This is a genomic window from Polynucleobacter sp. UB-Siik-W21, from assembly GCF_018687415.1.
Lineage (GTDB): Bacteria > Pseudomonadota > Gammaproteobacteria > Burkholderiales > Burkholderiaceae > Polynucleobacter.
Genome location: NZ_CP061289.1, coordinates 1206905 through 1322247 on the forward strand (window position 1 = coordinate 1206905; position 115343 = coordinate 1322247).

110 protein-coding genes and 1 tRNA gene (2 of these 111 running past the window's edge) are annotated in these 115343 nt (G+C 45.7%); 27 read left to right on the forward strand and 84 right to left on the reverse strand.

What is annotated here, in order from left to right:
- The 9 genes from C2756_RS06320 to C2756_RS06360 all read right to left on the reverse strand — a co-directional run.
- Positions 1-41, reverse strand: partial view of a hypothetical protein gene (locus C2756_RS06320; protein WP_215318096.1) — the 5' portion only. The gene continues 169 nt to the left of window position 1, outside the view; the window shows 41 of its 210 coding nt (coding positions 1-41); its start codon is at positions 39-41; the stop codon falls past the left edge of the window.
- 11 nt (positions 42-52) lie between these two features.
- Positions 53-1462 carry a 3-isopropylmalate dehydratase large subunit gene (gene leuC / locus C2756_RS06325; RefSeq protein ID WP_215318098.1) on the reverse strand — a complete coding sequence of 470 codons (1410 nt, stop codon included), beginning with the start codon at positions 1460-1462 and terminating at the stop codon, positions 53-55.
- A 17-nt stretch (positions 1463-1479) separates the two neighbouring features.
- On the reverse strand, positions 1480-2793 hold the full coding sequence (gene gltA / locus C2756_RS06330) for a citrate synthase (protein WP_215294825.1): 1314 nt from the start codon (positions 2791-2793) through the stop codon (positions 1480-1482).
- An 83-nt stretch (positions 2794-2876) separates the two neighbouring features.
- A complete protein-coding gene (locus C2756_RS06335) occupies positions 2877-3146 on the reverse strand; it encodes a succinate dehydrogenase assembly factor 2 (RefSeq protein ID WP_215318100.1) in 270 nt (89 codons plus the stop codon).
- A complete protein-coding gene (locus tag C2756_RS06340) occupies positions 3143-3847 on the reverse strand; it encodes a succinate dehydrogenase iron-sulfur subunit (RefSeq protein WP_215318102.1) in 705 nt (234 codons plus the stop codon). The genes C2756_RS06335 and C2756_RS06340 overlap by 4 nt, the downstream gene beginning before the upstream one ends.
- Before the next feature lie 16 nt (positions 3848-3863).
- Positions 3864-5642, reverse strand: coding sequence for a succinate dehydrogenase flavoprotein subunit (gene sdhA, locus C2756_RS06345; protein ID WP_215318103.1), 1779 nt, complete (start codon positions 5640-5642; stop codon positions 3864-3866).
- Between the two features lie 4 nt (positions 5643-5646).
- Positions 5647-6012 (reverse strand): succinate dehydrogenase, hydrophobic membrane anchor protein, encoded by a 366-nt coding sequence (sdhD, locus tag C2756_RS06350; protein ID WP_215318105.1) that lies wholly within the window; start codon positions 6010-6012, stop codon positions 5647-5649.
- A 24-nt stretch (positions 6013-6036) separates the two neighbouring features.
- Positions 6037-6456, reverse strand: a complete 420-nt coding sequence (sdhC, locus tag C2756_RS06355) for a succinate dehydrogenase, cytochrome b556 subunit (protein ID WP_215294833.1) — start codon at positions 6454-6456, stop codon at positions 6037-6039.
- Between the two features lie 131 nt (positions 6457-6587).
- The gene (locus tag C2756_RS06360; RefSeq protein WP_215318106.1) at positions 6588-7325 is read right to left on the reverse strand and encodes a GntR family transcriptional regulator; all 738 of its coding nucleotides are present in this window, start codon (positions 7323-7325) and stop codon (positions 6588-6590) included.
- A gap of 156 nt (positions 7326-7481) precedes the next feature.
- Between C2756_RS06360 and C2756_RS06365 the strand changes: the two genes are divergently transcribed.
- Positions 7482-8471 (forward strand): malate dehydrogenase, encoded by a 990-nt coding sequence (locus C2756_RS06365; protein ID WP_215294837.1) that lies wholly within the window; start codon positions 7482-7484, stop codon positions 8469-8471.
- Positions 8472-8488: 17 nt separating this feature from the next.
- Positions 8489-8863, forward strand: a complete 375-nt coding sequence (locus C2756_RS06370) for a hypothetical protein (protein WP_215294839.1) — start codon at positions 8489-8491, stop codon at positions 8861-8863.
- A 91-nt stretch (positions 8864-8954) separates the two neighbouring features.
- Here the strand turns inward: C2756_RS06370 and C2756_RS06375 are convergent, their stop codons facing one another.
- Positions 8955-10166 carry a DUF2863 family protein gene (locus tag C2756_RS06375; RefSeq protein WP_215294840.1) on the reverse strand — a complete coding sequence of 404 codons (1212 nt, stop codon included), beginning with the start codon at positions 10164-10166 and terminating at the stop codon, positions 8955-8957.
- On the reverse strand, positions 10166-10942 hold the full coding sequence (gene yaaA / locus C2756_RS06380; RefSeq protein WP_215318108.1) for a peroxide stress protein YaaA: 777 nt from the start codon (positions 10940-10942) through the stop codon (positions 10166-10168). The genes C2756_RS06375 and yaaA overlap by 1 nt, the downstream gene beginning before the upstream one ends.
- 98 nt (positions 10943-11040) lie before the next feature.
- Between yaaA and C2756_RS06385 the strand changes: the two genes are divergently transcribed.
- The 13 genes from C2756_RS06385 (at position 11041) to C2756_RS06445 (ending at position 22897) form a co-directional block, all read left to right on the forward strand.
- Complete coding sequence (locus C2756_RS06385) at positions 11041-12249, forward strand: pyridoxal phosphate-dependent aminotransferase (RefSeq protein ID WP_215318109.1); 1209 nt, start codon at positions 11041-11043, stop codon at positions 12247-12249.
- A gap of 17 nt (positions 12250-12266) precedes the next feature.
- On the forward strand, positions 12267-13007 hold the full coding sequence (locus C2756_RS06390; protein WP_215318110.1) for a glutathione binding-like protein: 741 nt from the start codon (positions 12267-12269) through the stop codon (positions 13005-13007).
- A 1-nt stretch (position 13008) separates the two neighbouring features.
- A complete protein-coding gene (locus C2756_RS06395) occupies positions 13009-13863 on the forward strand; it encodes a 3-hydroxybutyryl-CoA dehydrogenase (protein ID WP_215318112.1) in 855 nt (284 codons plus the stop codon).
- A gap of 54 nt (positions 13864-13917) precedes the next feature.
- On the forward strand, positions 13918-14409 hold the full coding sequence (locus tag C2756_RS06400) for a DUF3429 domain-containing protein (protein WP_251369936.1): 492 nt from the start codon (positions 13918-13920) through the stop codon (positions 14407-14409).
- Between the two features lie 4 nt (positions 14410-14413).
- On the forward strand, positions 14414-15727 hold the full coding sequence (locus tag C2756_RS06405; RefSeq protein WP_215294845.1) for a replication-associated recombination protein A: 1314 nt from the start codon (positions 14414-14416) through the stop codon (positions 15725-15727).
- A 21-nt stretch (positions 15728-15748) separates the two neighbouring features.
- Positions 15749-16378, forward strand: a complete 630-nt coding sequence (locus tag C2756_RS06410) for a 2-hydroxychromene-2-carboxylate isomerase (protein ID WP_215318113.1) — start codon at positions 15749-15751, stop codon at positions 16376-16378.
- Between the two features lie 72 nt (positions 16379-16450).
- Positions 16451-17026 (forward strand): peptidylprolyl isomerase, encoded by a 576-nt coding sequence (locus C2756_RS06415; protein ID WP_215318115.1) that lies wholly within the window; start codon positions 16451-16453, stop codon positions 17024-17026.
- A gap of 14 nt (positions 17027-17040) precedes the next feature.
- Positions 17041-18864, forward strand: a complete 1824-nt coding sequence (locus C2756_RS06420; protein WP_215318116.1) for a bifunctional chorismate-binding protein/class IV aminotransferase — start codon at positions 17041-17043, stop codon at positions 18862-18864.
- Between the two features lie 9 nt (positions 18865-18873).
- Entirely contained in the window at positions 18874-19428 is a 555-nt protein-coding gene (locus C2756_RS06425; protein WP_215318117.1) for an NUDIX hydrolase, read from the forward strand.
- 9 nt (positions 19429-19437) lie between these two features.
- Positions 19438-20175 carry a leucyl/phenylalanyl-tRNA--protein transferase gene (gene aat / locus C2756_RS06430; RefSeq protein WP_215318119.1) on the forward strand — a complete coding sequence of 246 codons (738 nt, stop codon included), beginning with the start codon at positions 19438-19440 and terminating at the stop codon, positions 20173-20175.
- Positions 20172-20918 carry an arginyltransferase gene (locus C2756_RS06435; protein ID WP_215318121.1) on the forward strand — a complete coding sequence of 249 codons (747 nt, stop codon included), beginning with the start codon at positions 20172-20174 and terminating at the stop codon, positions 20916-20918. Before aat ends, C2756_RS06435 begins: the two co-directional genes overlap by 4 nt.
- A 9-nt stretch (positions 20919-20927) precedes the next feature.
- Positions 20928-21962 (forward strand): quinone-dependent dihydroorotate dehydrogenase, encoded by a 1035-nt coding sequence (locus tag C2756_RS06440; RefSeq protein WP_215318122.1) that lies wholly within the window; start codon positions 20928-20930, stop codon positions 21960-21962.
- 110 nt (positions 21963-22072) lie between these two features.
- Positions 22073-22897 (forward strand): IclR family transcriptional regulator, encoded by an 825-nt coding sequence (locus C2756_RS06445; protein WP_215294857.1) that lies wholly within the window; start codon positions 22073-22075, stop codon positions 22895-22897.
- Between the two features lie 10 nt (positions 22898-22907).
- On the opposite strand, the gene C2756_RS06450 is transcribed toward C2756_RS06445, so the two are convergent.
- Positions 22908-23954, reverse strand: a complete 1047-nt coding sequence (locus tag C2756_RS06450) for a serine hydrolase (protein ID WP_251372002.1) — start codon at positions 23952-23954, stop codon at positions 22908-22910.
- An 84-nt stretch (positions 23955-24038) separates the two neighbouring features.
- Positions 24039-24926, reverse strand: a complete 888-nt coding sequence (locus C2756_RS06455; RefSeq protein WP_215318123.1) for a DMT family transporter — start codon at positions 24924-24926, stop codon at positions 24039-24041.
- Positions 24927-25134: 208 nt separating this feature from the next.
- Here C2756_RS06455 and C2756_RS06460 point away from each other — a divergent pair, with 208 nt between their 5' ends.
- Positions 25135-25689, forward strand: a complete 555-nt coding sequence (locus tag C2756_RS06460; RefSeq protein WP_215318125.1) for a phasin family protein — start codon at positions 25135-25137, stop codon at positions 25687-25689.
- A gap of 38 nt (positions 25690-25727) precedes the next feature.
- On the opposite strand, the gene C2756_RS06465 is transcribed toward C2756_RS06460, so the two are convergent.
- From C2756_RS06465 to C2756_RS06555, 19 genes are all read right to left on the reverse strand, one after another.
- The gene (locus C2756_RS06465) at positions 25728-26438 is read right to left on the reverse strand and encodes an ABC transporter ATP-binding protein (RefSeq protein WP_215318127.1); all 711 of its coding nucleotides are present in this window, start codon (positions 26436-26438) and stop codon (positions 25728-25730) included.
- Entirely contained in the window at positions 26435-27190 is a 756-nt protein-coding gene (locus C2756_RS06470) for an ABC transporter ATP-binding protein (RefSeq protein ID WP_215318128.1), read from the reverse strand. The genes C2756_RS06465 and C2756_RS06470 overlap by 4 nt, the downstream gene beginning before the upstream one ends.
- Positions 27183-28157 (reverse strand): branched-chain amino acid ABC transporter permease, encoded by a 975-nt coding sequence (locus tag C2756_RS06475; protein ID WP_215318135.1) that lies wholly within the window; start codon positions 28155-28157, stop codon positions 27183-27185. Before C2756_RS06475 ends, C2756_RS06470 begins: the two co-directional genes overlap by 8 nt.
- Positions 28150-29070 carry a branched-chain amino acid ABC transporter permease gene (locus C2756_RS06480; RefSeq protein WP_251372003.1) on the reverse strand — a complete coding sequence of 307 codons (921 nt, stop codon included), beginning with the start codon at positions 29068-29070 and terminating at the stop codon, positions 28150-28152. Before C2756_RS06480 ends, C2756_RS06475 begins: the two co-directional genes overlap by 8 nt.
- A 47-nt stretch (positions 29071-29117) precedes the next feature.
- A complete protein-coding gene (locus C2756_RS06485; RefSeq protein WP_251372004.1) occupies positions 29118-30302 on the reverse strand; it encodes an ABC transporter substrate-binding protein in 1185 nt (394 codons plus the stop codon).
- A gap of 18 nt (positions 30303-30320) precedes the next feature.
- Positions 30321-31130, reverse strand: coding sequence for an enoyl-CoA hydratase/isomerase family protein (locus C2756_RS06490; RefSeq protein ID WP_215318136.1), 810 nt, complete (start codon positions 31128-31130; stop codon positions 30321-30323).
- Positions 31131-31151: 21 nt separating this feature from the next.
- Entirely contained in the window at positions 31152-32687 is a 1536-nt protein-coding gene (locus C2756_RS06495; RefSeq protein WP_215318137.1) for an AMP-binding protein, read from the reverse strand.
- Complete coding sequence (locus C2756_RS06500; RefSeq protein ID WP_215318139.1) at positions 32680-33174, reverse strand: (2Fe-2S)-binding protein; 495 nt, start codon at positions 33172-33174, stop codon at positions 32680-32682. Before C2756_RS06500 ends, C2756_RS06495 begins: the two co-directional genes overlap by 8 nt.
- Positions 33171-34010, reverse strand: a complete 840-nt coding sequence (locus C2756_RS06505) for a xanthine dehydrogenase family protein subunit M (RefSeq protein WP_215318145.1) — start codon at positions 34008-34010, stop codon at positions 33171-33173. Before C2756_RS06505 ends, C2756_RS06500 begins: the two co-directional genes overlap by 4 nt.
- Positions 34007-36991 (reverse strand): molybdopterin cofactor-binding domain-containing protein, encoded by a 2985-nt coding sequence (locus tag C2756_RS06510; RefSeq protein WP_251372005.1) that lies wholly within the window; start codon positions 36989-36991, stop codon positions 34007-34009. Before C2756_RS06510 ends, C2756_RS06505 begins: the two co-directional genes overlap by 4 nt.
- 126 nt (positions 36992-37117) lie before the next feature.
- The gene (locus C2756_RS06515) at positions 37118-37978 is read right to left on the reverse strand and encodes an AraC family transcriptional regulator (RefSeq protein ID WP_215318147.1); all 861 of its coding nucleotides are present in this window, start codon (positions 37976-37978) and stop codon (positions 37118-37120) included.
- Positions 37979-38060: 82 nt separating this feature from the next.
- Positions 38061-39044, reverse strand: coding sequence for a tripartite tricarboxylate transporter substrate binding protein (locus tag C2756_RS06520; RefSeq protein ID WP_215318149.1), 984 nt, complete (start codon positions 39042-39044; stop codon positions 38061-38063).
- Position 39045: 1 nt separating this feature from the next.
- Positions 39046-39726: an RraA family protein gene (locus C2756_RS06525; protein ID WP_215318151.1), complete on the reverse strand. Its 681-nt coding sequence runs from the start codon at positions 39724-39726 to the stop codon at positions 39046-39048.
- Between the two features lie 8 nt (positions 39727-39734).
- On the reverse strand, positions 39735-40754 hold the full coding sequence (locus C2756_RS06530) for an amidohydrolase family protein (RefSeq protein ID WP_215318153.1): 1020 nt from the start codon (positions 40752-40754) through the stop codon (positions 39735-39737).
- A gap of 31 nt (positions 40755-40785) precedes the next feature.
- A complete protein-coding gene (locus C2756_RS06535) occupies positions 40786-41454 on the reverse strand; it encodes a transporter substrate-binding domain-containing protein (protein WP_215318155.1) in 669 nt (222 codons plus the stop codon).
- Positions 41455-41579: 125 nt separating this feature from the next.
- Positions 41580-42545 carry a tripartite tricarboxylate transporter substrate binding protein gene (locus C2756_RS06540; RefSeq protein WP_251372006.1) on the reverse strand — a complete coding sequence of 322 codons (966 nt, stop codon included), beginning with the start codon at positions 42543-42545 and terminating at the stop codon, positions 41580-41582.
- A gap of 5 nt (positions 42546-42550) precedes the next feature.
- Positions 42551-43501, reverse strand: coding sequence for a tripartite tricarboxylate transporter substrate binding protein (locus C2756_RS06545; RefSeq protein ID WP_215318158.1), 951 nt, complete (start codon positions 43499-43501; stop codon positions 42551-42553).
- Positions 43498-44163: an RraA family protein gene (locus C2756_RS06550; protein WP_215294872.1), complete on the reverse strand. Its 666-nt coding sequence runs from the start codon at positions 44161-44163 to the stop codon at positions 43498-43500. Before C2756_RS06550 ends, C2756_RS06545 begins: the two co-directional genes overlap by 4 nt.
- Before the next feature lie 21 nt (positions 44164-44184).
- Positions 44185-45009: a tripartite tricarboxylate transporter substrate binding protein gene (locus C2756_RS06555; RefSeq protein WP_251370106.1), complete on the reverse strand. Its 825-nt coding sequence runs from the start codon at positions 45007-45009 to the stop codon at positions 44185-44187.
- A 264-nt stretch (positions 45010-45273) separates the two neighbouring features.
- Here C2756_RS06555 and C2756_RS06560 point away from each other — a divergent pair, with 264 nt between their 5' ends.
- On the forward strand, positions 45274-45648 hold the full coding sequence (locus tag C2756_RS06560; protein WP_216860830.1) for a hypothetical protein: 375 nt from the start codon (positions 45274-45276) through the stop codon (positions 45646-45648).
- A gap of 84 nt (positions 45649-45732) precedes the next feature.
- Here C2756_RS06560 and lpdA read toward each other — a convergent pair whose 3' ends face one another.
- Genes lpdA through aceE form a run of 3 tightly spaced genes read right to left on the reverse strand, consistent with a single transcriptional unit; the run spans position 45733 to position 51863 of the window.
- Positions 45733-47517 carry a dihydrolipoyl dehydrogenase gene (gene lpdA, locus C2756_RS06565; protein ID WP_215318159.1) on the reverse strand — a complete coding sequence of 595 codons (1785 nt, stop codon included), beginning with the start codon at positions 47515-47517 and terminating at the stop codon, positions 45733-45735.
- 9 nt (positions 47518-47526) lie between these two features.
- Positions 47527-49152 carry a dihydrolipoyllysine-residue acetyltransferase gene (gene aceF / locus C2756_RS06570; protein WP_215318161.1) on the reverse strand — a complete coding sequence of 542 codons (1626 nt, stop codon included), beginning with the start codon at positions 49150-49152 and terminating at the stop codon, positions 47527-47529.
- Positions 49153-49166: 14 nt separating this feature from the next.
- Positions 49167-51863 (reverse strand): pyruvate dehydrogenase (acetyl-transferring), homodimeric type, encoded by a 2697-nt coding sequence (aceE, locus tag C2756_RS06575; protein WP_215318163.1) that lies wholly within the window; start codon positions 51861-51863, stop codon positions 49167-49169.
- Positions 51864-52086: 223 nt separating this feature from the next.
- On the opposite strand from aceE, the gene C2756_RS06580 reads away from it, so the two are divergent.
- Genes C2756_RS06580 through C2756_RS06595 form a run of 4 tightly spaced genes read left to right on the forward strand, consistent with a single transcriptional unit; the run spans position 52087 to position 58319 of the window.
- Positions 52087-54603: a PAS domain-containing sensor histidine kinase gene (locus C2756_RS06580; RefSeq protein WP_215318164.1), complete on the forward strand. Its 2517-nt coding sequence runs from the start codon at positions 52087-52089 to the stop codon at positions 54601-54603.
- Positions 54604-54639: 36 nt separating this feature from the next.
- Entirely contained in the window at positions 54640-55287 is a 648-nt protein-coding gene (locus tag C2756_RS06585) for a response regulator transcription factor (protein ID WP_215294883.1), read from the forward strand.
- Between the two features lie 32 nt (positions 55288-55319).
- Complete coding sequence (gene folD / locus C2756_RS06590) at positions 55320-56174, forward strand: bifunctional methylenetetrahydrofolate dehydrogenase/methenyltetrahydrofolate cyclohydrolase FolD (protein ID WP_215294884.1); 855 nt, start codon at positions 55320-55322, stop codon at positions 56172-56174.
- An 18-nt stretch (positions 56175-56192) separates the two neighbouring features.
- Entirely contained in the window at positions 56193-58319 is a 2127-nt protein-coding gene (locus C2756_RS06595) for a M3 family metallopeptidase (protein WP_215318166.1), read from the forward strand.
- Between the two features lie 76 nt (positions 58320-58395).
- Here C2756_RS06595 and C2756_RS06600 read toward each other — a convergent pair whose 3' ends face one another.
- From C2756_RS06600 to hrpA, 12 genes are all read right to left on the reverse strand, one after another.
- Complete coding sequence (locus C2756_RS06600) at positions 58396-59703, reverse strand: alpha/beta fold hydrolase (protein WP_215318167.1); 1308 nt, start codon at positions 59701-59703, stop codon at positions 58396-58398.
- Between the two features lie 75 nt (positions 59704-59778).
- Entirely contained in the window at positions 59779-60405 is a 627-nt protein-coding gene (locus C2756_RS06605; RefSeq protein WP_215318169.1) for a glutathione S-transferase, read from the reverse strand.
- A gap of 46 nt (positions 60406-60451) precedes the next feature.
- Positions 60452-61300 (reverse strand): exodeoxyribonuclease III, encoded by an 849-nt coding sequence (gene xth / locus C2756_RS06610; RefSeq protein WP_215318171.1) that lies wholly within the window; start codon positions 61298-61300, stop codon positions 60452-60454.
- Entirely contained in the window at positions 61293-62744 is a 1452-nt protein-coding gene (ntrC, locus tag C2756_RS06615; protein WP_215318173.1) for a nitrogen regulation protein NR(I), read from the reverse strand. Before ntrC ends, xth begins: the two co-directional genes overlap by 8 nt.
- Positions 62741-63862 (reverse strand): nitrogen regulation protein NR(II), encoded by a 1122-nt coding sequence (gene glnL / locus C2756_RS06620; protein WP_371817099.1) that lies wholly within the window; start codon positions 63860-63862, stop codon positions 62741-62743. Before glnL ends, ntrC begins: the two co-directional genes overlap by 4 nt.
- A gap of 26 nt (positions 63863-63888) precedes the next feature.
- Positions 63889-65304: a type I glutamate--ammonia ligase gene (gene glnA / locus C2756_RS06625; protein WP_215294896.1), complete on the reverse strand. Its 1416-nt coding sequence runs from the start codon at positions 65302-65304 to the stop codon at positions 63889-63891.
- 205 nt (positions 65305-65509) lie between these two features.
- Entirely contained in the window at positions 65510-66367 is an 858-nt protein-coding gene (locus C2756_RS06630) for a molybdopterin-binding protein (RefSeq protein ID WP_215318176.1), read from the reverse strand.
- Positions 66360-67229 carry an EI24 domain-containing protein gene (locus tag C2756_RS06635; protein WP_215318178.1) on the reverse strand — a complete coding sequence of 290 codons (870 nt, stop codon included), beginning with the start codon at positions 67227-67229 and terminating at the stop codon, positions 66360-66362. Before C2756_RS06635 ends, C2756_RS06630 begins: the two co-directional genes overlap by 8 nt.
- A 29-nt stretch (positions 67230-67258) precedes the next feature.
- A complete protein-coding gene (locus C2756_RS06640; protein ID WP_215318180.1) occupies positions 67259-68230 on the reverse strand; it encodes a sterol desaturase family protein in 972 nt (323 codons plus the stop codon).
- A 3-nt stretch (positions 68231-68233) separates the two neighbouring features.
- Positions 68234-69034 (reverse strand): polysaccharide deacetylase family protein, encoded by an 801-nt coding sequence (locus tag C2756_RS06645; protein ID WP_215318182.1) that lies wholly within the window; start codon positions 69032-69034, stop codon positions 68234-68236.
- A 13-nt stretch (positions 69035-69047) separates the two neighbouring features.
- Positions 69048-69992, reverse strand: a complete 945-nt coding sequence (locus C2756_RS06650) for a cytochrome D1 domain-containing protein (RefSeq protein WP_251372165.1) — start codon at positions 69990-69992, stop codon at positions 69048-69050.
- Between the two features lie 146 nt (positions 69993-70138).
- Positions 70139-74140 carry an ATP-dependent RNA helicase HrpA gene (gene hrpA / locus C2756_RS06655; protein ID WP_215320878.1) on the reverse strand — a complete coding sequence of 1334 codons (4002 nt, stop codon included), beginning with the start codon at positions 74138-74140 and terminating at the stop codon, positions 70139-70141.
- 65 nt (positions 74141-74205) lie between these two features.
- Here hrpA and argA point away from each other — a divergent pair, with 65 nt between their 5' ends.
- Both argA and C2756_RS06665 read left to right on the forward strand, forming a co-directional pair.
- Positions 74206-75570, forward strand: a complete 1365-nt coding sequence (gene argA / locus C2756_RS06660; protein ID WP_215294908.1) for an amino-acid N-acetyltransferase — start codon at positions 74206-74208, stop codon at positions 75568-75570.
- A 32-nt stretch (positions 75571-75602) separates the two neighbouring features.
- The gene (locus tag C2756_RS06665; protein ID WP_215318190.1) at positions 75603-75875 is read left to right on the forward strand and encodes an oxidative damage protection protein; all 273 of its coding nucleotides are present in this window, start codon (positions 75603-75605) and stop codon (positions 75873-75875) included.
- 257 nt (positions 75876-76132) lie between these two features.
- On the opposite strand, the gene rpiA is transcribed toward C2756_RS06665, so the two are convergent.
- Positions 76133-76843: a ribose-5-phosphate isomerase RpiA gene (gene rpiA / locus C2756_RS06670; protein WP_215318192.1), complete on the reverse strand. Its 711-nt coding sequence runs from the start codon at positions 76841-76843 to the stop codon at positions 76133-76135.
- Positions 76844-76948: 105 nt separating this feature from the next.
- Between rpiA and tal the strand changes: the two genes are divergently transcribed.
- Entirely contained in the window at positions 76949-77926 is a 978-nt protein-coding gene (gene tal, locus C2756_RS06675) for a transaldolase (protein WP_215318194.1), read from the forward strand.
- Positions 77927-77957: 31 nt separating this feature from the next.
- On the opposite strand, the gene C2756_RS06680 is transcribed toward tal, so the two are convergent.
- The 3 genes from C2756_RS06680 to rnr are packed head-to-tail and all read right to left on the reverse strand — an operon-like array spanning position 77958 to position 81349.
- Entirely contained in the window at positions 77958-78143 is a 186-nt protein-coding gene (locus C2756_RS06680) for a DUF2892 domain-containing protein (RefSeq protein WP_215318195.1), read from the reverse strand.
- Positions 78144-78170: 27 nt separating this feature from the next.
- Positions 78171-78938, reverse strand: coding sequence for a 23S rRNA (guanosine(2251)-2'-O)-methyltransferase RlmB (gene rlmB / locus C2756_RS06685; RefSeq protein WP_215318197.1), 768 nt, complete (start codon positions 78936-78938; stop codon positions 78171-78173).
- 26 nt (positions 78939-78964) lie between these two features.
- The gene (gene rnr / locus C2756_RS06690) at positions 78965-81349 is read right to left on the reverse strand and encodes a ribonuclease R (RefSeq protein WP_215318203.1); all 2385 of its coding nucleotides are present in this window, start codon (positions 81347-81349) and stop codon (positions 78965-78967) included.
- Between the two features lie 157 nt (positions 81350-81506).
- On the opposite strand from rnr, the gene C2756_RS06695 reads away from it, so the two are divergent.
- Positions 81507-81593, forward strand: a tRNA-Leu gene (locus C2756_RS06695).
- A 312-nt stretch (positions 81594-81905) separates the two neighbouring features.
- Here C2756_RS06695 and C2756_RS06700 read toward each other — a convergent pair.
- From C2756_RS06700 to C2756_RS06775, 16 genes are all read right to left on the reverse strand, one after another.
- Positions 81906-82190: a hypothetical protein gene (locus C2756_RS06700; RefSeq protein ID WP_215318205.1), complete on the reverse strand. Its 285-nt coding sequence runs from the start codon at positions 82188-82190 to the stop codon at positions 81906-81908.
- Between the two features lie 310 nt (positions 82191-82500).
- Positions 82501-83097 (reverse strand): hypothetical protein, encoded by a 597-nt coding sequence (locus C2756_RS06705; protein WP_215318206.1) that lies wholly within the window; start codon positions 83095-83097, stop codon positions 82501-82503.
- A 96-nt stretch (positions 83098-83193) separates the two neighbouring features.
- Positions 83194-83685 (reverse strand): hypothetical protein, encoded by a 492-nt coding sequence (locus C2756_RS06710; RefSeq protein ID WP_215318207.1) that lies wholly within the window; start codon positions 83683-83685, stop codon positions 83194-83196.
- 7 nt (positions 83686-83692) lie between these two features.
- A complete protein-coding gene (locus C2756_RS06715; RefSeq protein ID WP_215318208.1) occupies positions 83693-84052 on the reverse strand; it encodes a hypothetical protein in 360 nt (119 codons plus the stop codon).
- Positions 84053-84147: 95 nt separating this feature from the next.
- On the reverse strand, positions 84148-84546 hold the full coding sequence (locus tag C2756_RS06720; protein WP_215318209.1) for a surface-adhesin E family protein: 399 nt from the start codon (positions 84544-84546) through the stop codon (positions 84148-84150).
- 194 nt (positions 84547-84740) lie between these two features.
- Positions 84741-85121 carry a hypothetical protein gene (locus C2756_RS06725; protein WP_215318210.1) on the reverse strand — a complete coding sequence of 127 codons (381 nt, stop codon included), beginning with the start codon at positions 85119-85121 and terminating at the stop codon, positions 84741-84743.
- Positions 85122-85186: 65 nt separating this feature from the next.
- Positions 85187-85570 carry a hypothetical protein gene (locus C2756_RS06730; protein ID WP_215318211.1) on the reverse strand — a complete coding sequence of 128 codons (384 nt, stop codon included), beginning with the start codon at positions 85568-85570 and terminating at the stop codon, positions 85187-85189.
- Between the two features lie 362 nt (positions 85571-85932).
- Complete coding sequence (locus C2756_RS06735; RefSeq protein ID WP_215318212.1) at positions 85933-86739, reverse strand: hypothetical protein; 807 nt, start codon at positions 86737-86739, stop codon at positions 85933-85935.
- Positions 86740-86815: 76 nt separating this feature from the next.
- Positions 86816-87103 (reverse strand): hypothetical protein, encoded by a 288-nt coding sequence (locus C2756_RS06740; protein ID WP_215318213.1) that lies wholly within the window; start codon positions 87101-87103, stop codon positions 86816-86818.
- 199 nt (positions 87104-87302) lie between these two features.
- Positions 87303-87704 carry a hypothetical protein gene (locus C2756_RS06745; RefSeq protein WP_215318214.1) on the reverse strand — a complete coding sequence of 134 codons (402 nt, stop codon included), beginning with the start codon at positions 87702-87704 and terminating at the stop codon, positions 87303-87305.
- A gap of 17 nt (positions 87705-87721) precedes the next feature.
- Entirely contained in the window at positions 87722-87952 is a 231-nt protein-coding gene (locus C2756_RS06750) for a hypothetical protein (protein ID WP_215318215.1), read from the reverse strand.
- 168 nt (positions 87953-88120) lie between these two features.
- Complete coding sequence (locus tag C2756_RS06755) at positions 88121-90211, reverse strand: AAA family ATPase (protein WP_215318216.1); 2091 nt, start codon at positions 90209-90211, stop codon at positions 88121-88123.
- Between the two features lie 419 nt (positions 90212-90630).
- Positions 90631-91995, reverse strand: coding sequence for a site-specific integrase (locus tag C2756_RS06760; RefSeq protein ID WP_215318217.1), 1365 nt, complete (start codon positions 91993-91995; stop codon positions 90631-90633).
- A gap of 161 nt (positions 91996-92156) precedes the next feature.
- Complete coding sequence (locus C2756_RS06765) at positions 92157-92654, reverse strand: hypothetical protein (protein WP_215318218.1); 498 nt, start codon at positions 92652-92654, stop codon at positions 92157-92159.
- A 38-nt stretch (positions 92655-92692) separates the two neighbouring features.
- Positions 92693-93376: a dienelactone hydrolase family protein gene (locus C2756_RS06770; protein ID WP_215318219.1), complete on the reverse strand. Its 684-nt coding sequence runs from the start codon at positions 93374-93376 to the stop codon at positions 92693-92695.
- A gap of 36 nt (positions 93377-93412) precedes the next feature.
- Positions 93413-94651 carry an MFS transporter gene (locus tag C2756_RS06775; RefSeq protein ID WP_215318220.1) on the reverse strand — a complete coding sequence of 413 codons (1239 nt, stop codon included), beginning with the start codon at positions 94649-94651 and terminating at the stop codon, positions 93413-93415.
- Between the two features lie 80 nt (positions 94652-94731).
- On the opposite strand from C2756_RS06775, the gene C2756_RS06780 reads away from it, so the two are divergent.
- Positions 94732-95247, forward strand: coding sequence for a hypothetical protein (locus tag C2756_RS06780; protein ID WP_215318221.1), 516 nt, complete (start codon positions 94732-94734; stop codon positions 95245-95247).
- Here the strand turns inward: C2756_RS06780 and C2756_RS06785 are convergent.
- The 15 genes from C2756_RS06785 to ndk all read right to left on the reverse strand — a co-directional run bounded on the left by C2756_RS06785 (position 95234) and on the right by ndk (position 112348).
- Positions 95234-95737, reverse strand: coding sequence for a hypothetical protein (locus tag C2756_RS06785; protein ID WP_215318222.1), 504 nt, complete (start codon positions 95735-95737; stop codon positions 95234-95236). The two genes, C2756_RS06780 and C2756_RS06785, sit on opposite strands and share 14 nt — an antisense overlap.
- A 77-nt stretch (positions 95738-95814) precedes the next feature.
- Complete coding sequence (locus C2756_RS06790; RefSeq protein WP_215320880.1) at positions 95815-98031, reverse strand: malate synthase G; 2217 nt, start codon at positions 98029-98031, stop codon at positions 95815-95817.
- A gap of 114 nt (positions 98032-98145) precedes the next feature.
- A complete protein-coding gene (locus C2756_RS06795) occupies positions 98146-99486 on the reverse strand; it encodes an adenylosuccinate synthase (RefSeq protein ID WP_215318223.1) in 1341 nt (446 codons plus the stop codon).
- Between the two features lie 72 nt (positions 99487-99558).
- On the reverse strand, positions 99559-100719 hold the full coding sequence (locus tag C2756_RS06800; RefSeq protein WP_215318224.1) for an ATP phosphoribosyltransferase regulatory subunit: 1161 nt from the start codon (positions 100717-100719) through the stop codon (positions 99559-99561).
- Between the two features lie 20 nt (positions 100720-100739).
- Complete coding sequence (gene hflC, locus C2756_RS06805) at positions 100740-101609, reverse strand: protease modulator HflC (RefSeq protein ID WP_215318225.1); 870 nt, start codon at positions 101607-101609, stop codon at positions 100740-100742.
- Complete coding sequence (gene hflK, locus C2756_RS06810; protein WP_215318226.1) at positions 101609-103108, reverse strand: FtsH protease activity modulator HflK; 1500 nt, start codon at positions 103106-103108, stop codon at positions 101609-101611. The genes hflC and hflK overlap by 1 nt, the downstream gene beginning before the upstream one ends.
- Positions 103098-104339: a GTPase HflX gene (gene hflX / locus C2756_RS06815; protein ID WP_255534188.1), complete on the reverse strand. Its 1242-nt coding sequence runs from the start codon at positions 104337-104339 to the stop codon at positions 103098-103100. Before hflX ends, hflK begins: the two co-directional genes overlap by 11 nt.
- Positions 104332-104583: an RNA chaperone Hfq gene (gene hfq / locus C2756_RS06820; RefSeq protein ID WP_215294932.1), complete on the reverse strand. Its 252-nt coding sequence runs from the start codon at positions 104581-104583 to the stop codon at positions 104332-104334. Before hfq ends, hflX begins: the two co-directional genes overlap by 8 nt.
- A gap of 167 nt (positions 104584-104750) precedes the next feature.
- Entirely contained in the window at positions 104751-106115 is a 1365-nt protein-coding gene (gene der / locus C2756_RS06825; protein WP_215318227.1) for a ribosome biogenesis GTPase Der, read from the reverse strand.
- On the reverse strand, positions 106112-107278 hold the full coding sequence (gene bamB, locus C2756_RS06830) for an outer membrane protein assembly factor BamB (RefSeq protein WP_251372167.1): 1167 nt from the start codon (positions 107276-107278) through the stop codon (positions 106112-106114). The genes der and bamB overlap by 4 nt, the downstream gene beginning before the upstream one ends.
- Positions 107278-107937, reverse strand: a complete 660-nt coding sequence (locus C2756_RS06835; RefSeq protein WP_215318228.1) for a tetratricopeptide repeat protein — start codon at positions 107935-107937, stop codon at positions 107278-107280. The genes bamB and C2756_RS06835 overlap by 1 nt, the downstream gene beginning before the upstream one ends.
- A 72-nt stretch (positions 107938-108009) precedes the next feature.
- On the reverse strand, positions 108010-109350 hold the full coding sequence (gene hisS, locus C2756_RS06840) for a histidine--tRNA ligase (protein ID WP_215318229.1): 1341 nt from the start codon (positions 109348-109350) through the stop codon (positions 108010-108012).
- 30 nt (positions 109351-109380) lie between these two features.
- Complete coding sequence (gene ispG / locus C2756_RS06845; RefSeq protein ID WP_215294939.1) at positions 109381-110658, reverse strand: flavodoxin-dependent (E)-4-hydroxy-3-methylbut-2-enyl-diphosphate synthase; 1278 nt, start codon at positions 110656-110658, stop codon at positions 109381-109383.
- 13 nt (positions 110659-110671) lie between these two features.
- Positions 110672-111847, reverse strand: coding sequence for a 23S rRNA (adenine(2503)-C(2))-methyltransferase RlmN (rlmN, locus tag C2756_RS06850; protein ID WP_251372169.1), 1176 nt, complete (start codon positions 111845-111847; stop codon positions 110672-110674).
- Positions 111848-111922: 75 nt separating this feature from the next.
- Complete coding sequence (ndk, locus tag C2756_RS06855) at positions 111923-112348, reverse strand: nucleoside-diphosphate kinase (RefSeq protein ID WP_215294943.1); 426 nt, start codon at positions 112346-112348, stop codon at positions 111923-111925.
- Between the two features lie 283 nt (positions 112349-112631).
- Here ndk and C2756_RS06860 point away from each other — a divergent pair, with 283 nt between their 5' ends.
- Positions 112632-113333, forward strand: coding sequence for a Bax inhibitor-1 family protein (locus C2756_RS06860; RefSeq protein WP_215294945.1), 702 nt, complete (start codon positions 112632-112634; stop codon positions 113331-113333).
- A 321-nt stretch (positions 113334-113654) separates the two neighbouring features.
- On the opposite strand, the gene rlmD is transcribed toward C2756_RS06860, so the two are convergent.
- Positions 113655-115091 carry a 23S rRNA (uracil(1939)-C(5))-methyltransferase RlmD gene (gene rlmD / locus C2756_RS06865; RefSeq protein WP_215318231.1) on the reverse strand — a complete coding sequence of 479 codons (1437 nt, stop codon included), beginning with the start codon at positions 115089-115091 and terminating at the stop codon, positions 113655-113657.
- Positions 115084-115343: the final stretch of a 3'-5' exonuclease gene (locus tag C2756_RS06870; protein WP_215318232.1), read on the reverse strand. It continues 562 nt past the right edge of the window; the window shows 260 of its 822 coding nt (coding positions 563-822); the start codon falls outside the window, past its right edge; the stop codon is at positions 115084-115086. The genes rlmD and C2756_RS06870 overlap by 8 nt, the downstream gene beginning before the upstream one ends.

Consider the following 115343-nt stretch of genomic DNA (forward strand, 5'->3'; position numbering starts at 1 on the left):
ATGGCTAATCGAGAAATCAATGAGACTGAAGAAAATTTCATCTGGATTACCTTTATGAAATCTTACGAACATCAACAAAATGGCCCTCAATCGCCGCAGCAGCCGCCATTGCCGGACTGACCAAATGGGTGCGACCGCCATTACCTTGACGACCTTCGAAGTTACGATTCGATGTAGAGGCACAACGCTCACCAGGCTCTAAGCGATCAGCATTCATGGCTAAACACATAGAGCAACCGGGCTCGCGCCATTCAAAGCCAGCAGCTTTAAAAATGCGATCTAAGCCTTCCCGCTCTGCTTGGGCTTTCACCAAACCAGAACCAGGAACTACCAATGCCAGCTTCACATTAGCAGCTACTTTCTTGCCAATGCGATCCACCACTTTTGCAGCAGCCCGAATATCTTCAATGCGGCTATTAGTGCAGGAACCAATAAATACTTTATCCACAGAAATACTGCTCAGTGGCGTATTCGGAATGAGATTCATATATTCCAAAGCACGCTCCATCGCAGAGCGCTTGTTTGGATCACGCTCTTTTTCCGGATCAGGAACACGGTCGCTGATAGCAAGCACCATCTCAGGAGAGGTACCCCAAGTGACTTGTGGAGCGATTTCTTCTGCACGCAATTCCACTACCGCATCAAACTGGGCATCTGCATCCGAATGCAATGTTCTCCAATACTGCATTGCTTGCAATAGGGCTTGACCTTGAGGAGCATAAGGGCGACCTTGAATGTATTCAATCGTAGTTTCATCCACAGCCACCAAACCAGATCTTGCGCCACCTTCAATCGCCATATTGCAGAGGGTCATACGACCTTCCATAGACAAATTCCGAATCGCTTCACCAGCAAACTCGATACAGTAACCAGTGCCACCTGCAGTGCCAATCTTACCGATCACCGCCAAGACGATATCCTTAGCTGTAGAACCGGGTTGCAAACGGCCATCTACCCGCACCAACATGTTCTTACTCTTTTTCATGAGCAAGGTTTGAGTGGCCAAGACGTGCTCCACTTCCGATGTGCCAATACCAAATGCCAAGGCACCAAATGCGCCATGCGTGCTGGTATGTGAATCACCGCAGACAACAGTCATGCCAGGTAAGGTTGCACCCTGTTCTGGTCCAATCACGTGAACAATCCCTTGGCGAGCATCATTCATCTTGTATTGGGTAATACCAAATGCATCACAGTTTTGATCTAAGGTGTCGACTTGCAGCTTAGATATAGGATCTGCAATTCCTGCCGAGCGGTCTGTGGTTGGAACGTTGTGATCCGAAACAGCCAAGTTGGCGGAGATGCGCCATACCGGACGACCAGCCAGATTCAAGCCTTCAAATGCCTGAGGGCTGGTTACCTCATGGAGCAACTGACGGTCAATATAGATCGTGGCTGTGCCATCCCCTTCCGAGTAAACAACGTGGTCATCCCACAATTTGTCATAAAGCGTACGAGACATGAGTGCCCTTAAAACCTTTATTTACGAACGGAAATGTTAGGAACCTTACGTGAAGTTTCACCAACATATAACTGACGTGGACGTCCAATCTTGTACTCGGAATCCGTAATCATTTCTTCCCACTGAGCAATCCAGCCAACTGTTCTTGCTAACGCAAAAATACAAGTGAACATATCCGTTGGGATACCCAGTGCGCGCTGCACAATACCTGAGTAGAAGTCCACGTTTGGATAGAGCTTGCGGCTCACAAAATACTCGTCTTCCAAGGCAATCTTCTCTAGGGTCATCGCTAGCTTGAACAATGGATCATCTTGCAGGCCGAGTTCATTTAAAACCTCATAGCAAGTCTCACGCATTAATTTAGCGCGTGGATCGAAGTTTTTGTAAACGCGGTGACCAAAGCCCATCAAACGTACGCTCGAGTTCTTGTCTTTCACCTGGGCGATGAACTCATGAATCTTATCCACGCCGCCTTGTGCTTGAATATCATTCAACATTTGCAAGCAAGCTTCGTTAGCACCACCGTGGGCAGGACCCCAGAGGCAAGCAATGCCAGCAGAAATAGCGGCAAACGGGTTGGTACCTGAAGAACCGCACAAACGAACGGTTGAGGTAGAGGCATTTTGCTCATGATCTGCATGCAAGATAAAGATGCGATCCAAAGCGCGAACTAAAACTGGGTTTACTTTGTACTCTTCACACGGCGTAGCAAACATCATGCGCATGAAGTTTGCGGTGTATGACAAAGAGTTATCTGGATAGATAAAAGGTTGTCCTACGGAGTACTTGTACGACATTGCCACTAAGGTTGGCATCTTCGCAATCAAACGAATCTGCGCCACTTCACGTGCATAGGAATCGCTGTAATCAATCTCATCATGGTAGAACGCAGCCATGGCACCAACCAAACCAGTTAACACAGACATGGGATGGGCATCGCGACGGAAACCGCGCAAGAAGAATTGCATTTGCTCGTGGACCATGGTGTGGTGAATCACCATTTGATCGAAATCTTTTTTCTCGGTCGCGTTGGGCAATTGGCCATTAATCAAAAGGTAGCAAACCTCTAAGAAGTCGCAGTTCGCAGCCAAATCATCAATCGGGTAACCACGATAGAGCAACTCGCCTTTGTCACCATCGATGTAGGTAATTTTGCTATTGCAGGATGCGGTAGATAGAAAGCCTGAGTCGTAAGTGAACTTACCAGTTTGACCATAGAGCTTGCGAATATCGATGACATCAGGACCAACCGTGCCTTTATAAATTGGCAGATCAATATCTGGTGTTCCATCCGAAAACGAGAGTTTTGCCTTGATGTCCGATTCAATCATTTCTAATCCTTAGTCATTCAAAATTATGATTAATACACTATTCGATCACACGCTTGCACTACTACTTGCACCAAAAGACTGAATTACCTCTCTCTCAGCTTTTGTAAAACTGTTTTAAAGGAGTCAGACTGCATCTCCTGCTCCAGTCCAGCCACCGAATCTTTACGACCGATTAATAAATCCATCAGGTCATTGTCATCTAAGGCCAATAACTGGCTCAATACTTTGCCATCTTCCACGCTTAACTGAGCGCCGTAACGCTCAAAGAAACGCTGCAGAATTAAATCGTTCTCTAGCAAGCCCCTGCGAGCATCACTTTTTAAGCGATATAACTCTGCATTACCGAGGGTCATACTGCCCTACGAACCATCAACTCCTTGATCTTACCAATCGCCTTAGTTGGATTCAAATGCTTAGGACATACATCCACGCAATTCATAATAGTGTGGCAACGGAATAAGCGGTATGGATCTTCCAAGTTATCCAAGCGCTGACTGGTCTCTTCATCCCGACTATCAGCAATAAAGCGATAGGCCTGCAACAAACCTGCAGGGCCCACAAACTTATCAGGATTCCACCAGAAAGAGGGGCATGAGGTTGAGCAAGATGCGCACAGAATGCACTCATACAAGCCGTTCAACTCTTCACGCTCTTCAGGGCTCTGCAAACGCTCTTTCTCTGGCGGTGGATTGTCGTTTACCAAATAAGGCTTGATAGACAAATACTGTTTGAAGAACAAAGTCATGTCGACGATCAAATCACGTACGACTGGCAAGCCAGGTAATGGACGCAATGTGATGACCTTAGGCAAAGTCAACATATTGGTCAAGCAAGCCAAACCATTTTTACCGTTGATGTTCATTGCATCTGAACCACATACACCCTCACGGCATGAGCGGCGATACGAGATGGTTTCATCTTGTTTCTTCAAAGAGATCAAGGCGTCCAACAACATACGCTCACCAGTAAGCTCTAACTCATAGCACTGCATTCGTGGTGCTGCATCGACATCTGGATCGTAGCGGTAAATTTCAAATATACGGATATCACTCATCTTCTATCTCTCTTACTTAGAAAGTACGTTCTTTTGGAGGAACTGAATCAACAGTCAATGGTTTCAATTGGACTGGCTTGTAGTCCAAACGATTGCCTTCGCTATACCAAAGAGTGTGTTTCATCCAGTTGTCATCATCGCGATGCTGGTGATCGTCATGCGAGTGTGCGCCACGACTTTCTTTGCGAGCTGCCGCAGAAATCATGGTTGCGTTTGCTGTCTCAACCAAGTTAGCCACTTCCAAAGCTTCAATACGGGCGGTATTAAAAATCTCAGACTTATCTTTAACCCACAAGTTCTTTGCACGCTCGGTGAGTTTCGCCATTTGACGAACTCCTTCATCCATTAACTCTTGGTTACGGAATACACCGGCGTATTTCTGCATCGTTTTACGAATATCGTTAGCGACATCTTGTGCATACTCGCCAGAATGAGAGTTATCCAACTTCGCAATACGCTCCAAGGTTTGCTGACCCGCATTCGCAGGTAATTTCTTGAACTCACGATTCTTAAGATTCAAACCAACGATGTGGTTACCTGCTGCACGACCGAATACCAAGAGGTCGAGTAATGAATTAGTACCTAAGCGGTTTGCGCCGTGCACAGAAACGCATGAGCACTCACCAATGGCATACAAACCATGAACGACTTCATTGTGTTTGCCATTTGCTGGAACAACCACTTGACCATTGATATTGGTTGGAATGCCACCCATCTGGTAATGAATCGTTGGCACAACAGGGATTGGCTCTTTAGTGACGTCAACGTTTGCGAAGTTCATACCGATTTCATAAACCGAAGGTAAACGCTTCATGATGGTCTCGGCACCAATGTGCGTCAAATCCAGCACAACATAGTCACCGTTAGGACCGCAACCGCGCCCCTCTTTGATTTCTTGATCCATACACCGCGATACGAAATCGCGTGGAGCCAAATCCTTATAGGTTGGCGCATAACGTTCCATGAAACGCTCGCCATCTTTATTACGCAAGATGCCACCTTCACCGCGGCAACCTTCAGTTAACAACACACCTGCCCCAGCTACACCAGTTGGGTGGAATTGCCAGAACTCCATATCTTCCAATGGAATACCTGCGCGAGCTGCAAGTCCCATACCGTCACCGGTATTAATAAAGGCATTAGTCGATGCATCCCAAATACGACCTGCACCACCAGTAGCCAACATCACAATCTTGGCTTCCAAGATGTATACCTGACCTGTTTCCATTTCAAGGGCAGTAACACCAACCACATCACCCTCGTCATCACGGATCAAGTCGAGCGCTAACCACTCTACGAAGAAGTTCGTTTTAGCGCGGACGTTACGTTGATACAAGGTATGCAACATGGCGTGACCAGTGCGGTCAGCGGCAGCACAAGCACGTTGTACTGGTTTCTCGCCGTAGTTTGCGGTGTGACCGCCAAATGGACGCTGATAAATCGTGCCATCTGGATTGCGATCGAAAGGCATACCGAAATGCTCTAACTCATAAACCACTTTTGGCGCTTCACGACACATGAACTCGATCACGTCCTGGTCACCTAACCAGTCAGATCCTTTGATGGTGTCATAAAAGTGATAGTGCCAATTGTCTTCACTCATGTTACCCAATGAAGCACCAATACCACCTTGCGCAGCTACTGTATGTGAACGGGTTGGGAAGACTTTAGTTAATACCGCCACATTGAGGCCGGCTTCCGCTAACTGTAATGAAGCACGCATACCCGAGCCACCCGCCCCAATAATGACCGCATCAAAACGGCGGCGTGGCAATGATTTTTGAATCGCAGTCATCGAATTACACTTTCCACAAAATTTGAACGGCATAAGCCGCACAGGCTACGAGATATAGAACGGTTAACACTTGCAGTGTCAAACGAATACTGACGGGCTTGATGTAATCCATCCAGATGTCACGCACGCCAATCCAAGCGTGATAGAACAAGCCAAAGAAAGCCAAAAAAGTCAGCAACTTCATGAACTGATTACTAAACAGACCAGCCCAACCCTCGTAGCTAGCACTACCAGTTACGCAGTAGTCGACTAGCAAGACAACCGTAAATACCACCATCACAATCGCAGTAACGCGTTGGATGATCCATTCTTTAAGTCCGTAATGAGCACCAACTACTAAGCGCTTTGGTCCAATTTGATAAATAGGCATGAAATTTCCTTAAATAATGAGCGCTTAGTACAAGTCAAACAATTTGAGACCCACTACAGCAGTGAGAGCGATACCAAGCACCAACACGATGATGGCGGAACGATTGGACTCAGACTTCTCTACGCCGATTTCTAAATCGAGCAAGAGGTAGCGAATACCAGCACAGAAATGATGTAAGAAAGACCAGATCAAACCGAGGCAAATGATTTTTACCAAGATGTTGCTGGTGAAGGCTTGAAATTTCTGATAGCTCACCTCAGAAGCCAGACTTTGGTCGAAGAGGTACAAAATGAATGGCAACAAGAGGAATAAGGCTGCCCCACTAATACGGTGAAGGATGGAGACTTTTCCGGCCCAAGGCAGGCGATATTTAATCAACTGGGCCAGACCAATATTGCGATAAACCTGTCGATCTTTTTTTACATTTTGCTGTGCTTCAACCATGGGTAATCTCTATCTTTAGGTGGAGGTTCAGTTTGATTTTGTTGTGTCGCAACATATTCTATTGGAAACCTTGAGGCTATTGGGAGTTTTTAAGGGTTTATAGGGGTTTAAAGGGGGTTTTACGGATAAGTTCAGTTCAATTTGTTTTCGTAATGTTGCTCAGCGGTGTCGTATCTTGCGTGTCGAATTTCTACTGGTTTACTGCCATATGTGAACGCCACCCGCTCTACCGAAAGCAATGGGGCGCCTACTGCCAATTGGAGGTGCTTAGCCAGAGTCTCATCGGCCGCAATTGCTTTGATTTTTTCCTCAGCGCGCACCATGTGAGTAGCGTACTGGCTCTCATATAGAGCGTAAACTGGCCCATGCCATTCATTCAGAGTATCCAGATTTAAATCTTTAAAGCGCGCTCCAGGCAGCCAAATCTCTTCATAAACAATGGCTTGCCCAGCAAAACTCTGAACACGATCAATGTAAATGACGGTGTCACCTGCCTTTAATTTCAGCAAACTGGCGACGTAGGCGCTTGCCTTAGTCTGCTGGCAAACCAAGAATCGGCTAGTGAGATGAAATTTCTCACCAGAATCAGGTGCCAAGCGTAAGAATCGGTATTGCCAATCGTCTTCTTGGTGGGTGGCTACATAGGTGCCCTTACCCTGGCGTCGCACCAATAAATTTTGTGCAGCCAGCTCATCTATCGCCTTGCGAACCGTGCCCTGACTAACGGCATAGCGAGCCGCTAACTCCATTTCACTGGGAATAGCCTCCCCTGGCAGCCACTCAGAGGCTTGCAAGCTAGCCAAAATCATTGCCTTAATCTGTTCGTACAGAGGGCTAAAAGAGGCAATCGGCAAATTTACTTCTGACAAATCGGCTCCAGCGGAAAGCAATTGGATAAAATTAAGTGTAATTCTAGTCTTGTATAAGACATCTTTGACAGTGTAAAGCGAAAGTTCCTACACTTGAATGGATAATAGAAAAGTTTCCTTAATTAACCTCTTAACCATCCTCTGGAGTTATTAGTAATGGCAAAAGCCCCAATGCGTGTCGCCGTAACCGGTGCAGCCGGTCAAATCGGATATTCCCTTTTATTCCGCATCGCCAATGGCGACCTTTTGGGCAAGGATCAGCCCGTCATTCTGCAATTACTCGAAATTCCAGACGAAAAAGCGCAAAAAGCATTGGGTGGCGTGATCATGGAGCTCGAAGATTGTGCATTCCCACTCTTGGCTGGCGTTACCGCTCACTCTGACCCCTTGACCGCATTTAAAGAGATTGATGTCGCCCTATTGGTTGGCGCACGTCCCCGTGGTCCCGGCATGGAGCGCAAAGATCTGCTCTCCGCTAACGCACAGATCTTCACTGCCCAAGGTAAAGCACTCAATGCAGTTGCCAAAAAGACTGTCAAGGTATTGGTGGTTGGCAACCCAGCAAACACGAACGCTTACATCGCCATGAAATCTGCACCAGATATTCCTGCGAAAAACTTTACCGCGATGTTGCGCCTTGATCACAACCGCGCGCTCTCGCAATTGGCTACTAAATTAAATAAACCCGTTGCTGGCATTGAGAAGTTAGTCGTTTGGGGTAATCACAGCCCAACCATGTACCCTGACTATCGCTTTGCAACGGTTGACGGCAAGTCAGTGAAAGATTCAATCAACGATGCAGCATGGAATAAAGATGTCTTTATTCCTACTGTGGGTAAGCGTGGTGCGGCGATTATTGATGCACGCGGTCTCTCTTCTGCAGCTTCCGCAGCCAATGCGGCAATTGACCACGTTCATGATTGGGTGCTCGGAACCAATGGCAAATGGGTCACCATGGGAATTGCTTCTAAAGGCGAATACGGTATCCCAGCTGAAGTGATTTATGGTTTCCCAGTGACATGTGAAAACGGCGAGTACAAAATGGTCGAAGGTTTAGAGATCGATGAGTTCTCACGCGAGCGCATGAATCACACCTTAAATGAATTGCTTGAAGAGCAAGCAGGCGTTAAGCACTTGCTTTCTTAATCCTCTTAGGAAAATACATGAACAAATCTCTTCTGTCCTTAAGCTTTGTATTTGCCGCCCTCATTGGCGTTACAAATGTGAGCGCTAGTGAAGAAGTATTTACGTGGACTTGCAGCGAGAGTAAGCAGTTCAAAACAACTGGCACTCTCGAGAAAGTTCGTCTGACTTGGGAAGCCAAGACTTACGACTTGAATCGTCAAACCTCATTGCCAGGTAGCTTGCGTTACAAGAACACTGACACTGGGCATGACCTGGTAGTGCTTGGCAATAAAGCCATGTTATTTAATATCAAGACGGGTAATCGCTTAGCTGATTTCTGCCAAACAGCTGAAATGAAATCTGGCAAATTGCCCCATTTGTTTGCTGGTGCAGAGCCTTTTGTTCAGAACTAAGTTTTAATAGCATCAAAGAAAAAAGCCGAGAGATCCTCGGCTTTTTTCTTTTTTATTACTCGGTTGATATCTTCGAGTTTGTTGTAACCACTTAATGAAAGAGTGGTTGCTGTGTTGGCGTATCTTCCGGCATTTCTGCATGCACGGCCTCACCAGATCGATCTGGAAAAAGAGGCGCGCCGCAATCGTCGCAGAGCTCTGGGTCAAATAGCATCGCATGACGAAATACATCTTCTACTCCTGCGTCATGCAAGGCATCACAGATTTTTTTAATCGGGCTCTCGTCATCCGATAAATCATTTAAGGCATCACTCGCCACGCTCTCACGATCATATAAAGGCCAAATCACACCATACATAATTTCGGAGGAACCCTTGACGCTAAAGGAGATGCGGTATTCATCGGCCTGCTCTTCACCAAAGGCACCAACCACGCAAGATAAGCCAGCAGGCAAGATGCCTAGCGTGCTTTCGAGGAAGTTAACACCAGCACGAATGCTTAATGGCCGCACATGTTTATCTGCCAAACGGCAGTTAGTAAAGTAGGCCTCCGGTAACAAGAGCTCAAACTCACATCCAGGCAGCATTGCTGCGAGTGGCTCTTGCATAGCGTTTTGCCACCCAATGAGACTGACACCACGCTCCTGTCTTGCCGGCGATTCTTCTTGCCATTTAAAAATGGGTGATCCGCTAGGTGCACTCAGTGCAGCAATAATGAAACGCGGATCAGCCAGAACTGCAATCGTCTCCGACATATCGCGCAACTCGAGTTTGACATCCTTGCCAGAGATGGCCGCAGTTGCCAATGCTTCAGTTAACACACGTGTTTGGCAATGAGAATGCGGCATTTGATCAATGCTGTAGAGCCAAGGAACAATCGCTAAACGCGTATCGGTAGCAGCGATTGAGGCATTTAATGCGCCAGCAGTCGCTTCAATAATGCTCGATGGCAAAGGACCCGAAGGAATTTGATAGCGGGTATGCGCTACGATGGGCATAGCCAATAACAACACATCCCACTCCTGGCCTTCGTGCTCCATCTTGAGGGACTCAGCAAGCGTTTCAGCGATATCCGCTAGGACTTCAAACGCTACGGTATTGATACGAAAGGTTTGATCCAAGGCGGCATCAATCACATTTTGGTTTTGACTTTTAAGCAAACGCATCAAGCGCACATTCAAGCGCTCCTCCCAAAAACGATCTTCAATCTGACTACCTGAAGCGGCTAGAGAGATAGCATCGGCCACCAGCTTTTCTACTTCTGGGGAACTGCGTTGAGAAGGTTTAGTGCGATGTACGGCCATTATTTTTTCTCTGCCCGTCTAAAAATGGGTTTATCTAGCTTAGATTCTGCAGCATAGTATTTATAACCATCCAAATTGAAACCTTTTAAATCTGCCGGATCGGTAATACGATTCTCCACCACATACCTAGCCATTAAGCCGCGAGCACGCTTCGCATAAAAAGAAATAATCTTGTACTTACCGTCTTTGCCATCCTGAAAGACGGGGGCTATCACCTGGCAACCCAACTCTTTGGGCTGCAAGACCTTGAAGTACTCTTCAGAAGCCAAGTTCAGTAAAACGGGCTTCTTTTGCTGATCCAAAATCTGCTTTAGGGAATCTGTCACCCTGCTGCCCCAAAAGGCATATAGATCTTTTCCCCTGGCGTTCTTAAAAGCGGTGCCCATTTCCAGGCGGTAGGCTTGCATCAAGTCAAGCGGCCTTAAGGCGCCATACAAGCCAGACAAAATACGAATGTGGTCTTGGGCAAAATCGACCGCCTTGGCGCTCAGCGTTTTGACATCAAAACCATCATAAACATCGCCATCGAATGCATAGATCGCTGGCTTGCTATTTTCAGCCGTGAATTTTTTAGACCAATCTCGATAGCGCCCCACATTTAAGGTAGCCAGTTGGTCAGACAAACCCATCAGTTTGGCGACGTCCTGAGGGGCTAACTTCTGGAGTTCGGCAATCAACTTAGCAGATTCTGAGACAAACTCAGGCAAGGTGGGCGCCTTGACCTTGACAGGGGTCTTGTAATCTAAGGATTTAGCGGGAGAAAGTACGATCAACATGGCACAATTTGTATATGTATTTCTTCCATTCTAGCGATTACCGGATTTATGCGCACAAAAGCGCTTTCGCGATCATCTAACCACTCTCTATTGACTTTATGAGCTCGCAAGACATTACCCCTTCCACCCCATCGTTTCCAAGCCGACTTCCGAATGTCGGTACAACGATTTTTACGGTGATGTCTGCGCTTGCCACCAAACATCAGGCTATTAATTTAGGTCAAGGCTTTCCGGACTTTCCCTGCGATCGCAATTTAATTGCCAAAGTGAATGGAGCGATGCTGGCTGATCACAATCAATATCCACCCATGATTGGGATTCCCGATTTACGCAATGGTATTCAACAGAAGATTCAAAACTTATATGGCCATCAATATGATGTTGAATCTGAAATCACTATCACTGCTGGTGGCACACAAGGAATTCTGACAAGCATTCTGGCTTGCGTGAGCCCTGGTGATGAAGTTGTCATCATCGAGCCTGCTTACGATAGCTATAGGCCTTCGATTGAATTAGCCGGTGGCAAAACGATTGCGGTTTCTCTAGAGGCAGTACGTGATGCTAATGGACAGGTTGCTTCATACAACATCCCATGGGATGCACTGCAAAAAGCAATCAATCCTCAGACTCGACTGCTGATGATCAATTCGCCGCATAACCCCACTGGCATGGTGTGGCAGAAGGCTGATTTAGATCGTCTAGCAAGCTTGTTACAGAACACCTCAACTCTTGTCTTGAGTGATGAAGTCTATGAACACATGGTCTACGATGGCGCTCACCATCATAGTGTTGCCTCCCATCCTGAATTAACTGCACGAAGTTTTTTAATCTCCAGTTTTGGTAAAACCTATCACGTCACTGGTTGGAAGGTAGGCTATGTCGCAGCACCCGCCCCACTGACAGCAGAGTTTCGCAAGGTTCATCAGTTCAATGTCTTCACTGTGAACACACCCATGCAATACGGTTTAGCTTCATACCTCTCCGAGGCATCGCACTACTTGAACCTCCCTACTTTTTATCAAGCCAAGCGAGATTTTTTCAAAGCAGGACTAGAGAAAACAAAATTCAAGTTACTACCAACACCGGGGACTTACTTTCAATGCGTTGATTACACGGCGCTGAATATTCCTGAAGCTAAATTACCAGAAGCTGAATTTTGCAAATGGTTAACTACTGAAGTTGGTGTTGCTGCCATTCCAGTTTCAGCATTTTATGAACAGCCTACGGAGTCAGGCGTGATTCGTTTTTGCTTTGCTAAGCAAGAGCAAACCTTATCTACTGCCTTAGAACGTTTACAAGCCTTATAAAAATCAAGGGAAGATCCATGACAATCAAGAAATCAAACGCCGCAAAAAAGGTAATTGATGTATACAGTTGGCCAACTCCCAATGGCCATAAAGTGCACATCATGCTAGAGGAATGTGGCTATCGCTTAGGTCGTGATTGGATTGCGCACCCAATTGATATTGGCGCTGGCGATCAATTTACCCCTGATTTTTTAAAAATCAGCCCTAACAATAAGATCCCTGCATTAGTTGATCCCTACGGTCCAGATGGCAAGCCCATCAGCATCTTTGAGTCCGGCGCCATCTTGCTTTACCTAGCCAGTAAGACTGGCAAGTTCTTACCTAAGACCATTCGTGGCAAATACGATGTCTTGCAATGGCTCATGTTCCAGATGGGTGGTCTAGGCCCTATGCTTGGCCAAAACCACCACTTTCGCTTGTATGCCCCTGAGAAAATTGAATATGCCATCAATCGCTATACCAATGAGGCAAAGCGTCTTTATGGGGTGCTAGATACTCAACTGAAAGATAATCCCTATATTGCCGGTAAAACGTATTCAATCGCTGATATGGCAATTTACCCCTGGACACGCAATTGGAAAAATCAGGGGATCGAGATCAACGATTACCCCAATTTCAAACGCTGGTTTGAGATGATTGGTAAACGGCCTGCTGTACAGCGCGGGTGTGAAGTACTCACCGCATTACGCAAACCTTTGCATGATGACAAGGCGAGAGAGCAGCTCTTTGGATCAACCCAGTATCAAAGAAGGAAATAAGATGAAGATTCAGTCGGTTGGTGTAATTGGTGCAGGGACCATGGGCAATGGCATTGCGCAAGTTTGCGCTGTTGCTGGTCTAAAGGTCGTCATGGTAGACATCAATGATGCTGCTGTTCAACGTGGCCTAGATCACATCAGCAAAAGTTTAGATCGGCTCATTAAAAAAGAAATGCTGACTGCAGATGCCAAAGTGGCTGCAGTCAAACGGATTCAAGGTAGCACCTCTTACGCTGACCTCAAAGGTCTTAGTCTTGTGATTGAAGCTGCTACTGAGAATCAAGCGATTAAAGAAAAAATTCTCAAGCAAGTCGACGAGATAGTGAGCAAGGACACCATCATTGCCACCAATACTTCATCGCTCTCTATCACTAAGCTGGCAGCCTTAGATTCCAACCCAACACGCTTTATCGGCATGCACTTCTTTAACCCGCCACCTTTGATGGCGTTAGTTGAGGTAATTCGTGGTCTGCAAACTAGCGACCAAACTCATGCCGCCGTTATTGAAATGGCAAAACGCATTGGCAAAGAGCCAATAACCGTCAAGAACTCACCCGGCTTTGTCGTCAATCGCATCTTATTGCCAATGATTAACGAGGCGTTCTTCGTGCTGTCAGAGGGTTTAGCGAGTCCTGAAGACATAGATGCCGGTATGAAACTGGGCTGCAATCAACCGATAGGCCCACTGGCTTTAGCAGACTTAATTGGTTTGGATACTTGCCTCGCAGTCATGGAGGTGTATTTTGAAAACTTTAGTGATTCTAAATATCGCCCTTGCCCACTACTACGTGAGATGGTTGCCGCTGGTTATCTTGGTCGCAAAACCGGTCGCGGCGTTTACACCTACGATCAATAATTTTGATTGATTTATTTTTCATATCTTCATTTCTCTTAGCCTAAGCAAACTCCCGTGAACCCTTCTGCCAATCCTATTCCACCGCTCGTACTCAAACTTGGCTACGCGGGCTTGATTCCTTTTGTGGGTCTAGCACTATTAGTACAGCTGGCTCCAACTCCTTTGAATTATTTGAGTGCAGAGTCGCTGGCAGGCTATGGCGCAGTCATTACTTCCTTTATGGGTGCATTACATTGGGGCGCTAGTTTGCATACCTTAGGCAAGGCGCCTTCTGGTGACCGCTGGATAGACCGCAACGCTTGGGTTTGGGGTGTGATCCCTGCATTAGTAGCTTGGGTAGCCTTGCATATTTATATTCCGGTTGGCTTATTGATCATGGCATCAACCTTGGTCATTCAACGTAATATCGATCAGAATACTTACAACTACTATTTTTCAGATGAAGCAGCTCGTATGGCGTTCATGGCGATGCGCAATCGCTTAACGTATGTTGCTGCTGCTTGCCTAACTTGGGCAGCTATTGTGATTCTTTTCATCCAAGCCTAATGGAATGAGCGGTCTTTTTGATAGCACGCCACCTCCTCCTTTAGCGGAAGCACTCCGTCCAAAATCGATTGATGAGGTCATTGGACAGACTCATTTATTAACTGCGGGCAAACCACTTAACTTAGCCTTTGCCTCTGGTAAACCTCACTCCATGATTCTATGGGGGCCGCCTGGTGTTGGTAAAACAACGCTGGCCCGTTTATCTGCAAAAGCATTTGACCGTGAGTTCATTGCTATCTCCGCTGTATTGGCTGGCGTGAAGGAGATTCGTGAAGCAATTGAGCAAGCTCAACACAGTATGGCGCAATACGGCAAGCAAACGATTCTGTTCGTCGATGAGATTCATCGCTTTAATAAGAGCCAACAAGATGCGCTTTTGCCTCATGTTGAATCTGGTTTATTCACCTTCATTGGCGCCACTACCGAGAACCCCTCCTTTGAAGTGAACTCAGCACTGCTCTCTAGAGCGCAGGTTTATGTTCTGCAATCCTTAAGTGCTGATGAGCTTAAGAAACTATTTGAGCGCGCACATCAACATGCAATGCCTGATATTGAGTTTGATGCCACAGCAATTGATGCACTCATTCATAACGCCGATGGCGATGCCCGTCGCCTCCTCAACTTAGTCGAGCAAGTCCGCAATGCCGTGCTGACACCAGATTCCGATGTGAAGCTTGTTGATCAAGTCTTTATTGAAAACGCCTTGACTATGCAAGCGCGTCGCTTTGATAAGGGTGGTGATCAGTTTTACGACCAGATCTCTGCTCTGCATAAATCTGTCAGAGGCTCCGACCCTGATGCTGCGCTATATTGGTTCTGCCGTATGCTCGATGGTGGTGCTGATCCACGGTATTTAGCGCGGCGCATTATTCGTATGGCTTGGGAAGATATTGGCTTGGCTGATCCTCGTGCGATGCAACTAGCCAATGATGCCGCTCTCACCTTTGAAAGACTAGGATCGCCAGAGGGTGAACTCGCCCTAGGCCAAGCTGTGGTGTATTTGGCGGTAGCCTCTAAAAGTAATGCAAGCTATAAAGCATTTAATGCTGCGCGCGCCTACGTTGCTAATGACCAATCCAAATCTGTGCCCAATCATTTACGCAACGCACCCACCAAGCTGATGAAAGAACTCGGCCATGGTAAAGAGTACCGCTATGCGCATGATGAGCCACATGGCTATGCTGCCGGTGAATCCTACTTGCCCGAAGGCATGACACAACCCCATTGGTATGAACCGGTTGAGCGTGGCTTGGAAAGTCAAATTAAAGAAAAGATGGCTTTTTTACGTCAACTCGATGCTGAGCATCAAAAGAAGTAACTCTCGAGAGCGAAGACACAAATGAGCACTAAGATCCCCGCAACTTTTTACTATGACATTATTTCTCCATTTGCCTATTTGTATGTCAAACAACGGCATCGTCTCGAGGATCAGCTCAATATCACCCCAGTACCCGTTTTACTTGGCGGCCTACTAAGAGCAACTGAGAACATAGGTCCGGGAGAAGTTGCTGCTAAGCGACCTCACACATATCAGTTTTGTATCTGGCAAGCGGAGCGACTCGGCATTCCTTTGCGCTTTCCAGAGCACCACCCTTTTCTGACTGTGGCACCGCAGCGCCTACTTTTACAAAAGCAAGCCGATTGGCAGATGGTAGAGCGGGCATTTGATTATGTTTGGATTGAAGGCAAAGATCCCAACCTTTCTTGGTCGGAATTTTGCCTTTACCTAGGCTTACCAGCAGATACTGAAAAACCCAACAGCCCTGAAATCAAAGCGCAATTAATGAGCAATGGTCTACAAGCAAAAGCAGATGGCGCCTTTGGAGTTCCTGTCTTAGTTGTGAATCAACATTGTTTTTGGGGTGTTGATACGATTGACTGGGTACTTGACTACCTGAAAAGACCCGGCATGTTTGAGGAAGCCTCTTACGCCTATGCTGGAACCATCCCTAATGGCTTGCTTTCCTAGTGCAATCCCGCTGTAGCATTTGATTGCACAATACAATCAGCTTTATCAATCTGAACGAATTAAGGAGTCAATATGCGTCAATTATTTGCTAGTCTCATTCTCATCGCCAGTTGTTTTGCAAGTCAAGCGGCAATTGCTGGGCCAAAGGTTGAATTTAAAACTACGCTAGGAAATTTTGTGGTGGAACTGGACGATGCCAAGGCGCCTAAGACTACTGCTAACTTTTTAAATTATGTGAAGAGTGGTTTTTATAACGGTACCATTTTTCATCGAGTCATTGATAGCTTCATGATTCAAGGTGGCGGCTTTACTCCTGACCTTGTGCAAAAGCCAACCGATGCGCCAGTAGTATCAGAGGCAAATAATGGTCTGAAAAATAATACTTACACCATTGCTATGGCTCGCACTTCAGATCCGGATTCTGCTACTGCACAGTTTTTCATTAATGTGAAAGATAATGAAAGCCTCAACTTCCCGAATGCGATGGGTAACGGTTACACCGTCTTTGGCAAAGTGATTTCTGGAACACAAACTATTGATGCCATTCGTAAAGTGCCAACCATGGTTGCGCCTGCACCACGCATGGGCAGAATGGCTGATGTCCCGACCAAAACAGTCATGATTGAATCTGCCACCATTCTGAAATAAACAAACCAGTCGCCATGATTTTGCTCGATGATGCGCAAAGCACGGCGACTAATCCCACTAGTCGGTTTTATGAGGCTGCATCGCAATATTGGTGCGTATTCCCTAGTGAGAATCAAGCCGATGATCACAAGGCTATTGAAAATTGTTTAAGTGAAATATCCCATGCACTTAGCAAAGGAGAGTATGTGGTTGCTGCCTTTGCTTATGAGATGGGCAGGCTGATCCACAAATTACCCTATCGAAAGACTACGGGTGACCCTCACCCCCTGATTGAAGCTTGGTCTTTTCAAGATTTCAAAAAACTGTCTAAAGAGCATATTGATCAAGTCATTTCTCAAAAATTAAGTCAGCTGCAAGAGTCTGCAAGAATGGCTGGAGTCTTAGATATTCAGGAATCCATCACTGAAAAACAATTTTCTACGGATCTTGCCAAGATTCAGGAATACATCCGTGATGGCGATACCTATCAAATTAATCATACCTACCGCATTACCGGGAAAACTTATGGGGCACCGCTAGCGCTCTACAGTTGCTTACGTGAGCGCCAGCCTGGGAGATTTGGTGCCTATATTGAACAAGGCTCACATTACCTTTTGTCACAGTCACCTGAGCTCTTTATTGAGCGCAAAGGTGACATACTCAAAGCGATGCCCATGAAAGGGACTGCAAGCGCACTATCGCAAGCTGCTAGTGCTTTGTCAGATGATCCTAAAAATCAGGCAGAGAATGTGATGATTGTTGATCTCTTGCGCAATGATCTCAGTCGCCTCTCTCTACCAAACACAGTGACAGTTCCCAACTTATTTGCAGTAGCAAGGCACGGCGATGTATTGCAGATGACCTCTACTGTGCAAGGTCAAGTAAAGCCCGCTATCGGGCTGAGCGATATATTGCATGCCATCTTTCCGTGTGGATCAGTCACAGGCGCACCTAAAAAACGCAGCATGGAAATTATTCAAGAGCTTGAGCCCGAAGATCGTGGTTATTACTGTGGCGCCTTAGGCTGGCTAGATCCTAGTGGTGACTTTGCGTTTAGCGTGCCTATTAGAACTGTAGAGATTGAAGAGGATCATCTATCTCATGCCGCTACTTTTACTTTGGGAGTGGGCGCGGGCATCACGATTGATTCTGAAGCTCAACAAGAATGGCAAGAATGCCGTATCAAGTCTGCTTTCTTAATGAATCTTCCAAGCGCTACGGGATTATTTGAAACGATTGCTGTAGAACAGGGTAAGCCAAAACGATTAGAGCAACATTTAGATCGTATGCAAGCCTCAGCTTCTGCTTTGGGCATTCCCTTCAAGAGAGGCAATACAACAGAAACTGTTTTAAATGCCTGTGCATCCCTTGATCAACATTCTCTTTTGAGATTACGACTCGATCTCGCTGCCAATGGCGCACTCTCTATCACTTCTGCTGCGCTTGATGCGCTAGAAGTGCCAGTCAAAATTTTCTGGGCTCAAGATATTCTTTCCTCAGAATGCACCATGTTCTCTGGGGATGCCTTATTACGTCACAAGATCAGCCATCGCATTCTTTACGATGCTGCTTGGCAAACGGCAGTCAAACTCGGTGGCTTTGATGCCTTATTTATAAATGAACAGGGCTTTGTTACTGAAGGTGGCAGAACGAGCATTTTTATTAAACCCAAAGATCATTCAGAGTGGCTCACTCCTCCAGTATCTGCGGGACTATTGCCCGGTGTGATGCGTGCCGCCCTGCTAGACGATCCCCAAATTAATGCCCGTGAAGCCAACCTGACTATTAAAGATGTTTCAATGGCTGATGAGATTATGCTTAGCAATGCCTTGCGAGGCACTCTCAAGGCCCACTTTTAGAAAGTCTGCATGAAGTATTGTTCCAACTGCGCTGCGAACCTGACAGTCAAAATTCCGGCGGATGATTCTCGTGAGCGTCATGTATGCGAAGCCTGCGGGAGCATACATTATCAGAACCCCAGAAATGTCGTGGGCAGTATTCCGGTTTATGGCAAGCAAGTATTGCTATGCCGTCGTGCGATTGAACCACGCCATGGCTACTGGACCCTTCCCGCTGGCTTTATGGAATTAGGCGAAAGTACGAGCCATGGCGCCATCAGAGAGACACTTGAAGAGGCTGGCGCTGTGGTTGAAGTGGGCCCACTGTATTCTTTACTCAATGTGCCACATGCCGAACAAGTCCATTTATTTTATCTTGCCACCATGACTTCACCAGAATTTTCTGCTGGCGAAGAAAGCCTTGAAGTAGCACTCTTTCATGAACATGAAATTCCGTGGAGTGAGTTAGCCTTTCCAACAGTCAAACAAACCTTAGAGTGGTTTTTTGCTGATCGCGCTGCTGGCATATTGAATGGTGAGTTTCATGTGCGCAGTCGTGATGTGTTGCCTTCAGAGAGAATTTGATTACGCCACATGAGTCAAATTACTTGGCTAGGACCACACAACTCCTTTCCAAACCCGCTACTAACGCCAGATCCTGACCCGAGCGTTCCAGGGCTCATTGCAGTGAGTGAGCGTATTTATCCAGATCAATTACTGCAAGCTTATCAACTCGGTATTTTTCCTTGGTACTCCAATGAGCAACCCGTCTTATGGTGGTCGCCTGATCCGCGGATGGTTTTAAAGCCTGGCCATTTCAAGTGCAGCGAATCATTAAGAAAAAGTATTCGCCTATTTTGTCGGGACACGCATAGTCAATTATTGGTGGATGCCGATTTTGGTGCTGTGATTCGGGCCTGTGCCACTAGCTCTCGAAAAGACCAGGATGGCACTTGGATCACCCATGAAATCATGGATGCATACACCACCATTCATGAGCAAGGTCATGCCCATAGCATTGCCCTAGTCGAACAAGGTGAGTTGGTTGGCGGCTTGTATTGCGTAGCTTTAGGTGGCATGGTATTTGGCGAGTCGATGTTTAGTCGTAAACCCAACGCCTCTAAAATAGCATTGGCTGCCTTAAGCGCTTGGTGCATCCAAAATGAAGTAGCCATGATTGACTGCCAACAAGAAACCACCCACCTAAGCTCTTTGGGGGCTGCGCCAATATCCAGGGCTGTATTCTTGGGACAACTGCAAATATCTTTAAATCAAACTAATATTGATAAACCCTGGACCTTTGATAAAAACATCCTAACCCACTGGCTATGACCCGGCTCAAAGAACTCCCCCTCACCGCCCTCCAGTTTTATGCAACTGCACCTTATCCATGCAGCTATCTGCCTAATAAAACTGCGCGTTCCCAAGTAGCCACGCCCTCACACCTGATTCATGCAGACGTCTATAACGAACTATTAAATGCAGGCTTTCGTCGCAGCGGCTTATACACCTATCGCCCTTATTGCGATGAATGCAAAGCCTGTATTGCCACCCGTATCTTAGTGAATCCATTTACGCCAACACGCAGTCAACGACGCGCCTGGAAAAAGCATGCAGATCTACAAGCGTTTGTTTTGAACTTAGGCTATCAAGAAGAACATTACCAACTCTATCAACGCTATCAAAATGAACGTCATGCTGGTGGTGATATGGATAACGATGACCAAGATCAATACATGCAATTTTTATTGCAAAGTCGAGTCAACTCTCGTATCGTTGAATTTAGAGATGGCCCTCACGATCCACACCCCGGACGTCTGCGCATGGTGAGCATGATTGACATCTTGGAACAAGGCATCTCCTCGGTATATACCTTCTACGATACTGCCGATAGCTCTGCTAGCTTTGGTAATTACAGCATTCTGTGGCAAATCGAACAGGCTCGGATACTCAACCTACCTTATCTTTATCTTGGCTACTACATTCACGATAGTGAGAAGATGTCCTATAAGGCGAAGTACCAACCCATGGAAGGCTTAATTGACGATCATTGGCAAGCCCTGACTGGTTCATAATATCTATTCATGATCGATCGCTATTCATTCTTGCGCCCCTGGCTCTTTTGCCTTGACCCAGAACAAGCCCACAATCTCACGCTGACGAATTTAGACCGTGCTCAACGCTGGGGTCTGCTAGAAAAGTTTCTAACTCAACCGCTTGCAGATCCACGTACATTGTGCGGTATTACCTTTCCCAATCCAGTGGGACTTGCTGCAGGCTTAGATAAAGATGGCAAGCATATTGATGCACTCGCTGCCCTAGGTTTTGGTTTTCTGGAGATCGGCACAGTGACTCCCCGCCCTCAGCCAGGAAATCCAAAACCGCGCATGTTTCGCTTGACGCAAGCTCAGGCCATTATTAATCGTATGGGCTTTAACAATGATGGTGTTGAGGCTTGCGTAGCAAGAGTTCGTCGCTCACGCTTTTGGCAAAGCGGTGGCGTTTTAGGTTTGAACATTGGCAAGAATGCCATTACACCGATTGAAGATGCAGCTAGCGACTACGTATTAGCGATGGATGCCGTTTATGAAATTGCTACCTACATCACCGTGAATATCTCTTCGCCAAACACGCAAAATCTGCGTGCCCTGCAAGGCGAAGAAATGTTACGCGCCTTACTTGGCAGCCTGGATGAGGCTCGCAAGCGCTTGAGTGATCGCTTTGGTGTGCGTAAGCCACTCTTTCTGAAAATCGCACCCGATCTGGATCATGGCGATATCAATCTCATTGCTGACCTCTTAATGGAGTTTGGTATAGATGCCGTTATTGCTACCAACACCACCATTGCTCGCGATGCTGTGCAAGGGATGGAGCATGGTCAAGAAATCGGTGGCTTATCCGGTGCACCAGTTCGCATGGCATCCAACATCGTCATCAAAGCACTCAAGGCAAGACTGGGCAATCAAGTGCCCATCATTGGCGTTGGCGGCATTTTGAGTGGTGCCGATGCTAAGGAAAAGATAGCTGCTGGGGCTAGTTTGGTTCAGGTCTATAGCGGCTTGATTTATCGTGGCCCGGACCTCGTCAATGAGTGCGCTAAAGCTTTAAGAAACCACTAAGCAGTCTTAGATGAATGATGGCTACCCCATCTAGGGGTTATCGCCTTGATCCTTCATATAATCTCATTTCATAATATGCAATATGGCATGAAATCGCTACAATCATTCCTATGAGCACAAGTAAAACTGTCAAAACCTCTAAAAATACCGGGGAAGTTGCTAAAACAGCGATCCAGGTGGTGGAGCGCATGATGAATTTGCTCGATGCCCTAGCGGTTCATGAAGAATCTAGCAGCCTTAAAAACTTGGCTGCGGAAACGGGCTTACACCCCTCCACAGCCCACCGCATCTTAAATGACATGGTCGCCTGCCGATTGGTTGAGCGTGGCGATGGTGGCACCTATCGCCTTGGCTTAAAGCTCTTGGAGCTGGGCAATCTAGTGAAAGCAAGATTATCGGTTCGTGAAGCCGCTCAAGTACCGATGCGCACCCTACACAAACTCACTGGCGAAACAGTCAATCTCTCGGTTCGCCAAGGCGATGAGATTGTTTATATTGATCGTGCCTACAGCGAGCGTTCAGGCATGCAGGTGGTTCGTGCCATTGGTGGACGCGCCCCTCTCCATCTCACCTCTGTTGGCAAACTATTCCTAGCCAGTGATGACGCCAATCAAGTACGGGCCTACGTCACTCGCACGGGTCTCTCAGGTCACACTCGCAACAGCATTACGGATTTAGCTAAACTCGAGTCCGAACTCAATCACGTTCGCAGAGTGGGTAGTGCAAGGGATGATGAAGAATTAGAGCTTGGCGTGAGCTGTCTTGCTGCCGCCATTCTGGATGACACTGGTAAATTGGTTGCCGGTTTATCACTCAGCGCCCCAACCGATCGTATTCAAGCAGATTGGCTCAGATCATTACAAGACACTGCTCTACAAATCTCCAAGGGCATGGGCTTTAAGCCTAAGTCTGCCGAGCCAGGCTCATCTGCCTAGTCAACTCAACTTACATTAAGCGACGAATGGGTTGCGTGCCAGAAGGCATGCGCTCATACCAGTCACGCACACGCACTGCATCAGCAAAACGGGATTGTGTTCCTACAGAATCGAGGAACACCAATAATAGCGGGGTGTTGTTCACTCGCGCTTGCATCACTAAACATTTTCCAGCGGCATTTATGAAACCTGTTTTTTGCAAACCAATATCCATGTCCCCAGAACGTACTAATCGATTGGTATTCAAGAACTTTTGTGGGCGCTTTGCAATCACCATCGTTAAATCTGGCCAAGTGGAATATTCACGAATTAACTTATATTGATATGCTGCATTGAGCATGCGAGTTAAATCTTCAGCAGTCGCAACGTTCTCACTAAGTAAGCCTGTGGGATCGGCAAAATAAGAATGCTCCATGCCCAGTTCTCTAGACTTCCGATTCATGGCATCCACAAAGGCTGTGATACCACCTGGGTAATTTCTACCCAAGGTATAGGCAGCGCGGTTTTCAGAGGACATCAACGCTAACAACAAGGCTTCTTGACGTGTCAAAACGGTGCCTGCAGCTAGACGTGAAGTGCGATAGATATGCACATCATCTGCATTAATCACCAGGGTTTCATCAAGAGGCAACTTGGAGTCAAGTACCACCATGGCGGTCATCAACTTCGTGATGGATGCAATTGGCAAGCTCACGGTAGGATTCTTTTCGAAGTAAACCTCTTTGGTATCTTGATTGACTACCATAGCTACGCTGGACTTCAGGCTGAGATCATCATGCTGACCACGCAAACCTAGCGCGGTAGCCAGTGAAGGGGGTCCAGCAACTGCTGGTGCAGTAGAACGCGTCACAGTAACGCGAACAGTCTTCGGTCTCTTAGGAGACTTCACCACCACTTTAGTAGTTTTGGTTTGGGCTTGAGTTTGCTTTTCTTTGTCTTTACTGGCGGCAATAGCTGACGCAACACCGAGTGCCCCATAGCCGAAAACCAAGGCTAAGACAAAGAGCCAAAAACGATATAAATGCATCCCAAAAATACCTTCCAAAACTTTCAACATACGGAATGATAATTAATTTCTAAAAGGGAGTCGGATTTCTGCGCCCCATCTTGGTTAACCCCCCAATCTACCCCTATTGAGCCCCTACTCTGCAATAGTCGCTACCGTGTTCGCCTGACGCTGATTCACCAGCACTACGCCAGTCATTGTCAAACAGAGGCCCAGAGCCATCAGGAGTGTGAATGGCTCATCAAACAAGAGCCACGCCATCAATGCAGTTGTCGGGGGGGTTAGATAGAGCAAACTCGTGACTTTGGTTGCCGCCCCTTTACGGATCATCATGAATAACAAGCTAATGGAGCCAATCGATACAGGAAAAATGGCCCATAACAAAGCGCCCACTACAGAGGCATTCCAAACCATGACGCCTGTTTCAAAGAAATACATACAAAAGAAACATAGCACGGCTGAAACACCAAACTGAATAGAAGACCCAGCGCGAAGATCAAATACTGGGCAGTATTTTTTCTGATAAAGAGTTCCAAAGGTGATCGAGAGTAATGCTGTAAACGCTAGCAGATAGCTAGCCAAAGGGATATGGGCAAAGCCAATCTTTTCAGCCACGACCAAGGCAACGCCTGCAAAACCAAAGCAGAGACCAATCCATTGGCGTGGCGTCACCGTCTCCGAAATCCAAGCAGCAAACCAGGCGGTCAAAATCGGTTGCAGACCAACGATGATTGCCGCCAAACCTGCAGTCATTCCAAGGCGGACTGCAAACCAGACGCCTAATAGATAGCCGAACTGTAAAAGTATTCCTGCGATAGCGATATGCTTGATTTGCGACCAGCTAGGCCAAGAGATGCGCCACACAAGGCTCAAAGCAGCCATTGCGGCAATCACACCCACAAAGCGCCAAAATAGGAAGGTGGCAGGCTCTACATAAGGCATAGCCAAACGTGCAATCACAAACCCCGTACTCCAAATTAATACAAAAATGGGTGCAATGACGTTGTCTAAACCAAGCTTCATGGATAACTTACTGAAAATATTGAGATTTTTGTCTAATCCACGATTTTAGGCTTTTTCTAAAAGCCATCAGCGGTTCTCAAGGAAGCTAAATCCTTGGGTTATGATGCTTTTCACTATTTAAGCCATTTAATTAAGCAAAAATCAGCTATTGACCCTTCAGGTCAGCAAGATCATAGTAGTAAGAGTGCACCCAAAGAAAGAGGCAAAGATGAACTTAACGCCAGAACAAATCGCAGCGGCACAAAAAGCCAATTTAGAAACCTTGACTGGCCTCACAAATCAAGCCCTCCAAAGTATCGAGAAATTAGTTGAGCTCAATTTAGCCATTGCTAAACAAAGCTTGAGTGATAGCGTGAACAATGCCAAGAAAGCATTAGAAGTAAAAGATATTCAGCAACTGCTTGCCCATCAAGCTGAAACCGTTCAGCCGATCGCAGAAAAAATTATTTCTTATAGTCACCATTTATATAAGTTAGCTCATGAAACTCAAGATAACTTCACCAAGTCTGCGGAAAAAGAATTTTCTGCTGGCCAAAAGAGAATGGATGCTTTAGTTGAAGAGTGGGCTAAAAATACACCCGCAGGTTCTGATGCTGCCGTTCAAACAATCAAACAAGCCATTGCTTCTGCAAATCAGGTTTTTGAAACTAGTCATAAAGCGGTAAAGCATGCTGTTGATGTTGCACAAGCGAATCTCAATACTGCTGCCGATACCGTAACAAAAACTGTAAGCTCTGCTGGTAAGACATCGAAGAAAAAATAATTACTGTTTGCACTCTTGTAATACGCCCTCTTAATTTATCAGACACTAACACGCTTCATCAACTCTGCTCGATCTTCAGGTTTCTGGGAATTACCTTCCAAAACTACTTTTCCTCGCTCGACAACATAGTGTCTATTGCACAAGTGAATAGCCTTATGAATATTTTGCTCAATCAACAGAATGGCAACTCCTTGGGCTTTGAGTTCCTCCATCAATCTAAAGATTTCAGTAACAATCATGGGTGCCAGCCCCTCTGTTGGTTCATCAATCAGTAATAATTTGGGATTACCCACTAGTACCCTTCCCATTGCTAGCATTTGTTGCTCACCACCAGATAAAGTATTCCCAGGTTGAGATCGCCTCTCCCCTAATCGCGGAAATCTTTTTAAAACTAATTCAAGTCGCTCTTCAGCTTTCTGTCGTTCAGATGGTGGAACTTGCATGAGTCCAAGCTGCAGATTACCCTCCACACTTAAACCAGGAAATATCCTACGATCCTCAGGAACCAAGCCAATACCAAGTCGAGTAATTTCGTTGGGCGGAAGACTGTTGATAGATTGATTTTCGAAGTAGATCTCGCCCAATGTAGGCTTATACCACCCAGCGATGGTCTTCACTATCGTAGTCTTACCGACGCCATTTCTTCCGAATAGGCCCACAGTCTCTCCGGGTTGAATAGAAAGATTGACTCCTTGTAAGACATGCGACAACCCAAGACTGACATGAACATCATGCATTTTTAGAATCATGCTGTCTCCTCACCAAAGTATGCGGCTTGTACAAGCGGATTAGAGCGAACCTCCTGAGGGCTCCCTTCTGCTAATTTTTTCCCCTGTGCCATCACAATTACCGTCTTCGATAAATCCATCACCAAATCAACATCATGTTCAATTAAGAGGACGGTAATTTTTGATCCCAATTGCTTGATAAGCTCAGCTGTTTCTTGGGTATCCCCTTGAGACATCCCTTGAGTAGGCTCATCTAATAGCAACAGTTTCGGTCTAGTAGCGAGCGTTACCGCAATTTCTAATCGTCTTTGTTGACCATGCGAGAGAGCTCCCGCCAATTGATTACGGGAATCTAGTAAACCAAACTCTACTAACAACTCATCGGCCCTTGCCAATGCAAGCTCGCATTTACTCAAAGGTAAATATAAATAGGATCGCGGATGCAATGTTTGGCTAGCAAGGCGTAGATTATCTATAACTGTGAGATCAAAAAAGAGATTGGTGATCTGAAAAGATCTGGCCATGCCTGAAAATAATCTCTCTTCTGGATTCATGCCAGTCACGTTTTGATCATTCAGAAGTACTGAGCCAGAATCTGGCCTAAAAGTACCACTGAGCAGATTAAATAAGGTGCTCTTACCAGCACCATTTGGGCCAATGATTGAAGTAACCCCAAAAGGCACCACTTCAAAACTGATGTTATCAACAGCAACAAGACCTCCAAATCGTTTACTTAAATTGTTGGCTTTAAGAATAGCTTCAGACTTATTCATCAGACCCCCTTTTGCCAAAATATTTTGTGAATAGACCGGCTAGCCCCTTGGGTGCCGCAATCACAATGACAACAAAGATGAATCCGATCACGATGTGATGATGTGCAGTCCAAGTACCGATAACGGACTTAAATGAAGTGAGCAGAACACTGCCCATGATTGGGCCAATTAAAGTACCGACACCCCCTAGAACAACCGTCACTACAGCATTTCCGGAAACACTAAAGAACATCAATTCAGGAGAAACGAAGCCCCTCAGCATTGGATAAAGTGCACCAGAGACTGCAGCAACCACCGTAGCCAACACAAAGGCAACTTGTTTTGGACCTTTCGATTCATAACCGACGTATGCCAAACGATCCTCGTTCGAATGAATAGCGTGCCAAAGAGATCCCATTGGCGTTGTTAAGAAATACTTCAAGATCACATAGAGGGCGCCAATGGTCAGAAAGGTAATCACAAAAAATGTTCCTGGATCAGCGGCATCCAGAGATCCAAATGGAGTCCAAATACTTAAAATGGGCACTCCCATCATGCCGTCTGAGGCCCCAAGGCTTCGAGTGTTGTAGACCACTTTGGCTGCTACCTGAGCTAGTCCAAAAGTAATTAAGGCGAAGTAGACTCCCTTAGACCTTAATGCAATGAAACTAGCAATCCACCCAAGTAAAGTAGAGCACAAAATCACAACGCAAATTGCCAATGAGAAAGATGGAGAAATTTCTTTCAGAACCAATGCAGATAAATAAGCGCCAAAACCAAAATAGAGAGCTTGACCAAGCGATAACAATCCAACGATTCCAAGCAAGAGGTCCACAGACATTGCTAATCCACCAAAAATTAATGCTTCTGTTGCCAATCTGAGAAAAAAAGTATCGCCTAACAGGGTGCCAACTACAAACAAAATGAGGGATGAGGTTAGTAAAAGCCACTCAATGCAACGAATTGCCCTTGCTTGCGGATTAAGCATTTTTCATGCCTCCGTATAAACCACTTGGCTTAAACATTAAAACCAAAACCATCACCGTAAATACCAATGGGTCAGACCAAACAGGTGATATAAACAGGGAAGAAAGCGATTGCAATTGGGTCAGCAAAAGACCGGCAATCACAGCACCTTTAATACTACCAAGCCCACCAACAATCACAACACTGAATGCCAACAAGATGAAATCTCGGCCCATTGTCGGAAATACCGAGTAAATTGGGGCAAGCAATACACCTGCCAAGCCTGCTAGAGCAACTCCGAATGCAAATGTCAGTGCATAAACTCGCATAACAGGTATACCTAATGATGAGCTCATATCCTTGTCATAGGCGGCTGCCCTCACGATTGCACCTATCTGAGTTTTATAGATGAGCATCCAAACGGAGAAAATAAGCACCGCCCCAAATGCCATCAAAAATAGACGATAGTTTGGAAACATCACCCCCAATAATTCGCTTGCACCTGATATTGGCGCACTAGGCTTGATCGGGTTTGCCCCCCAAATGATCTTGTATCCATCCTCCAGAACCATAGCGACGCCAAACGTCAGCAGTAGGGTCAGAATGTGGCGATCTTTGTAATGAAATACTTTTTGAATCAGCAGTCTTTCCATGGCAAAACCAATAGGCACCAAGAGTATCGGGACGATTACTAAACATAGCCAAAATGAAACACCGATTGCCATCAGACTTACGCTGATAAATGCGCCAGCTGCATAAAACTCACCATGGGACATATTAATGACATCGAGTAAGCCGAAAATAATCGTCAAACCCAAAGCCATCAAGATCACAGCGACACCAATTGACAGTCCATTGACTATCTGAGGCGCATAAATATATTGCAAGCTTTCTAACATGAGAAAAGCATTCCTTAAATTAAAATCAGAATTCATTACAACCCTGCACCCCTTTTAAGGGTGCAGGGTTATTCGTTGATTCATTAAAAACGTGTACAAACATCAGGGCCAATAGCCTGATCAGAGGGAACACGTCCAACGATATTGAACTCACCATTTTCTACGCGTACTGCAAACATATCCTGCATAGCCTGATGATCGCCCGCACGCATCTTTTTTGTACCTTGAGGGGTCTGCCAACTGAGATCGTTCATTGCCGCCCGCACTTTATCGGTCTCAGTAGACTTGGCCTTCTCTACAGCAGTCTTATAGAAATATAAGAGGCCATAGGAATCTGCACCATAAAGATCTGGGAGCTTGTTATAGGCCTTTTGGAAATCTGCTACAAACTTTTTATTTGCTGGATTATCTAATTTAGGGGAATAACCAACGCCGGTTACAAATCCATTTGCAGACTTACCAATGGCGCCCATATTTTGTGAGGTAACAGTACCTGATGCGCCCACAATCGTCACGCCCTTGTTAACTCCATACTCATCCATCTGAGTAAATAAGCGAACAGTGTCATTGCCAGCTACTGAGGTATAAATCACATTGGGCTTTGCAGATCTTACTTGGCCAAAATAAGGTGAGTAGTCCTTATTATCCAATGGGGCAAACACTTCGCCAACATCTTTAGCACCTTTTTCAGTAGAAGCCTTTTTAAAGGCGGAAACCGTGCTACGTCCCATTTCATAGTCAGGGCCAATGAAGAAAATATTAGCTTTTGGAATCTCTTTATCGACCCATGCAGCCAAAGCAGCAGATTGCATACCTGCACGAGCATTCACACGAAATACATTTGGTGAGCACTTATCACCAGTAATAGAATCAGCAAATGAAACAGTAGTAGCTATCAGCTTATTATTTCGCTCGGCTAACTGTCCAACTGCCAAAGTTGATCCTGAATTAACCGTTCCCGTTAGAAACTCAACCTTTTCTACCTGAAAAAGCTTCTCTGCTTTTTGGGTCGCAACTGCTGGATTCGCTTCCTCGTCTTCATAAATAAGATCAATCTTACGTCCATTAATACCACCTGCAGCATTAATTTCTTTGGCGGCTAAATCCAATCCCATCTTGACCTGCTCACCAATTGGCGTATAAGTTCCCGACAAAGGCGTGACTACCCCAATCTTAATAGGGCCAGACTGAGCTAAAGCTAAAGAACTGCCCAGACTCAATGCGACTGCAATAGCGATTTGCTTTGTTTTAAATTGATTTTTCATCATTTACCTCTCCTGTAAAAATTAACGCCCAACAAAATTAGGCTGGCGCTTTCCATGAAAAGCTTCAACCCCTTCTTTAAAATCTTCTGAATTACGTAGACGGCTATAACAATGGCCCTCAACTTCGATTGCAGTAGTTAATAAACAATCTTCAGTTTCATTGAGCATCTTCTTTGCTGTTCTTTGTGCCATCGGAGAAAATGCCCGTAATTCCTCCACTAGATTGGCAACTGCATTTGGGAGTTCTGCATCTGGAACACACTCTGTAGCTACGCCCCATTCATATGCTTGTTGTCCTTTGATGCGCCTAGAACGCATAACGATATCCTTAGTTCTTGTAATGCCGACCATTTTTTGCAAGCGCGCAGAACCACCCGAACCAGGAATTTGGCCTAATTTCTGCTCTGGTAAAGCATACAAAGTAGATTCGGCAGCGATCCGGAAGTCACATGCAAGCGATAGTTCAAAGCCGACGCCAAAACAATAACCATGATTTGCAGCAATGACTGGTTTTGTACATCGAGCCGGCGCAGCAATATTCCAGGCTAATTTAGAAACATGTTCAGGTGTCGCCTCAAGAAAGCCCTTAATGTCTCCACCACTAGAAAAATGCTCGCCTTCCGCTCGCAATACGATAATGCGAACACGATTATCCGAGTCAAGCGCTTCAAATGTAGCCCGTAGCTGATCTCGTTGGGGCATTTGAATGACGTTAAACGGCGGTCTCTTGAGAACAATATCAGCCCTTTGATGAGCCTCATCAATCTCCACATAGAAACCATCTAAGTTATCTAGAATATTACTAAAAGGATGCTTCAAAATAGTTGCCATACAGTCTTTCTAGTTAAAAAATTACGCTCTTTCATATTCACCAGCGACTAACATTCGTCGCAATACTTTTCCCACTGGCGACTTGGGAATCTCTTTTACAAAAATATATTCACGTGGACGTTTGAAGTTGATTAAATCCGAGCCACGGCAATATTGATCCAATGCATCTGAATCTACCGAACCAGAGGCTCTGATAAATGCCACTACTTTTTGTCCAAGACGCTCATCTTTTAGGCCAGCTACAGCGACCTCTCCAACTGATGGATGCAGCGATAAAATAGATTCAATCTCAACGGGGGAAATATTTTCCCCGCCAGAAATAATCATGTCATCGACGCGACCGGTAACAAATAAATCGCCATCAACATCGTAGTAACCAGTATCACCAGTAAAGTACCAGCCCTCGCGGATCGTCTTTTGATCAGCATCTGGACGCTTCCAATAACCCTCGAATGCTTCATCTCCAGAAAGGTCGCAAATGATTTGACCCTCCTCCCCAGAAACGACCAACTCTGTTGGCTTAGTTTGTTGTGAGCCCTGATCTAATTTCACTACTCTGATGCGAGCGTTTAGACCTGCCTTGCCAGCACAGCCTGGTTTTTTTACTGCATCCTGGTTGATGGTGTAGGTGTAAATTTCACTAGAACCATAATGATTCACAAATAATAAGGGCCTGAAGGATTCATTCAGTTTTAATAAAAGCGCATCGTGCATCGGTGCTCCTGCGAATCCTAGCTTTCTAACTGACCTTACTCGATTTGAATGAAAGTTTTTAGACTGCAACATATCGTGATAAAGCGTTGGAACTAAGTATAGGTGCGTTACCCCTTCAGACTCAATAAAATCCAATGCCTTATCGACTTCCCAACGTGGGACAGCAACATAGGTTCCATTCACAATACATAATGAGAGTAAGGTGCGCACTCCCATCGTGTGATAAAGCGGCATTACACCAAGAGTTACTTCGCCCATCGCGTATTGGTTTTGTGCTACGTGGGCTATACCTGCAGCCCGCTCTGCACGTTGCTTTCTGGGAACGCCTTTGGGCTTACCGGTAGTGCCGGATGTATATAGCATGACCGAAATATCTTCGGTATGCCCATTTGCATGAGGATCTGTTTCTGCACGAACAATCTGATCAAAATAAATATGGCGTGAAGATGCACTATGATCAGAACATAAGATTACTGGGACTGCTTTGCTAGTCTCAGACTCTAGATAGTTTTCTAGCGATATCTCTTCTACAAATGCTAACTTAACATCAGCATTTTGAGCACAATAATCAATCTCCTCAGACTTCGATCTCCAGTTCAAGGGGACTATAGCTATTCCTGCCATTTGACATGCCCAATGAATGGTTGCTGCCTCATAGCGATTTTGCAAAATCGTCAGAATTCGATCACCTCGACTTAAGCCCCGCTCATAAAAAAACTGTTGGATTGCGCCAATGTGGTGAGACCATTCCCGATATGAATATCGCTTTTGACCATCAACTATTGCTAGCCTGGATGGCTCGCGCTCAACTGCCTGTAAAAATGTTCTACCTAGATCAAGCATGCTGACCTCCATTTGCTTGCGCCCTGAATGATGCAACCTCTAATACAGCTTCAACAATTCCCACGTATCCAGTACAACGGCATAAATTACCGGACAAGCCTTCGCGTACCTCCTGCTCCGTTGGACGCGGATTTTTCCTTAGCAAATCTTCTGCAGACATCAAAAATCCTGGAGTACAAAAGCCACACTGCAATGCATGATGCTTTCTAAAGGCAATTTGCAAATCAGACATGCCCTCGTTATTGGCAATACCTTCAACTGTTTTAATGGTTGTACCCTCTGCTTGGCATGTAAACATGAGGCAAGAGCGCACAATTTGACCATTCACCTCCACGGTACAGGCGCCACAGACTCCGTGCTCACATCCTGAATGTGTCCCTGTAGCCCCAAGGTCATGGCGAATGAAATCTAATAATGTCGTCCGTGAGTCACAGCTAGCCTCACGAGTCATTCCATTTAAGGTTAATTTGATTAAATGATCTTTCATACCATCACATCATTTCTAAATTCAAAAGCTTGTTGACATGAACTTCTACCTAAAGTCCTCATGAGATGCCGGCGCAAACCCGACGTTGCAGTTGGATCCTCCCTAACCTCAAGAGTCGAAGCAAGTTGATCGATTGCCTGGCATGCATCATCTAATGAATCAGCAGAAAAACGATGAACCTTAACCGTGTCATCTATGCCACCAAATCCGACAGTCCAATGACTTCCCTCTTTGATCGAGGCTACGGCTACAACGGCAAAGTCCCCATGACGATAGCCAAACTCAGAGAATCCATAGCCAACCCTATTGGTCTTGATTGGAAACTGAACTGATGTAATCAATTCATCAGAATGGCGATTCGTCTGAAGAGCGCCCAAGAAAAAATCATTTGCTTTTACGGTTCGCTTTCTTTGCTTACTTGCTAGATGGACCGAACCACCCAGGGTGGCTAGAGCCAATACCAATTCAGCGCTAGGATCGGCATGAGCTATCGATCCACAAATAGTCCCACGATTACGGATCGGAGTGTGTGCAATCCATGGAAACATCATTTTCAATAAGGGCTGCACCTCTGAAAGATCGCCCCAATCTTCTAGCTCTGACTGTCTCACACCAGCACCCACATGAAGAGCTCCGTTAATAACGTGATAACGCTTAAACTCTTCAATTTGATTGATGTCAATTAGATGCTTTGGATTGGCAACTCGCATTGCCAATACTGGCACTAAGGTTTGTCCACCAGCTAGAATCCGAGCGTCCTCTCCGTGCAGATCTAGAAGCTTGAGAACTTCATCCTGTGATTGCGCAAAGTGCATTTGAAAAGGAGCCGGCTTCATTTACGAACTCCAAATAAACTTCTGAAGAAATTTTGTACGTATGACAAAAATCTCTCCGGTTTAGCGCCCGCTTCTTTTGCAAGTGCTCGGAATAGCTGATCTAACACCAAGCGAATTGCCCCCTCCAGTAGGCGGCTTCCAATAGCCGCTAACTTACCTGAAACCTGCGCTTGGTAGTCATACTTCAATATTGTCATTCCAGCTTCACTGCTCAGTACAACCTGACCCATACCGAGTGCCATCCCTAGTGGACCCCGACCCTCTCCGCCAAGCGAAAAACTGGTAGGCTTTTTGATATTAGTTATATCTACAAGGGCATTAAATTTTGCTTTCGCCACCCCAATTCGAACCACGGCAATACAGTCAAAACGTATACCATCGGCAATAGCCGATTCAGTAATGGACTCGCAACCTGGTATCACCTTTTGCAAACGAGTACGGTTCAGCAAGACATTAAATATTTCATCTGGTGCAACATTCAGCTTTACCTCACCTTGAGCCTTTAGCGGGTAATCAGAGTTCGCTTCTAAGGAAGAGGTTCTGAGGACAATCCTATCTTGTGGAAGATCACCCTTTGATACCAGAAGCGCATGGATGCGACTAGGAGTTGCAGGCAATACGATATCTTCAATATCTAAAGCATCTGAGATTGCATTGGCTATGCAAACTGGGGTACTCATGCTATTTCCCTCGCCGATTCCCTTAGATCCTAGTGGTGTAAACGGACTAGGCGATTCTTGGTGGTAAATTTTTGGGGCAACAATATCACTCGCAGTAGGCAAACGATAGTCTGCAAATGTACCTGATAAGAAATTACCATCACTGCTGTAGACAAACTCTTCTAAAAGGGCTGCCCCAACAGCCTGCGCAAATGCCCCATAAACTTGGCCGTCTGCGAGCGCTGGATTGAGAATTTTTCCAGCATCATGAACTGAAATATATCCATCAATTTTAGGTGAGCAACTAATCGGATCGATCTCAATGCCACAAGCATCCAAAGCAAATCCATAGGCAGCAGATGTATTAATGCGATCATGTTCATCAGGCGCCTGCAATACATCAGCACTCCAGAACTCAGTTTCTTGAAGTGCTAGTAAAACATCTTTACCAAGTGCCTCCTGAACTAAGCCAGGAGACCAATGAAAATTCCCACAGATTCTGGTAAATGGAATTGCATCATTTTCTCGACCAATGACTGAGATATGGCCATTGGCAAATATCAATTGATCAGGCTTGACCTTGAGAACGTGTGCAGCGTAAGCCGCAATCCGTACTTTCAGTTTTTCTGCCGCCAAAAAAACGGTTCCCGCAACTGCCCCAGCAAACCGGCTCGAATAATTACCAGCTGCAATAGACCAGGCATCTTTTGCAGTATCAAAATCAACATTGACTTGGATTTGGGATGGAGAGACTCCAAATACATCAGCCAGTAATTGGGCTATGACCGTTTGATGGCCCTGCCCAGCAGGTGCAGAAGCAATATTAGCGGAGATACTTCCAGAAGGATCTACACTCACTGTTGCTGAAGTAATGGCACCATTTTTTGGTCCTGCCTTTACTCTCTGCTCAGGCGTTAACACTGTAGTGATGTACCCCATATTGGATACCGATGGCTCTACGATAGACGCAATGCCAATACCATACATACGCCCTTCTTTGCGAGCCTGTTCCCTGCGACTTAGAAGCCTTTTGAATTCTGGCGAAGCTTGAAGAGTGTCGAGAGCTTTTTGATAATCTCCGGAATCCAATAGCGCACCGGCTGCTGCTCGATATGGAAATTGATCTTTTTGCACATAATTTAATGAAGCGATTTCTTGATGAGTTTTGCCCAACTGCTTTGCAATCTTATGTACTAAACGTTCAAGCGCAAAATATACTTGCGGGCCACCAAAACCACGAACCAATCCAGTTGGCGTCTTATTAATTAGCACTACGCGATTACGAATTTTTAAATTGCTAATCTGATATGGGCCAGTTACACAGCCGTGCATACGATAAAGCGTTGCAGGCTCTGGAGCGCGTAGATAAGCACCACAATCCTCAATCTGGTCATAATCTAAGGCTAATATTTTTCCATTAGCATCTACAGCGGCTCGCAGATGAGTATGCCTTGATGTTGCTGAGGTGGCAGCCTGCAAATGTTCGAGTCGATCTTCAATAAACTTCACTGGAGCACCTACCTTGCGAGATGCTAGGCAGCAAAGAATGACGTATGGAAGGACTGATTGTTTGACGCCGAAACTTCCACCCGAATCAGGGGGGACATGATGGCGCAATTTTGTTCCCGGCACCTTCAGAGCGGCTGCCATCACTACGTGGAGTGAAAAGGGTCCCATAAAATTTGAAGTTACCTCATAACTTCCATCTGCTGGACGCCACTGAGCCACCACACCACCAGTCTCTAGTGGAGTGCAAGAGTTGCGAGGGTAACGAATATCAACCTCAATAACTTTTGATGCAGCCTGAAAAGCGCTATCCGGATCGCCATATGAAAATGAACGATCTGAGACGCAATTATTTACAATATCTTTATGCAAAATGACGGAGTCACTTTTGAGAGCCTCATCTACATTAACTACTGCTGGTAGTGGCTGGATATTGAGGACAACTCCTTCAGCGCCGTCTTCTGCAAGGGCTCTAGATTCTGCAATGACGATTGCAATTGGTTCACCCACATAGCGCACAAACTCATGAGCTAAAACCCATAGGCGCATTGGCGATTTGACAGCAACCACTAAAGGGTTAGACCATGCTTGCACATCATCAATAGTCAAAACTCCACGCACCCCCTTAATCTTCAACGCAGGAGATACATCAATAGATAAGATCTTTCCATGTGCAATTGGAGATCGCACGATAGCTGCGTACAACGTACCGACCGGCAAAGGAAGGTCATCGAGAAAGCGGCCACCTCCAGTTAGCAATGCAGAATCTTCTACACGCTGGCTGGCTTTTCCTAAATAATGTGTTGTTTGTTCCAAGGGTTTCTTTTCAGCAAAATATGAAGCAACAAAAGCTGAAGGAAGCTTAATAAGCCCTTGAATAGAATGCTTACCCGAGAGTCCTACGACTTACCTTAGAGTCTGATTTTGTACATCAGGTAAACCCTAGGAGTCCAGTTTTGGCGCCTTTTCAACCTGCTGACGATAGAGGCTTGGAGTAACCCCTTGATGCTGCTTAAAGAAACGAGTGAAATGGCCTTGAGCAGAAAATCCCAATTCATCGCCAATGTGAATCAAGCTCTCATCCTTATCTGCAAGAGCATCAAATGCGAATTCCATTCTCAGTACATTGGCAAATACTACTGGTGACAAGCCAGTACAACGCCGAAACAGCTCGAAAAAATGTGATCTTGATAGATTAACGCTCTGGGCAACGGTTGAAATATCGGTAAAGCCTTGCGGGGACGTTCGCATGAGGTGAATCGCCTTACGAATGCGAGGATCCATAAAGGCCAGGGTATTACCAGTATTACGTAAATCCCCAGAAGTAATCACATCGGCGTTCTCCATAAAGCTTAACGTTAACTCTAGCAACATAGATTCAAGCTGGTCATGGGTGATTTGATCTGACCACCACAACTCCATGGAAATCTTCTCTAAAGCTTGTTTTTGATGTGCGCCCAATGTAGAAAGGTTACTCATAAAAAAACGAGGGTGACTACTTGCCAAGAATTTTTTACTAAAGGAGGCCAACCACTTTGGCTCCAGATAAAGGGCCAACAGAACCGGATTACTTCCACCCACTGGGAGATGGAGATAGGAATGCTCTTCCCAGGCATTAATTAATACTGCGTTATTGTCAGTTAGAGGACAATTTTTTCCCCTCACCTGAAAAGCAGTATCTGGACCGCCCACTTTGCACAAAATATGGCAATGATGATGTGCATGGGTTACCAGAGGCGCATCCATTTCCAGAAGCGCCACGCGACCAAACTCACCGTGAAGAAGTCGAATTACCTTAGACATGTTTCAAATCATCTCACAGACCAGGATATTCAGAGAGAGCCCACTTTTATTGCAGCGCAAAAGAACTAGATTTAAAGGATCTTTATTCAGCAGTAGCCCCAGACTGCTTAACCAGAAGCTCCCAGTAAGGAATTTCCTTCTTAATGAATGCGGCAAATTGCTCGGGAGTTTGCTCACCGTTCAAAGAGCCCATTTTAGAAAGGCTTTCCGCCACCTCCGCTGAAGCTAATACTTTATTGATTTCTTTATTCAGGGTATTGACTAAAGGGGTTGGCGTTTTTGCTGGGACAAAGATGCCGTACCAATTCTCAACAACAAATTTAGGGTACCCAAGCTCCTTCATTGTAGGTACGTCTGGTAAGTTTTTCGCCCTGACCGCTCCAGTCGTTGCAAGAGCCCTAACCTTGCCACTATTAAGATGAGGAACCATGGCTCCCGTTGACTCAAATGCCATTGGCACCTGTCCAGCCAAGACGTCGGCAATGGCCGGTCCAGATCCTCTATAGGGAATGTGCGTCATATCCAGCTTTTGCTCAAGCTTAAGCAACTCACCTAAGAGATGGTGAGTACTCCCGCTACCAGGAGATGCAAAGCTGTATTTACCCGGTTCCTTTTTAATCAAAGCAATCAGCTCAGAAACTGAATTAGCAGACACAGAAGAATTGACATACAAAACCATAGGCACGGCAGCTACCTCGGCTACAGGTCTTAAGCTCACAATCGGGTCATTACGCAGTTTATATAAATTCCGATTAATAACAACACCAGTGCTATTTCCCAGTAATAGAGTACAGCCATCGCCAGTAGCACTACTCACAAACTCAGTGCCAATGTTGCCGCTAGCACCAGTTTTATTTTCCACAATCACACTGACGTTTAATTGTTTAGACAGTCCAGGAACTAACATTCTTGCGAGAACGTCACTGGCTCCTCCTGGCGGATAAGGAGAAATGATTTTGATCACAGGGCATGGATACTGGGCATAGGCTAAAGGGGCGCTGAATCCAAAGCAGATCAAGCCAACAATTTGTATTAAGTTTCTTTTAGCAATATATATAGTGTTCATATCAAGTCTCACTTTTTAACATCTGTTCATAATTAAATTGCTGATCAACTTCGATAATCGACTGCCCTGATCTTAATGCTTCGACCATTGCCAACTCTTTCATGGCAATAGCATCCGCCTCATCTAATACAGTATTGAGCTTAGCTGCAGGGATTGCTACGAGGCCATTAACATCCGCCACAATCACGTCACCCGGTAAAACAGATATGTTTCCAACTCTAATGGGGATATTCCAAGCCTCTTGAACAATGCGACCTCGGGCAGTAATCGGAACCGTACCTCGGGCATGAACCGGAAAGCCAAATTCTTCACACTTATCGACATCACGGACTGCGCCATCCACTACTACACCAGAGATCTTTTTTTGCAGCGCTCCCATTGAGAGAATCTCACCCCAGCAGTTGTTGTTCAGATCCCCACGGTTGTCAATCACAATGACATCCCCAGGCGATGCCGAAAAGATGGCATCAACCCCGAGATGCGCCTTACTTTGTGCAGCACCTGCAGAAATCATACGGATCGTAATTGCCCTACCGATTACTTTGGTCTTACCCCATTGAGGAACAATGCCAATTACCGCAGCTGCAATTCCCAACTTATCCATTGCATCACTTAAATTTGAGGTTGCTAATTTTTCTAGCCGTCCTCTGTATAGCCGATCAAACTCCTCGGATGTCATCATATCCTCACTTATTTTGGAATTCTGTTATTGATTCTGGAAAATACCTGACGTGCATTACCTTCAAAAATCATTTCCTTCTCTTGATTGCTCAAGCCATCAACCGCATTGAGGTAACGACAGGTATCGTCAAAATAAAATCCGGTAACTGGATCAATATCTTTCACGGCTCCAAATGTTTCGGATGCAAATAGAATATTTTTGACTGGGATGACTTCAGTAAGAAGGTTGATCCCTGGCTGGTGATACACACAAGTATCAAAATAAATATTATTTAGCAGTTTTTGATTGATGTCAGGGATATCCATATCTTTCGCCAGCCCTCGAAAGCGTCCCCAGTGATAGGGAACCGCTCCACCTCCATGGGGAATTAAGAAACGCAACTGTGGAAACTGTGCGAACAAATCTGAAGTCAGGCATTGCATAAAAGCGGTTGTATCAGCATTCAAGTAATGTGCACCAGTGGTGTGAAAGCAATCGTTACAACTGGTACTGACATGAATCATTGCTGGTATATCTAAGGCAATCATTTCTTGATAGATTGGATACCAATAGGGGTGACTTAATGGCGGATCTCGCCAATGACCCCCAGAAGGATCGGGATTGAGATTAATACCCACAAATCCATATTCATTAACGCACTTGCGCATCTCTGGCAAGCAAGTACTGATATCCACTCCTGGCGACTGCGGCAACATTGCGGCACCTACAAAGTGCTTCGGGAAAAGCTGCGTCACTCGATAACAAAGTTCATTGCAAAGGGCTGCCCATGTTGCCGAGGTATTAAAGTCACCAATATGGTGAGTCATAAAGCTCGCTTGGGGTGAGAAGATTGTGACATCAATGCCCCGCTCTCGCATTCGAGCGAGTTGATTTTCTTCGATAGACTCCCTAATTTCATCATCACTTATTTTTAAATCAGATACCTTGGGACCCAAATGCGGTGTACTTAAATTAGCGACTTGGGCATCTCGCCAAGCCTTTAATGCTTTTGGTGCCGTAGTGTAGTGGCCATGACAATCAATAATCATTTATTGCTTCCCTTTGTAGAGTAACGGGTCGTTAGTTCGGAGCCAAGCCTTGAATGCCTGACTGTTGAATAAATAAATTGAGCCTACCAGTAGAGATCATTTGATCTATAAAATGATTCAAGTATTGAGCAGTTTCTTGACGTGCCAATGGTGTGCCCAAGGCTAGGTTTTCATATCCGATAACATCGGGCAATACTCTTGACCCCGGAACAGAGGAAGCTATTTCAAATAGAATTGCTTTATTGGTAGAGAAACCATCAATCTTCCCGTTTTTTAACCATTCAATTGCCTGTGTAGTTGAGCTTGTCTGCACCAAACTGGCATTAGGAATCAGTGATGGGAGCTCCGCTTGAGAATTGCTTCCCACACTGAAGCCAATGTTGATGTTCGAGCGATTGATATCTGCTAGAGAGCGGATACTACTGTGGGGACTCACCAAATACCCTTTCTCAATCCGAACGACTGTTTTGGAAAACTGAATATATTTGGCACGATCTTGGCTAGCATTCGTGAAGACCAAATCTAGCTCATTATTTTTTACAGCCAAAAGAACATCCGCATTCTTCTCAAACACCACCGGGGTGTAATTGACACCTAATTGAGTAGCGAGACTCTGCCCCAACTCATAGCCAATACCTCGGACCTGATTCGAACTATTGGCTGGCAGAATCGAGGTTGGCGAGCCTTTATATAAGCCCATTCGCAGACTTCCCTGCGGCGCAAGGATGTCCTTGGGCGATGAAGCGCAAGCAAGCAGCACCAAGCAAAACAGTGATGAGAGAATCAGCCTGCAACTTCGCCCAAATTTCATTATTTGACCCTGAATTAATCTGGCTGAATATTAGCTTCACGTACCAATTTTTCGTATCGCTTTCGTTCTGAATTTAAATAAGCAGTCAAATGAGCAGTGGTTCCTGGGCTGACCTCTCCTCCAACAGAACCTAATCGCTCTGTCATCTCTCTAGATTGCAATGCTTTTTCCACTTGGCTATGGAGCGTCTTCACAATACTGGCTGGAGTCTTAGCGGGCGCAATTAAGCTGTACCAAACGGAAGCTTCAAAACCTGGGAAACCCGATTCTGCCACCGTAGGTATCTCCGGAAATAATGGGGAACGCTTTGCACTCATGACAGCAACAATCTTGAGTTTGCCACTTTTCACATGAGGAGCCACTTCCAACATATTGACCGCAACCAAATCCAATTGACCCCCAATCAAATCAGTAATCGCAGGAGCGCCACCTTTATAGGGCACGTGCTTTAAAGAAATTCCAGCGGCTTGCTCGAAAAATTTCATAGCCATATGAGGTGTTGCGCCATTACCTGGTGTTCCGTACGTAATGAAATCTGGATTCGCTTTTGCAGCCTTAATCAAATCAGATATTTTTTGATACTTACTATCAGCAGAAGTGGCAATGACTACGGGCACACGTCCGATCATGGCAATTGGCGTAATGTCTTTATCGATATCAAAGGGTTGTGGCTTATACAAGGACATATTAGCTGCCAAAGCATTGGCAGCAACCATCAAGGTATAGCCATCAGCTGGACTATCAATCAATTGCTTAACAGCGATATTAGTGCCAGCACCAGGTTTATTTTCGATAACGATCGATTGCCCCATGGAAGCTGACAAATTTTGTCCTAGAGTTCTAGCAACTAAATCAACGGCACCTCCAGGAGCATATCCAACTAAAACCTTGATGGGCTTATTGGGGTAGTCCTGAGCTAGCAGATTGCTAGCAAACAGCAGATTGCTTACAGCGAAAAAGCTGAGAATGATTTTTCTCATAGACATTACTCTTTAGGAGCCCCCGACATTTTCACAATTCCTTCGTAACGCTTAATCTCAGACTGTGAGAACTTTGTAAATTCTGCTACTGAGCCACCATCTACCTGGGCACCAATTCCTTGAAGACTTTTCCGCACTTCAGGATCTTTTAAGACTTTATTAAATGCTGCATTGAGTTTTTCTGTAACATCTTTAGGCGCGCCAGCAGGCAACATCACACCATACCAAGCATTGGCAACCATCGGTACCCCAGCCTCTTTCATGGTGGGTACATTCGGCAATTCAGGGATGCGTTTATCAGCAGCAACACCAAGGGCTTTTAACTTGCCAGCTTTGATATTATTCAATGAACCTGTATCAAGCATCATATCGATATGTCCAGCCATCAAATCTATCGCAGCTGGACCGCTACCCTTATAGGGGACATGGCGTATATCTAGACCAGTGACCGTTTTAAATTGTGCACCCGCTAAATGTTGAGACGCGCCAATACCGGCAGAGCCATAAGTAAACTTCCCCGGGTTTTGCTTAGCATCAGAGATGAGATCTTTCATGCCATTCCAAGGAGATGCTTCAGGTACAACCATGATATTGGGAATAGTGCATACCAATACTACTGGAGTGAAGTCTTTGGCAGCGTCAAATCCTTGGTTAGAGAATAAGTGGGGACCTGCCGCATTCGTTGAGCTTGTTGCCATCAACATTGAGTAGCCATCAGCTTTATCTTGCAGAAAAGCTTGAGTTCCTATATTGCCACCTGCCCCACCTTTATTCTCAACAAATACTGAAACACCGAGCTCCTTGGTCAGAGGTAATGCAAGAATGCGCGCAACTTGATCAGTTGCACCACCCGGCGGCCAAGGCACGAGAAATTTAATCGATTTATCGGGATATGCGGCTAATGAATTGAGCGACACTGCAGTTAATAGACTTGCAAAAATAAAGCGAAGCTTCATAAGACGCCTTTTTGTTTTAAGCTGGCATCCACCCAAGCATCATCATATTTGCCATCATGAATCGATTGGATTGTTTTACGCTCAATAGTCTCTTTTTCCTTACCCAAGCGAGCGGCCTCAAGCACCAACTCAGGAGCTAAGGCAATAATTCCATCGCCATCACCCAAAATCACATCACCAGGATGAACAACCATCCCCCCGATCGACACTGGGACGTTGATACTGCCGGGACCATCCTTGTAAGGGCCCCGCATATTGACACCACGTGCCCAACATGGAAAATGATGTTTCTCAAAGGCTTCCACATCCCGAATCGCAGCATCAAAGACTACACCAATAGCCCCTCTTGATTTGGCAACCGTCATCATGATTTCACCAAACAAAGCGCGGGAGACATCGCCACCCCCATCAACCACCAATACATCACTAGGTTGAAGTATTTGTAAGGCTTTGTGAATCATCAAGTTATCACCAGACCGCACACTTACTGTGACAGCATTGCCACATACAGAAACTGGCGACTTGTTTACAGGCAATATATTGACTGCGCCAATCGTCCTACCCAATACATCACTAACAACAGAAGTTGCCAATCCTGTTAGGGCTACGATCCCCTCTTTAAAGGCTTCTTTTCTAGGGCGAATTTCATAACCATTATTCATGTTGCATTCCTTGTAAAGTGTTTAATCGACTGTTGCGCCTGTGCGCTTCACCAAAGACTCCCAGTAAGGAATCTCTCTGTTAATAAATTGTGTAAATTGTTCTGGCGTACCCGCCACATCACTAGAACCCATCTTATTAAGACTGGCTGCTACTTCCGGCTCTTTCATTGTCGCGTTAATTGCTTTATTCAATCTTGAAATTAAAACGGATGGCGTTTTAGCTGCCACAAACACACCGTACCAATTTTCAATCACAAAGCTGCTGTAGCCAAGCTCTTTCATGGTGGGTACGTTAGGAAAGTTCTTTGGCCTAACAGCTCCCGTTGTTGCCAATACCCGGATGCGCCCGGATGATATCTGTGCAGCAATCGTGGTGGTTGTCTCAAAGGCAATCGGCACTTGTCCAGCAAGTACATCAGCCATTGCTGGCCCCTGCCCTCTGTAGGGTATGTGCGTCAAATCCAATTGTTTTTCAAGTTTGAGCATTTCTGCCATCAAATGTTGTGGACTACCGCTCCCACCAGATGCATAGCTGTATTTACCTGGATTATTTTTAATCAGCTCCACCAGTTCACCAAGAGTATTTGCAGGTACCGAAGCATTCACATAGAGAACCAAAGGTACTGATGCTACTTCTGCAACTGCTGCCAAATCCTTGGAAGGATTGATCCTTAACTTATATAAATTCTGATTAATGACTACCCCAGTATTATTTCCAAGCAATAAAGTACAACCATCTGAGGCTGAATTCGCCACATACTCTGTTCCAATATTGCTACTAGCTCCACCTTTGTTTTCGACTATGACATTTGTCCCGAGCTGTTTAGCAATTCCTGGCGCAAGCATTCTTGCCAAGATGTCAGTTGTCCCCCCGGGTGGATATGGCGAGACAAATTTAATGGTTGGGCACGGATATGAACTCTGAGCTTTTACATTGAGCACTGATAGCAATAAGCAAAGGCTAATCCCCAGAAATAACTGTCTCTTCATTTTTTTATATTCCCTCTTTCTTTGCCTAGCTAAATAAGGCATAGGCTAAGATCTATTCTTTAGTAAAAATATACCTTACATACCCCTCACTCAGCGCATTTCTATATAAAAAGCCTTGAAATGACCAAAAGCCTCAATCGAGAAGAATTATTATTCATTGCCCAGAGTTTTGATCCTGAGGATAAATGTTCTGACTGTCAGTCGCTCAACTGCCAAGGCTGGGAAAGCATCCCGGGTGGATTCATCACTAATTCTCTAGAGTGCATAGGAACCCTGAGGATCGAGAATGCGCCAGAGTGCTGGGAGGAAGATCATCCCAAAGGAACCACGATCTGGTCTAAGGATGCCCCCATCTCCATCACCTTTCATCCTTACAACAAGTCTGACGTGTACGAATGTAAGCATTGTCGATCTAAATACCTTCGATATACGGAATGTGGTGGCTACTATGTGGATGAGCGCATTCGAGAGCTTAGAGCAGAATTCATTTCATAAGATTCCTGTTCACTGGTGTCACAAATGTAAAAGCCCCGATCTCTCAGGGCTTTTTTGGATACTGCTTCAGAGTGGCTAGTATTTTTAAGCCTTCTTCTTCACTGGGGGTAGGTCCGTGCAATGGCCATGCGCCGCCTCGGCAGCCAAGCCGACTGACTCGCCCAGGGTTGGGTGTGGATGAATGGTTTTACCAATATCTACAGCATCAGCGCCCATCTCAATGGCAAGACAAACTTCACCAATCAAATCACCGGCATGAGTGCCTACAATACCGCCACCAATAATGCGATGCGTATTAGCGTCAAAGATGAGCTTCGTAAAACCTTCATCACGACCGTTAGCAATCGCACGGCCACTAGCTGCCCATGGGAATAAACCTTTCTCATAGGCGATACCCTGTGCCTTGCATTGTTCTTCAGTCAAACCAGCCCAAGCTACTTCAGGATCGGTGTAAGCAACCGATGGAATTTGTTTAGCATCAAAGTAAGACTTCTCACCTGCTGCAGCTTCTGCGGCAACGTGACCTTCATGCACTGCCTTGTGAGCCAACATCGGCTGACCCACTAAGTCACCAATCGCAAAAATATTGGCAACATTGGTGCGCATTCGTTTATCGACCGGAATAAAGCCTCGCTCATCCACTTGAACGCCTGCCTTATCTGCAGCAATCTTCTTACCGTTTGGCGTACGTCCCACGGCAACGAGCACTAAGTCATAAGTCTGTGGCTGCGCAGGTGCATTCTCACCCTCGAAGCTCACTTGAATTCCATCGGGCTTCACTTCAGCTTTAGCAGCGCGCGTCTTGAGCATGATCTTTTCAAAACGTCCGGCATTGAACTTCTCCCAGACCTTCTCCAAATCACGGTCAGCTCCAGCCATCAGGCCATCCATCATTTCTGCAATATCGATGCGTGAGCCCAGAGTACTATAAACAGTCGCCATCTCTAAACCGATAATGCCACCACCAATTACCAACATTCTTTTTGGAATACTAGTCAGTAACAGCGCACCCGTACTATCGACAATGCGCGGGTCCTCTGGCAAGAAAGGCAACTTCACTGGCTGACTACCTGCAGCGATGATCGCCTTCTGAAAACGCACAACTTCCTTTTGACCAGTGAGGTCTTGGCCAGCACCATTTGTTAACTCCACTTCAACATGGTTTGCATCCAAAAAACGGCCTAAACCACGCACTACTTTTACTTTGCGGGCCTTAGCCATACCAGCTAATCCACCAGTCAACTTTGCGATGACAGATTCTTTATAACCACGCAATTGATCAATCTCAATCTTAGGCGCACCAAATGTGATGCCATGCTTTGCCATGGTTTTTACTTCATCCATCACGGAGGTTGTATGGAGTAATGCTTTAGATGGAATACAGCCTACGTTTAAGCACACACCACCTAAAGTAGCGTAACGCTCAATCAATAGAGTGTTCATACCCAGGTCCGCACTTCGAAATGCCGCACTGTAACCACCAGGCCCGGCACCGAGCACTAGTACCTCGCATTCGTGATCAACCTTGCCGTTGTATTGACCCGCTTTTGGGGCAGGAGCAATGGCTGCTGTTGCCGCAGCAGGTGCTGGTGCCAAAGGAGTTGGTTTTGCAGCAGGCGCTGCCGTTGCAGCACTTGCTTCAATCTCAGCAATTACAGTACCTTTGCTCACTTTATCGCCCAGCTTCACTGAGATACTAGTCACTGTTCCAGCAGCGTCTGCAGGCACTTCCATAGTTGCTTTATCGGATTCAAGTACAAGCAATGGCTGCTCTTTCTCAATCACATCACCCACTTTTACTAATACTTCAATCACCGGCACATCTGAGTAATCACCAATATCCGGAACGAGGATCATTTGCTTAGCCATAGATCCTCCTTACAGCGTAGCGCGACGGAAGTCGGCTAGTAGTTGAGCAATATAGACAGTAAAGCGTGTTGCCAACGCTCCATCGATCACACGATGATCTGCAGAAAGTGACAAGGGGCAAATAAGACGTGGCACAAACTGCTTACCATCCCATACTGGTTTCATTGCTGCTTTACTCACGCCCAAAATCGCCACTTCAGGAGCATTCACAATAGGTGAGAAAGAAGTTCCGCCGATGCCGCCTAACGATGAAATCGTAAAACTCGCTCCTTGCATTTGATCTGGCTTCAACCTCCCTTCACGGGCAAGTGCTGCTAATTCAGAAGTTTCTTTGGCAAGCTCAAAGATCCCTTTCTTATCAGCGTCTTTGATGACTGGCACCACCAAACCCGTTGGAGTATCTGCAGCAAAACCAATATTGAAATACTTTTTGAGGATCAAATCATCACCATCGAGTGAGCTGTTGAACTCAGGATGTTTTTTCAACGCAGCGACCGCAGCCTTCATTAAGAAAGCCAGCATGGTGATCTTGACGCCCTTCTTCTCATTGTCTTTATTGGTCATGACACGGAAGGCTTCTAGATCAGTGATATCTGCGTCCTCGTGATAAGTCACAGCAGGAATCATGACCCAGTTACGTGCCAAATTAGCTGCAGTGAGTTTCTTAATACGATTGAGTGGTTGACGTTCAATCTCACCAAATTTTGTGAAATCCACTTTCGGCCATGGAATCAAATTCAGACCACCCAAGCTTCCACCACTTAAGGCTGCAGCTGCACTAGAACTTCCAGCACCACCACTCATCGCCGCTTTGACAAAAGCTTGAACATCTTCTTGAGTGATGCGTCCTTTGGGACCGGAACCTTTTACCTGGGTAATCGTTACGCCAAGCTCACGTGCAAACTTACGCACTGAAGGGCTAGCGTGACTCATAGCTCCATCCACAGGAGGCGGCGGATTGCTCTTTGGAGGAGGCGCTGGCGCTCTTGCAATCGGTGGTTCAACCGCTTTTATAGCTGGTGCTGCTGGTGCAGATACTGCAGCTACAGGTGCCGTAACAGCTCCTGATCCGCCTTCCAGAATAAGTACCACTGAGCCTTCAGAGAGGTTATCACCTACCTTGATCTTCACTTCTTTAACAATGCCGGCTTGTGATGATGGCACATCCATCGTCGCTTTATCAGACTCGAGCACAACTATAGATTGTTCCTTCTCAATCCGATCGCCTGCCTTCACTAACACTTCGATGACAGGCACGTCTTTATAGTCACCAATGTCAGGCACTTTGATTTCAATTGGAGCGCTACTACCACTGCTACTCGCGCTTACTGGTGCAGACGCAGTTTTACTAGCTGCTGCAGGAGCAGGATTAGAAGCAGGTACCGAGACCGCTGTGCCCTCTTCCAAGGTCATGACGATTGCGCCCTCAGAGAGGCTATCACCCACTTTGACCTTCACCTCTTTCACTACACCAGAGTGAGACGATGGCACATCCATCGTGGCTTTATCAGACTCAAGCACAACAATAGATTGTTCTTTCTCAACCTTGTCACCTGCTTTAACCAGGACCTCGATGACCGGCACATCCTTGTAATCACCAATGTCCGGTACTTTGATTTCAATAATTTGACTCATGAATTAATCTCGTATTAAACCGTCATTGGGTTTGGTTTAGCAGTGTCAATGCCGTATTTTTTGATGGCCTCAGCTAATTTTTGACGATCAAGCTGACCAGCATCAACCAAAGATCGCAAAGCAGTGATCACTACCCAGCGACGATCAACTTCAAAGAAGTCGCGGAGTTTTTCACGGGTATCGGAGCGACCAAAACCGTCTGTACCCAATACTTCATAACGGCGATCCATATGCTGAATAGCCGGACGAATTTGCTCAGCAAACATACGCACATAGTCTGTAGCAGCAATGACGGGCCCCGTGGTATCTTTTAAACACTTCTCAACGTGTGAGAGTGCTGGTGCTGCGGTCGGGTTCAAGAGATTGGCACGGTGAACCGTATTCCAATCGCGACCTAATTCCGTAAAGCTTGGGCAACCCCACAAGTCAGATGACACTCCCCAATCTTTGTGCAAGATTTCAGTTGCTTCAATCACTTCACGGAAGATGGTTCCTGAACCGAGCAGTTGCACACGTAATTTTGCCTTAGCGTCACCAACCGACTTAAGCTTATACATGCCCTTAATGATGTCTTTTTCTGCCCCTTTTGGCATTGCTGGATGAGTGTAGTTCTCATTCATCAAGGTGACGTAGTAATAGACGTCCTCCTGAACCTCGAGCATACGACGCATGCCATCTTGAATCACTACTGCTAACTCAAACGCAAAAGTTGGGTCATAGCTAATGCAATTTGGAACTGCAGCACTCCACAGATGACTATGACCATCTTCGTGTTGCAAGCCTTCGCCATTCAAGGTGGTTCTACCTGCAGTGCCGCCGAGCAAGAAGCCACGGCTGCGCATATCACCTGCAGCCCATGCTAAGTCGCCAATCCGCTGGAAACCAAACATGGAATAGAAAATATAAAACGGCAACATGGGAACGCCATGGGTAGAGTAAGAAGTTGCGGCGGCAATCCAATCGCACATACCGCCCGCCTCATTAATACCCTCTTGCAAGATCTGACCAGTCTTATCCTCTTTGTAGAACATCAATTGATCATGATCTTCTGGCGTATATAGCTGACCCAGTTGATTCCAAATACCCAATTGACGGAACATACCTTCCATACCAAAAGTCCGTGACTCATCGGGAACGATAGGCACAACGCGCTTGCCAATCGTCTTATCCCGCACCACCGTATTGAGCATCCGAACAAAAGCCATCGTGGTAGAAATCTCACGGCCTTCAGCGGTTGCTTCTAGTAAGGGTGTAAATGCATCCAATTTAGGTACCGGCAAGCTTTCGGCTTTCGCACGACGTTGCGGCAAATAACCACCCAACTCTTGGCGACGGGCTTTCATATACTCAAGCTCAGGGCTACCTTCAGCAAACTTGACCAAGGGCATCTCGTCGAGTTGCTCATCCTTCACCGGGATCTCAAAGCGATCACGGAAGCGACGCACATCGTCATCATTCATTTTCTTGGCTTGGTGTGCAATGTTCATCGCCTCACCGGAGCCGCCCATACCGTAGCCTTTAATGGTGTGAGCCAAAATGACCGTTGGCTGATCTTTATGATTTACCGCCGCATGAAATGCTGCATACACTTTATGGGGATCATGGCCGCCACGATTCAGTTGCCAGATCTCATCATCACTCCAGTCGCTGACTAGGGCTTTGAGTTCTGGGGTATTAAATACGATCTCACGGACATAAGCACCATTCTTGGCCTTCATCGTTTGATATTGGCCGTCAACGATCTCGCCGAGACGTTGCATCAAAATACCCTTCTTATCACGGGCAAATAAAGCATCCCACTGACCACCCCACACGACTTTGATGACATTCCAGCCAGAGCCGCGGAATTCACTCTCGAGTTCTTGAATAATTTTTCCGTTACCACGCACTGGTCCATCTAAGCGCTGCAAGTTACAGTTCACTACAAAAATCAAGTTATCTAACTTCTCACGACCAGCCATGCCGATGGCACCTAAAGATTCTGGTTCATCCGTTTCACCATCACCTAAGAAAGCCCAAACCTTACGACCTTGCTCTTGAATAAAGCCACGGTCTCTTAAATATTTCATGAAGCGTGCTTGATATATCGCCATGATTGGACCAAGACCCATCGACACCGTTGGGAACTGCCAAAAGTCTGGCATCAACCATGGGTGCGGGTAACTAGAGATCCCTTTACCGCCAACCTCTTGACGGAAGTTATCCAGTTGACCGTCTGATAAACGACCCAACATATAAGCGCGGGCATAAACGCCAGGGGCGGAGTGTCCCTGGACAAAGATCAGATCGCCACCATGCTCTGGTGATGGGGCATGCCAGAAATGGTTGTAACCAACGTCATACAAAGTAGCAGCTGACTGGAAGGAAGAAATATGTCCACCAACATTGGTGTCTTTATTTGCACGCAGCACCATGGCCATCGCATTCCAACGGGTATAGGAACGAATCCGGTGTTCAACATTTTGATCGCCAGGCAAGCGGGCTTGATTCTCAACGGGAATCGTATTGATGTAAGGCGTCTCTGCATGGAAGGGTTGATCTACACCATTGACTCGTGCATGAGAAATTTGTTGATCGATGAGATAAGCAGCACGCTGCGGACCTTCGTTATGGATGACACCATCTAAGGCCTGCAACCACTCTTGTGTCTCGCCAGGATCAGCATCCTGAAGATTTTGTTTGCCTAACACTTGCTCAGGAACTGCGGCCATAACTTATCTCCAATAGTTATTTCGTTTAATTCATTCAAATCAACAATAGTTATTTACTTTATAGACAACATTTTAGGAAGGTATATGGGTGTAAACAAGCAATTTTCCACATAATGATAATATTTCTCATAATATGAGATTTTATTGCATCGCAAATAGAATCACATAGGATCGGCTAAATTCCTGTTTAGGCATCCTCATAGGGCAAAATGGGTTAATTCCTATGAAATATCCTGCTTTTCTAAGATTGCTCCTCGCCCCTGTTAACTGGTTACGCAAAATCCGGGGATTTAGGCTCGTTTACACCCCCCTGCTAGCAATCGTGCTGTTTACCGCAGTAATGGGCATTATTTTGGGTACGCTCCATTTGCAGGAAAAAGGACAACAAGAATCTGCCCTATTTAGAGAGCTCTCTTTTGCCAAACAACGTATTCAATTACGCTTTGTAAACAATGCTGACTCTTTAAATACGATTAATCGTGAAATTGCTGCGAGTAGCGAAGATGCAAAGTTAAAACAACTAGTGCGCGAGCAATCCGATGATTTAGTGCTCAATAATCATGAGATTGTCAAAATCATTTGGCTTAATGCTGATAACTCTTATCAATGGACCGCCCCAGCAAACAACCCTAAAACTGACTGGATTAGCAAAACACAAAATGAGCGGGCAGTAAATGAGGGCCTCACAAATGCAATAGAGCTTAGCCGAGTGACGAGCAGGACTGCTTTTAGTCAGTTCATTTCACTTAACTTACCGAGCGAGGAATCTCTCGCCAAGGATAGAAGAACCGTCTTCTGGCAAGTGGCTCCTAATATTGTTGGTGGTCAAGCCATCGGTTTCTTAGCCGCACTGTATACCACCCAGGGCATTTTAGATGTCATCCCCAATGAGCTCAAAGCACACTATCGCTTCACCTTGCTGACAGATAACGACAGGGTCTTATCCATATCCTCCGATCGAGATACACCCAAAAGAGCTTTTAGCAATCAAACGAGTTTAGACATCGGCGTATTAAGTCCAAACCTAGTCTTACGAATTGACACCTATCCTCCACCGACCAATCTGACTTTCCGAATGTTAATTGGTGTGGTCTTAGGTCTTTCTGCTTTCGTTATTTGGAGTTTGTGGTCTGTCCTTAAGCAGATGCAAGTGCGTCAAGAAGCTGAGGCTAATTTACGGACTGAAACCAGCTTTCGTAATGCCATGGAAAATTCCACACCAGTCGGCATCCGTGCGCACGATATGGAAAAGCGCATTACCTATGTGAACCGAGCCTTTTGTGAGATGACTGGCTGGTCGTCAAAAGAACTGATTGGCCTGATGCCGCCCTTCCCCTTCTGGCCCGACTCTAGACGCGATGAGCTCGTAGAAAAAATGAATCGCGCCCTGAAAATGGAATCGGGGATGAAAACTGGTATTGAGGGAGTCGTTTTGCACCGTGATGGCTCTCTGATTGAGACTCGCACTTTTATTGCTCCCCTCATTAATGAAAAAGGAACGCAAACGGGTTGGGTTACTTCCTTAATTGATATTTCCGAACCGAAGAAGATCCGAGAAGAGTTGGCTGCATCACAGGAACGCTTTGTTACTGTGCTTGAGGGTTTGGATGCTGCCGTTTCTGTGCTTGACCTTGAAAACGATCATCTCTTATTTGCCAATCGCTTCTACCGAGAAAATTTTGGGGATGACTCAAAGGGTCACTTTCAGTTAGCAGGTAATGCGAATAACCTGGAGACCTTGCACGATGTCGCGGAAGATTTACAAGACTCCCCTCCAGGCATTCCGACCTCATTTTTATATCAAGAGTCTGAGTCGGAAGAAATTCAATTAAGTGACGGCAGTAATAAATGGTACGAAGTCAGAAGGCGCTTTATTCCCTGGGTTGATGGGCGCCTTGCGCAACTCTTGATTGCTACCGATATTACGATGCGTAAAGAGGCAGATGATTTAGCACGCCAGCAAGAAGAGCGTATGCAGTTTACGAGCCGCTTAACTACGATGGGTGAGATGGCATCCTCTCTCGCGCATGAGTTAAACCAACCACTCTCAGCGATCTCCAACTATTGCATGGGGGTCGCTAAACGTTTAGAAGGTAATCTAGATCCCGTACTCACCAAAGATATCCTGCCAGCGCTTGAGAAAGCATCTGAACAGGCTCATCGCGCAGGCACCATCATTCAGCGCATTCGAGGATTTGTAAAACGCAGCGAGCCGCAAAGTAAATTGACTGCCATTAGCGAAATTATTAACGATGCTGTTGGGCTAGTCGAAATTGAGGCGCATCGCCATCGCCTAACCATTATTTCTCAAATCAGTGAAAACCTTCCTGCGGTAGATGTTGATCCCGTCTTAATCCTGCAGGTTTTAGTCAACCTACTGAAAAATGGCCTAGATAGCACGAGGGAGGCTTATCCCCTTTCTTCTCGTTGGTCCGCTGCTCCCGTCAAAATCAGCGCTGATCTGGATACCAGTATTTTTCCAGCAATGCTGCGTATTCAGGTGAGTGATGGCGGAGCTGGAATCCCAAAATCAGTCTCCCAACGCATGTTTGAGCCCTTTTTTAGCACTAAATCCGATGGCATGGGCATGGGTCTCAATATTTGCCGCTCTATTATTGAATCCCACCATGGCCGACTTTGGGCGGTCAATATCATGGATGCGGAACATACCAAGCTGGCTGGCTGCACCTTTACAATACTTCTACCCCTGGAATCTCCTGAAACTTCGGGTAATGTTTAATCATTGCACTAATTGAATCACCTTGCGAGACCCGATATGAACCTTAGTACCAGCACCAAACCAACCCAGGCAGAAGTTGTCTACGTTGTCGACGATGACGAAGCAGTGCGTGATTCTCTGACCTGGCTTCTGGAAAGCAATGGTTATATAGTGCGTTGTCATGCCAGTGCTGAACGTTTCTTGCAATCGTTACAGAGTACTGATAAGTCCACTATCTCCTGCGCTATTTTGGATGTGCGCATGCCCGGTATGTCTGGCCTCGAATTACAAGAGCGTCTCATTAGTGAAAATTTACCGATGCCAGTTGCCTTCATCACAGGTCATGGCGATGTCTCTATGGCGGTCTCCACTATGAAACGTGGTGCAGTAGATTTTATTGAAAAACCATTTAAAGAAAATGATCTCTGCAGCTTAGTCGATCGCATGCTCGCTAAAGCACGCGTGGATTACTCACAAGCAAGCCAGCGCAAGATTACCCAAAGTTTACTTAGCAAGCTGACGGGGCGTGAGCGTCAAGTGTTAGAGCGTATTGTTGCTGGGCGCCTGAATAAGCAGATTGCAGATGACCTTGGCATCTCCATTAAAACTGTTGAAGCACACCGCGCCAACATTATGGAAAAGCTCAACGTCAATACAGTTGCCGACCTATTACGCCTTGCCTTGTCCGACCCACAACCGAATTAATGTATTCATCCTTACTTTAATATTCACCTGTAATGCCTGCTCAATTACTCGACGGAAACGCCCTCTCTAAAAAACTGCGCGCAGAAATTGCTGCCCGTGGTGCGATCGTTACTGCTAAAGGTGTTCGCCCTGGTTTAGCCGTGATCGTTGTGGGTGACAATCCAGCTAGCCAAGTCTATGTCCGCAATAAAGTGAAGGCCTGTGAAGATGTAGGTTTTCATTCTGTATTAGAGCGCTACTCCGCCGAATTAGGCGAAGAAGAATTACTGGCTCGTATTGCTACCTTAAATGCTGACCCTGCGATTCATGGCATCTTGGTGCAACTACCTCTACCGGAACACATTGCCTCTGAGCGTGTACTAGAAGCTATTGCCCCAGAAAAAGATGTGGACGGCTTCCATGTAGCCAATGCTGGCGCTTTAATGGTCGGCCAACCTGCATTCAAACCCTGCACTCCTTATGGTTGCATGAAGATTCTGGAGAGTATTGATTACCCTATTCGAGGGGCACGGGCAGTGATTGTTGGCGCCTCCAATATCGTCGGCAAACCCATGGCGATGTTGTTATTACAAGCCGGGGCAACCGTGACTATTTGTAATAGCAAAACACGGGATCTGGCTCACCACACTAAAGATGCCGACATCCTGGTAGTAGCTACCGGAAAACCCAAAATGGTTTCTGGAGATATGGTCAAAACCGGTGCCGTAGTAATTGACGTTGGCATCAATCGCCTACCCGACGGGAAGCTTTGCGGCGACGTGGATTTCGATGCGGCCAAATATATCGCCGGCTGGATTACCCCCGTTCCTGGTGGCGTCGGCCCTATGACAATCACCATGCTCTTAATGAACACTTTAGAGGCAGCTGAAAAAGCAGCCAAGCCCTAGATCCATTAAGCTAGAGGGATGAATACATCCCTCTCTGCATCCCTGCCACCTGCATTACAAAATAATCCACTCCTGACTTTTGGTCGGGGTATTGCCGCTTACTCTGAAATTAAGCCAGAACACATCACGCCAGCGATTGAGTTTCTACTCAAACACGCTCAAGATGCAGTGGATCTTGCCACTAATCCCAATACACTTGCAACCTGGGATGATCTTGCTGAACCATTAGAGGATGCAACAGAATCCTTAGGAAGATCTTGGAGCGTGATCTCTCACCTCAATAGTGTGGCGGATACTCCTGAGTTAAGAGCTGCCTACGGAGCGATGCTTCCAGACGTGACTGCATTTTTTTCTAACCTCGGACAGAACTTAGCGCTGTATCAAAAATTTAAAGAGCTCAGCAAAGGTCCTGAGTTTACTAAGCTTAATCGCGCGCAAAAGAAAGTGATTGAGAACTCATTAAGAGACTTTCGGCTTGGTGGCGCTGAACTCAATGATGCCGATAAACCCCGCTTTGCTCAAATCCAAGACGAGCAGGCTATTTTAGGAAAAGCGTTTTCAGATCACGTCTTAGATGCAACCGATGGTTTCGTTCATCTTGTCAGCAATGCATCTGATCTCATCGGTTTACCAGAAGATGTTAAAGCAGCAGCAGCCGATACCGCCCAACAAAAGGGCTTAAAGGGTTGGGCTTTTACCCTGCACTTCCCCTCCTATTACCCAATCATGCAGTACTCCGAAAATCGAGAACTACGCCGCCTAATGTATGAAGCTTATGTCACCCGCTCTTCTGAGCTTGGTCCGCAATACGCCAAGGGCAATGTTGCTTGGGACAATACTCAGAATATGCTTGATCAATTGCGCCTGCGTGATGAAGAAGCGCGCATGCTCGGCTTTGCTAATTTCGCAGCGCTGAGCTTAGCTCCCAAAATGGCTAATACGGTTGATGAAGTAGATCTCTTCTTAACAAACTTTGCCAATAAATCAAAACCGTATGCCCAACGGGATTGGGATGAGCTTTGTGCATTTGCGAAAACTGAACTGGGTCTCATTGATGGTGTTCAGCCTTGGGATACGGCATTTGCAGCTGAACGCTTGAAACAAGAGCGCTATTCATTTTCTGAAAACGAGCTTAAGCAATACTTCCCACTGCCTAAAGTATTGGATGGATTATTTGGCGTGATTCAAACGCTCTTCGGTGTCAAGATTGAGGCGGCTGACTTGCCAACCTGGCATGCAGATGTCCAGTCATTCTCCGTGAAGAATGCCAAAGGCAATATCGTGGCTTATTTTTACCTTGATCCTTATGCACGCTCTGGTAAACGTGGTGGCGCCTGGATGGATGATGCCCGCGGCCGCAGAGAACTACCCAATGGTGAAATTCAAATACCGGTTGCGTATTTAGTGTGCAACTTTGCACCGCCAGTGAAGGTCAATGGCATATTGCGTCAACCCACGATTACCCATGATGATGTGATTACCCTATTCCACGAAAGTGGTCATGGTCTACACCATCTGTTAACTCAAGTGAGCGCTCTAGGCGTCTCAGGAATCAATGGCGTTGAATGGGATGCTGTGGAATTGCCTAGTCAATTTATGGAGAACTTCTGCTGGGAATGGGAAGTCCTGGAGAAAATGACTGCGCATGTTGAAACAGGCAAACCATTGCCCCGTGAATTATTTGAAAAGATTTTAGCTGCCAAGAATTTTCAAAATGGCTTAATGACCTTACGTCAAATTGTGATGTCATTAACCGATTGGCGCTTACATTCTCACTTTGATGCAAAGAGTGTGCAGGGACAGGCTGTGCTTGAACTCTCCCGCAAGATTGCCGCTGACTTTAATGTGATTCCACAGCCTGAGATCTCTCGGTGGATCAATACTTTCAGCCATATCTTTGCTGGTGGCTATGCAGCTGGCTACTACAGCTATAAATGGGCTGAGGTTCTATCTGCTGATGCCTACTCCGCTTTTGAAGAGGCGGCCAAACTCACGGGCTCCGTACTTGATCCCAAGACAGGGTCACGTTATCGCGAAGAAATTTTAGAAGTCGGCGGTAGCCGTCCTGCAGCTGAATCCTTCAAAGCCTTTCGCGGACGGGAGCCAAGTATCGATGCCTTATTACGTCATGGTGGTTTAGCTTAATGACAAGGCAAGCACTGGATAAATGAAAAACACCTAAGGGTGGTTTTAATAGGTAAGCTTATAGGAGCTGAAATTATTACTTTTGACTTAGTTGCGGGCATGCATTTTCTAATGGCTTACCTGCAATGCGGTCCTTCACCCAAACAAGATACATTGGCGCTGAAACACCGGGAGTTGTAAAGTGAGATTGCTCGCCAGGTAACTGGTTTCTTCCTACATTTGCACCCATGGCGCACATCTGCTTTTGATAGAGCTCATGCATGATAGGTGGAACAGCGGTATCTTTTGTGCCCCAATAAATCACCACTGGTGCTACCGGCTTCACGGGCTTCACACTTCCATCAATAAATGCTTTTATCCATGCCAAGGAGTTACTAGCCGTAGGCTTCAAGAGGGACTTGTATTGATCTCCATAAGCAAAGTTGAAGGTATCAGCCATCACATGAACACATTTATTGCTGGCCAACCGATTAACTACTTTTGCACCTTCATCAGTCAAAATATCTGTTAATTTCAGATTAGGATTGGCGGCTTGGGCACCCCACAAGCCCATTACATAATGCGCAAATAAAAACACATTCGGAATATTGGCCTGAGTAAATTCATTCATCAGCTTATTAGCACTCGACTCATCAGCCGGCAATTTTGGAAGCATTGCTGCTATATCATCTGGCGCCAATGCAACAAACCCAAGGTATTGCAAATTATCTGCAGCAGTACCCTTCAGAGCCTGATAGTCCGGCAGACTTGCAGCCGCAATTGTTGCTCCACCGCCTTGTGACCAGCCATAAATAATCGTCTTCTTACCAGCGCCAACTTCTTTCATAGAGCTAGCCGCTCTTGCAGAGTTGATGGCATCTCTACCATTAGTTCCAGCAACAGCATACTGGTGTTTACTGCCGCCACCTTGACCTTGATAGTCGGTAGCAACTATGACGTAGCCTTCTTTAATAAATTCCTCTATGTTTGGAATACCATAATCAGTCCATGAGTTCCCATCCATTAAGAAATACTCGTTCAAGGGAGAGGCGGGATTGGTAATTTGTGATGGGCCACAATTTTGAGCTGACCCTGTTGTGCCGTGAGCCCACGCCAAGATCGGCCTTCCCTCTTTGGGAGCTTGACCAATAGGGGCTACGATCAAACCCGTTGCGATCGTCTTACGTTCTGCAATATCAGAGGAAATATAGGCAATCCTCCAAGCCTGCGCACCCTTCACCGAAGTTTTGATCTTTTCCTTCTTCAGGATTTGTCCCAGCTTGCCCTGAGGACTCATCTTAATCACTTCCTCATAAAACGGGGGAACAGGAAGATCAGCGTATACGCTTAAAGATAGCAATCCCAACAAGGTAGCAAGGACTAAAGAGGTGATTGATGTTTTCATAAATGCCTTATCACTACATTTTTCTATTAATAGGATGAATGCCTGTAACTATACTAAAACCTTCGCTTGATTAAGCTAAGTCTTCTTGATCTCTGAATCAATCCAAGCTGAATGCTTCTCCATCACAGCATTAAATAAGTCTGATTGAATGTGATCGTGTAACCATTTTTTGGTATTGGGAAATGGCATTTCCTCAAAGCTTTTTGGGTTGACCATAGAAAATTGTCTGATAAACGGAAAGATAGCTATATCTACCCAAGTCATTCGGTTGCCTAACAAGTATTGATCTGACCGTAGTGCATCCTCCATAGGTTTTAACATTAAGTCCATTACTTCACTAAGAACTTCTCCTTGATCAAGCTCAGGATATCGATTCGGATATTTATATTGGTCCAATCGTTTTTTAAAGGGGCCATCATTTTTCTCAATCCAAGATTGCGCAGCCTGCTCATCCACAGTCTTCCAGCCATCTGGATCCGATTGATCCAAAGCCCATCGCATGATATCCAAACTTTGATCAATCACTAAGTCGTTCACACAAAAAACGGGTACGGTAGCTTTAGGCGATAACAGCCGCATTGATTTGGGCTTATCTCTTAAAACAATCTCTCTGTGCTCAAACTGAATGCCAGAGTATTTCAAGGCCATACGTGCCCTCATGGCATAAGGACATCGTCGATAAGAATACAAAATAGGCATCATGGGTTCATCACCATTCAACTTGCTTTGGATACGATGAATTCAGCTCTTACGCTTTTTTGATCTCAGCAATCACTGGGGCATGGTCTGATGGCTGCTCCCAGGCTCTAGGCTCTTTATCAACGACGCTGGCACTACACTTTTCTTTGAGAGCATCGCTTAGCAAAATATGATCGATACGCATGCCAGCATTTCTTCTAAAGCCCATCATGCGATAGTCCCACCAACTGAATGTTTTAGGTGCTTGTTCAAACATTCTGAAGGAATCGCTCATGCCAAGCTTCAAGAGCTCCTGAAAAGCATAACGCTCTGGAGGGGACACCAGATTCTGCCCTTCCCATGCTTTAGGGTCATGCACATCTTCATCTGCTGGAGCGATGTTGAAGTCACCTAAGAGAGCCAAACGCGTATTCTGTTGCAGCTCCTGAGTAAGCCAGGTCTGTAATGAATGTAGCCAATTCAATTTGTAGGCAAACTTATCGCTATCTGGCGACTGTCCGTTTGGAAAGTAAGCTGAGATCAGTCTGATAGGCTGCATTCCAGCAAATGGAATCGTTGCCGCCAAGATACGCTGTTGCTCATCTTCATAATCAGGAATATTTCTGGTGGGCTTTAAAAACGTAGTGACTGCATCAGAAGCAATCGAGGCCAAAGCAGCCTTGCGCACAATAATGGCAACACCGTTGTAAGTCTTTTGACCGGCAGCGAGACTCAGATAGCCCGCTGCCTCTAGCTCTTGATGGGGATACTTATCATCCGTGAGTTTGAGCTCTTGCAAACACAAGCCATCTATCGGCTGTTTCTTTTTTTCCTGATCTTGTAACCAACGAAGTACGTGTGGCAGGCGAACTTTTAAGGAATTCACATTCCACGCCGCAATTCGGATTGAATCAGTCATCTATCCCCAGTTCCTGCAATTTTCTGGTAATGGTATTACGTCCAATGCCCAGACGCTGCGCGGCTTCAACCCGACGACCCCGCGTGACCTCCAAGGCAGCCATCAACACCGCTTTCTCAAAACGTGAGCATAGTGCATCGTAAACCTCTTTATCACCATCCTGTAGCATTTTGACCGCCAAGCGACCAAGAGCACTCTCCCAATCACCAGAACTAGATTTAGCTGTTGCAGGACTGCTTAGCGACGATTCACCATGCAACACCAGAGGCTGCTCGCTAGCCTGGGCAACAATATCTGCAGGAAGATCACCTACACCAATGACGCTGGCTGGGGTCATCACAGTTAACCAGTGACAGAGATTCTCAAGCTGACGCACATTGCCTGGAAAAGGCATCGCACTCATTTCTTTCAGAACTTCATCTGACAGTTTTTTAGGCTCGACTCCTAAAGACTTTGCACAAGTGAGCATGAAGTGTCTTGCCAAAATCGGAATGTCTTCACTACGCTCACGTAAGGATGGCATGCGCAAACGAATGACATTAAGACGATGCATCAAATCTTCGCGAAAGAATCCTGCGGCAACTCGCTGCTCAAGATTCTGATGGGTAGATGCAATGATGCGAACATTCGCTTTAATCGGATCTTGGCCACCGAGGCGATAGAAATGACCATCGGTCAAAACACGCAAGAGTCTGGTTTGTAAGTCGAATGGTAGATCTCCAATCTCGCCTAAGAACAATGTGCCACCGTCTGCTTGCTCGAAGCGGCCCCGACGCAAGGTCTGCGCCCCTGGGAAAGCGCCACGCTCATGACCAAATAACTCTGATTCAAGCAGGTCTTTTGGAACAGCAGAAGTACTTAAGGATATAAAAGGACCTTTTGCTCTAGGGCTGTGCTTATGCAAAGCGTGGGCTACCAGCTCTTTACCTGCACCAGACTCACCGGTGATTAAGACCGTTGCATGGGATTGCGCCAAACGACCAATCGCACGGAAGATCTCTTGCATTGCAGGTGCTTGACCAATAATCTCGGTGGATTCTTGTCTCCAAGCGCCAAGTTCCTTGTTGCCTGACTCACTGCGAATGCCCTGCTCTACTGCACGATGAATCAGCTCGACTGCTTTCTCGATATCAAACGGTTTGGTGAGATATTCAAATGCACCGCCTTGGAATGAAGATACCGCAGAATCTAAGTCCGAATAAGCCGTCATGATAATGACGGGCAAGTTGGGATGACTCGCTTTGACATGTTGCAATAAATCCAAGCCATTACCGCGCGGCATGCGAATGTCAGAAATCAACACCTGTGGGGTCTCTTTCTCTAGGGCATTGAGCACATCATTTGGGTTAGAGAAGCTCTTATGCGGAATGTTCTCTCGCGCTAAGGCTTTTTCTAAAACCCAACGAATTGATTGGTCATCGTCGACGATCCAAATTGGTTTCATGATGTTTTCTCCTGCCTACGGTATGGAATTTGAATATGAAAATCGGTACGTCCAGGGCGACTTTCGCAAGCGATAAAGCCCCGGTGTTGTTGAACAAAGGTTTGCGCTAAAGTTAAACCTAAACCACTACCCCCTTCTCGCCCAGAAACTAATGGGAAGAAGATGCGTTCAATAATTTCTTCTGGAATACCAGGGCCGTTATCAATCACGTGCAGATCCATCGCTAACTTATAGCGTTGCTTCGCAATCGTGACGGAACGAGCGACCCGGGTTTTTAATTCGATTTGTGCAACACCCTGGGTAATTTCTTCAGAAAGGGCTTGGGCTGCGTTGTGCACAATATTAAGTACTGCCTGAATCAATTGCTCACGATCCCCCATAACATCAGGCAAGCTAGTGTCATAGTTACGAATAATCCTTAAGCCCTTAGGGAACTCTGCCAACACCAAGCTCCGCACTCGCTCCAGTGCTTCGTGGACATTAAAGGCCTCCATAATATGAGCCTTACGGTGCGGTGCTAAAAGACGATCTACTAAAGTTTGTAGACGATCAGACTCTTTGATAATGACCTGCGTGTATTCATGCAAACCTTTTTCAGACAACTCAAACTCCAAGAGCTGAGCTGCCCCACGAATACCACCTAATGGGTTTTTAATCTCATGTGCCAAATTGCGCATGAGCTGTTTATTAGCTTCGACTTGCTGCGTCACACGCTCATCGCGTTCACTACGCAACTGTTGATCAATGGGGAACCATTCCATCATGATCAAAACGGGATCTTCTAAGGCCGCGATTACCACGTGAGCTGGAATAGAATCTTGGTGAATACTTCCTGGCAAGGAATGCAAGACCATCTCTTGGCGTTGAGCCGATACATGGCCGAGCTTCACTTCGGTAATCATGCTATTCAGAGCCGTGTTATCACCAAATAAGTCGAACACAGATTGACCCTCAAGTGATTTACGCGAGAGATCCAAAGCTGACTCGGCAGCCGGATTCACATAAACCAATTGTTGGTTCTCCGCCTCAAAAACCACGATGGCATTGGGCATCTGATCGAGCAATGTCGGAAAAAAAGGAGCAGCCGAAGCTGCTCCCTTGAACGAATTGCGCAACAAACCTGCGCTCAAGTTCTTTCCTTCGCTTACAGGGAGTAATACATATCAAATTCGATTGGATGGGTAGTCATACGGAAACGTGTGACATCTTCCATCTTCAAATTGATATAGGCATCAATCATAGACTCTGTAAATACACCACCGCGGGTCAAGAACTCATGATCTTTTTCGAGTGCTGCCAAAGCTTCTTCCAAGCTTGCGCAAACGGTTGGGATCTTTGCATCTTCTTCTGGTGGCAAGTCATACAAGTTTTTGTCAGCAGCTTCACCTGGGTGAATCTTATTCTGGACGCCGTCCAAACCAGCCATCAACAAGGCCGAGAATGCCAAGTATGGGTTTGCCAATGGATCTGGGAAACGGGTTTCGATACGACGACCCTTAGGACTTGGAACGTGTGGAATACGAATAGAAGCAGAACGGTTGCGTGCTGAGTATGCCAACTTTACAGGGGCTTCAAAGCCTGGAACCAAACGCTTGTATGAATTTGTACCTGGGTTGGTAATAGCGTTCAATGCTTTAGCGTGCTTAATGATGCCGCCGATGTAGTAGAGGGCAAACTCTGACAAACCTGCGTAACCATTACCAGCAAACAAGTTTTCGCCATTCTTCCAAACAGATTGGTGCACGTGCATACCAGAACCGTTATCGCCAACTACTGGCTTAGGCATGAAGGTTGCAGTCTTGCCATATGCATGCGCAACATTTTGTACTACATACTTTTGCCAGATAGTCCAGTCAGCGCGTTGAGTCAATGTGCTGAACTTGGTACCCAATTCGTTTTGACCTTGACCAGCAACTTCATGGTGGTGAACTTCAACCGGAATGCCCAATGATTCGAGAATCAAACACATTTCAGAACGCATATCTTGGAATGTATCTACTGGAGCAACTGGGAAGTAGCCGCCTTTTTTACCTGGACGGTGACCAGTGTTACCACCTTCAACTTCAAGGCCTGATGACCATGGCGCTTCTTCGGAATCAATCTTCACGAAGCAGCCCTGCATGTCAGCACCCCAACGCACGCCATCAAAAATAAAGAACTCTGGCTCTGGACCAAAGTAAGCTGCATCACCTAAACCAGAACTCTTCAAATACGCTTCAGCACGCTTTGCAATAGAACGTGGATCACGGTCATAGCCTTTGCCATCTGATGGCTCGATCACATCACATGTGATTACCAAGGTAGGCTCTTCATAGAATGGGTCGATATAGCAAGCAGTTGGATCTGGCATCAACAACATATCAGAAGCTTCAATACCCTTCCAACCAGCGATAGAGGAGCCGTCAAATGCATGACCACTCTCAAATTTATCTTCGTTAAAAGCAGAGATAGGAACACTCGTATGTTGCTCTTTACCCTTTGTATCTACAAAGCGGAAATCAACGAAAGTACATTCTTTCTCTTTAACTAACTTCATCACATCAGCGACGGTCTTCGTCATGCAAATCTCCTCTATAAACAAAACTCGGAATTCAAACCTAAGGCATACACCCTTGTTCATTCCAGGCATCAACATGCCTATTGGATGTATCTAATTTACTGAAGCAAACAACGGGGAATCCTCATTATTGCACTAATTAAGTGCTTGATTAGCTCTTTGATCGACTCTAAAAAGGATATTTGCACTACTTTAGTGCAAAATTGACCTAAGAAATTTCATGAATCTCATAGCCCAGCTCTTGGGTGCCCGCTCTTAGGGCAATCCAGGCATTTTCTAATAAATTGGCATTGCCCTTGATACCCAATTCAATATGCCGCTGGGCATACACACCACCCTTAGTAGCATCACCCACAGACGGCAGGCTAAAGACCTTCACGCCTGGGAAGTTAGCTTCTATGCGTTCCATCAGCGGGGTTAAGGTGGACTCAATACCCTTGGGCACAATGAAACTTTGTTCTGCCCAGTTTTCTTGATGAAAGAGATCTTGGTAATGGGTATCTAGACACCAAGCCATCATGGGGGCGGCCATCACCGGAAAGCCCGGAACAAAATGATGTTCCCGAATCCGAAAGCCAGGGATCTGGTTATAGGGATTTGGGATGATGTCACTACCCAGTGGAAACTCACCCATCTTGAAGCGGTGTTGATTTTCTGGAGTATTCAAATCGGCTTTGATTGGATCACCCTCTGCCATAGACTGAATGCGACCAGCAATGAGCTCTTGCGCCTTCGGATGCAATGCGGTTTTTGTACCTAGTGCTAAGGCAGCACATTGGCGCGTATGATCGTCTGGAGTCGCACCAATGCCGCCCGTACTAAACACCACATCGCCGCTGGCAAAACTTTGCTTGAGGGTTGCTGTAATTTGCTCTGGATCATCGGCAACATACTTTGCCCACGAAAGACTCAAGCCCCGTTCATTGAGGAGTTCAATGAGCTTACTCATGTGCTTATCTTGACGACGACCTGACAAGATCTCGTCGCCGATGACGATTAAGCCGAATCTTCTTGTGACCACCTCTGTCGAGGCATCCACTGCTACTGTTTTGATGACATCATCCATGGTATGGAAGTTCCGAATCTACTAAGCGGGTTTCTACTGTTAATGATTTTTCTAATTCTTCTTGTCTCAGCGTTTGCAGCGCATCTAATAGAAAATGGCTAAACCATAAAGCAGCAAACACAAAAATGAGAGAGTACACCCAAAGGGCTACAAAACTCACTACTGGAAACAATACCAAGGCTAACGCAGAAGTAGCCCAGAAGAATGTGGGTACAGCGCCGAGCATGCCCGAGATCACACCCATAGTGAGTAATGACCATCGATATTTTTCTATTAGAAGATCGCGCTCTTCGGTGCTGGCATGCTTAGCTAAGACATCATATGACATGAGGCGCATTGTCAACCAACCCCATAAGAGCGGTGGTAACACAGCTACGAGCGGAGGAACCCACCACACTGGCAAGGTCAGCATCACTAACGCTAAACAGATCAGCGCAGACCATAAGGTATACATCAAGCTACCAAAGAGTCCACCGCCACGCTTTGCTTCCAAACCATGATACGCAGATTGTCGAGCTACGATCCTAACAATTGCTGGCACGGTTGAGAAGGCGATAAACACTAAGAGGCTGATCGTGATCAGAGGAATGATCAACATAACAAAAAATAGTGGCGCGATCCAAGCTCTGGCATTTTCAAAGCCAGCCCAAATCAGACCTTCCTGGATCCAGCTCGTGAACATGGAAGTCGTGAGGAAAATACTCAATGCTTCCAGCGCTGGGGTCCAAGCAAGCCAAATGAGACTACCCCATACAACAGAAACAATCAGAAATGGTCGCAGACTGAGCCACAGCATGCGTGGATGCATCGTTCCCACCAGTGCAAGTCCAAACGATTTAAATACTTGCTGCAATCCAACCATAAAACTCCTATGACATACCTTGGGTATGTTTACTTTGGTAATAACTCTCTGAATGCGTGTACCAAACACTGCCACTGCTGAGTAATGACATTTTGCGAAACCGTTAAGTTTCGCACGCCTGTGGGATAAACCGTCTTAGGAAAAATCGCCGTCCTAAACAACATATCCCACCAGGGAAAAAGAATGCCAAAGTTACAGCCGCCCAGCACTCCAGGCTTACCAATGGCTTCATGACCATAGCCCACGGCATGATGCATGCGGTGATACATCGGTGAAATTAAGAGATAGCGCGCAGGTCCTAAGTGAATCTTGATATTGGCATGCTGCCAACTTTGAATAAATTGGCTCAGTGCCACGAGTGCAATAAATTGACCAGGAGATACTCCAAACAAGAGTGCAAAAAATGCCATAAATACTGCACGCATGATGTCGTCTAACAGATGATTACGATTATCAGACCAAGCCGTCATTACTGTTTGACTGTGATGCAAGGCATGCAACTGCCACCACCAGTTAAACGAGTGGGCTGCACGATGGTAAAGATAATCGACAAAGTCAAGCAAGATCAGATAAAGCAGAAAGCTCACCACTGGTATCGAGGTAACTCCAGGCCACCAAGACTCTACATTAAAACGATCAAACCGAAAATCGTGCAAGATCGAATCGACCTCAAAGAAAAATCCAGATAAGGCAATGAAGATCAAGCCATGAAAAATCCCCAGGCGATGAAACAAGGTGTAGAAAATATCCGCCTTGCTTGAAATAGCAAAGCGATCTTGCGCTTCTGCAGGATGAAAGCGTTCCCAAGTGCGGAGCACAACCATGATAAGAAAGATTTGAATACAGCCAAACAGAAACCAATCCATGCCATCAAATACATCCTCGGCCCACGACATCAGATCCAATTGATACAACAATGGCCCTACCAGGGTCGAAAAAATCCACTCTTGCAGACTGCCATAGGCGTTTGAGATTGCAGAGGTGATAAAGTTTAAATCCATGCTTTATTTTGACTGATCTGCAGATTTTTTGTGCGCCGCGGGCAATAGACCAAAACAAAAGCCGCGTTGCTTCAGATTAATGATCAATTGCTCTAGCACTGCGGGTGCCCAGGGATCTTTTCTGGACCAAATACCAAGGTGCGCCATCGTGATGTCGCCATCCCGAATATCATGACTCGCCTTCTGCAAGAGTCCAGCATTAGGGTACTTATCAGAAGGAAGCTCATCTCCCAAGAAACCAGCGGGGGCCCAGCCAATGTGTTGATAGCCACACATCTCCCCCATCCGGATCAAAGTTGGTGAGGTTTTACCTCCAGGAGCACGCCAGATTTTTTGCAATGGTTGATTCGTCATCTCTTGGAAGCGTTGATCTACTCTGCGAATTTCCTTGCACATCGCGGCTTCGTTATAAAGCACCGTCATGCCAGCTTTAGGTCCAAATTGTGACTTTTCAAAAACCTCACCTTTGGGGCCGTCTTTGACAAAATATAGATGGTCGTATGTGTGACTACCAAAGTGATGACCTTCTTTGGCCAGTTCTTGCCAGTAGGGTTTCCAGGCATCATCTAATGCAAAATCACCACGATAGGTTTTTTCATTCGCCAGAAAAAAAGTGGCTTTGATATTTTGATGCTTCAAAATCTCATCAACCTGATGCGCAACTGACATATTGCCAGTATCAAATGTTAAATAGACTGTCTTGTTGCAACTGGATGTCTGTGCGCTAGAGCCGAATGAAAAACAGCCGAGCAAGAGCGCGGCTGTTAGATAAACGATGCGGTAAACGATGTGATTACGTTTCATCAAAGAACTCCCCTTACTCCCATGGAGCCATAGGGTAGAAAAATACACCGTGAGGAGATCTTCCCACTGGGATGACGCTCACCAACTTCATCGTGGGTATATCAATTACCCCCGCTTTTTTTGCAAAACGGAAAGTCACCCACAAGCTTTTGCCGTCAGGAGTAATTTCCATATCATCTGGACCAGACGGAAGACCAGTAATATCACTCTCCTTCTCGAGAGTTTGCATATTGATCAAGCTGATCGTAGAAGCAATGCGGTTGCTTACAAAGACATACTTTTTATCCCCTAAAGGACGGAAGTTATGTGCACCCTTGCCGGTATAGATTCGCTTAACTTCCTTGCGAGCTTTCCAGTCAATCACTTGTACGAAATCTTCGCCGGTAATACCAACCAAAAGATATTGGTCGCCAGGTGTCATCCACAAACCTGCAGGCACTTTGCCAGTAGGCATCACCCACAATACATTTTGAGTTTCAAGATCAATCGCTGCCAGTTCATTAGAGTCTTGCAATGTGATGAAGGCAATTTTGCTATCGGCAGTGAACGCAATATGACTTGGAGTCTTTCCCAACTTTACGGTCTTGGATAATTTCAGATCAGCGCCATTCGCTGCATAAATATCAACGCGATCTAATCGATTGCCATTAGCTACAAACCATTTGTGGTTTGGAGAGTAGCCAATTTGGTATGGGTCAATAATATTGGGCATACGCCCAGTGATTTCACCGCTTATAGGATTCATCAACACGACATCGTTACCTGCTGCATTGGCAACCAATAAAGTTTTTTGATCAGGCGTCATCATCAAGTGATGCGGCTCTTTGCCAATATAGGTGGTTTTAATAACACGGCGACTTGGCATATCTATCAAACTCACCGTAGCTTCACCTGAATTGAGCACCACTGCTAGTTTAGGTTGTGCCGGTAATGCTGGCACCACTCCAGTTGCGGACATTTCAGCGAATACTGGATAGGGTATTGAAGCAAAGGCAACTGAAACGGCAATAGTGCGAAAAGCTCTAATCTTGATAAATTTGTGCATAAACCACATTGTAAGCAATGGAGAGAGTCAAAAGACCCCTAATAAGCAGTGGAATTGATCTAGCGCAAGCTCGCCAAAACTTTTTCCAAGCGCTTTAGGGACATGGGGGTCGGTGTTTTGAGCTCCTGGGCATATAAGGCCACCCTGAGCTCCTCTAATTGCCAACGAAAATCAGCCAAAGCCTGATCTTCACTCATAGCATATGCAGCTGCACCTTTACTCCCCTGAAGGAGTTTTTGCCATGGTCTTGCCACTGATTCCCAGTCTTTTTGACATTGAGCATCCCTAGAGGGATTGGCACGCATCTTATCAATGCGCATTGCAATCGCTTTTAAATATCGTGGCAAATGGACTAATTGCGCATAGGGAATGTCAGCTACAAATTTGGGAAAGATGAGAGCCTGTACTTGCGACTGAATATCAGCATAAGCACTGGATGATGCTGCTTTGGCTTGCGCCATCTTCTTTTGCAAATCTGCATAAGCTTGCAAAGCTGCCAAAGCATGACGAGAAATCTCTTGGGCAATCAGTGCTAGTCTGGGTTTACCTGCTTGCATTCGGTCGGCAAACTGTTCAGCATTATTTGGCAGAGGCTCAGTCATGAACGCGCGCTCAATCGCCAGATTGAGTATCTGATCGATCAAGCCTTCAACTGATCCAACATTGATAAACAGCAATCCGAGCTCGCGAATACCGGGCAACTGTTTTTGCAATGCTTTCAGCGTATCTTTATTGCCCAGGGCAAATAGACGACGTAATCCTTGTATATGTTGCTTTCGAGCCTCCAGCAAATCATCGAATACCTCGAGATCGCAGTATTCGCCACGATCAATCAGCGCCGGATATCCAAATAAAGTTTTATTGCCTTTTTGAATCTCTAAGGTTTCAGGCAACTCTCCAAACTCCCAGCTTCGATAGCCACTCTGCTCGACCTTCCTAGCTCCATCTGGTTGAATGCTTGCTTTGGACTTAGCGCTGGCTTGTGACAACGGCTCAATCCCCAGTTCTGCTTGAGCTACTTCCTGAGCAACTGCCTGAAAGGCATCGCGGGCAGTCTGTCCATATTCTGATCGTAAGCGCGCTAAGTTACGCTCTACTTCTAACTGACGTCCATGCTCATCAATTAAACGAAAGTTCATCGATGAATGTAGCGGCAAGGCCTCGGGTCTGAAATCAGTTCTTTTGATTTCTAGACCACGCTCTTTGCGAATATCATCGATGAGTTGATCGAGAAAATCACCCACTCCAAATTGCTGTGCCTCAAGCTTTCGCTCTAAATACGATTTTGCATAGTCTGGTAATGGCACACAATGACGCCGAATTTTTTGTGGCAAGGTTTTTAGTAAGAGCAGAATTTTATCCTCACACATACCGGGCACTAACCATTCACAACGACGACCATCCACTTGGTTGAGTTGTGCCAAGGGAACTACTAAGGTCACTCCATCTTTGGGGCTACCGGGCTCAAAGTGATAAGTTAAATTGAGCTCTGCTCCACCGACCTTCATCACTTTGGGATAGCGATCTACGGTAATCCCTGCCGCTTCATGGCGCATGAGGTCAGCTTTTTCTAAACGAAGCTGTGTATCGAGGTCAGGAATCTTTTTGAGACAGGCCCTGAGATCTTCTCGATTGCAAATGCCTTTAGGGATACGAGATTCATAAAAGGCAAAGAGCAAATCGTCATCTACCAAAACATCGGGGCGACGTGAGCGGTGCTCAAGCGCTTCGATTTCTTTAATCAGACGCCGGTTATGCCAAAAAAACCCAAACGTACCAGGATATTTTTTCTTAGCGTCTGCTTCGGTCTCGCGTTGCAGTGCTGGCGTATCCATGCGCCCAAACATTTCTTCTTGGACAAGCGCTTGGAGAATAAATAATTCACGGGCTTCTGCAAAATTATGTGGCTCATAGCGTACCCGGCGTCCGTGATAGATCGGCAAGCCATACAAGGTGCCACGCTCAAATGCTAATACCTCACCCTGGCGGTTATCCCAAAAGGGGTCGCTCAAGGATTTAATGAGTCGATGAGCCGCTACTTTTTCTACCCATTGCGGCTCTATCTTGGCAATGGTGCGAGCATACATGCGAGTGGTCTCTTGCAACTCACCAGCCAAGATCCAAGCACCAGCTTTTTTACCAATGGTCGAACCAGGCCAAATAAAGGGACGAATACCTCTAGCCCCAACGTAACCACCTGTCTTGCTATTACGGTCTTGTGATTTTTCATCCTCCTCTTTTTTAGCCACATAGCCTAATAAGCCAGTAAGTAAAGAGAGATGAACTTGTTCATAGGTTGCAGCGAGGCTATTGTCTTTCCAGCCCTTTTCGCTGAGCATGGTATGCAACTGACCATGAACATCACGCCATTCACGCAAGCGCCGAGGCGATAGAAATTTACTGCGACACAGATTTTCTAACTGTCGATTGCTATGTTTATGCTGTAAGGCGTCCTGATACCAATCCCAGAGTTTCACAAAACTCAAAAACTCAGAGCGTTCATCTGCAAACTGCAAGTGCGCCTGATCTGCTGCAGCCCCTTGGTCCATAGGACGTTCACGTGGATCTTGTGTAGCCAAGGCAGAGGCAATGATGGTGACTTCTCTCAAGGCATTCTGCTCTTTAGCAGCCAAGAGCATTCTGCCAATACGAGGATCTAGCGGCAAATCAGCTAACTGTTTACCAATCTGCGTTAGCTTAAAACTATGATTGATATCCTTACCATCGCCAACTTGAGCATCATCAAACTCTATTGCGCCAAGCTCATCTAGAAGTTGTACGCCATCAGCAATCGCTCTGCCCAATGGCTTATCAATGAATGGAAAGTGTTGAATTTTGGATAAGCGTAGTGAGCTCATCCGCAGCAATACTGCAGCTAGTGAACTGCGTAAAATTTCAGGATCAGTAAATTTGGGACGACTATGATAATCCTGCTCGCTATAGAGGCGCACACAGATACCATCCGATACACGACCACAACGCCCTGCTCTCTGATTAGCCGCCGCTTGTGAAATGGGCTCAATCTGCAACTGCTCTACTTTATTACGATAGGAATAGCGCTTCACTCTTGCTAATCCACTATCAATCACGTAACGAATATTAGGAACAGTCAGAGAAGTCTCAGCAACGTTGGTTGTCAAAATAATGCGACGACCGTTTCCAGGGCTAAAGACTCTCTCTTGCTCGGCCACAGATTGACGTGCAAACAAGCTCAGCACTTCTGGATGAAAGCGTTGCTGCAAGACATGGTCTTTGCGCAGTGTTTCAGCACAATCTCGTATCTCACGCTCGCCTGGCAAAAAAACTAAAACGTCTCCAGCGCCTGTAGCACCCTCTCGCCAGACCTTGGTAATTTCTTCGGCGACTGCATCTGGAATTTCTTTTGCGGTCTTGGATTCTTTCTTGCTATCAGGTTTTGAATCTGGTTCGAGCGGTGAATATCTTTGCTCTACCGGAAACAACCTGCCGCTCACCTCAATCACCGGTGCTACTTTGCCATTGGTGGCAAAGTGCTCAGAAAATCGCTGGGCATCAATTGTGGCTGAGGTAATGATGAGTTTGAGATCGGGCCGCTTGGGCAATAACTGCCTTAAATAGCCTAATAAGAAATCAATATTTAAGCTACGTTCATGTGCCTCATCGATGATGAGCGTGTCATAAGCTTTGAGTTGTGGGTCGCGCTGCGTCTCGGCCAACAAGATGCCATCTGTCATCAGCTTAATGGAAGCGGTGTTGCTGGTCTTATCAGCAAAGCGCACTTGGTAACCCACATCTTGACCAATGGGCGAAGCAAGCTCTTGGGCGATCCGCTTGGCAGTAGCGGTGGCAGCAATCCGTCGTGGCTGGGTATGGCCAATGAGTTTGCCACCATTGATCGTGCCACGCCCTAGGTCTAAGCAGATCTTTGGTAGCTGGGTGGTCTTGCCTGAGCCTGTCTCGCCGCACACAATGACCACCTGATGGCTTTGCAAGGCATCCTTGATGATCTGACGTTGACCAGAGACCGGCAATTCTTCCGGAAAGCGGATTTCAAGCTTGCGTCCGGTGTTGGAAGCAGGCACAGGCTTGGAGCTGGGTTTGGGTTTTTGTTGGTTTATAGGCTCTTGCACCCTATAATTTTCTCACTATGCCGACAAATGCACCAAACCAGGCCTCAACCGCCGAAGAATCTACCTCCAACTTCCCCTTCGTAGGGTGGTTGCGCGATGTTGCACCCTACATTCATAGCTTCCGCGAAAAGACCTTTGTGATAGCCTTCGCTGGCGAGCTTGTTCAAGAAATTGGTCTTGAGAATCTCATCGAAGATATTGCGATGTTGCATGCCATGGGTATGCGAATCGTTTTGGTTCACGGCATTCGTCCACAGATTGAAGAGCAGCTCATGCTGCGCAAAATTAAGAGTAAGTTTGGCAAGAGCGCCATGAATAGCTATCGAATTACCGATGCTGCTGCTCTAGAGTGCGTGAAAGAAGCTGCCGGAGAATTGCGTCTCGATATTGAAGCGGCATTTAGCCGTGGTTTACCAAACACTCCGATGGCAGGCTCTCGTATCTCTGTTATCTCTGGTAACTTTATTACAGCGATGCCAGTGGGCGTTGTCGAAGGGGTTGATTACATCCATACCGGCTTAGTGCGTAAAGTGGATTCCACTTCAATTAAGTTATCACTCGATAGCAACAAGATTGTGTTGCTCTCTCCGTTAGGCTTCTCACCTACAGGTCAAGCTTTTAACTTAGCTTACGAAGATGTAGCAGCTTCTACTGCTGCAGCGCTCAAAGCGGATAAGTTGATTTTCTTAAGTCCATATGAAGGTCTACACGATGCTGAAGGTGATCTGATTACAGAACTCTCCTTGCCTCAGTTGCAAGACTATATGGTAGAGAACAAAAATCTCGACGTTGGCATGAAGAGTTTGCTCAACATCTCTGGTAGAGCGATTCGTGCTGGGGTAAGTCGGGTTCACTTCTTGCCCTGCAACCAGGATGGCGCCTTATTGGAAGAGCTCTTTACCCACGACGGTATTGGCATGATGCTGGCCTCTTCTGATATTGAGAATTTACGCGAAGCCAATCAAGATGATGTCGGTGGTATCTTGCAACTCACTATGCCGCTAGAAGAAGAAGGGATCTTGGCTGCCCGCGGTCAAGACGTGATTGAGCGTGACATTCAGCGCTTCTCAGTGATTGAGCATGACCGCGTACTCTTCGGCTGTGCTGCCCTGTTCCCATTCCCCAATGGTGTTGGTGAATTAGCCTGTCTTGCAGTAGATCCTGATGTGCAAGGCTCCGGTGATGGCGAGCGTTTGCTAAAACGGGTTGAGATGCGTGCTAAACAAGAAGGCATTAAAAAATTATTTGTTCTGACGACGAGAACAGAGCATTGGTTTCTGAAGCGGGGCTTTAAAAGGGCCACGGTGGATGACCTGCCAGAAGAAAGAAAGCAAATTTATAACTGGGACCGTAAGTCCATGGTTTTAACTAAAGATCTATAAGAACAAAGAGATACATAAGAAAGGCACTACAGATGGTACGGATGGTTGAATGCATCAAACTCAATAAAGAGGCAGAAGGCTTGGATTTCGCTCCACTTCCTGGTGACTTAGGCAAAAAGATTTGGAATCAAGTTTCTAAAGAAGCTTGGGCTGCTTGGTTAAAGCATCAAACTATGCTCATTAATGAAAATCGCCTCAATATGGCAGATCCACGTGCACGCCAGTACCTCTTAAAGCAAGTAGAAAAATACTTCTTTGAAGGTGGTGCAGATATGGCACAAGGCTATGTACCGCCTGCCGAATAAGTATTGCAATACAGCAAAAATAAATTTCTATAAATACAGTTTCTGTTGTTGACACAGTAAAAGTACAGGCATAGGATGTAATCGTAGTGAGGCAGATATAGTGTCTTGCTACATTGGCGAAAGCCACTTCAAAATGAGCGCATCTATGCGCTCATAGGCTAAGGAACTAAATACCTTCCGAGTGCCTGCGCCATGCAAACCATGGCAAACAACCCGATGGGGATGCCCCGTCGGGTTTTTTATTTCCTCTTTACGGATTAGAGTGCGATGCGGCTAACACCAGAGGCGTTGCTGACCAGCAAGACATTGGCTTTCTCTTTAGCAAATAAGCCGACCGTAATTACGCCAGCAATTTGATTGATCTGAGACTCCATAGTGATGGGATCAGCAATGTGCAAACCAGCGACATCCAAAATCCAAGCGCTGTTATCGGTCACAAAGGGCTCACTTGGAGTTTGATTGAGGTCAGAGCGAGTATGTTTAGCTAAGCGCAAAGTCACCTTGCCGCCAAGCTTTTCCAGCTCTCTACTGACAATACCTTTGGCTAGCGGAATGATTTCGACTGGGAGAGCAAAATTACCAAGTACCGGAACCTGCTTAGAAGAGTCGCAAATGCAAATAAATTGCTTTGCCATGGAGGCAATAATTTTTTCGCGAGTCAGCGCACCGCCCCCACCTTTAATCATATGGCCAGCAGGATCAATTTCATCGGCACCATCGACATAGGCTGGCAGACTGAGTACATCATTAGGGTCGAGTACCTTAAAACCATGCTTTAGCAATCGCTCAGTCGTAGCATTGGAGCTAGAAACAGTTCCGGAAAAGTGATCCTTATGTGGAGCTAAGGCATCAATAAAGCAATTAGCGGTCGAACCTGTTCCTACACCCAAGATTTGTCCAGCGGGTAGCTTTAGTACCTCGTCTCGAGCAGCTTCGCCCACCATTTGCTTGAGTTGATCCTGATTCATATATCCACCAAACACCTTTACTGGAACTGAGTAATTAATCCATCTATCATATGATATTCACAAGAAATCTACTAAAGCAGACCCCTTAAATAGAGCCATCCAGCCATGAATAGCGCCTCTTCCGCTCCCAGCCAACTCGAGCAACTCAAAAAATTCACTACCGTCGTGGCCGATACGGGCGATTTTGAGCGTATGCAAGTGTTTCAACCTCAAGATGCCACTACTAACCCCTCCCTCATTCTGAAGGCAGCCCAGCAAAGTAATTACCAGTCTTTGGTGAGTGCGGTGAAGGCAGCTCACCCAAGCTTAAGCGTTACTGATTTGGTGGATAACATCTTGGTTGCCTTTGGCTTGGAGATTTTAAAAATCGTGCCTGGTCGTGTCTCAACCGAAGTGGATGCGCGTTTATCGTTTGATACCAAGGCCACAGTTGCTAAAGCAAAACACTTAATTGCCCTATATGAATCTCAGGGCGTTGATCGCAAGCGCATTCTGATCAAGCTCGCTGGAACTTGGGAGAGTATTGCTGCTGCTAAACAATTAGAGGCAGATGGCATTCATTGCAATATGACTCTACTCTTCTCGCTGATTCAGGCGGCGGCCTGTGGCGCAGCCAATGCAAAACTGATTTCACCGTTTGTTGGTCGGATTACGGATTGGCATAAGGCAAAACTCGGAAGCAATTGGAGTGATGCCCACAATGGTGGTGCCAATGATCCCGGTGTGACTTCAGTAAAGCGGATTTTTCATTATTACAAGCACTTTGGTATTCCAACCGAGATTATGGGTGCTAGCTTTCGCAATACCAGTCAAATCCTAGAGCTTGCCGGCTGCGATCTTTTAACGATTAGCCCTGAGTTATTGGCTGATTTGCGTGCAGGTACTGCCACAGTAAGTAAGAAATTGGATGGTGCCAATGCTCACGCTGCATTAAGTGCTGAGAATATAACGCCACTTAAACTAGATGAATCTAGCTTTAGGCTGCAATTGAATAATGATGCGATGGCAACAGAAAAACTTGCAGAAGGTATACGCAATTTCTGTATCGATACCGAAAAGCTGGAAGCACTGCTAGCAAAATAATTCGCTAGCAGTAGCTTTACATATGTTTAATTTACTTCTTAGCTGTATTGATACCGAGCAAGGTATAAGCCCCGCAATAACCAAAGATCCCTGTTAGCAAGGGGATAATTCCAATCCAAGCCCACGGGCCAGTGATACCAAAACCTGCTAAACCCATGAGGGTGACGCCAACAGTCATACGCAAAACACGGTCAGTGTGACCAATATTGCATTTCATATAAGCCCCTTTACTATTGAAAAACAACTACTTGGCAGCTTTATTATTTAATTTGGCAAGGCGCTGTCTTAATGCCTCATACAAGCATACGCCACTTGCTACTGAAACATTCAAACTGGAGACCACACCCTGCATTGGGATACGGACGAGCTCATCGCAGGTTTCTTTTGTAAGACGGCGCATGCCCTCACCTTCAGCACCCATCACGATAGCAATAGAGCCAGTAAGGTCGATGTCATAGATCGACTTTTGAGCTTCATCATCCGTACCAATCAACCAAACGCCCGCTTCCTGCATCTCTTTCATGCTGCGAACCAGGTTGGTGACAGTAATCACTGGCATGACTTCAGAGGCACCGCTTGATACCTTGCTCACGGTAGCATTTATCGAAGCCGAACGATCTTTCGGAATGACTACCGCATCTACCCCTGCACCATCAGTAACACGTAAACAGGCGCCAAAGTTATGGGGATCTGTCACGCCATCGAGCACTAAAAACAATGGTTTAGCTTGGGTGCCCTCGACATCTTCAATCACTTCGGTAATGGTACGCGCTATGGTCATTTTTTCAGCTAAAGCAACCACACCCTGATGACGGTCGTGGCCAGTCAACTTTTGAAGACGCTCAGCATCTGCTGCATGCAATCGTTCGCCCAAAATCTCTTCAGCTTGCTTCAAAAAATCTCCCATGCGTCGGTCGCGACGACTAGGATCGAAGTACACCGACTTTAGGCTATCGGGGTCAACACGCAAACGCGCTTGCACCGCATGAAATCCTACTAATATTTGTTTCATCTCTGTGCTTGTTCTTTATATGCTGATTATTTACGTCTGGCCTTGGTATTACGTACTGGCGGTTTTGTGCCTGCAGGCTTGCCGACTGATCTACCGGGTTTACTTGCCTTACCGTTTTTACGACTCGCTTTACTTTTGGACTGCGTTGCGCCCAAGGTACCAGCGGATTTTGCAGCATTAACGTTGATCCCACTGGGCTTTTGAGGCGCTTTATGAGCAGGTCTACTCTTATTAGGTGCCGCCTTTTTATTAGGCCGACCAGTATCAGCAGCCAATAATAATTGACGGCGATTAGAAGATCCACCACTTTCAGCACCGGAGCTCTTAACGAGACTGAATTCAATCTTGCGAGCATCTAAGTCAACACGGCTCACCAATACATGTAAACGATCACCTAAGCGATAACGAATGCCAGTCCGTTCACCACGTAATTCTTGACGGGCTTCATCGTATTGGAAGTAATCGCCACCCAGTTCAGTAACGTGAACCATACCTTCAACGAAAAGATTCTCTAGCTGAATAAATAATCCAAAGTTAGCAACCCCGGTTACCGTACCCGCATACTCTTGACCAAGATGATCTCGCATGTAATAACACTTGAGCCATGCCTCAACGTCACGCGAGGCTTCATCAGCGCGGCGCTCATTAGAGGAGCAGTGAACCCCTAGCTGACCCCAAATTGGTAATGCTGCGTTAGCCCCTTTTGGCGCTCTAGCGCCTCTCGCTGCAATATCTTTCGCATCGCTTTGGGATTTTTTGGCATTGACTGCATTCTCTCTTCCCTTACCCTTACGCGGTAAGGTCAAATTGAGTGGTACTTTTGGAGGCAAAACAGGCGTGTATGGCTTCTTCTGCAAAATTGACTTAATAACTCGATGGGTCAATAAGTCTGGGTAGCGACGAATCGGGCTGGTGAAGTGCGAGTAGGCTGGATATGCCAAACCAAAGTGGCCTTCGTTATCTGGTTGATACATCGCTTGCTGCATTGATCGCAATACAACTGACTGCAGCATATTGGCATCAGGTCGATCTTTAATCTCCCGCATCAACTTTGCATAATCACGAGGTTTTGGTTTTTCACCACCATCCAAAGATAGCCCTGAAGTTCTTAATACCTGACGCAAGGTCATCAACTTCTCTTCAGAAGGTTCGCCGTGAACACGGTACAAGCTGAGATGTTTATTTTTATCAATGAAGTCTGCGGCACACACGTTAGCAGTCAACATACACTCTTCGATTAATCGATGAGCATCATTACGCAGGCGCGGCTCGATTCGCAAAATCTTACCAAGTTCATTGCTAATGATTTGCGTTTCCGTAGTTTCAAATTCGATTGCGCCACGCTTCTCACGGGCCGACAACAGAATCTTAAATAAAGAGTAGAGATTGCTTAAGAGCGGACGGAACTGGGTAAAGCGTGCTGCTTCCGGACCTTTGCTATTAGACAGAATTTCCCAAACAATGTCATAGGTAAAACGTTGCGCAGAATGCATGACTGCTGGGTAAAACTGGTAGGCCAATACAATGCCATTGTTATCCACCACCGAGTCACACACCATACAGAGGCGATCAACATTGGGGTTGAGTGAGCAAAGACCATTCGAGATCTTCTCTGGCAACATCGGAATGACCCGTCTTGGAAAGTACACAGAGGTTGCCCGCAGCAAGCCTTCGTCATCCAAGGGATGTCCCGGTTTAACGTAATGCGAAACGTCAGCAATCGCGACGATGAGACGCCAAGCTTTAGTCTTGCCATACATGACTGGCTCGCAATAAACAGCATCATCAAAGTCTCTGGCATCAGCACCATCAATGGTGACCAATGGCACATCACGTAAATCGACGCGACCTTCTAAATCTTCTTGCTGAACTGCATCAGGTAATGCAGCGGCTTCTTTCATGGCAGCGGCGGAGAACTCATGGGGTACGCCGTACTTACGCACTGCAATTTCGATTTCCATACCAGGATCATCAATCTCACCCAAGACCTCAACAACCCGCCCTACTGCCTGACGATAGCTATCTGGATAATCAATAATTTCAACACTAACGACTTGGCCTAACTTGGCCTGTCCTTGACCCTTGGGTGGAATCAAAATGTCGTGACCGATACGCTTATCTTCAGGCGCAACAATCAAAACACCATTTTCATTTAAGAGGCGGCCGATTACGACCTTATTGGCATGCAGAACGACTTCAATAATCTGTCCTTCAGGGCGACCACGACGATCCGTTCCCAATACTCTGACATTGACTCTATCGCCGTGCATGACACGGGACATCTCTCTTTCGGAGAGGAAAATATCTTCACCACCATCATCGGGAATAACAAATCCAAATCCATCTCGATGCCCTTGAACTGTCCCTAAACGATCAGCCTCGCGGGGCACCAAGTCTTTTGCTTTACGCATTTAATTCCTTCGGCAATACATGCCCTATCTATATATCTACTGATATCTATTTTTGTTATGAATAAGGCTACTGTATCAAACCATCAAGTCTGAAGGGAAAAAGCCAAAATGGGGTTGAAATAGCCCAAAAACACCCATCCCTCTATAATAGAGGCATGCCCAGGTGGCGAAATTGGTAGACGCACCAGCTTCAGGTGCTGGCGATCGTAAGGTTGTGGGGGTTCGAGTCCCTTCCTGGGCACCACTGCTGCTTCTAAGTTAACACCAAAGCCATATTCTATATTGATTACTTCATCTAAGCAATATCTTTGTAACCTGATTTGTAACCCATTCTAAACAGTTGTAACCCAAATGTAACCCGGGCGGCGTGGGGCTCTTCTATGAGACCCGATACCCGACTTTTCAGGTACCCCACCCCATCGATCCAGAGGCTCCAACAAGAAGTAAGCTAGGATAATTTTTTATAAACGACTGAACATAAGACCAATAAGAGACAATGCAAGAGAACAAAAAAGCTACCTATAAAAAAGCCACTGTATAAGTGGCTTTTTTATGTTTATCTTTGCTGATATTGTTGGTATTGTTGTTGCTGCTGATAGTTATTTAATGACTGTCTTTGCTGCTCCTGTTGCATTTGCCACTGTTGTTGTCGCATTCGATTATTTTGCCGCTCCATTTCTTCAGCTTGTTTTTCTTGATTTATACATTGTTGATACATTTGCTGTGCCATTTGATTCATTTGGTTATTGTTTCCATATGTTGGAGCACTACAAAATGCCATAGCAAGAGATGGTGACAGTAATGCCACTACAACAAAAATCTTTTTTGTATTCGATAACATTCCACTCTCCTCATTTACATTGTATTTGGATATTTACAAGATTCATAAATGACTGTAAACCAAGTATTTACAAAAGTCTATTACGAATTTTTGTAATATTTCATACGGATTAAAACGGTACTGGCTAATGTTTTTAGAGTGTTTATTGGACTTCTTAAATATCGGTTACTTACCTAATGATGAACAAAATTGGGCATTCAGTCAGCGCACTAACAACCCCTTAAAGTAAATAAATTTGGTTAACGACACGAAGGCAAACTAAATTTATACCGTAGACTGCACTTCTTTGTGTCCTTGCAGCCCGAAATAATCAAAACTGCCACCAGTGTTGTTTCTTCCAAATTTGGCACTCAAACCTATGAGAGGAATCAAAGTCGTCAGTTAGTGACCTTGATTTTAACGTCAACGTTTTGGTATTAAATATGTACTCATAAGAGGGTTCGTCATTTGCTCTTGCATGCCAAGATTTATAGGTATCACCACCAACCATGAAGCTTTCATAGTCACTAAACCACCGACCACCCCAATATTCTACATTTGTAATCGCATATAAGGCCCATGTCTTGCGGTTATCTTCAGTGTCATACTTCAAGGGCAGTGGTTGGTTAAGCTCGACCCCTTTGTACGCAAAATAAAGACCGTCAACAGCCTTTGTTATGGTGATGCCTGCGGGGTCTTTGGGCATAACTAGTTCAGATATGACCAGAGTTACTACATCACCGTCAAATTGAGCCCGAAATGAGTCTCTATTTTTTGATTCTGTACTTTCATTCTCAATCCAAGCTTCGGTACTAGTTGCACCATTCTTAGCGCAACTTGGAGTATTGCCCCTCCAATTTACACAAATCTCGTTAGGCGACACTTTAATGATTTGCTGAGTATAGCTAATATCTTTACTAAACTTCATTGGATGATAGGACTCGCAAAAATATTCATTCTCAGAAATAGAGCATCCCTGCAAAATTATGAGTAAAAACGCGAGGCCATATTTATACATGTTAGATTAAAACCATTTACGTTGACAGGTACCAATAAAGTTAGCCTTTAGATCATCCATCCCAACATCGCCATCTAAAATATGATCACCTTTTCCGGTAAAGCTAACTGAAAGTTGATTGGCAATTTGATTGTAGGAAAAGTCATATCTGATGTGCTGCAAAAAATCAGTTGAATAAGAGCCCTCATATCCTACAGCAGTGGATTTGGCAAAATTGTTTTTACTATTAAGCTCTTTGTATAAAGGAAATCTATCCTCGTTAATAATTATTGCACCCCTACTGAATAAAAGTGACCAGCTAACCTCTAAATGCTCATCGTCAAGCAATTTAGTTACTTCTTTATTTGATCCATTAGTCCAAACTCTTACCTTATTAAACTGCCCTTTACAAATCATCGTCGGATAAATTAATTGATACGCTAAATAAATTACAAGCGTAACCATACTAACAACTAAGAAAACTCTCTTAAAAAATCTGTGGTGAATAATTTTCTTCATCAAATTCTTATTTACCTAATGATGAACAAAATTGGACATCAGAAAGAAAATTTCCAGAAAAATGATCTCCTGTTTTGTCCTTATTATCTTTAAGGTCTACCCAGTACAAATCTATAAGCCTCAATTGTCTCGCTAATGCATTTTTAAAAAGCTCTTGCTTAGAAAGTTTATTCTTTGATTTATTGGTGCTCTCCTTTAATTCGTCTAATTGAACAGCAGCCTGTAGAAAATCTGTTGAGTATTCTGCCAGCTGATCCGTTTTGGCTTTTGGCATATTCATCTTTTCTGCACCAATACCGCTCATAACAGAGTAAGCCGCTCCGCATCTAAGGTACACATAGCTAACAGTTACCATGTCCTCATTCATAAAATTACTTTTGGAGGTTATCTTATTTAGTGGCTTTAAAGAATCCGCTTGCGCCGATAGACTAAAAATCGAAAACACAAAAAATATAAGCACTCTCATCCCGGACTCCCCTTGCAAACAAGCTTCATCATCTCATCATTTACGGTGCCTTCTGCACCCTGAAACCAATCAGTTTTTCTATGCATTTCAACATTGACGATATTGCCTTTGCCCTTGCGACCGTCATAATCAATCAAATCCGATATTTTAAATTTATTATTTTTGCAATCTTGAACGACTTTTGTTTTTGATGAGACGATAGTTAAGTTTCCTGATTTCCATGGAGTTGAGTAGTCCACTAGCTCCCAATAAGTCACTATGTCACCTTCCCGTTTAAGGGAAGCTGGGTCATAGGAATAAATATTTTGACCATCCGATGAAGTTACAGCTTCCCATAATTGACTATATGCAGGACTAGCAATTACGAGAAATACAATGAAGAGTATTTTTATCATCTATAAAGATCGTGTTTAATTATTAGCATCTGATCTTGAAGGATCTAACGTATAGATCTTGATTCACCCTCAAGACCTTCTAGTTAGATCCTCTAACATTTCTTTAATCTTTCTAATATCACTATTCATTTCATTGAATGTACTAACAAACCAAAATAACGCTCCAACCACAAGACCTATAAGAATATATCCAGTTACTGTTTCCATATAAATTGATCTTTAGGTTTATTTGCTACCAATCCATTGGCAATTGATCTAAAAATATTTGCTAGTGCAGCAACTCCTAAGAACACCGTATAAACAGCAAAAAAGAATGCTGAAATTACTTCTTTAGATTCAAAGATAAAAGCTAGGCAATAAATTAGTAGTACGAAACTAGCGCCAGCTAAGGTAATCAGATAATTTTTAACATAGTATCCAGCTACCAACGCCGTACCAATAACAACTAAATTCAGTACATATTTGTGACTTAAAAGATCTAGATAGCTCATTTCTGAAAAATCAAATAAGTGACTACCTATGAAAGTGCCAATTAATACTGCCAAGGCAATCAACTGGGGTGTAATTTTCTTCATATAGATTCCTCTTTCTTTGAGTAATTAATAACATCTACTAATTTTATGATGCCCAATAGATTGAACTAACGCCCCTGAACAGTCCTTAAAATACATGAAGTATGCTGAGCAGTGCCTTCTTTCAAACCATTGTTTGTGCAAATAGTCTTAGCATCATTCATCGACATCACATCGCCAGCTCTTAAAATACTATTTGAACTTCTATTGCTGTCATGAAAATTTCTACATTGCTGGTAAGCCGCATCTCTTTGGGCTTGATTAAGCACAATATTCTCATAAATTGGGATTGATGAGCAGTTCACATCGCCTTGTGCTGGGTTATAGACAGTGCCTAAAGAAACGCCAAAGGGTCCTGTTAAGCTTTGCTCGCTACTCTTTGTACATTTAGTATCAGTTCTTACATACCGTTGCTGAATTTGGGCTGGAACAGTCTTGTCTACCTCTGCCATGCAATTAAAGTGTTCGCCTATAGATTGGCATCCAGCCAGTAAACCACTTATTAGAACTATGAAAGGAAAGCTAATTTTCATATACAGCCTATTTGTGTTTTGATGCACAAGAACTTGTATTTGTTTGGAGGCAACAAATATAGCTCCAGTTATTACCTAAATTCTTTTGATTCCTAAATGACCAGGCCATACTCTGGCACTGGCTTAATCCCCTAGCTTGACCTAAAGAAATTTCAGTTCTATCGCCATCGGGATAGACATAAACATTGAAAGATGCGGATTCCATATTCGGAGAGCAGGCAAAGATTGTCGACCCAAGCAAAACAAATAGAGATAATTTAAGGCTATGAATCATATGAGCACTATTGACAGCTTGTCACCCCACCATAGGTAGTGCAGCTGAAAGGTACTATTTTGGGTTGAGGTGGAAAAATCTCACGCAACTGCTGAGGTGTTAATTGAGCTGGCGCATCAGCTTGACTATCAATTTCAACATCATTTGCCCACTGCGCCGTTCCATAGTGGCCCTTGTTTGTCGAATATCGACCCGTTCCATTTTTTTTTCCATTCACAAACTGGCCTGTCCATGTGTAGTCATAGTCATTAGGTCCATTTGCATATACTGTTTCTGTTCCCCACCCGTTGATTCGGCCATCTAGAAACTTGCCAACATACCTCCACTTCTCTCCACGAGACTGATATAGATAAGAGCCGTCGCCCGATCTTCGATTATTTAAGAAGGTTCCCTCATATACTATTTTTATACCTGTAGAGATACCCTCCACCGTCTGGGTGCCCTGTGAGTAGAAGCCATCCTTAAATGTGCCCAAGAAGACTGTCTTACTTTTAGATGTCTCATCCACTACTGAACCGGGGCCATGAGGCATACCATTATCAAAATTTGCTTTTGTGGTGATGGTATGGCCAGTAGTCCTTACCTCTATTAACGTACCATACCCCTGAAGATATCCTCTGGCACATTTTCCATCCCAAGTATTTACAACCCCAGTGTCTTTACTAAAGTCATACCCAGCCTGTCCAGAATAAGTAACAAACTTACAGTTAGGGCTGCTATTAGCCGGGAGGTCGTACCGATAAATTTCGGCGGCGGTTAATTCATCAAAAAGACAAAATGACAAAGCAAGCATTGTTAAAAAACGAACGCCCATGGGCCGATCCTGTTAATTATTAAAGTTATATCCAATATCCTACACTGCCAAGCCGTCGGAATGCAAAGCAATTTAACTATTCAGATAGGCCGAGCTGCCTAGCAATCATTTTAGTGCTACTGGACGTCTCAAAGGCCTTTTGATTGGGTGTATTAAGGTCGACCCCTAATCCAATAGCTTCTTTGGCCAATCGCTGGGTAATCCGAACAATTCGATCGCGAAAGTAGGAATTTAGGTTAGTCCTAAGCATGGTCTTAGTGATGTATTCAGAACATTCCCAGAGCGTTAGAGCCATGTCGGTTACTTGGGTATTCGTGGTCAGTTTATTGCGGTTACGGCCTGTTTTAGATTGTTTTTTATCCATAGTTTGAGTCTCCTTTTTGATTTAATGAAATGGAAGGCAATCCTGCGGTTTGGAATGCCGCGGGATTGCCGTTTTACTGCTTAGATTGATGATTAGAAGCTGTGGGTTTAGGTGTTAGAAACCCAACTTAGTAACAAGAAGCCGTGGCTTATGAGGCGAGCCAAATAATGTCAAGACCCACCTCAAGCTCAGCCCTTTTTTATGTTGCTTTAAGTTGCCGAATGAGCTCGTCTATTTCACGCTGATAGTAACCTGGGTCAACTTCTTCCTGCTTGCCACCTTTTGATTTAGCTGATCCGTTGTATTGACTACTTTGATAACTTTCAGGCCAGTTGGCTCGAAGAAGTGCAATGATCAGGGAGGCGTTTCCGTCCTTTTTCTCATAGGACTCTTGGAGCCTACGTTCATGGAAAGACTTACTGGCCGTTAAAGCGACTTCTAGCGCCTCACCAAACGCTGGCTTGGCTTTTACCCATTGCCGCAGCTGAACGAGACCTATACCCAACTCAGCAGCTATATTGCTCTCTGTTGCACCGCCCTTTCCTAGCTCAACAACCGTGCCACAAAATTCACTTTTGTACTTTGGCTTTATATATGTCATTTAGATTTTCCTTCAAGTTAATTTGGGTCAAGAATGGTTAGCAACCATTCTGGTATGTCTTCATAGCCAGACTCCGCCAATGTCATCGTCATGCGATATGTTTGGTTCTTAGTCAGCTTAGCTTGAGCTCTTCCCAACTTCACCTTAATAAAGGTGAAGTCATCTGGTCTTATCTCGTTTTTCTGTGATTCCCAGATAGTCTTAAGTTCAGCAGTTTGTTCGGGAGTAAATTCAATTACTGGATTCATTTTGTTATTCCTTTAATTTCATTGCATCTCATATCATCTCGAGTAGTTATGAGATAGATCAAGCCCAGAGATGCTATGGGGGTCTTAAACCCCATAGCAGCTTGAGTTAGTTCAAAGGTAGTTGCTTCAAAATTTATTCACCTTCGTAGCAACCACTATCTTTATTTCCTAAGGAGTAGTTACTACGGAACTCTCTTGGGGAAATACCTGAAAATCAGCTGCAGCTGATTGGACGACCTTTAATACATGTGTAGTTGCATTGGGTAGTCCGTATTCAGACCTCATTGAGGGTGTTACTAATTTCACCTCAATTCTTTTCTGCGCTACCAGTAAATCTATTACCGCTTTAAGCTGATTAGCTTTTGGGCCACTCTTATACTCAAGTGACTCCTTCAAGTAGGTTCTAGTCGCCCAACTTTCTGGCGAGCTTTGAATGGCCCGAATTACTTCTTGCTCCAGTACCGTACTTTTAACTTGTAATTTCTGCCCTATCCTCTCTTCTTTAGAAGATTTATGAGCTATCCCAACTCGGTAAGGTTCATTAATAGTTTGCCCAAGGCGGTTTTGAACTTGCATCGAGTGAAGAGAGCTACTAAAAACAAGCTCCCTGAACTCTGGGCTATATCTAGTCTTACCTAGCATCATGTACCGAGCGTCAGCTACACCCTCGTTAAAAATATATCCAGTACCGTTGACATCACCTTCAAACGCACTAGCGCCTCGTGGAGTAGCTTTTTCTATATCAGCCTTATTGGTGCCCTTAGCAAGGTGAGCAATTGCCCATAGACTTGTATTCGTTTCTATACAGGCTACTTTAATGTGTGCAACAAATTTAGATACTTGAGAATTATTATTTTCATCCTCTAAGTCAAAGGTTGCAGCTACCGTATCTGGAACCACTAACGGACCAACGTCAATAAAGAGACCGTCAACGCATTGCTGTCTTACCGTATGTTTTTTAGCCAACCTGCGAATAAGCGCCGCTATCGACTCTGGACTTGACCTTCTAGTTTCGATAATCTTGAACCATTCTTTAAACTCAGCATCAGATAGGTTGACACCATAATGAAGTCTAAGACCATAAAGAATCCTCCTTACCTGCTTTGCATCCTCAGTGAGATAGATGACTTTACGACGAAGAGCGGGTTTTAATTCGTAATCTGGTGCGCATAAATGGGCTGCTGCAGCCGCTAAAGGTACGAGAAGCGTTGTTTTACCAACCCCAGCTGAGCCTGCAAACATAAACATGCCTTCAGCTATAAAACCGTCAATAACGAATTCTGTTGCTTCAGTATCTTCAGTTGAATAATCTAGCTCAGGGAATTCTTCGTCAGCTATTTCAATACTTTTTGGATACTTCTTTGCGTAATAACGTAGGGTTGCATGCGTAACTACCCTACTTGGCTCCCTGTTAAAACTTCGCCATTCAGCATCAATCACATTGCTACCAGCATATTCTCCAACAATGTCAGGGTTCTGCAGTGAATAGTCATCCCAAATGTCTTTGTACTCTTCGTGACCTTTGCCTTGGTGGTGAATTGCCATCCCAATTCGTAGCCAAAAATCACGCCCAGTATCGGGCGCCTTAATTGACATCACAATATCCCGAAGCTCTTCAATAGACAAATTAGGGTCTCTTAGGCTGTCTATTTCAAACCGATCCATCCTAATTTGGTGTTCACGCTCAGCCTTTTCTGCATAGGACCTGATAACGCTTAAATCAACGCAGGAGGTTGGGAAGATTGAGGCTGAGAATTCCTTATCTTCTTTACCGGTTAAAGCAATAAACATATCACTACGAAATATCTCAAACCCTGTTTGTTTATCTTTAAAGTTTTGGTAATTTAAATCTGTTCGGGTGATGATGTGATAGCCATTACCACTAACTGACTTCTCGACAAACCCCTGAGTATTGTTAAGAATCTGTGCGGCAAAGGGCTTTAACTTCCCAGCTTGATCGTAAACATGATCAAGATCAAGGCCAATAAGATCATTGCCGGAAAAAGCCAGGCCAATGCCATGAAACTTTCTGTCCTCTAGCAGCTTTTTAGATTCTTTTTCTAGGGCTAAAGAAGCCTGCGAGAACCCAATAAAACAATCTGGATCATTTTGACCACCAAAGCACAGAGTTTGGGGATTAACTGGTTTTTTTTTGAACTTTCCCTTGCGATCATCCCAGACCAGCTTCCAAAAGATAAAGTTACGTTCTTTTTGAAGGCCTGTTGGAATTGTTAGGTAATCATTTGGGTTTGGAAGCAATTTCAGCAATAGCTGATTGCAATAGATGGAGCTGTCCATTAGTCATTCTTTCATTTAGTCAATGTTCAAAAGACCTCGCAAATAAAGAGGTCGTGATTTATGTTTTTTGGTTTGCAGCTTTTGACAAAGCGCTATGAGCAACGGCCCGGTTCTTCGGGGCATGTCGCTGTACTTCTAAATAAACGGGGCGTCACCGCGAACCGTTCAAGCTAACTATTTGTTTAGGGTCGCCAGTTGAGCCGACCTATACGAAGGTTAAATCCAACCTTCAATACTACCTATGCAACTTTTTAGAGAAAAGCGCCCTTCACTCTTACTAATACGCGTTTCGAGAAAAATTCGCCCTCTATTAATACTAATGCAAATATCCCGTGGTTTCCGCCCCAAATTTTGGCAGTTAAGCAAAATAAATCTTGGGGCTAACCCAAGGAAAGTGGCATTGCCTTAAGTAAATCTCGCCTCTTAAATTCCAAAGCGCGTCCCTCGCCGTAATGATCGCCAGAGTCCTGCCTTGCATGTCCCAAAAATTCATCACGACGATCTTTAGGAATATCAGCGTTACGCATCCGATCTTCCAATGTATGCCTAAAACAGTGGTTGGTAATGTGCTTGTCTGTGATCATGCCCTTTAACCGCTTGTTCAACGTTGCGGATGCTGTGTCCGAGCTAGGCATTGATATTCCATCGGCATACCTTGGAAATAAGACTTTTTTCTTTTCCTTAGTGACAGTCTTGCATTGGAGCTTCAGTAAAGGCAAAACCGTAGGATGCAGCGGCAGTTCTCTCGCTGAATTGGATGTCTTTAACGTCCTTTGTCCATATTCTGTAATACGTATGGATGGAAGCTTGCCTGTTAAGCGAATATCCTGAAGACGCAAACCTATGATTTCACCCAATCTAGCTCCGGTAAAGGCGATTAAAAGAAGAATCAAAGCTAAGTCGTCTCCCTTCTTCTTGCATACGGCTATCACCTTTTTTAGCCCGGCAATATTTAGTGTTTCCCGCTTAACCGAATCCTTGCCCAGCTTATTAGCCCTGACACCATCAAAGGGATTGCGAATATTGATGTCAAGCTCACGCATTCCCTTGTTTAGGACGGCTTTAATGAATTTGATTTCCTTTTGAACAGTCTCACTTTTAAGCTTAAGACGCTCTCGTTCATCACGGTAAGCCCTAGCAGTCTTTATGCTCAAAGCTTCAACTGGAAGGTCGCCGACCATCTTAATAAAACGATCGAAGTACATCTTGTGCTTCTTGATCCACTTGTCAGTTCGTTGCTCGTCCTTTAAATAAGCGTCCCACAGTTCAGAACACATTACAGGCAAGGGTTTATGTAAGGCCTGCATTGCCAGCCTATCTATGTCAGTTAAAGTACCTCGCTCAGCCTTTTCCATGTAATCAGCATCAAAGTCAATTAAATGTGGCTGGTCAGTAAATTCAGAACCCGCATTTTGTAGGGCAGTCAGTTTTACCTGCCCATCACCAGGTTTGAGTCCATAAGTAAATAGCAAGCCCTCTGCTGCCTGTTTATTGACCGGTAATACGATATTGGGGTCAGCAATCATTGATGCAAAAAGCTGATCATGCCAAGCTGCTAAGTTGGTTGCCTGACGAGCAAATACGCCGTCCTTCTTATCTAGCTTTTGCTTAATGATCTTCTTGCCAAACCGAGCAACTAGGGACAAGGGAACTCTACGTTGATAGTAGGGTGTGTTCTTCTTAACACCTTTGTAGACTAGATAAGGCACGATGATTTCTTGACCGTAAATAAGGAATTTAGCCATTGTAACCCGATTTGTAACCTGATGTTATAACCGAATTAACCTAGAAGCCTTATTTTACATGGGTTTAAGGAAATAGTTCAGCGTACTTCCTGGGCACCAAACACTCCTACTAGTCCTGATAACTCTTATATGGGGACGAATCAGCCTAAATTCAATAGCGCTTAGATTCCCATGTTTCTATGGAGAATCTTCCCCTTCATTTCTTCCCAAAGACTTTCAAAATCGTCTGTTTTTTCCTCGGAGAGTTTTACAGGATCGTAGAGCTGGCCAAAGACAATGGATTTCCTTTTCACTAGGGTCTTCTCAAACTCTGTCAAACCAATAGGCTTATCTTCCATGTCGCGGGTGAGTTCTGCAGAGCAAACAATCGCTTCTTCATCATCCTTATCCACTACGGCAAATTCGATGAATTGCTGGGTCTTATCCACGATGACTAAGGTACCGCGAGCATAAGTCACTGCATCATGTTGCTGGACGATATATGCCAGGAATTGATCTTCCTCTGCTCTTTCCATTTGTAGGTCGTCGATGAAGAATAGATATTGATCACCATCGCTATTGACTAAGGTAAAGACTTTAGGCGTAACGCCATGACCTAAAACTAGGTTACGGTAATAAGTGGAGACTTCTACTGCCAGGTTTTCTGAAAAGAGATGCATGACAAATTCATTAAAGTTTTTAAATTAAGGTTTTTCAATTAAGCCAAGTTCTTTTTTAAGAATGCCATGGTTCTTTCCCAAGCTAAGTTTGCTGCAGCCTCGTTATATTGCAATGGTGGCATACCGCGACTATCCGCCTTTGGATTAGCAAAGGCATGCTTAGCATCGTAGCGATAGAACTCATGCTGGATATTCGCCTCAGTTAACTTTGTATCTAGTTGATCAACGCCCGAGATGGCAAAGAAATCATCATGGCTAGCCCAGTGCGCCATCATTGGCTTTGTGATCGCTTTGGCATCTACATATTCCAGCGGAGGGTAGCCATACCAGACCACCGTGCCATCAAGCTCAGGAACATGACAGGCGGATAGTACGGTTAATGCACCGCCCATACAAAATCCAGTGACTGCTACTTTTTTGCTACCAGTAGCCTTGAGATACTGAACGGCGCCACGAATATCTTGACCCGCTGCATCACCAAAGTTCAGATCTCCCATGAGGTGCTCTGCTTCTTTAGCTTCTAGAGCGAGTTTGCCGCGATATAAATCAGGCACTAGTGCACGATACCCTGACTTAGCCAAGCGATCGGCTACAGCCTTCACCTCACTATCAAGCCCCCACCACTCCTGAATAACGACCACCCCTGGAGCATGAGATTGATCTGCAGGCTCTGCCAAGTATCCATTGACTGATTGCCCATCGGGTCTTTTGTATTCGATCATGTGTGCTCCTTTATTTATTACTGACTATTGGATTCATTAGGCGTTCTTCGTTTTGGTATCCGAATGAATATATCCTACCAGCCAGAACGTGAGCAAGCCACAGGCTACCGCCCCATATCCAACCAGGTTGTAGTGCTCCATCTTACCGTCAGCCGTGATAGTTACCACTACCCCAGCCAGTACCGAGGCAATGCCTGAGGCAAGCATTTGAACTGAACCTACCAGGCTCATAAAAGTTCCCCGAATCTTGGGCTCGACTAACTGACTCACCATTGCCATGGCTGGAATCATGCGCCCAGAGATGAGAATAAAGAAAGATGTGGAATTAATTAACACCACCCATAAAGGGACGGGGACTAAATTGGTCGTCACGATCAGCGGTATCAAACTGACTATTGCTAGGATTCTGAATACGCGTACTTTGCCATACTTATCTGCCATATGACCAATCAAGCGGGAGCTCATTAAGGTTGCCACCCCACCGCATAAATAGATCAGAGAAATATAGGACTCAGCCACACCCACATTGGCAGTGAGATATAGCGCGATATATGGAATCACTGAGAATCCCGTCAACATGATTAGGCCCATGAACACAAAAGCACGCAAGTGGTGATGGGCAATCAAGATGTCATAGATTTGTCTAAAACGACTTCCCTCATGAACATGATGAAGATGCCCTGAAATCTTGGGAATATTGCGATAACCAATATACAAAACGAGAGTGGAGATCAAACCAATAAACATAAATGGCGCACGCCAACCTAAAGAGTCGATGTGATTGGCTAAAAATAAACTCAAGGGAACGCCGGCAACGGTCGAGACCGAAAATGCGGCCATCACAGTACCCAAGGCTTTGCCACGACGTTCAAACGGAATAGAGTCAGCCACGATAGTTTGAACAAGTGAACCCAAGATCCCACCGAAGGCCCCTGCACAAGCACGCGCAATAAATAGTAAATGGTAGTTCGGTGCAAAACCACAGGCTATTGTTGCAATGATGAAGCAAACATATAAACGTAGGAGTAACTGCCGTCTCTCAAAGCGGTCGACATAGTAAGTTGCAAATATTCCCGCAATTGCTGCCGCAAAAGTATAGGAAGATAACAATAAGCCAAACTGATGAGTATTGATTGAAAATGCTTTAATGAACTGAGGCCCTAAAGGCATCATGATCATAAAATCCAAGATATGGGTGAACTGAATTCCGGCTAATGCAAAGAGAAAAAAACGCTCTCGCTTAGGGGATTCAAAAAGATTAGATGGCTGGTTCAAGGTCTGCTTTACACGCGCTGGTCAATATGCCATTATCCCCCTTGAATCCCAATCCTGCCGACCCCTTACCTGCCTAGATCATGACTACATTTGCCGAACCAGTTCTACAAACAGCCGTACTAGGCATCCCCGTGATACCGCTTATCACGGATGTTTTCTTTGGAGTCTTGGGCCTGATTGCGATTCTGGTCTTTCATGGTAGCTGCATTAATCACATCATCATGCGCTTTGATAGAAGGACCGAAAAGAATCAAAGTCAGGGGCAATATAACCGAGTGTTTATACACTTTTATGCCTCATTTATTTTGATTGCCTGCGTGCACATTTGTGAAATTGTGATTTGGTCTGTTTACTTAATTGCACTCAATTTGATTCCGAATGGAATCGAGGCTTTGATATTTGCAGGTAGTTGCTATACCACCGTAGGATTTGCCGCAGATTCCTTACCTGCAGGCTGGAAAAGCTTGGCTTTCTTTATTGCATTTTCCGGTCTCTTTTCAATCGCCTGGACCACCTCGGTCATGATCGGAATGACTGAAGCCTACAAAAAAGCCTGGGGACAAAAGTACAGCCGGAGTCGCATTAAATCTTCTTGATGTAATACCCATATACACAACGATTGCCACCTCTAGATGGGTTATGAGTATCGAAAATCACGCCATTAATCACAGTCGTGAGGTGCTTGGAGACCTTAACGATCAAAGTGCCTAATGGAAGCTCTTCGGGCCTGAGGTGAACCTGGCACCCTGCTCCTACTCTCATGGTGGGAACCCACTCAAAGCCATGACTCAAAATGTAATCATGAAACACATTGCGATGATTACCGTTCCGCGGCGATGAACCCCTGCGGACAAGATGTATTGATAGCTTATTATCTCGCTCGTTAGCGTATCGCTCATTAGCCTCACCCAGATCTTGATAGACTTGTAGATAAGGAAGATTCGCTGAAATCGCAATCGATCTGACAACGCAGTCGCCAGCGCTACCTTTAAAGCCAGCTTCACCTCTGCCACCATCATGATATTGAAATGGAAAGACTTTGCTTGAGCGTTTTAAGTGAGAGAAAGGATTTAAGAAACTAAACATACTTATTTATGCAATTGGTAAATAAAAAATGGACTTGCCTTGCGACAAATCCATTTCTTTTTACGGGCAAATGCGAATTACTTCGCCTGCGCCTGCTTCACTTTCAAACGCCATGCATGCAAGAGTGGCTCAGTGTAGCCATTAGGCTGCTCTAGACCTTTGAAGATCAAATCACTAGCAGCTTTAAAGGCATAAGAGTCTTTGTAGTTTGGCATCATTGGCTTGTACAAAGGGTCGCCTGCATTTTGCATATCAACAATGCTAGCCATGCGTTGCATTGCTTCCTGTACCTCAGCCTTAGTGACATATTTGTGTAGCAACCAATTAGCAATATGCTGACTAGAAATACGCAAAGTTGCACGATCTTCCATTAAGCCTACGTTATAAATATCAGGCACCTTAGAGCAACCTACGCCTTGGTCAATCCAGCGCACTACATAACCCAAGATACCTTGGCAATTATTATTGAGGGCTTCGCGAATCTCCTCTTTAGTCCAATCAGGATAGAGCGCAATTGGCACAGTCAAGAGATCGTCAGTTAAAGCCTCATACTCGGCTGCAGTATCTTCTTTCTCCATCTCTTCTTGAATCTTGGCCACATTAACTTGGTGATAGTGCATGGCATGCAAAGTGGCAGCAGTAGGTGATGGTACCCAAGCCGTATTGGCTCCGGCTAGAGGATGCGCCCCTTTTTGTTCTACCATCTCCTTCATCAGATCTGGCGCAGGCCACATACCCTTACCAATCTGTGCACGGCCACGTAGACCACAATCTAGGCCTGCCAATACATTACGGCGCTCATACGCTCCGAACCATTTAGCAATCTTCATTCTGCCTTTGCGAACCATGGCACCACCATACATACCGGTATGCATTTCATCACCGGTGCGATCTAAGAACCCAGTATTAATAAACGCAACGCGAGCACCAGCTGCAGCAATAGCAGCTTTAATATTGACGCTCATACGGCGCTCTTCATCCATGATGCCTAATTTGACAGTGTTCTCGGGTAAACCCAGTAATTTCTCAACACGGCCGAAGAGCTCGCTAGCAAACGACACTTCTTCTGCGCTGTGCATTTTTGGCTTCACAATGTAGACAGAGCCCTTGCGTGTATTGCCAATGGCCTGAGTTGCTGGGCGATTGATATCATACAAAGCAATTAATACGGTGACTACGGCATCTAAGATACCTTCGTAGATTTCCTTACCTTCGCCAGTAATGATGGCTGGGTTAGTCATCAAGTGACCAACGTTGCGAAGGAATAAGAGTGAGCGGCCATGCAGCGTCACAATGCCATCTTTTGCGTTGGTTGCGCCTATGCCTGCTTTATATTGACGATCTGGATTCAGTTTACGGGTAAATGTTTTACCACCCTTACTGACTTCTTCAACCAAGGTGCCTTTGAGAATACCCAACCAGTTCTCATAGGCAAGTACTTTGTCATCGCCATCAACTACGGCTACTGAGTCTTCTAAGTCCAAAATGGTTGAGAGTGCTGCCTCGAGCACCACATCATTGACTCCGGCTGGATCAGCAGCACCAATAGTTTTAGTCCTGTCGATTTCAATATCAATATGAATGCCATGATTGCGCAACAAAATGGATGATGGTGCAGAAGCATCGCCCTGATAGCCCACGAACTGTTTTTCATCAACCAAGCTAGTAGTGCTACCGTCTTTTAATTTCACGGACAGTTTTTTATCTACAACGCTATAGGCCACTACATCGCGATATAAAGCCCCAGCCAAAGGAGCGGATTCATCTAAAAACTGACGGGCAAAGGCAACTACCTTTGCACCTCGAATCGGGTTGTAAGCGCCATCCTTAGTGGCACCTTCTGCTTCAGAGATCACGTCTGTGCCATATAAAGCATCATACAAAGATCCCCAACGGGCATTAGCAGCATTCAAGGCATAGCGCGCATTGAGAACTGGAACAACAAGCTGAGGGCCAGCTTGGAGAGCTAGCTCATCATCCACATTCTGAGTGGTAGCCTTAATCGTGGCAGGAACATCCTCGATATAACCAATTTCTTTTAAATATTTGCGATACGCAGGCATATCTTTAATTGGGCCTGGATTGGCTTTGTGCCATTTATCTAGATCAAGCTGTAAACGATCGCGCTTTGCCAGTAAAGCTTCATTTTTTGGAGTTAAGTCTGTAACGATTTCATCAAAACCCTTCCAAAAGTCAGCACTCTTAATGCCAGTTCCAGGAAGTACTTTGTCTTCAATAAAACGATACAAGGGGGTTGCTACTTGAAGGCCATTACAGGTAGTACGCGCAGTCATGTGATTCATTTCTTATGCAAAAGTTAAAAATTGGGTTTACTTCGTTTCTTACTTCGTTTCTTACTTCGTTTCTTACTTCGTTTCTCACTTCCTTACTGAATCAAATATTTTCCATCAATCCTGAAAGGGATGTTGGAGAAGAATGGTTTCATCACGCTCTGGTCCTGTAGAAACCATTGCGATTGGCTTACCAGCCACTTCTTCAATACGGCGCAGGAAATTTTGCGCCTCTACAGGTAGCTTATCCCACTCCCGAATCCCAAAAGTGGTGCCTTTCCAGCCTGGGAAATCTTCATAGATTGGCTCACATCGAGCTACTGACTCTGCGCCCCGCGGCAATACATCTAACTTCTTGCCATCGAGCTTGTAGCCCACGCACAAGCGAATGGTTTCGAGGCCATCGAGCACGTCCAGCTTGGTAATGCACAGGCCTGACAAACCATTGATCTGAATCGAGCGCTTCAAAGCAGCAGCATCTAACCAGCCAGTGCGACGGGGACGACCGGTAACAGAACCAAATTCCTTACCAACTTCAGCAAGACGAATACCAATAGGATCTTGTCTTGCTGGATTGTCATGATCATAGAGCTCGCTTGGGAATGGGCCCGCACCAACACGCGTGCAATAGGCTTTCGTAATACCCAAGATATATTGCAGTGAATCAGGGCCAACACCAGAACCCGCCGCGGCATTGCCCGCTACGCAGTTACTAGAAGTCACGTATGGATAAGTTCCATGATCGATATCGAGCAAGGTACCTTGCGCACCTTCAAATAAGAGGTTTTGACCGGCTTGCTCAGCAGCATATAAAGCGCTAGAGACATCGACTACCATTGGCTTGATGCGCTCTGCATAAGACATCGCTTCAGCAAGCGTCTTCTCATAGTTGACAGGCTCAGCACCGTAATAGTTGGTAAGCATAAAGTTGTGATACTCCAAGTTCTCACGCAATTGCGCTGCAAACTTTTCTGGATAGAACAAATCTTGGACGCGCAAAGCACGACGTGCCACTTTATCCTCATAAGCTGGGCCAATACCACGCCCGGTTGTACCGATCTTGGCTTCCCCACGCTTTTTCTCACGCGCATGATCAATTGCTACGTGGTACGGGAGAATCAAAGTGGTGGCTTCGGAGATTTTTAGACGGGATTGGACATCTAAACCGGCATCTTCAAGCTCGCCAATTTCTTTAAAGAGCGCCTCTGGTGACAGCACCACACCATTACCGATGTAACAGATCACCTCTTTATGCATGATTCCAGAAGGAATCAAACGCAAAATCGTTTTCTTACCACCAATGATTAAGGTATGACCAGCATTGTGACCACCCTGAAAGCGCACGACTGCTCGAGCGTGATCAGTTAACCAATCAACTACCTTACCTTTACCTTCATCACCCCACTGGGTGCCAATGACAACGACGTTACGACCTTTTGCTTGCTGCTTTGAAGACATATTGAAATCCAAAAAGATAATGACAAATTAGGTTAAGTGATTACTTGATTAATCAATCGATTGCTACTGACTTTAGTTCTTCTTTACTTCCCAAGAGTTACCCTGCTTCACCAATGCTCGATCACATTCATATTCAGCTGCCTCAACGGATTCTCCGGCGAGAACCTGAATCACTACTTCACCACGATTGCGCAATTCAGTGATGGCATTTTCTAAGGCCGCATCTTGAACCCAAGGTGCAAGGATAGCGAATTTACGAACCTGTAAAGGTGACAAGCTAGCCAATGTGAGTAGATCCAAGGAAAATCCAGTAGCAGGCCGGGAGCGACCAAAGGCCTGACCCACCTGGTCATAGCGCCCGCCTCTAGCAATCGGTTGTGGCAAGCCATCTACATAAGCTGCAAACATCACACCGCTGTGATATTGATAGCCACGCAGATCAGCTAGGTCAATGCTGAGCTCTATACCTACATTAGCATTTGCTGCAGAAACTATCCGCTCTAAGTCTGCTAATGCCTGATCAATAGCAGCATGCTTCGGTAGCACCTGCTTTGCCTGAGCTAGCACTTCAGCGCACGGACCATTTAATTCTGTCAATGCGAGCAAAGCGTCAGCAATCTTGGCAGGCAAACAGGTTGCCCATTGTTGTAAACGAGGGCGATCCTTGGTCTGCAAAAGGCCATATAAAGTTTCAATGGTTTCTTTAGCGAGCTTTTGATCAGCCAAAATACCAGTCAAGATGCCAGCGTGTGACAAATCTAAATACACCTTATTGAGACCAGCTACACCCAGAGTCTTGAGCAATAAGGTAATAGCTTCAAAGTCCGCTTCCCAATTGGCGCAGCCATAGATCTCTGCACCCAATTGCAATTGTTCGCGCGATGAGCTACCTACGGGGGTGCGTGCATGCGCAACCGAGCCTGCATAACAAAGCCGAGTAACACCTGCCCGATTTAATAAGTGCGCATCGATACGCGCGACTTGCGGAGTGATATCCGCACGCAAGCCCAAGGTGCGACCTGATAATTGATCAACCAATTTGAAAGTTTGCAAATTGAGATCAGAACCTGTGCCAGTTAAGAGTGAATCCAAAAACTCCAAAATTGGAGGAGCCACTAGTTCGTAGCCATAGGATTGATAAAGATCCAAGATGGCACGACGCAAAGACTCTACCTTGCGAGCCTCAGCTGGCAAAACGTCTGCAATATCTTCAGGAAGTAACCAACGATTCATGATCTGAATGATTCGCTTTCTTATTTTTTATGCAGAAACTTGAAGAACTCACCATTCGGCTCCACCACCATCACATCTTTCTTATCCTTGAAAGAGTTACGGTAGGCCTCCAAGCTCTGATAGAACTGCGCAAACTGTGGATCACGTCCAAATGCTTCGGCATAGAGTGAGGTGGCCTTAGCATCTCCCGCCCCTTTGATCTTTTGAGCATCACGATAGGCTTCAGCCAAAATCGTATCGCGTTGACGCTCTGCATTAGCGCGAATTTTGTCAGACTCTGCTGCACCAGTAGAGCGCAACTCATTGGCTACACGCTTACGCTCAGCCTCCATCCGGCGATAGACTGAATCACTAATCTCAGCCAAGAGGTCAACACGTTTTAAGCGGACATCCACAATTTCTACGCCAATATCAGATGCATCAACCGCGACCTTCTTGCGAATACCTTGCATCACTTCTTCACGCTGATCAGAAATCAATTCACGGACTGTGCGCTTGGTGAACTCTTCATTTAATGCGGATCGCACTAGTTGCGTTAAGCGATCTTGCGCCAGGCGCTCATCACCTTTGAAGCTAATGAAGAATTTACGAGGATCAACAATGCGCCACTTCACATAAGAATCTACGAGCAGATTTTTCTTCTCAGCAGTAATGAAGCGCTCTGCCTCTGGATTATCAATTGTTAAAATACGGCGGTCAAAGAAACGCACACTCTCAAATGGACCTGGATACTTCACCTGCAGACCCGGTTTCTCAATCACGCGCACGATCTGACCAAAAGAGAACACAACGGCGAACTTGCGTTGATCCACAACAAAGATACTGGAAGATAGTACATAGATGAGCGCAATAAATGCAACCGCAGCGACGATCAGACGATTAGCATTCATTAGCGGCTCTCCCGATCACGACTACGCAAGCCATCGCGCTTATCCGCTGACCTATCGTTACTAGAGCTTGGGCTTGCTCCGGGCGCCGCAGTAGTTGGCGCAGGATTATTAAGCCCTGTTGCTCCACCCACTGTGACAGAACCGGTTGGGGTACTGGTAGAAGTTGTGTTGCCTTGATTAACAGGAGCGCCAGTAGCTTGCGCGGTCTCTGCGCTGACCTGCGCAACAATCTTATCGAGCGGCAAATACAACAAACTATTGCTCTTGGTCGTATCAACCAAAATCTTAGTCACGTTGTTATACATTTCGCGCATCGTATCGATATACATGCGATCACGAGTCACTTGTGGCGCCTTTGAATATTCCACCAAGATTTGCTTAAAGCGAGTTGCATCACCCTCTGCAGTAGCTACTACACGAGCCTTATAGCCCTCTGCCTCTTGAATTAAGCGAGCTGCAGTACCCTTAGCGCGCGGGATGATGTCATTGGCATAAGCCTGGCCCTCACTCTTTAAGCGTTCTTGATCTTGACCAGCTTTCACCGCATCGTCAAATGCAGCTTGCACTTGTTCTGGTGGCTGTACGTTTTGTACCGTAACGCTCGTGACATAAATACCTGTCTTATAGCTATCCAATATCTTTTGAATCGAATTGGCAAGATCAATACCAATCTTCTCGCGCCCTTCGTACAAAACAGTATCCATCTTGCTACGAGCAACAATCTCGCGCACAGCTGTTTCAGCAGCTTGAATGACTGCAGCATCAGGATCACGATTGTTAAATAAATAATCAGTTGGGTCTTTTAAGCGGTATTGCACAGCGAAACGCACATCAATAATGTTTTCATCTTCAGTCAACATCGAAGAGTCTTTTTGATTAGTCGCTTTAATCAATACCGGACGGCCCACTTCAACGGAGCGCACGCCCGAGAGATTGACAGTTTCAGCAGACTGGAGTGGCCATGGGAAATGCCAATTAATACCAGGCTTAGCGGTGTAGTCGTATTTACCAAAACTCAGAACAACTCCCGCCTGACCTTCTTGGATAATGAAAAAACCACTGCACACCCAAAAGAAGAGGAAGATCGCCAGCGCTACTAGCGGACCACTCTTGGAGCTAAAGGGGTTTGTGAAATTAAAGTTTGGTCCAGCAGAACCACCACCGTTGCCACCACGCTGAGATGGCGGAGGAATATCGCCACTGTTGGGTTTTTTAGCGGAAGCGCCTGAATTCGTACCTGGCTTTTTCTTACCGCCAAAGATACCGGCAATCTTGTCATTGAAATCGCGCCACAACTCATCCAAATCTGGTGGACCATCTGGCTTGGTTGGCTGCTTATTTGGCTGACCTGTTGGTGGATTTTGATCAGGCTCTACTTTTGGAGCTTGCTCATTGCCCTGCCCTTCTTTGGCATCCTTGGAATCTTTGGATCCGTTGTTGTGGCTATTGCCCCAACCTGGATCATTGACCGAAAAAAGGTCTAAAAATTTACGCATCATTAGAAAAGTAGCTTCGGTTAGGAATCGGATTAAATTCGGATGACTCTGGTCGTTCAGGTAAAGGTGCTAAAAACTCGTCCGGGGCCAGTTGGGTCTTAGCACGGTTGTGTTCACTCCTCATTTTATCAGTCATTTGGGAGCATTCCGCCAAGGCTGACCTCATTAAATCAAGGCCTAAGCCTGTTTGGGCTGAGAGGAAAACTTCGCTCGGAAAACCTTGGTTATCGCGCTCTAAAACCGCCCCGCGGGTGAAGGTTTGAGGCATTAAATCGATCTTATTCATCACCTCAATGCGCGGGATGTCGTCAGCCCCGATTTCTTGTAAAACCGCCTCAACTTCCGCTTTTTGCTCCCTAGCAACTGGGCTGCAGGCGTCAATTACATGCAATATCAGGTCGGCATGGATCGTTTCATCCAGAGTAGCCCTAAAGGCCTCGACCAACTGGTGTGGCAAATCGCGGATAAATCCGACGGTATCTGACACCACAATTGAGCCTACCCCCTCTAAATGGACTCTTCTAGAAGTGGTATCTAAGGTGGCAAAGAGCTGATCAGCAGCATAAGTTCCCGCCTTGGTCAACGCATTGAACAGGGTTGATTTACCAGCATTGGTATACCCCACTAAGGAAACGGAGAACACATCCTGACGATTGCGCGCCCTTCTTTGGGTTCTTTGCTGACGCTGTAGTTTTTCTAATTCATTTTCAAGGCGCTTAGCTTTGGTCGCCAACATCCGGCGGTCTAACTCCATCTGGGTTTCACCCGGTCCACCACGGACACCAATACCACCCCGCTGACGCTCTAAGTGACTCCAAGCGCGCACGAGGCGAGACATGCGATAACGCACTTGCGCTAGTTCGACCTGGGTCTTACCGATGTGGCTTTGCGCGCGTTGACTAAAGATATCCAAAATCAAACCCGTGCGATCCATCACATGACGACCAATATGACGCTCTAAGTTCCGCTGCTGCGTCGGGGATAAAGGATGATTGAAGATAGCTAATTCAGCGTCATGCTCTTCCATCACGCGCTTTAACTCATTCGCCTTTCCAGAGCCAATGAATAAAGCGGGATCGGTTCTACCCTTTCGCGCAATGACGCTCGCTGCGGGAATAGAACCAGCGCTATCAGCCAAGAGGCTGAGTTCAGCCATACTGTCTGCAAAATCTTCGCGTCCGGTATCTACACCAACCAGAACGGCGCGCGCCGCATCTACACCAGTTTTATACAGAGCTAGCTTCTTCTACACGGAAATCAATCGCACGAGCAGGAACGATCGTGGAGATTGCATGTTTATAAACCATCTGCGTTACGGTATTGCGCAGAAGTACAACGTATTGATCGAATGACTCGATATTGCCTTGCAATTTAATACCATTCACAAGATAGATTGAAACAGGAATGTGCTCTTTACGTAGTGCATTTAAAAACGGATCCTGCAGTAATTGGATTTTGTTGGGGTTGTTATTACTCATACTGCTCCTTATTTATTTTTGACTTGCTTTATTTTGGGAGTCTTGCTTTTTGCTGATTATTTTTTTACTAAATACCTCTAAAACTGTTGTTACCTAGCTATCTATATTGGGCTTAATTACATAGAAATCAAGGCTTGATTACTTCCAAGATAAAAGCTTATCCCAAACTAGCGCTTTTTGCCCTTTTTACCTTTATCTGCATCGACGTAGGGGTTTTTGGCGGTATTCATCTGAATCCGTAAAGGCGTACCGCGCAGCTTAAAGACATCCCTAAAGCGACCCTCTAGATAGCGTTTATAGCTATCAGTCACGCCACTCAATGATGTTCCATGAATCACAACGATCGGAGGATTCATGCCCCCTTGGTGTGCATAACGCAATTTAGGGCGACCCATACCAACCCGTTTTGGCTGCTGGTGTTCCACTGCCTCTTGCAGAATGCGGGTCAAACGTGGGGTTGGCAATTTCGCCATGGCCGCTGCATAAGCAGCATCCACATCTTTAAAGAGCTCTTTTAAGCCAGTCCCTTTTCTCGCAGAAATCGGATGCACGTTAGCAAAGTCTAGAAAGCGCAACTTTTGCGCAATCTCTAAACGGGCACGTTCTTTGACGTATGAATCGATGCCATCCCACTTGTTGACGGCAACTACCAGTGCACGCCCTGCTTCCACAATAAATCCTGCGATATGCGCGTCTTGTTCAGAAATATCTTGCTGAGCATCGAGCATCAGAATTACCACATTGCAATCAGCAATCGCTTGCAAGGTTTTAACCACAGAGAACTTCTCAATCGCTTCAAAGACTTTTCCACGGCGACGCAAGCCTGCCGTATCCACCAAGATATACGGCTTGCCATTCCGCTCAAACGGAACTTCAATCGCATCACGGGTGGTTCCTGGCATATCGAATGCAATGACGCGCTCCTCACCGATCAATTTATTGATCAAGGTCGACTTACCCACATTAGGACGACCTACTACTGCAATCTTCATCGGACGATTTGGATCGCTCGCTAATTCTGCTTCGTCTGACTCAGCGATACCTAATGAATCAAGTGCATCGTCAATCAGGCCACGAACACCATCACCATGCGCAGAAGAGATCGGGAACGGCTCACCCAAACCAAGCTCATGAAAATCTGCAGTGACAACCCCTGCTTGCATACCTTCGGTTTTGTTCACAGCCAGAATGATGGGCCTACCAGTCTTACGTAAGAAGTCGGCAATCACGCGGTCTTGTGGCGCCATACCAAGGCGACCATCTACCAAGAAAATCACAATGTCAGATTCAGCGACCGCTTGTTTCGTTTGCTTGGCCATCTCGGCAACAATGCCGGTCTTTGCAACCGGCTCAAAACCACCGGTATCCACGCAAATAAATGCACGCTCGCCAATACGGCCTTTGCCATAGTGACGATCTCTCGTTAAACCAGAAAAGTCTGCAACTAAGGCATCACGTGAACGCGTTAAGCGATTAAAAAGTGTCGACTTCCCAACATTGGGGCGACCGACAATAGTGATGACTGGATTCATTTTGGACTGTACGCTGCAATTTTTCCACCCTGAGATTGAATCAAGATGAGGCCACCCACGGCAATAGGGGCGGCTGAGATTGGACTACTATCGTGACGAATACGTGCGACCATCTCGCCATTCGCCTGAGAAAATGCATGCACATAACCTTGCGCGTCACCCATAAGTAATACTCTACCCACTGCTAAAGGCTCACCGACATCACGGAAAGTCAGCTGGGTGTTTTCCCAAGCCTGAGTACCGTCCTTAGTGACAAAAGCAGTGACATACGATTTTTCATTGGCAGAGAAGACTAATTCAGTACCTTGAGCAGTGCCGGTATAGCTCGAGTAATCCTTAAACCACAAGAGATTGCCAGTGCGGGCTTGACCACAACCAATGCGGCCTTGGTAGGAGACAGCGCAAATAATATCGCCTTGCATGCTCGGCTTGGCAGTCACATCATTCAAACGCTCGATCTCAGAGAAGCCTTTTGGAAAGGACACTGGGGTTTCCCAAACTAAACCGCCGTTAGCCATTGCAATCATGCCAAAGCGTCCACCAGCAAAACCGGTCACGATCACTTCATTATTGATTGGCAACATGCCATAGCCAACACGCAAGGACAATGCTGATTGTTGGCGTTGATAGATCCACTTACGCACGCCAGTTTGGGTATCCAAACCAATAAAGCGGTTGTCCAGCGCACGAATGACTACCACGCCACCGGCAACTACCGGCTCACTCAATACTTCGCTACCGACATTGACATTCCATAAAGGCTTACCGCTATCATCATAGGCATACACATTACCCTTAATACTCACAGCAACGGTAACGCGGCCATCTGAACCAGGGCCAATCGCCAAACGTTCAGGAACCGATGCTTCCCAGACTTTGTTGCCGGTTGCCAAATCAATTTTGGCTAGGTTGCCACGATGTGAGGCTGCATAGACTGCATCACCCGCCACGACCGGATGAAAGTTAAAGGTTTCTGATGAGCCAACGCTCGTAGACCAAACCGGCTGCAAATCGAATTGGTTGGTAACTGACACCAGTTCTGCAGGCTTGCGCACACGAGAACTACCTGAGCACGCGACCAAAGCAGTGGCAACCACCCCAATCAGCAGGGCGCTGCTAATGAGTTTTCCTGCACGCTTCACTGAAACCTTCATTGCGACCATCACTGAGCAACTCCTCCAACAGCATCTAACTTCACCTTCAGGAGGCGACGCGCCTCTTCAGGAAATTCTTTTGCTTGATCTAATGCTTTCCAAGCATCTTGATAACAGGCTTTTGCTTCCGCATTTTTCTTCTGCGCCAAATACCAATCACCCCGTCGCTCAAGCCATAGGGCTTCAAAACCAGCTACCGGCTTATCTTTGAGTATTTGATCGGCTTCAGCAAAATCCTTTTCACTACCTTGCTCAATCAATTGCGATACCAAACGCAACTTAGCTAAAGCGAGATAGCCATCATTAGAAGCATTCTTAGCAGCCCAGCGTAAATAATCTAGTGCTTTAGCATTGTCACCAGCATCCGCTGCGATGCGCGCCGCAATTAAACTCGACATCGGTGCATAAGGGGTGCGAGCATAGTCTTTTTGCAAATCATCCGCAGCACGCAAGGTTTGATCTTTATCGCCCTTAGTAATCGCGCCCACCATGGTCTCGTATAACTTCGAAGCTTCGAGAGCCTGACTATTACGCCACCACTGATATCCGCTATAGGCGGCATAAGCAAATAAAGCCGCAGTCACCACACCCGTTATCAGGTTGCGATACTTTTGCCAAAATGCTTTGAGTTGGTCTAACTGTTCTTGTTCTTCTAGATCTAAAGGCATGTCAATCCGAGCTGATTTCGTGGTTAATTTCGTTCTTCATTTCTTAATGAATGTAATGACTACTAAGCCATTCTATTCGGAGGCGCCTACCAGAGCGTCAATTACTGCTTCCAGTACACCTTCTAGGGGAATAGACTGCTGTTCACCTGTGCCCCGTAAGTCTTTGAGTTGCGCCTCATTTTTGGCTAATTCATCAGGGCCGATAATGACGGCAAAGGCAGCACCACTGGCGTCAGCCTTCTTCATTTGAGACTTAAAGCTGGCAGACTGACCATCTGGAGGACAGAAAAGGATAGCGTCAATACCAGCGCTCCGTAAACGCTCGGCAATGATCATGGCGGTAGTTAAAGTCTCGCCACCTTGATGTAAAACAAAGACATCGCATTGGGCTTGGGCTTCAGGCAAGGAGCCAGACACCTTCATCAATTCCAGAACACGCTCCATACCCATAGCCCATCCACAAGCTGGCGCTGCTTTACCACCCATGCGCTCGATCAAAGGATCATAACGACCACCACCCGCAATCGTACCCTGCGCGCCTAACTCATCGGTAATCCACTCAAATACGGTGAGGTTGTAGTAATCCAAGCCACGTACTAGACGCGGATTAATATTGCAAGGGATATTGTTCGCCTTAATTAAGGCTTGCACTGCATTGAAATGCGCCAGCGATGCCTCACCCAAGAAATCCAATAACTTGGGGGCACCTTCAATCAAGGCTTGCATCTCTGGATTTTTAGAATCCAAAATACGCAAAGGGTTGGTGAGTAAACGACGCTGTGAATCTTCATCTAACTGAGATTGATTTTTCTCAAAGTAAGTCACCAAGGCGGCACGATGCTCAGCGCGCTCATTGGCTTGACCTAAAGAGTTAATCTCCAGGCGAACACCCTTCAGACCTAACTCATCCCACAGACGTTGCCCCATGAGAATGATTTCAGCATCGATATCGGGACCAGCAAAGCCCAGCGCCTCAATCCCAAACTGGTGGAACTGACGATAGCGACCACGCTGTGGACGCTCATGACGGAACATCGGGCCGGTATACCAAAGACGCTTAGGTCCTTCGTAGAGCAAATTATTTTCAATCACCGAGCGCACAAGTGCAGCAGTACCTTCAGGACGCAAAGTGAGTTGCTCACCATTGAGACGATCCTCAAAGGAATACATTTCTTTTTCAACGATGTCGGTCACTTCACCAATACCTCGCTGAAATACCGCAGTCGCCTCCACAATTGGCGTTCTCAAAAACTCATAACCATAGGCGCGCGTTAAATCACGCAAGACGTGCTCAAGATGAGCCCACGGCGCAGCATCAGCTGGCAGCAAATCATTCATGCCACGGACGCCATTCATCTTCTGAACTTTGGTTTGCGCTGCTTGGGCTTTTGCGTCTTTACTTTGGTCAGTCATTCTTCTTATTCTTCTACTTATTTAGCTTGATTAATTCTTGGTAGCGTAGTTTTGTTTGACATAGTCGTCGACGATGACCTGAAAATCTTGGGCAATATTTTCGCCACGCAAGGTCTTGACTTTAACGCCATCCACAAACACCGGAGCTGCTGGCGTTTCGCCTGTTCCCGGTAAGGAGATCCCAATATTGGCATGTTTGCTCTCTCCTGGGCCATTCACGATGCAACCCATCACTGCCACATTCATATTCTCCACGCCAGGGTGAGATTTCTTCCAAATTGGCATCTGTTGGCGCAAATAGGATTGAATATCGGCGGCCAACTCTTGGAAAGTCGTACTCGTGGTTCTACCGCAACCAGGACAAGCAATCACCATGGGTGTGAAATTACGCAAGCCCATGGTTTGCAAAATCTCTTGTGCAACGATCACTTCGTTTTCACGAGGAGCACCAGGATCAGGTGTTAATGAAACCCGAATCGTATCGCCAATACCCTCTTGCAACAAAATGCCCATTGCTGCGGTTGAGGACACAATGCCTTTACTGCCCATGCCCGCTTCAGTTAACCCTAAGTGCAATGGGTAATCAGAGCGACGTGCAAGATCACGATATACCGCCACCAAGTCTTGCACATTACTCACTTTGCATGACAACAAAATTTGATTAGGGTTCATGCCAAGCTCAACGGCTTTTTCTGCAGACTGCAAAGCAGATTGAATCAAGGCTTCAATCATCACCTCTTGCGCTGTCTTCGGGTTGGCTAAGGCCGCATTGCTATCCATGATGGAAGCCAATAGGTCTTGATCCAAACTCCCCCAGTTCACACCAATCCGAATGGGCTTATCGTATTTACACGCTGCTTCAATCATTTGCGCAAACTGTGGGTCACGCTTTGCGCCCTTACCCACATTACCTGGATTAATGCGGTACTTCGAGAGCGCTTTAGCGCACTCTGGGTAATCATTCAATAAAGTATGGCCGTTGTAATGAAAGTCGCCAATCAATGGCACTAAGACATCCATCTTGTCCAACTGCTCCCGAATATAAGGAACTGCTGCTGCAGCCTCCGGCGTGTTCACCGTGATACGCACCATCTCCGAACCAGCACGTGCTAACTCTTTCACCTGAATCGCTGTACCCACTGCATCAGCCGTATCCGTATTGGTCATCGATTGCACGCGCACTGGCGCATCACCACCGACAGTAATGATGTTGGTTTTCCAAGCAACGCTTGCTTGACGGGTTGCCCGTTTAGGCGCTGGACCTAAAGGTAAATTCGGTAGTGGTGACAAAGAACTATCAGAACTCATGAGGATCCAATCTTTAATTTAACTTTTTAAGCCATTCTATTGGCTGCGTATTGGAGTACGCAACGGGCTCTTCATCAGACTCTAATTCAGTAAGCTCAATCTCAGTCTTATGCACAGCCCGTTCGCGCACTCGTGTGCGGTCGACTACATCACCGGCTAGCTGACCACAGGCGGCAGCAATGTCATCACCCCGAGTCTTGCGGACTGTTGCCACCATACCCGCATCTAACAGAATGCTAGCAAAGGCATTCACGCGCTGAGCCGAGGAGCGCTTGAGACCAGACTCTGGAAATGGATTGAATGGAATCAGATTAATTTTGCACTTGATGTTTTTGAGTAAACGCACTAATTCTTTTGCCTGGATGTCAGAATCATTTACACCATCGAGCATGCAGTATTCAAAGGTCAGGAAATCCCTGGGCGCAAATGGTAAGTAACGCTCACAAGCATCAAGTAACTCGCGTAAGGGATATTTTTGGTTAAGCGGCACCAATTGATCACGTAAGGCATCGTTCGGCGCATGCAATGACACTGCTAATGCCACTGGACAATCTTGTGCCAAACGATCAATCATGGGCACAACGCCTGAGGTCGACACGGTAACGCGACGACGCGATAAGCCATATGCTCTGTCATCGAGCATTAAACGCAGTGCAGAGACTACATTGTCATAGTTCAGCAATGGCTCGCCCATACCCATCATCACTACATTAGAGATCACACGACCCGTGTGTTCCCAACCCGGGGTTGGATATTTTTCAATTCTGCGCACAGCCTCTGGATCATTGCGCAAGAGATGCTCAGCAAACCAAAGTTGGCCAATGATTTCACCGGAAGTCAGATTGCGAGAAAAGCCTTGACGTCCAGTGGAGCAAAAGCGGCAGTTGACTGCACAACCTGCCTGAGAAGAGATGCACAGCGTGCCGCGATCATCTTCAGGAATAAAAACAGACTCGACCGCATTACCCGCACCCACATCTAACAGCCACTTACGGGTGCCATCGTGCGCGTGCTCATCTTTAATCACGGGAAGCGAGAGGACTTGGGCTTTATCGAGCAATGTCGCTCTAAAGCTTTTTGCTAAATCACTCATGTCATTGATGTCGGATATACCGCGTTGGTGAATCCACTGCATGAGTTGCTTCGCCCGAAAGGGCTTTTCATTTAACCCCGCGACATACGCTGCCATTTGGTCAGCGTCAAAATCTAAGAGATTTACGCGCGGGGAGGTCAATGCGCCTACTTATGAATCAATAGGTGTTAATTAACGATTGAAAACATTCATGCCTGGGAAGAAGAATGCAACTTCCACAGCAGCTGTTTCAGGAGCGTCAGAACCATGAACAGCGTTGGCATCGATGCTGTCAGCAAAGTCAGCACGGATAGTGCCTTTGTCTGCTTTCTTTGGATCAGTGGCACCCATCAAATCACGATTCTTTGCAATCGCGCCTTCGCCTTGCAATACCTGAATCATGACTGGACCAGAAATCATGAAGCTCACCAAATCTTTGAAAAAAGGACGATCTTTGTGAACGCCGTAGAACTGCTCAGCTTCGGTTTGTGACAAATGCGCCATTCTGGAAGCAACGATCTTCAAACCAGCGGATTCGAAACGGTCATAGATTTTGCCGATGACGTTTTTAGCGACAGCATCAGGTTTGATAATAGAAAGGGTGCGTTCAATTGCCATTCAAGACTCCAGTAGTAATTTCAAAGGTATTTTGTTGGGTAGGGCTGATTTAGGCTTAAATTCCACTTAAACAGCTTCTCTACCTCAACGACCCCCGAATTATACATTGCCTGACCGTATTTACCCCTATATCTGTAGGGCTAAGCCCTTGAATTTACAAGACATAAGCCCTTAATTAGTAGGTCTTTTCCTGGGGGGCTTGAAATTGGGGCATTTTGTCTATACTTACTGTCAACAGCCCTTGATGGGCTCTTGTTACAACTATGAAAATGAAGGAGTCAATATGAGTGATCTGAACTCTTACGGCTTTGGCCAGACCGGCTCAATTAGCAACGTCCAGATACGCAACCGCGTGCTGCGCAATACCTATGCCCTGTTGGCCCTGTCCATGGTTCCAACTGTGATTGGTGCATGGCTAGGCGTAGCGATGGGTCTTAACCTATTCTCTGACAGCCCTTTCTTAGGTTTTATCGTATTCATGGCGGTGGCTTTTGGATTCTTCTGGGCCATTGAGAAGAATAAAGAAACTGGCGTGGGCGTACTCCTACTCCTAGGCTTTACCTTCTTCATGGGCATCATGATGTCCCGCCTGATTGGCTTCACCCTCAATAGCTACAGCAACGGTGCGACCCTCATCATGTTGTCCTTTGGCGGTACAGCAGCTATCTTCGCCACTATGGCAACTATTGCTACTGTGAGCAAGAGTGATTTTGCTGGCATGGGCAAATGGTTAATGGTGGGTGTATTGCTCTTGATCGTGGCTTCACTCGCTAACATCTGGTTGCAATTGCCTGCTTTGATGTTGACTGTGATGGTGCTGGCTATCGCAATCTTCTCCGCCTTCATCCTCGTTGACGTACAGCGAGTAATTAACGGCGGTGAGACTAACTACATCATGGCTACCTTGGCTATTTATTTAGATGTGTACAACGTCTTTACCAACTTGCTAGCCCTCTTGGGTATTGTTGGTGGCGATCGCGACTAAAAACTTTAGTGTGATGTCCTCTTAAGGCGCCTGCGGGCGCCTTTTTTAATCACTGCTTTTCTACTGATTTGTCAGTAGAAATTAGTTAGCTACAAACATACTCACCGCAAAAGCGAGTGCAATCAAAATCAATAGGATTGCAAAACTATCTGAGGTTTTCATGATGCGCTCCAGGGATTTTCAGTCGTTAACAGCAATATTTCACTGCACGATTACAATCTACGCTCCTGAAAGGCAGCTCTTTCACTCCACTGCACTGCATTTATGCGCAATGCACTACATTGGCGCTGGAATAGCTAAAAAAATCTCTAAATCAGGGATTTAGAGAACCTTTGAGCGCTCAAAGACAGCGATTGACTCGACATGCGAGGTGTGTGGAAACATATTGACGATACCCGCCCCCTTGAGGGTGTAGCCGGCCTGATGACACAAGATGTCTGCATCTCTGGCTAAAGTTTTAGGGTTGCAGGAGACATACACAATACGCTCTGGCAGCAAATCACTTTTCTGCAGATGCAATTGGGTGAGCGCTTTACTCATTTCCATCGCACCTTCACGCGGCGGATCCATTAACCAGCGCTCTGCTTTGCCCCAGGATGCAATGGTTTCGGTGGTGACTTCAAACAAATCACTTTGCATAAATCGGACCTTGCTTGCTAAGCCATTATGTTCGGCATTAGCCTTAGCGCGAGTCGTTAATGTTTCTAGACCTTCAATCCCCAAAACCTGTTTTGCTTTGCGCGCTAGCGGCAAGGTAAAGTTACCAATCCCGCAAAATAAGTCGAGCACACGATCGGTTTCTTTGACCTCCAACAAGCGAATCGCTCTACTCACTAAAGTGCGATTCATCATGTGATTAACCTGCGTAAAGTCCGTAGGTTTAAATGGCATCTCGATTTCAAATTCGGGTAGACGATAGCAAAGCTTGCCGGTCTCCGGGTAAAACGGAGCAACCGTCTCAATCCCTTTGGGTTGTAGCCAGATCCAAACCTGATGTTCATCTGCAAACGCTCGTAGGAGTTGCTCATCTGCTGTTGTTAAAGGCTGCAAGTTCCGAAAGACTAAAGCAGTAACGGGCTTGTTTTGCTTAGGGTCATCAGAATGGGGATCTGCTGGCTCGCCGACAGCAATTTCAATTTGTGGCATGCGATCAACAATCGATAAGCCCATGACCAATTTGCGCAGCTCAGGCAAGAGATCAGATACGTGCTGAGGCAAGATCTCACAAGCGAGCATGTCAGCAACATAGCTACTTTTCCCCTCATGAAATCCAATGAGTACAGTCCCTTTTTTAATTGAGCGATTGACTGCACTGAGTCGGGCACGATGGCGATATTCCCAAGTGGGGCCACCCATCGGGCGAAAAATTTCTTCGGGCCGTACTTTAGCGATGTGGCGCAAATCATCTTCGAGCACACGTTGCTTCATGGCGACTTGCGCACGAATATCTAAGTGCTGCATTGTGCAGCCCCCACAGACGCCAAAGGCTGCGCACTTGGGTTCTGCTCGAAAGACTGCAGGCTTGAGAATGTCGCGTACCTTGGCTTTACTAAAGCGGGCTTTATCGCTAGTGATAGTGTAGGTGACGAGCTCGGTAGGGAGTGCACCTTGAATGAAGATGACTTTACCGCTCTGCCCTTGTTCTATTTCTGCTTCATTGGGTGTTAAACGGGCGATCCCTTGGGCGTCTAAATCAAGTGCTTCAACTCTTACTGGCTCAGTCACTTCAAGATTGACTGGCTTCTCTCCTCTACGCATCCGGCGCAAAACCTTGGAGATATTCTTGCCACTGACTACCGTTTGGCTCTCGAGCTTCTTTTTCTAGATAAGCTTTCACAAAATCAATCTCTTCTTGGTATTCCTCAAGAGAAAATCCGCCACGTAGTAATTGAAAGCGGCAATACATGAGATAGGTATTCACAACATCGGTCTCGCAATAGCGCCGAATATCATTAATCTTGCCTTCTTGATAAGCAGGCCATACTTGACTGCCATCCATACCCATCTTGC

Bases quoted from the DNA above. Each gene is read 5' to 3' on its own strand.
- C2756_RS06605 (WP_215318169.1), bottom strand. From the start codon at position 60,405: ATGATGCCTATTTTGTATTCTTATCGACGATGTCCTTATGCCATGAGG.
- C2756_RS06455 (WP_215318123.1), bottom strand. From the start codon at position 24,926: ATGAAGCTTGGTTTAGACAACGTCATTGCACCCATTTTTGTATTAATT.
- C2756_RS06515 (WP_215318147.1), bottom strand. From the start codon at position 37,978: ATGTCTAAGGTAATTCGACTTCTTCACGGTGAGTTTGGTCGCGTGGCG.
- C2756_RS06495 (WP_215318137.1), bottom strand. From the start codon at position 32,687: ATGCTTGATCTAGGTAGAACATTTTTACAGGCAGTTGAGCGCGAGCCA.
- C2756_RS06435 (WP_215318121.1), top strand. From the start codon at position 20,172: ATGACCCGGCTCAAAGAACTCCCCCTCACCGCCCTCCAGTTTTATGCA.
- C2756_RS06680 (WP_215318195.1), bottom strand. From the start codon at position 78,143: ATGAAATGCAATATTGGTCACACTGACCGTGTTTTGCGTATGACTGTT.
- C2756_RS06725 (WP_215318210.1), bottom strand. From the start codon at position 85,121: ATGAAGAAAATTACACCCCAGTTGATTGCCTTGGCAGTATTAATTGGC.
- C2756_RS06705 (WP_215318206.1), bottom strand. From the start codon at position 83,097: ATGAAGTTTAGTAAAGATATTAGCTATACTCAGCAAATCATTAAAGTG.
- C2756_RS06750 (WP_215318215.1), bottom strand. From the start codon at position 87,952: ATGAATCCAGTAATTGAATTTACTCCCGAACAAACTGCTGAACTTAAG.
- C2756_RS06835 (WP_215318228.1), bottom strand. From the start codon at position 107,937: ATGCCTTTAGATCTAGAAGAACAAGAACAGTTAGACCAACTCAAAGCA.
- hflK (WP_215318226.1), bottom strand. From the start codon at position 103,108: ATGATGCGTAAATTTTTAGACCTTTTTTCGGTCAATGATCCAGGTTGG.
- C2756_RS06410 (WP_215318113.1), top strand. From the start codon at position 15,749: ATGAGCACTAAGATCCCCGCAACTTTTTACTATGACATTATTTCTCCA.
- aat (WP_215318119.1), top strand. From the start codon at position 19,438: ATGAGTCAAATTACTTGGCTAGGACCACACAACTCCTTTCCAAACCCG.
- glnA (WP_215294896.1), bottom strand. From the start codon at position 65,304: ATGACGAAGACCGTCGCTGATGTGATGAAGTTAGTTAAAGAGAAAGAA.
- der (WP_215318227.1), bottom strand. From the start codon at position 106,115: ATGAATCCAGTCATCACTATTGTCGGTCGCCCCAATGTTGGGAAGTCG.
- C2756_RS06740 (WP_215318213.1), bottom strand. From the start codon at position 87,103: ATGGATAAAAAACAATCTAAAACAGGCCGTAACCGCAATAAACTGACC.
- hflC (WP_215318225.1), bottom strand. From the start codon at position 101,609: ATGAATGCTAATCGTCTGATCGTCGCTGCGGTTGCATTTATTGCGCTC.
- hfq (WP_215294932.1), bottom strand. From the start codon at position 104,583: ATGAGTAATAACAACCCCAACAAAATCCAATTACTGCAGGATCCGTTT.
- C2756_RS06710 (WP_215318207.1), bottom strand. From the start codon at position 83,685: ATGAAGAAAATTATTCACCACAGATTTTTTAAGAGAGTTTTCTTAGTT.
- C2756_RS06340 (WP_215318102.1), bottom strand. From the start codon at position 3,847: ATGAGTGATATCCGTATATTTGAAATTTACCGCTACGATCCAGATGTC.
- C2756_RS06505 (WP_215318145.1), bottom strand. From the start codon at position 34,010: ATGAAGCCGGCTCCTTTTCAAATGCACTTTGCGCAATCACAGGATGAA.
- C2756_RS06800 (WP_215318224.1), bottom strand. From the start codon at position 100,719: ATGAATCGTTGGTTACTTCCTGAAGATATTGCAGACGTTTTGCCAGCT.
- C2756_RS06580 (WP_215318164.1), top strand. From the start codon at position 52,087: ATGAAATATCCTGCTTTTCTAAGATTGCTCCTCGCCCCTGTTAACTGG.
- C2756_RS06715 (WP_215318208.1), bottom strand. From the start codon at position 84,052: ATGAATGAGGACATGGTAACTGTTAGCTATGTGTACCTTAGATGCGGA.
- xth (WP_215318171.1), bottom strand. From the start codon at position 61,300: ATGACTGATTCAATCCGAATTGCGGCGTGGAATGTGAATTCCTTAAAA.
- C2756_RS06465 (WP_215318127.1), bottom strand. From the start codon at position 26,438: ATGATTCTAAAAATGCATGATGTTCATGTCAGTCTTGGGTTGTCGCAT.
- aceF (WP_215318161.1), bottom strand. From the start codon at position 49,152: ATGAGTCAAATTATTGAAATCAAAGTACCGGACATTGGTGATTACAAG.
- C2756_RS06390 (WP_215318110.1), top strand. From the start codon at position 12,267: ATGACAATCAAGAAATCAAACGCCGCAAAAAAGGTAATTGATGTATAC.
- C2756_RS06535 (WP_215318155.1), bottom strand. From the start codon at position 41,454: ATGGGCTTATATAAAGGCTCGCCAACCTCGATTCTGCCAGCCAATAGT.
- C2756_RS06540 (WP_251372006.1), bottom strand. From the start codon at position 42,545: ATGAGAAAAATCATTCTCAGCTTTTTCGCTGTAAGCAATCTGCTGTTT.
- ndk (WP_215294943.1), bottom strand. From the start codon at position 112,348: ATGGCAATTGAACGCACCCTTTCTATTATCAAACCTGATGCTGTCGCT.
- C2756_RS06370 (WP_215294839.1), top strand. From the start codon at position 8,489: ATGAACAAATCTCTTCTGTCCTTAAGCTTTGTATTTGCCGCCCTCATT.
- C2756_RS06645 (WP_215318182.1), bottom strand. From the start codon at position 69,034: ATGAAACGTAATCACATCGTTTACCGCATCGTTTATCTAACAGCCGCG.
- C2756_RS06395 (WP_215318112.1), top strand. From the start codon at position 13,009: ATGAAGATTCAGTCGGTTGGTGTAATTGGTGCAGGGACCATGGGCAAT.
- C2756_RS06385 (WP_215318109.1), top strand. From the start codon at position 11,041: ATGAGCTCGCAAGACATTACCCCTTCCACCCCATCGTTTCCAAGCCGA.
- folD (WP_215294884.1), top strand. From the start codon at position 55,320: ATGCCTGCTCAATTACTCGACGGAAACGCCCTCTCTAAAAAACTGCGC.
- tal (WP_215318194.1), top strand. From the start codon at position 76,949: ATGAATAGCGCCTCTTCCGCTCCCAGCCAACTCGAGCAACTCAAAAAA.
- C2756_RS06735 (WP_215318212.1), bottom strand. From the start codon at position 86,739: ATGGGCGTTCGTTTTTTAACAATGCTTGCTTTGTCATTTTGTCTTTTT.
- C2756_RS06635 (WP_215318178.1), bottom strand. From the start codon at position 67,229: ATGGTTGGATTGCAGCAAGTATTTAAATCGTTTGGACTTGCACTGGTG.
- C2756_RS06485 (WP_251372004.1), bottom strand. From the start codon at position 30,302: ATGATGAAAAATCAATTTAAAACAAAGCAAATCGCTATTGCAGTCGCA.
- gltA (WP_215294825.1), bottom strand. From the start codon at position 2,793: ATGATTGAATCGGACATCAAGGCAAAACTCTCGTTTTCGGATGGAACA.
- C2756_RS06375 (WP_215294840.1), bottom strand. From the start codon at position 10,166: ATGGCCGTACATCGCACTAAACCTTCTCAACGCAGTTCCCCAGAAGTA.
- C2756_RS06525 (WP_215318151.1), bottom strand. From the start codon at position 39,726: ATGATGACATCCGAGGAGTTTGATCGGCTATACAGAGGACGGCTAGAA.
- C2756_RS06550 (WP_215294872.1), bottom strand. From the start codon at position 44,163: ATGAATAATGGTTATGAAATTCGCCCTAGAAAAGAAGCCTTTAAAGAG.
- sdhA (WP_215318103.1), bottom strand. From the start codon at position 5,642: ATGACTGCGATTCAAAAATCATTGCCACGCCGCCGTTTTGATGCGGTC.
- C2756_RS06480 (WP_251372003.1), bottom strand. From the start codon at position 29,070: ATGAATTCTGATTTTAATTTAAGGAATGCTTTTCTCATGTTAGAAAGC.
- C2756_RS06770 (WP_215318219.1), bottom strand. From the start codon at position 93,376: ATGATCGAATACAAAAGACCCGATGGGCAATCAGTCAATGGATACTTG.
- C2756_RS06785 (WP_215318222.1), bottom strand. From the start codon at position 95,737: ATGTTTAGTTTCTTAAATCCTTTCTCTCACTTAAAACGCTCAAGCAAA.
- C2756_RS06720 (WP_215318209.1), bottom strand. From the start codon at position 84,546: ATGATAAAAATACTCTTCATTGTATTTCTCGTAATTGCTAGTCCTGCA.
- ispG (WP_215294939.1), bottom strand. From the start codon at position 110,658: ATGAGTTCTGATAGTTCTTTGTCACCACTACCGAATTTACCTTTAGGT.
- C2756_RS06545 (WP_215318158.1), bottom strand. From the start codon at position 43,501: ATGAAGCTTCGCTTTATTTTTGCAAGTCTATTAACTGCAGTGTCGCTC.
- C2756_RS06490 (WP_215318136.1), bottom strand. From the start codon at position 31,130: ATGGCAACTATTTTGAAGCATCCTTTTAGTAATATTCTAGATAACTTA.
- argA (WP_215294908.1), top strand. From the start codon at position 74,206: ATGCCGACAAATGCACCAAACCAGGCCTCAACCGCCGAAGAATCTACC.
- C2756_RS06640 (WP_215318180.1), bottom strand. From the start codon at position 68,230: ATGGATTTAAACTTTATCACCTCTGCAATCTCAAACGCCTATGGCAGT.
- C2756_RS06560 (WP_216860830.1), top strand. From the start codon at position 45,274: ATGACCAAAAGCCTCAATCGAGAAGAATTATTATTCATTGCCCAGAGT.
- C2756_RS06665 (WP_215318190.1), top strand. From the start codon at position 75,603: ATGGTACGGATGGTTGAATGCATCAAACTCAATAAAGAGGCAGAAGGC.
- C2756_RS06440 (WP_215318122.1), top strand. From the start codon at position 20,928: ATGATCGATCGCTATTCATTCTTGCGCCCCTGGCTCTTTTGCCTTGAC.
- C2756_RS06405 (WP_215294845.1), top strand. From the start codon at position 14,414: ATGAGCGGTCTTTTTGATAGCACGCCACCTCCTCCTTTAGCGGAAGCA.
- C2756_RS06420 (WP_215318116.1), top strand. From the start codon at position 17,041: ATGATTTTGCTCGATGATGCGCAAAGCACGGCGACTAATCCCACTAGT.
- C2756_RS06520 (WP_215318149.1), bottom strand. From the start codon at position 39,044: ATGAACACTATATATATTGCTAAAAGAAACTTAATACAAATTGTTGGC.
- sdhC (WP_215294833.1), bottom strand. From the start codon at position 6,456: ATGGTTGAAGCACAGCAAAATGTAAAAAAAGATCGACAGGTTTATCGC.
- C2756_RS06795 (WP_215318223.1), bottom strand. From the start codon at position 99,486: ATGTCTTCAAAGCAGCAAGCAAAAGGTCGTAACGTCGTTGTCATTGGC.
- C2756_RS06650 (WP_251372165.1), bottom strand. From the start codon at position 69,992: ATGTCCGCAACTGGAGTGGTGCCAGCATTACCGGCACAACCTAAACTA.
- rpiA (WP_215318192.1), bottom strand. From the start codon at position 76,843: ATGAATCAGGATCAACTCAAGCAAATGGTGGGCGAAGCTGCTCGAGAC.
- C2756_RS06415 (WP_215318115.1), top strand. From the start codon at position 16,451: ATGCGTCAATTATTTGCTAGTCTCATTCTCATCGCCAGTTGTTTTGCA.
- C2756_RS06530 (WP_215318153.1), bottom strand. From the start codon at position 40,754: ATGATTATTGATTGTCATGGCCACTACACTACGGCACCAAAAGCATTA.
- C2756_RS06730 (WP_215318211.1), bottom strand. From the start codon at position 85,570: ATGGCAGAGGTAGACAAGACTGTTCCAGCCCAAATTCAGCAACGGTAT.
- ntrC (WP_215318173.1), bottom strand. From the start codon at position 62,744: ATGAAACCAATTTGGATCGTCGACGATGACCAATCAATTCGTTGGGTT.
- rnr (WP_215318203.1), bottom strand. From the start codon at position 81,349: ATGCGTAAAGCAAAAGACTTGGTGCCCCGCGAGGCTGATCGTTTAGGG.
- C2756_RS06585 (WP_215294883.1), top strand. From the start codon at position 54,640: ATGAACCTTAGTACCAGCACCAAACCAACCCAGGCAGAAGTTGTCTAC.
- yaaA (WP_215318108.1), bottom strand. From the start codon at position 10,942: ATGTTGATCGTACTTTCTCCCGCTAAATCCTTAGATTACAAGACCCCT.
- leuC (WP_215318098.1), bottom strand. From the start codon at position 1,462: ATGTCTCGTACGCTTTATGACAAATTGTGGGATGACCACGTTGTTTAC.
- C2756_RS06445 (WP_215294857.1), top strand. From the start codon at position 22,073: ATGAGCACAAGTAAAACTGTCAAAACCTCTAAAAATACCGGGGAAGTT.
- rlmB (WP_215318197.1), bottom strand. From the start codon at position 78,938: ATGAAACAAATATTAGTAGGATTTCATGCGGTGCAAGCGCGTTTGCGT.
- rlmN (WP_251372169.1), bottom strand. From the start codon at position 111,847: ATGGCAGCGTATGTCGCGGGGTTAAATGAAAAGCCCTTTCGGGCGAAG.
- aceE (WP_215318163.1), bottom strand. From the start codon at position 51,863: ATGGCCGCAGTTCCTGAGCAAGTGTTAGGCAAACAAAATCTTCAGGAT.
- bamB (WP_251372167.1), bottom strand. From the start codon at position 107,278: ATGGTCGCAATGAAGGTTTCAGTGAAGCGTGCAGGAAAACTCATTAGC.
- C2756_RS06335 (WP_215318100.1), bottom strand. From the start codon at position 3,146: ATGACCCTCGGTAATGCAGAGTTATATCGCTTAAAAAGTGATGCTCGC.
- C2756_RS06425 (WP_215318117.1), top strand. From the start codon at position 18,874: ATGAAGTATTGTTCCAACTGCGCTGCGAACCTGACAGTCAAAATTCCG.
- C2756_RS06500 (WP_215318139.1), bottom strand. From the start codon at position 33,174: ATGAAAGATCATTTAATCAAATTAACCTTAAATGGAATGACTCGTGAG.
- C2756_RS06595 (WP_215318166.1), top strand. From the start codon at position 56,193: ATGAATACATCCCTCTCTGCATCCCTGCCACCTGCATTACAAAATAAT.
- C2756_RS06450 (WP_251372002.1), bottom strand. From the start codon at position 23,954: ATGTTGAAAGTTTTGGAAGGTATTTTTGGGATGCATTTATATCGTTTT.
- C2756_RS06475 (WP_215318135.1), bottom strand. From the start codon at position 28,157: ATGCTTAATCCGCAAGCAAGGGCAATTCGTTGCATTGAGTGGCTTTTA.
- lpdA (WP_215318159.1), bottom strand. From the start codon at position 47,517: ATGGCTAAGCAAATGATCCTCGTTCCGGATATTGGTGATTACTCAGAT.
- C2756_RS06745 (WP_215318214.1), bottom strand. From the start codon at position 87,704: ATGACATATATAAAGCCAAAGTACAAAAGTGAATTTTGTGGCACGGTT.
- hisS (WP_215318229.1), bottom strand. From the start codon at position 109,350: ATGACTGACCAAAGTAAAGACGCAAAAGCCCAAGCAGCGCAAACCAAA.
- C2756_RS06460 (WP_215318125.1), top strand. From the start codon at position 25,135: ATGAACTTAACGCCAGAACAAATCGCAGCGGCACAAAAAGCCAATTTA.
- C2756_RS06600 (WP_215318167.1), bottom strand. From the start codon at position 59,703: ATGAAAACATCAATCACCTCTTTAGTCCTTGCTACCTTGTTGGGATTG.
- rlmD (WP_215318231.1), bottom strand. From the start codon at position 115,091: ATGCGTAGAGGAGAGAAGCCAGTCAATCTTGAAGTGACTGAGCCAGTA.
- C2756_RS06555 (WP_251370106.1), bottom strand. From the start codon at position 45,009: ATGCTTGCGCCAGGAATTGCTAAACAGCTCGGGACAAATGTCATAGTC.
- C2756_RS06630 (WP_215318176.1), bottom strand. From the start codon at position 66,367: ATGGATGATGTCATCAAAACAGTAGCAGTGGATGCCTCGACAGAGGTG.
- C2756_RS06700 (WP_215318205.1), bottom strand. From the start codon at position 82,190: ATGTTATCGAATACAAAAAAGATTTTTGTTGTAGTGGCATTACTGTCA.
- C2756_RS06790 (WP_215320880.1), bottom strand. From the start codon at position 98,031: ATGACTGCGCGTACTACCTGTAATGGCCTTCAAGTAGCAACCCCCTTG.
- C2756_RS06365 (WP_215294837.1), top strand. From the start codon at position 7,482: ATGGCAAAAGCCCCAATGCGTGTCGCCGTAACCGGTGCAGCCGGTCAA.
- C2756_RS06765 (WP_215318218.1), bottom strand. From the start codon at position 92,654: ATGCATCTCTTTTCAGAAAACCTGGCAGTAGAAGTCTCCACTTATTAC.
- C2756_RS06860 (WP_215294945.1), top strand. From the start codon at position 112,632: ATGAGTGATCTGAACTCTTACGGCTTTGGCCAGACCGGCTCAATTAGC.
- C2756_RS06760 (WP_215318217.1), bottom strand. From the start codon at position 91,995: ATGGCTAAATTCCTTATTTACGGTCAAGAAATCATCGTGCCTTATCTA.
- C2756_RS06780 (WP_215318221.1), top strand. From the start codon at position 94,732: ATGACTACATTTGCCGAACCAGTTCTACAAACAGCCGTACTAGGCATC.
- sdhD (WP_215318105.1), bottom strand. From the start codon at position 6,012: ATGCCTATTTATCAAATTGGACCAAAGCGCTTAGTAGTTGGTGCTCAT.
- C2756_RS06470 (WP_215318128.1), bottom strand. From the start codon at position 27,190: ATGAATAAGTCTGAAGCTATTCTTAAAGCCAACAATTTAAGTAAACGA.